Below are 82,180 nucleotides of genomic sequence, written 5' to 3'. Positions count from 1 at the left end.
TTAATTTTCCGGATTGGTATGAGTTACCATTAGCACATCAATAGTAAAACCAGACACTCAATAAAAAACCACACATCCCATTGCTGAAATATGTGGCTGTTTAGATCTGTTCTGCTACGAACTTAGATAAGTTTAGGGGTTACTCCATATCACCTAACAAGTAATCTTCATCGCTGCTCACTACTGCGCCGTGCTTCAAGAAGTTCTTACCTAGGATCATGCTGTATTCGAAGCGAGAGCGGTCTTGAAGGTTTACCCTTACTTCTTTCTCTAGGTCTCCGAGCTTAACCTTCATTTCTACCACAGGGCGAATGTTCACCTTCTCGCCTTTCTTGGCTTTGATACGCATTACATCAATCACTGGCTTGGTGAAATCTTGCTTATCGCCTTGGTTGTTTTGATAGGTAAAGCTCACCATGTCTTGGCCATCTTTCTTAAATCGTTTGATGTTGACTGCGTTCATTGAGCTTACATCCGCACCAGTGTCGAGCTTGGCCGGGAACTTCATGCCGTTCACTTCTACTACTTCAATATGCCCAACTTTAAACAGTGGTTCGGCTTTCAGAAGGTAATCAGAACGCGTATTAACGTAAACGCCCTCTTTTGCCATCTTCTTGCCTAAAATAAAGTACGCTTCTTTCTCATTTGTATTGAGCACGTCGATGGCGAACTCTTGCGTACGCACTTTTCCAGACACCGCAAACTCACCACTTACAACCGGACGAGTATCATCCCCGACTTTAAGCTTCTTAATAATTGGCTTGGTCACCTTCTGCTTCTCACCATTTACATCCGTAAGATAAAATTCAACGGAAGCATCTTTGCCTTTACCTGTCATTTCAAAACTGTCGACCTTCAGCAAAGGCGTATTGACAGTGAAAGAAGCCACAGCCTTAAGCGGGAAATCATCTAGGGTGATGTCCTCTTCCGGAGAGATAATCATAGGCTCACCAGACTCAGCCACATCACTAAAGTTCTTTGAACCTTCGGATAAAATATTCTCAGCACTGGTATCAATCATGAAGAGTTCGCTGGCTGTGTTGGTTCCAAATCTCAACTGCGACTCACTACTCGAGCGCTCACGTAGGTACACCAGAACGTCTTTAGTCGTGTTTTCATCGAGTTGAACAGGCACATACACCAAAGGTCTCTTCTTACCGCTCACGCTTAACATACGAACCAACGGCAATGTCATCTCTTTTTGCTTGCCGTCGTTGTCGAACATATCAAACGTCACTTCACTGTTCTTCTTATCTATATCGATGTCTTTTGCATGAAGGATGCTGTAGCGATTTTTTAATGAGAAGGTCGCGTTCATCGCCATTCCAGAGATAGACACCACCTCTTTTCGGCCAACAACGGTCGCGTTCTCTTGCTCTTGTAAATAGTCATAACCTGCAAACACCAGCGCGTTATCCGCAAGGAAGGTTTTACCAATCAGCACTGGCGCAGAGAAGTGGCTTCTGTCGGTCAGGTTAACGTCGGTTTTTAGCTCTTGGTCTGCAATGGTGAGCGACATTTTTACGGTAGGGCGATGCAAAGGCGTGCTGCTGGTGCGGCTGCGTATCATGCTGACACGCTCTAAAGGCGCTTCGATTAATACCATGTCTCCCGTCCGCGGGTTTTGAACCTTAAAAGAGACCACAGCTTCATATTTCGCAAAGGTACTGCCATCCCAATCATCGTAATCAACATCGGAATTGTTCAACAGGTCTTCGGTTAACGCCGCCATCAACTCTTGGTCTTTGAGATTTTGGTAATCGGGATTAGAGCTCTTCACATGAATGTCTTCAGCATGCATAGAAGTGGTTTCCGCACCGGTATCAATTTTACCAATGAAAGGAACGTCTTTTAGCCCTTGAACGCTAGATAGGTACACGTTCTCAGTGCGGCCTAATACTGCTTTACCATCGAGTTCGTAAGTCGGGTTTTGAGTGGTAGGTGAAGTATCAGTAGCCAAAGTATATTGTGAAAAAAGTAGAGTGCTTAAAAGAGTTAGAGCCAAAGGTATCTTTTTCATTAGTTGGTCCGTTGTGATCAGTTCACTAATAATACTGGCGTTTCAGCGAAGAGTTCCCCCACCAGTAATGGTTCTCACATAACGTTAACGCTATGAGTTTTTCAATGACAAACCGATGACTTTGCGCTGCATTCGCTTATCGATTATTGACTAATGGATACCCAATAACCTTTTCAATGCTCGGTGTTCTATTGGAGAAATGAATACAAAAAAGGCCAACGACGAGCGCTGACCTTAGCTATTCAAAACACACCTGAAGCGAGTTTAACTTGCTAAAACACAAACGGTTCTAGATAAACATAGCACTAAAAAGTCCCGACTGTTTTCTTTGCACAGATAGCTCGAGCTTTTTCTGCGTCCTCACCTTTATTTTTGAGATAGCACTGTCGATAAGATTTGACGTAGCGCTCAAATAACACCTCGGCTTCAGGTTGTGGTTTAGAGAGCAGTTGGTTAACGAACTTTCTTGATCCAACCTCAAAATGCTGAGTATCGATTGGGCTATTCCAATCCCCTCCCCAGATCATAAATCCGTGATGGGCAAACAGCTCCACCACATCTTCAGCCATGCCGCGGCGTTCAATTTCATCACGAGCACGAAAACGAGTACGGTTCACATAACGAGTCGCAGATTGTGAAGGCTTTACCGTGATTCTTCCGTTGCTATCAAACTCTAAGAAAGGGTTTTGAACTGGGTTGATGTCGATTGCCACACCATAGGCATGTTTCGACCAACCTCCTCCGCCTGTAATAGGACGAGCGTTAAAGGCGCTACTGTTGTTCGCATCCATTGAGGCGCTATCATCACCTCTGAATTCACGCATTAGGCGAGCGGAATGAAGAGGAAAATTGCGCTGTTTGAGCTCTGAAAAGATTTGTTCAACAGCAGGCGCAATAACATCAAGCACGATCATATTGCCCTGTTGCGTTTCCCCTTTGAAACTAATGAAATCGAAATCCACTTTGGATAGTCGCTCACAACCAACGGGCGCACCACTACTCAAGACATTGTTCTTTTTCATCATGTCGCATTGCCATTGAGATATAGGAGCGACTTGGGCATAACTCACTGCACTGAGCACAGTGGCCAGACAGCCGACAATAAAACGTTTCATATCAAAAACTCAAAATAGTAAGAGTGAAAAGTAGCAGAAGTTGGAAAATAGCATATTAAGCCAAGTTGAGCGCACGCTTTGTTAGCGTGTTTTGTTCCAGTAAACAATCTCTCTAACTCGTCCGTTCTGATCCTTGTCAGCTTCTCCACCAACATCAGAAAGTTCAGGTAAGGTCGATAATTGCGGAGCGTAATAGGCAACTAACATAAGTACGAACGCATCGTAAATATCGTCTATCGCGGCGTCTTTACGTTTGGTATTTGAAATGGCCAACGACAAGCGGTCACACCATTGAGGGGATAGCTGCTGAATAATAGAAAGCCGTTCCTCTTTGCCTTCTTGCGTTCGTTTTGAAAACGTCAGCGGTTCGTCTTTCAATGCTGCAAACACCACTTCAGGATGTGATTCCCTGATAGAAAGATTGGGATGAGTTTCAATGAGCTCATCAAGCTCGCGAATCTTGGGCACAATTCCCCAAGTCTGTTTAGAAAACTTCTTATCAAGCTGCTCCACATTGGCATTACACGCCGCAATGTAATCGGTTTGGTAAACCGCCTCACGACACGGAACCGGAAACACCGAAGAACCACGTTTGCTGGTTAGAAAACGCCTTGCTGCTTTGTCACACAAGCGATCTGGAGTTTGTGCATCACTAAAACCAATAGGCATATCGATAAGCGCCGTTGAACCGATAAGATCACTCGCTAGCTCATCGAGGGTGTTTACCACTTTAAACGCAGGTATCTCATTGTCAGAGACAATCCAAGCGATCCAACCCGACTTGCAGCCATCAATTCCGATGTATTTCATTATGTTCTCGATGATTAGTTTGTTGAGGGTTATTTGGGATAACTAGCCCACTTAATGATCAGTGCCACTCACTAATCAGCAGTCTGCTTTTTACACCACGTACCTGCAAGCCCATTGCATCGAACACCTCTTCAAAGTCTCGACACTGCGCAGGGATGTTAGGTAACGAAAGCGCGGCTTCTGAAAAGAATTGTTGTTCAAAATGAGCCGAATCGTTCCAAGCGAGTTGCCACCACTCTAGAATCCTCGACTTAGACGAGCGCAGCTTTTCAGCCGTAGGAACTTTATCACTTTTACTTAAGTTCTCTTTGCTTGTAGTAGGAAAGAGGTTCCACTTATCGTTGTTTGGCCAGTAAGCGAAAGGCAAACAGTGATCAACGTGATACTCATTTTTTAATGATTTTCCACTCCACACGCTGACAATGTCTGCACGATCAGATCTAAGTTGCTCGACACGTTTACGCACATCGCGAGTATCATGGTTTTGATCGATCCATACCAAGCAGTCGTGATAAGTCTGTAGTGAAATGCTTCGCTGTCGGTTCAACTCGAAACGCTGCATCTCCATGACCCATTGATTCACCACCAGCGGTTCAATCCACGAGTGGTAGATTCTAAAGCACTCCCACAGGCTTTCATCGAGAGTAAAATAACCAAAACTTTCTAAGAACTCACTATCAATGACCAGTGATTCTCGGCTCTTCCGTCGTTTGTGAGGTGGGTATATATCGAATAGTCGGTTGTCTTTCGAGCCTTGATAAATGAAAGTCACAGGTCCTGATTTAATGGTGCTGATCGTTTGTGAAAATAGCTTTTGTAGAGCCTTAGCTTCATCGCCGAGAAACATAGCGCCTATCGCTAGATCATCAGCACTTAAGTGTTTGAGTTTATTCCACCCATCCTCTTTTACAAACCCAAGTCCCTTCGTTGTGTTGCTATTTTGCTGAATCCCTGCGCCTTCTATGTCGATATCAATCAGTCGCTTAAACTGCCTAACCCAATACAGAGCAACCAAGCCCACTGGTAGAGAAATTTTTCCATCAGTTCGATCAATCACAGCGCCTGAATGCGCATCAGCAATTCGCAGTAATGTTCTCAACAAAGCCAACTTGTATGTGGCCGACTTGTTGTCATTCACAATAATGTGGCGCACCTTGTTCAAATCACCGGAGCCATCATCTGGCAAGGTCATCACCACGGTTTGCCACCAAACCTCACAGCGCTTCAAGGTGTCTTGGCTGTTATCAACATGACGCACCAACAAAGCACTGTTCTTCGACAAACGCTCAAGCTCTTCAACCGAGACCTCATAACCCTCTCGGTCGTCTTGAAACTCCCCATGACGCAGAGTGATCACCAACTTGCCATTTGGAGCTAGCAAGTTAGACAACTTTCTAAATGCGCGCTCTCGATGAGACGGAGCGAGATGCATCCAAACCGCACTGACCAATATCAAGTCAAAACGCATTCCGAGGTTTTCAGTGCGGCTAAGCGAAGGCAGTGAATCATCAATCCAGGTAACACTTGGGCCTGTATATTTCGAGCCTTGTTCGCGTAATGAAGCACTTGGTTCTATCGCAATAACATCAGCTCCGGCTTTGTGCATCCATAGCACATCACGACCGCTCCCAGCACCGACATCTAATACTTTATCGCCCTCTAAAGGCCAATAAGCTTGCCAGCTTTTATGCACCGTCTCGAACGTCACTGAGTTGTACTGCTGGCAAAGTGTGTGAGCATTTTTATCGTAAAAAGGAATCGATGAGGACATATGCGCTATTGGAGTAAGGAGTCTATCTCAATAGTAATGGGGAGCTTAGGCGATTGCTAGCAGCTCATGCAAGTTCAGCCACACCGAGCAATATTTATCGTTAGTGACTGTTTTATATCAATATCCACCTAATGAGTTCATCAGGCGAGTCACACCTCGAATTGATCTCGTCAGAAAAACAAAAACAAAAACAAACAAGGTGCAAGCTGACGTGCGAACAGAGATAATTGTTTGAAGATGATTAACTCGCCTCAAGCACCAAACCGATAGAAAACTAATGAACACATACTCGCACATAGATACCCCATTCAATCTGCGCCACAGCTGTTGGTTTTGTGGTGAGCCTTCCAGTAACCTTGTTGAATTTCCTAAGACAGCGCAGGCAGTTGCCAAGATTGGCCATTCACCGATAGCACTGCCGGCTTGTAATGAGTGTGCGAGAATTAACTATTCAAAGAATCTGACCTCAATTTGGTCTGTGCGCGATCAGATAAAACACACTCTGATAGACAAGTACGCTAAGCACCTTGGCATCGGTGAGAACTGGACGGAGCAAGAGCTTATTGATTCTGATTTCTCGGGTTCGACGCTCGGTGGGTTTGGGCGCAGCGCTTGGAAGATGTATCAAATCGCCAAGCAACGCGTCGATTATAAAGGCTGGCCTTTGTCGGTTGATGACATCCCACTTGAGGTATACGACGAAACCAGTGGCTTTGAGTTTGACGGTACTCGTTATGCCTCAATCAATTCATGTATCGACTATTTCACCAAGGCAGCAGGCGTAGACAAAGAGCTGTTGTCGCAGCTTGTCGACATCGTTTCATCAGAAAGGTTTAGCTACGCACTGCGAATCGCCAAGCTGAACAAGAATGTCTCTAATACCAAGCGCTCGGAGATCGTCGAAGAGGTGCTGCAACAGGAGTCTGAACAAGAAGAGATACTGCTTGAGCAAGCTAATTCAATGTTTAACCCAAACGTCGAAGAGGTGAATATTTCAGGCTCAATAGCGCCTGTGTTTGCTATTCAGTGGGCCCTGGCTAACAAGGTTAAAGATTTAGCCCACCTTTGTGCTCTCGAAGATGAGTATTTTGACTATTTCGAGCACCTCGGCGGCCCTGCAGCTTTCATGTCTTATAACGGCCTACAACTCTACTTAGAATCGCGTCAAGATCCGGAATGGGTAGAAAAATCGGATCCAAATAAACAGTATTGGTGATCATGAGCCATTACTGGTGAACACGTGTAAGCTCGATAACTGTGTCAAACATCCATTGTTAGTCCTTGTTTTATATAAAGATCTAAAAATAGCCCCCTATCACAGTTAATTGTTGCAATTCGGTTAAATAGAGTGAAGACTTCAAGCATCTAAAACTATTTAATCACTGCCATCTTGCGGTGAGTAAGGAGTGAATTGTGCTTGCTGTTCTTCGTATTATTTTGGCTACGGTGTTTATTATTTTCACCACTCTATGTGCTTTTGTTTACTGCTTGTTTAGCCCCAAGAACCCCAAGCATGTGTACGTTTTCTGTCGTTGGTTCAACCAACTCCAAAAGATCATCGGTGTAAAACTGGTGCAGCGCGGCCTAGACAATGCCCCAACACCAGAAAACAGCGTCTACATCTCTAACCACCAAAGCATATTGGACTTTGTGACCGATCCAGGAATGCTAAGACCACGCACCGTTTCATTGGGCAAGCGCGATTTGTTGTATGTGCCTTTCTTTGGTCTGCTGTATTGGATCACCGGTAACATCATGATTAACCGCGAAGATAAATCCAAAGCACGCGATACGATCAAGCAAGTGGCAGAAGCCATTCATCAGCGAGATCTGTCTGTTTGGGTTTACCCTGAAGGAACGCGCAGTAAAGGGCGTGGACTACTGCCATTCAAAACGGGCGCTTTCCGAATGGCGATTGAAGCTGGCGTGCCTATCACCCCGATGTGTACCAGCACCACACACAATAAGATTGACCTCAACCGAGTTAATAATGGCGTTGTGATCACCGAGATGCTTGAACCTATCGATGTGACTGGCTACAAGATCAGCGACGCTAGAGAACTGGCTAATCGCTGTCACGCACTCATGACAGAGAAAATAGCAGAGCTTGATGCCGAAGTGGCTCGTTTAGAGGCACAGCAAAAACCAGAGTTGGATTCAGACCGTTCTTCTACGAGCTAACTCACAACGAACACACTGAGCCATCGCTCAATGACTTAAAAAGACACTCAACGATCGCAACTCTCATTGTTCTCGTTTTACTTGCTGGCGTTTATCCGCAAAATAAAAACAGGCGTAACGGCTTTATAGAGCAATGGGAGTAAACGATGGAAGTGATTCACCATGGTGGCAAACATACTGTCACCGGATCTTGTCACGAGCTAAGAGATTCAGGCCAAGCGGTGCTCATCGATTGTGGCCTTTTTCAAGGTTTGGATCTTCAAGGTAAAAAGCTTCAAGGGGAAGACGCACACCCTCTTGATATTGAATTTGAAACGTCCCACCTCAGCGCTCTGCTGCTGACTCATACCCACATTGATCATATTGGCCGATTACCTTGGTTACTCGCCAGTGGATTTAACCAGCCAATTTATTGCACGCAAGCCACCGCCGAACTCGCTCCTTTAATGATTGAGGATGGGTTAAAACTACAAGGACTCAGCAATAAACAATCAAAGCTGATACTCAAAAAGATTCATTCGTTGATAGATCCCAAGCCTTACGGCGAATGGTTTCCAATCACGTCTAAACAGCAAAACAACGGAAAGGATCATCATAGGCCAAATACTCTGCATGCTCGATTTCAACCTGCTGGGCACATCTTAGGTTCCGCCTATATCGAGATTAAGTTACCTAACCAAGAAGTAGTTGTGTTTTCTGGCGACTTGGGCCCGAGTAACACACCACTGCTGCCGGATCCCAAGTCACCACAGCAAGCCGATTATCTGTTTATAGAATCCACTTATGGCACCAGTACACATGATGATATTGCTACGCGATCGGAGCGTCTCAAGGCCATTATTGATCGTTCACTACTTGATGGTGGCGTTATTCTAATCCCGGCTTTTAGTATCGGCAGAACTCAGGAATTGTTGTTTGATATCGAACACCTGCTCTTTGAGCATCAACTCAGCAGCGATATTCCTATTATTCTCGATTCTCCGATGGCTCAAAAAGTGACGCGTTCATACCGACGTTTTAAAGAGTTGTGGGGACAAGAAGCAAAGCTGCGTCTTGAACTGAAACGTCACCCACTCGCTTTTGAGCAGTGCATTACCGTCGATGGACATAGAATGCACAAGAAAATCGTGAATCGCCTCAAGTCGACAGGTGAACCTGCGATTGTGGTCGCAGCTTCTGGGATGTGTCAGGGTGGCAGGATAATGAACTACTTATCTGCCTTGCTTCCCGATAAACGAACCGATGTAATTTTAGCGAGCTATCAAGCGCACGGGACGCTCGGACGAGAGCTGCAACAAGGCGAAATGCAGGTTTCTATTGATAACAAAGACGTTGAGGTTAATGCTCAAATTCATGGCATGTCTGGCTATTCTGCCCATGCTGATAAAGAGGATCTTTACCAATTTATAGACGGCATCGCGACTCCACCGAAAGAGGTGCATTTGATTCACGGCGAGCCAAATACTCAGTCTGAGTTCGCTCAAGCTTTGGTTGGAAAAGGATTTACAGTCGTTTAAAACAGGCGATTAATTCACGATTTCTGATTGCGGTAATCCTTACGGAAAGTTCTAAAAATCACTACTGATATTTTAAATAATACCTCCCCTTAAACCTGCCTAATTTCACTATATCGGTGATATATTCTTGCATCTTTACCGTCGTAATGTGTTAACAGTCATTAGTACTGAACAACGTTTCCTCTCATTTTTCTTCTATTTTCCCTTCTGACACATATTGTGAGTTTCGAAAATTTGTATTAATCACTATTTATTCACTTTACAAACCGACACTAAAAACAACTAATTGCATATCAATTTTAATGGAACGATTATCAAATTAGCACTAATCGTTAACAAACACCCCCTGTAACATGCTTTATGTCACAGTAATCCTAATAGGCAGTTAAATAATTTAACACTCGGGTTACAAGTGAAGTATTGTGTTGTTCGAAAAACAATCATAAGCAAAACTAACAGGGAAAATACTCATGCAGTCATTCGTTGATTTTTTGAATGGAATAATCTGGAGTCCAGTACTTATCTACCTATGTTTAGGTGCAGGTTTGTTCTACTCCATCATGACTCGATTTGTTCAAATCCGTCACTTCTTTGAAATGTGGCGCTTGCTACTATCGGGTAAAAGCTCATCAAAAGGCATCTCGTCTTTCCAAGCTCTAGCCGTTTCGCTATCTGGCCGTGTCGGTACAGGTAACATTGCTGGTGTTGCTGCCGCTATCGGTTTCGGTGGCCCAGGTGCCGTATTCTGGATGTGGGTTGTAGCCTTCTTTGGCGCCGCAACTGCTTACGCAGAATCTACGCTAGCTCAAATCTACAAAGAAGAAGACGAAGGCCAGTTCCGTGGTGGTCCGGCTTACTACGTTGAAAAAGCAATGGGTCAGAAGTGGTACGCATGGATCTTCGCTATCGCGACTATTTTTGCATGTGGTATTTTGCTTCCAGGTGTTCAGTCAAACAGTATCGGTAATGCTGTAGAAGCTGCATTTGGCTCAGGTGACATGATTGAAACAGCTGTCGGTACATTCAGTTTCGCTAAAATTTTCACCGGTACTGTTGTTGCTATCATTCTTGCTTTCATCATCTTTGGTGGTGTTAAACGTATTGCGAACTTCACACAGATCGTTGTTCCTTTCATGGCATTGGCTTACATCATCATCGCGTTCGTTATCATCCTGCTAAACATCAGCCAAGTGCCAACTGTTTTCGCAATGATTGTTGGTGATGCATTCACACCTATGGCAGGCTTCGGTGCTGCAATTGGTTGGGGTGTTAAGCGTGGTGTTTACTCAAACGAAGCGGGTCAAGGTACTGGTCCTCACGCGGCAGCGGCTGCAAGTGTTGATCACCCAGCTCAGCAAGGTTTGGTACAAGCGTTCTCTATCTACATCGATACTCTTCTAGTATGTTCTGCTACAGCGTTCATGATCATCATCACTGGTGCTTACAACGTTCATGGCGGCGCTGAGGGTGTGTTCCTTGTTCAGAACCTAGCAGCAAACATTGGCGCGAATGGTCCTGTATTTACACAGCTTGCTATTGAAAGTGCACTACCAGGCATTGGTAAGCCATTCATCGCATTTGCTCTGTTCTTCTTTGCATTTACAACGATTCTTGCTTACTACTACATCGCAGAAACGAATATTGCTTACCTACGTCGTACCATCAAGGTCCCTGGCATGATGTTCGTACTTAAGCTTGTTCTTATCACTGCAGTTTTCTATGGCACAGTTAAAACAGCGAACCTTGCATGGGCAATGGGTGATGTTGGTGTTGGCTTGATGGCATGGTTAAACATCGTTGGTATTCTGATCATCTTCTTCATGTCTAAGCCTGCGCTTAAAGCTCTAGCTGACTACGAAGAACAGCAGAAACAAGGCGTAACTGAGTACACGTTCAACCCTGTAAAACTAGGCATTAAAGGTGCTACTTACTGGGAAGAGAAGTACAAGCGTAAGACAGGCAAGTCTCCTGAAGCAGAAGCTGCAGACACTAAACCTGTAGAGCAACCTTCAGCTTAAGCTTTCCTTAGCAAATAGGTCGCTTTAAAAAAATAGCGCTATTATTAACGCATAAAAAAGGGGTTAGCCATTTCGGCTAACCCCTTTTGTTTTATTCATAACCAATAAATGGCTTATAACAAACTAACTGTTCCCGAGTTAGAGTATTAAGCAGCGATTTCTTGTGTTGCCATTTGAGGTGCTTTCTTCTCACCGATAGGCAGTACTGTGCGGCCGTATTCGTTGTTGATTACTTGTGCCATTGCAAAGTAAATAGCTGAAGCGCCACAGAAGATACCTTCAAAACCAGCGATAGTGCCGATTAGTTCGCTGCCAGTGAAATCACGAGCTGCAAGTAGGAAGAACAAGATAGTTAATGAACCGAATACTACTTGTTTCGCCACTGGGTAGCATAGAGAACCGATGAACATGAAGCCTGTGAAGATGCCCCATAGTAGTAGGTACCAACCCATGAATGCTGCAGGGCTTGCAGGTAGGCCCATGTAAGGCATCACGATTAAACCAACCAAAGACAACCAGAATAGGCCGTAAGAAGTAAACGCAGTTGTACCGAACGTGTCACCACGTTTGAAACACATTGTGCCCACGATAACTTGGCTCAAACCACCGTAAAAAATACCCATAGCAAGAATCATTGAATCGATTGGAAAGAAACCTGCGTTGTGGATATTAAGAAGAATAGTGGTCATACCGAAACCCATTAAGCCTAGTGGCGCTGGGTTAGCTAGTTTGGTCGACATTGCGAATTTACCTTATTAAAGTGGTTGATTAAAAAAAAACGATAAAAGTTGTCAGAAAATTTTAATCTATAAACCGTACAACTAGGTAATCCAGTTATCGAAAACTAAGATTGTGTAAATGATCTTATGGAAAATTAGTTTCATAACAACGCTAATTAATTCATAGAACCTATAAATGAACAAATTCCCTGTCGCGCTATGAAAAAGATGCGAGTAACGAGATGCGAAAAGAGTCTTTAGATTCGAGTAAGCGGGATAAGAGGAGCAGGTCTCGATTGAAGCGTCATTCCAGAATCGAGGGACGAGATATCTGGAATCTCCTCTTCGATATAAGCACGTTTGGCGCACTAAAGAGATTCCCTATCACGTTCGTTCCTCACTGTAGGGAATGACGGAAGTTTGCTTAGATGCGAGTAAGTGAAATGAAGAACAAGAGAGCGAGCTTTTCGTTACTCGTTTACTCGCATCCCGTATCTAGTCTCTCATTTGTAATCTTAAATTACGCTTGTTGTGGTTTAGATTCAGGCACTTGAGATTGAACTTCTGAAGAAGCGTTTTTACTCGCATCGCGCTTGGCTAACAACGTCACGACAATCAACTGAGCAACAAGAGCACCTAATACAACCAATGCACTTCCCGTAAAGCCTGCGACTACAAAACTAATCAGAGCAATAGAGCCGTTCATCAATGCGTAAGGTAGCTGCGTCTTAAAGTGTTCAAACTGATCACACCCTGCCCCGGTTGAAGAAAGAATCGTGGTTTCAGAGATCGGTGAGCAGTGATCACCAAACAAGCCACCAGACAACACAGCACCAATTGCGACGAGTAGTGGAGCATCTATCGCAATCGCAGTTGGAATAACCAATGGCATCATTATCGCGAAGGTTCCCCACGATGAGCCCGTTGCGAATGAGATAATAGCCGACAGTAAAAAGGCTACAGCAGGAACTAACCAGTAAGGGAAACCGCTCTGCGCTTGCTCAGCAATATAAGCCGCTGCACCCAACTCTTTACCAACGGTGCTTAATGCCCAAGCCAGTACCAAGATGATCGCGACTGGCATCATGTTTCCCATACCTTTTAAGTACACAGAAACACCATCTGAAAGCTTTCTTACACCGTAGTAAGCCATTAGCGAGATTAAGGTAATCGCCGCAAAGAAATAAGCCGATGATAACGCCGCTCTAAATGATGAACCTGCGACCTTTTGGAACGGGAAGCCTTGTGGAACCAACATGGCACACAACACCACCAGCATCACTAACAATGGTGCCCAGACAAAAGATGCCTTTGCATTTTTATGCGAGAACGGATTTAGTGATTCGTTATTCACGCCAGAGTTAATTCCCGCCTGGCAATCACGCTCGGCTTTTGCCATTGGCCCAAAGTCTAAACCTTTAACGGACACAAGCGGAACGATGAAAATCGCAAGAAATGCGTAGAACTGAAAAGGAATCGCACCGATGAAGGCATCCCAATCGGACATGTTGACATTCAACGCCGTGAACTCTTTCTGAATAAGGCTCATGATGTAAACACCCCATCCAATGAAAGGGATAAGAATAGCAACGGGCGACGAGGTTGAATCAATGATGAATGCTAGCTTCTGTCTAGAAAGTTTCAGTTTATCGAAAAGGGGACGAAAAACAGGGCCAACAATTAAAGGGGTGCCTAAGTCTGAGAAAAATATAACGATTCCACCCAACCATGCTGACAATTGAGCTTGGCATTTATTGCTTACCCACTGAGTCACTCGCTTTGCAAACGCGACGCCACCACCGGACTTTTCCATCAATGCGACAAAGCCACCGATGAATACCAACAGCATGATCACACCAGCGTTATAGCTGTCGGTAAGTTGAGGGACTAGGTAACCTTTCACCATGGTACCAAACGTATCAAGCGGGTTAAGTTCGCTAAACATGCCAGTCAGCATTGCAACACCACTCAGCACACCAGCAAAAAGGCCTATCACCACATTCCTTGTCGCCAATGACAACACCAAAGTAATCACAATGGGGATGAGTGACGTGATATCTGTCTGTTCCATAGGTACACCTTAACCCTAAAATAAAAGAATAAATATAAATTAAATTTGAATATAAATTCACAAGCATCATTTGTACAGAACTTTATCCTCTAACTGGATAATTAGTCTTTAAATGCGCTTCAACATAGCCAAATAGACCAATCACCCTGCTTAAATAGCCAAGTTCGAAACGGAAAAAAGCCGAAAGTAGAAACTTTCGGCTTTTGATTATTTATATCGCTATGGTCGTACTACTGAGCTCGTAACTTAGGCCACCTCTTCAGTATTCAGACTATCAATTACAGCTGATTTCATCCCAGAACCAATTCGATTGAACTGGGCTTTCCCATACACCCGGGCCGTTTTTAGCCACGAAGCACTTGCCGTTATGCGTCACTTTGTCGCCATTACTCACTTGGCTAACGCCCGCTTGCCACGTAATAAATTCAGATGGATCGACAACCACTGGCGGTTCTGTCACAGGTGGTTCAACGGGTGCAGGGTCTACTGGTTCTGGATCGACAGGGGCAGGATCAACAGGCGTTGGATCTGTCACAACTGGTGGTGTTGGCTCGCCCGCTACTAGTTTCCAAGGGCCACCATTGGCAGGGTCATCCCCTTGTGTCCACCATTTCGCTTCATAGGTTGCGCCGTTATGCGTCACTTGGTCACCCGCGTTGTAAACCTTGGTCGCACTCCAACCATTACCACCCGGATCAGTACCAGGATCTACCGGATCCAGCTTATCGACCACTTTCACTTCAGGCCAACTCGCATGAGAACCATAGAAGTTGGTCACACACTTCTCGTAATCACCAGCCACCAGTGCGGAATAAGCCGTTTGAAAGCCCACTAGCTCACACTCAAATGAATACCCTTCTGGGCGGTCTGCGTAGTATTTCCAGTTACCATCCCAGTTGGTGTACAACACATCCGTTGCTCCGTTGAGATTCAAGCTTCCGTAAGGCGTTTGCTGCCAACATGTATTGGCTTCATCGGCTTCTACAGGAATTTCATAGTGCGCGGCTAACCCTTCCCAGTAACGAATACGGTTAACGGGTTGGCCTTTGTCTTTGTTCTGCTCGCCACATTCAATACCACCATTGATCACGTTGATTGTGGTACCAAAGCCATAGCCAATACCCGCATCCAATTCACGTTGAGATGGTGTCCATGTTCGGTCAATTACATGCAGCATTGCCGGTTTAGGCGCTTGTGGTGTTAAAAAGAACCAGATAGCAGACGCTAAGTTCAACCAAGAATCCGCCACTAAGCCCGGATTGTTGAGAAGCACCGTCGCATCGCCATCGAACATCACTTCAGAGAACGCGCCGTAATTAAAATGGTAAGAAAGCTGTTTAGCACCACGTCCGAAGTAGCCCTGTCCCGCAGCACATGGCCAACGGGCATTCTGCCAATCGTTCTGACCACAACCGGTGGTGTAACCTTCTTGGCCTTCAGACCAACCCATTTCGCGAACATGCACCAGCGCTTGCTGCCACTCTTCTAGAGCTAATGGATTATCAGAGGTGTTGTCTATCGCGATATGCCCACCCGTCTCTTGTGAAAAGTGAGCAAAGGCCGTGATGATGGATTTCTTACAGATGGCATCGGAGTCACGGCCATCGGTGTACTCTCCACAGAACGCTGGGAATTTACCGATCGCACGTAAGAAGCGAGTGTAGGTGTATTCTGGCGCTGCCATTTGAGTGAGGAAGTCCCATTCAGATTGAGGGAACACGCGCTCTACACGCTTTACGTTTTCAGGATTCGAAGGTGAACCGGGTTCAATCGCTTCAACGATGTTGTTCGGGCGAGTTTGAAGGGCCTGTGACCAGATCGCATACATAGGATCGGATGTTTTCGCTTGTTCAGCAGCTTGTAGAGCCGACTTTTCAACAAGGTAACCATTCGGATTTTGCGGATCAGGTTGAATGTTCAAAGACGCATGACTTTGCGCTGCTAATGTGCAGCCCAGTACTGTCGCCAAATATTTGATTTTTAACATGATGGATTCTCTTATCTGTCCTTAATAAGTCCATCAAAGAGTATGCTTCACATGTTAAATGGCCTAGCTGTAGCTGTGTGAATTTATAAAAAGTGCGAGTGATCTTTTTGATACATGGCTCAGCACAACAAAGCGTCTCATGGTTTCTTGAGCTGATATCTAGTTTCCAACTCATTTGGTTTCTAGGTATTGTTCATTTGATTTCGAGGTATTGCTCATAAGCCTTTAATGTAATGAATCGACAACGAAAAAAGCCCCGAACTGAGTTCGAGGCTTAAGATCTTAATCAAAGCTGGTTAAATCTCTAAGAGATTATTCCCACTCGATAGTTGCTGGTGGCTTACCAGAAATATCGTAAACAACACGTGAAATGCCGTTAACTTCGTTGATAATACGGTTAGAAACCTTACCTAGGAAGTCGTATGGCAGGTGTGCCCAGTGAGCAGTCATGAAGTCGATAGTTTCTACGGCACGTAGAGATACAACCCAATCGTACTTACGGCCATCGCCCATTACGCCAACTGAACGTACTGGTAGGAATACCGTGAATGCTTGAGATACTTTGTGGTAAAGGTCAGCAGCGTGAAGCTCTTCAATGAAAATAGCATCTGCGCGACGCAGTAGATCACAGTACTCTTTCTTCACTTCGCCAAGTACACGAACACCTAGACCTGGCCCCGGGAATGGGTGGCGGTAAAGCATGTTGTATGGAAGACCAAGCTCTAGACCGATCTTACGTACTTCATCTTTAAACAGCTCACGTAGAGGCTCAACAAGGCCCATTTCCATATCATCAGGAAGACCACCAACGTTGTGGTGAGATTTGATTACGTGTGCTTTACCTGTCTTAGATGCAGCAGACTCGATTACGTCTGGGTAGATAGTACCCTGAGCAAGCCATTTAGCATTCTTCAGTTTCTTAGACTCTTCATCGAAGATATCTACGAATACGTGACCAATGATCTTACGCTTAGCTTCTGGTTCAGCTTCGCCTTCAAGAGCATCAAGGAAACGTTGCTCAGCATCTACTTTGATGATGTTTAGGCCAAACTTGTTGCCGAACATCTCCATAACCTGCTCACCTTCGTTTAAACGAAGAAGGCCGTTATCAACAAATACACATGTTAGTTTGTCGCCGATAGCGCGGTGAGCAAGCATCGCAACTACAGATGAATCAACACCACCAGAAAGACCAAGGATAACTTCGTCGTCACCTACTTGTTCTTTAATACGTGCAACTGCATCTTCAATGATTGAAGCTGAAGTCCACAGACCTTCACAACCACATACGTTAAGAACGAAGTTCTCAAGCATTTTCAGGCCGTTTTTAGTGTGTGTTACTTCTGGGTGGAATTGAACACCGAAGTACTTCTTCTCTTCGTTTGCCATTGCAGCGTATGGGCAAGTGTCTGTTTCAGCGATCTTTGTGAAATCAGCTGGAATCTCAACTACTTTGTCGCCGTGGCTCATCCAAACATCTTGAGTAGACTCAAGGTCAGCGAAAAGTGCAGATTCGCCAGTCACTTGTACCGCTGCGTAGCCGAACTCGCGCTCAGTAGACGTTGCTACTTTACCGCCAAGTTGCTCAGCCATAGTTTGCATGCCGTAGCAGATACCGAATACAGGAACACCTGAATCAAATACGTACTGAGGTGCACGTGGAGAGTTCTCCTCCGTTACACTTTCAGGACCACCAGATAGGATGATGCCGTCTGGATTGAATTCACGAATATCCGCTTCTTCTACGTCCCAGCTCCAAAGTTCACAGTAAACACCGATCTCACGAATACGACGAGCTACTAGCTGTGTGTATTGAGAACCGAAGTCCAGAATTAGAATACGTTGGTCATGAATATTTTTAGTCATTGTAAGCAGTCTTATTGGCTATGTGATAAAACGGAGGCGAGTTTACTCACCTCTGATTAACTCTTCAAGAAATAAAGCAAACGTTTTCGTTAGATATCTTTAACCACGTGTTTTGAGACAATCGGACTTTTAACAAAACAGGCGGTAGATATAATACCAATCACAGTAAGTAAGTGTTCAGGAATAGCGTAGGAAAAAAGCCTGAGAACGAGGCAGGATTTTCTGATAAGTAGTTATTCTACAATCAAAAATTCTAACGAAGTTATCGAGGTTTTTAACAAGCTAGGATGACCAGTTATTTACTACGATTGGTATATTAATGTGCCGACTAAATCAGCACATTATTCAAACGTTTGGACGTATTATTAACCTAAACGGTAGTTAGGTGCTTCTTTCGTGATTTGAACATCGTGTACGTGAGATTCTTTCATGCCCGCACCAGAGATACGAACAAACTCAGCTTTAGTACGCATGTCTTCAACAGTTGCAGAACCCGTTAGGCCCATGCTTGAGCGTAGACCGCCCATCTGTTGGTGAACGATCTCTTTTAGACGACCTTTGTATGCGATACGACCTTCAATACCTTCTGGAACAAGCTTGTCTGCAGCGTTGTCAGATTGGAAGTAACGGTCAGAAGAACCTTGAGACATAGCGCCAAGAGAACCCATACCACGGTAAGACTTGTAAGAACGACCGTTGTAAAGAATAACTTCACCCGGTGCTTCTTCAGTACCCGCGAACATTGAACCAACCATCACACAAGATGCGCCAGCAACGATAGCTTTACAGATATCGCCAGAGAAGCGGATACCGCCATCTGCGATTACTGGAATACCGTATTCGTTAGCTACTTCAGCTGCGTCTGCGATTGCTGTTACTTGAGGAACACCAACACCAGTAACAATACGAGTCGTACAGATTGAACCTGGGCCGATACCAACTTTAACTGCACTAACACCCGCTTCGATAAGAGCACGTGCGCCAGCACCAGTTGCTACGTTACCACCGATGATTTGTAGATCAGGGTATGCAGCGCGAGTTTCGCGGATACGGTTAAGTACGCCTTCAGAGTGACCGTGTGAAGAGTCGATAAGTAGAACGTCTACGCCAGCTTCAACTAGAGCAGCAACACGCTCTTCGTTACCAGCACCAGCACCAACAGCTGCACCTACACGTAGGCTGCCGCGCTCATCTTTACATGCGTTTGGTTTACGTTCTGCTTTGTGGAAATCTTTTGCAGTGATCATTCCAGTCAGTTGGAAGTCATCATTTACAACAAGAACTTTTTCAACACGCGCTTCGTGCATTTTCTCTTGAACTTCTTCACGAGTTGCACCTTCTTTAACAGAAGCAAGGCGAGCTTTAGGCGTCATTACTACATCAACTTTCTTAGAAAGGTCAGTAACAAAGCGAACGTCACGGCCAGTAATGATACCAACCAATTCGTTTGTTTCAGTAACAACAGGGAAACCGGCGAAGCCGTGTTTTTTAGTAAGGGCTACAACATCAGCGATTGTCGCGTCAGGGCTTACAGTTACTGGGTGAGAAACCACACCAGCTTCGTAAATTTTAACCTGGCGAACCATTTCAGCTTGCTGCTCGATTGACATATTCTTATGAATAAAGCCAATACCACCTTCTTGCGCAAGGGCAATTGCTAGGCGTGCTTCCGTAACAGTATCCATCGATGCAGAGATCATTGGGATGTTTAAAGAAATGTTTTTCGTTAACTGAGTGCGAAGATCAGCTGTGTTCGGAAGAACGGTTGAGTGTGCTGGGACGAGTAAAACGTCATCAAAAGTTAAAGCTTCTTTTGCGATTCGTAGCATTTGCAATATCTCACAACAAAGGTGTTAAAAGGAGTAAACCCAACTTTATCGTTTCGCATAATAAAGTGATTTGGATTTGATATTGCAGACGGATTATACGCACGGCGAAATCGCTTGGCTACACATTTTTGTATTTTTAATTTGCATTTACCCCCTTGCTATGTATTATATTGCCGCTATCTTCCATACTCACGCCCTGTGAGATTCCAAGAAAGACCTTCCTTCAAGGAAAGATAGTGCTTCTATGACTAATCCAAACATCTTTACTGTTTCTCGCCTCAACTCAGAGGTTCGTCTCCTATTAGAAAACGAAATGGGAATAGTCTGGCTCGTTGGTGAAATCTCAAACTTCTCTGCACCTGTCTCTGGTCACTGGTACCTCACGCTAAAAGACTCTCGCGCTCAAGTTAAATGCGCCATGTTTCGTGGCAATAACCGCCGTGTGACCTTTAAGCCTCAGAACGGCAATCAAGTTTTAGTCAAAGCTCGCCTATCTCTTTACGAGCCACGCGGTGACTACCAACTGATCATCGAAAGCATGCAGCCAGAGGGTGACGGTAAACTTCAGCAAGAATTTGAAAAGCTGAAGATGAACCTTGCCGCAGAAGGACTGTTTGCTCAATCAAGTAAGCAAGCTCTTCCTGAACACCCAAAACGTGTTGGCGTTATCACATCTAAAACCGGTGCAGCGCTGTTTGATATTCTTGATGTACTAAAAAGGCGCGATCCTTCGCTACCGGTTGTGGTTTACCCGACCATGGTTCAAGGCGAAGAGGCGGCGATTCAGATTGCCCAAGCGATTGGACGCGCTAACGAACGCAATGAATGTGATGTGTTAATCGTCGGCCGTGGTGGCGGCTCACTGGAAGACCTATGGTGCTTCAATAACGAGATCGTAGCTCGCACAATCGCAGCAAGCCAAATCCCGATTATCAGCGCCGTTGGCCACGAAGTGGATGTCACTATCGCTGATTTCGTTGCCGATATGCGTGCCCCAACGCCATCAGCTGCCGCAGAATTGGTTAGCCGTGATAACAGTCATAAAGAACAAGCTTTCGCGTCTAAACGTGCTCGCTTAGTCAGTGCGATTCGTCATGTGTTAATCAAACAGGCGCAATCAACTCAAACGTTGAAATACCGCTTAGAGAAGCAACACCCTAGCTACCAACTTCAAAAGCAGAGTCAGCAGCTTGATGACCTAGATATGCGTTTGCGTCGTGGTATGACTCAATACCTAAAACAGCATGCACAGCGTGTTGAACGTAAACAGCACCAGCTTCAATTGAACTCGCCAGTGAAACGCCTTGGCGAACAGAAACTGCATCTGCAACGTTCAGAGCAAAAGCTATTGGATGCAATGGACAAGACATTACTAACCACTCGCCACCAGCTCGCTATGGCTGCAGAGAAGTTAGAGACCGTTAGTCCACTGGCAACCCTAAAGCGTGGCTACAGCATTACTCATTCAGAATCGAGCAAGACGGTATCATCGATTAACGATGTCGAAGTCGGTGAAGTGATCACCACTCAAGTTGAAGACGGTGTGATTGAGTCGCAAGTGACCACAAGAGTGACTAAGAGCGAGCTTTAAGTTCGACCTAACGTTTCAAACCAGAAAGCCCTATCGATAATCGACAGGGCTTTTTAGTATCTAACGCTTTCAAAAAACTAACCTATTCCAACCCTACTCAGTAGTAGAAGGCTCCTTCATGGTTAGCATCCCTTCAGTCACAATAAAGTTGATGATGAAGTCTAGCCCTTGGCTCTCTTTGAGGTTGGTGAACACGTATGGCTTGGTTGGACGCATGCGTTGTGTGTCTTGCTCCATCACCTCAAGTGACGCACCCACATATGGTGCTAAATCGATCTTATTGATAACCAGCAGATCAGAACGCGTAATACCCGGTCCGCCTTTACGTGGGATCTTCTCCCCTTCCGCTACATCAATCACGTAGATGGTAAGATCGGCTAATTCAGGGCTGAACGTCGCACTCAAGTTATCACCGCCACTTTCGACGAATACCACATCGAGGTTCTTATGCAGCTTGGCAAGCTCTTCTACCGCAGCTAAGTTCATCGACGCATCTTCACGGATCGCCGTGTGCGGACAGCCACCCGTTTCAACACCAATAATACGATCTGGTTCTAGAGCCTCTGCTCGCGTAAGTATCTTGGCATCTTCTTGAGTGTAGATGTCGTTGGTTACCACTGCGATATTGAGCTTGTCGCGAATCGCTTTACAAAGCACTTCTAATAGCGCTGTTTTACCAGACCCTACCGGGCCGCCAATACCAATTCGAAGTGGTTGCTTATAACTTTCCATTGTCTACTTCCTTATATTCTTTTTGCTACATCGTTCGCGCTAACCGCTACGAACGAAATAGTCGTGTGTATTGTGTTTCGTGCAATGAACTCGCTAATGCCATCGAAGGCGAAAAGCTGCCTATCATCCAATCTTCTATCGTGCGGGCCTTTTCGATCACCTCAGGAAAGGTGTTGGTGATATTAATCAATGCCAACTGACCATCGGTTTGACCTAAAGGCACTAACTTGACCCCTGCGGTAACGATGTTTTCAAGCCAACTCCATAAATAACCCTGCTTGAGGCTCTCTAAATCAATACCCCAATGCTGAGCCGCCATACACATGCCCAACAATTGGTTTGGATGACTATCAACAGAATCCACCAGCGAAATATCGATATCCAAGCGCTTCAACAAGGTGTTCAATGCATGCCCACGCTGCTTTTCTTCCGCTCGCAATTCACTGGTTTCACGGCTTGAGTATAAGTAGTTACACCAATGCTCAATCTCATCGATTTCACCCTTTTCTAGCGCGTGATAAAGACGCTCTAAGATAGGTAATTCCAAAGTTGCGACACTGGAACTGACGATGGTATTAAGCCACTGTTCCATGCTGTTGCGATCGGTCACCCACCCCGCTTCAACCGCTAACTCTAAGCCTTGCGAATAAGTGAACCCACCAATCGGCAACGATGGACTGATCAATTGAAACAGACGATAGACGGCTACATTTTCTGTTGTGGTCATAATCGTGCCCTCAGTCTTCCAGAATCAAATAAGTTCGAGAGCCTACGCGCCTAACAGCAATAGTGCGCTTGCTGAAGCCACGCCGACTGACAACCATTTAGAGTAAACCGCGCGACCAACAAAAGTACCGATAACCATCAGAGCCAAAGCACTGATACTCATGCCTGTTGCGAACTGAGTCAGGTTGCTCGCGGCTTCAACGCCGTGTGCGTAACCATGGAAAAACAACATAGCAATCGAAGCAACTAATACGCTGTTTACACGCTTGGTTGATGGTGAGAATACATGCCATAAACATAAGCTGACGACAAACAGAGAAGCGATAATGGCAGGCTCAACAATCACAGAGAAACCTAGGGCTTGGCCTGCGATAAGCCCTACCACTAAAGACACCAATCCACCGCCAATCAGAGCTGCTTTTGTCTTGGTGGAAAATGACAGTGCGCCAATTAATAAACCGAAAGCGATCAGCATGATCAGATGATCCATGCCAGTCACAGGGTGAGTTAAGCCAGACATAAACGAGTGAGACTCATGAACTGAATGCGCCCCATGTCCTGGGTGAGCGAAAGCCATCGTTGATGTTGTTAGAGAAGCTATTGTGAAAGTGCATAAGCCTGCAGCTGTTTTAAAGTTCATCGCGAGTTCCTTGCGTTTATAGTTATTAATATTTGTTGTTATATAAATCGTTTAGTGAGTCATCAATGACTCGATTAATGATGGTGATGATGTCCACCAGAGCGACCGCCATAAGCACCGCCTTCTGGTTCAAACGGTTGTTTCTCAGTGGTCACTTTCGCGCCTAAGCCTTCAACCATTTCATCTAAAACATGGTCGTGTTGATAACGAACCCAACCCGCTTCCACTTGCAGCGGAACATGACGGTTACCAAGGTGATACGCCACTCGCGTTAACAGGAGCAAGTCTTCACAGTAAACAGTCGAAACGGTTTCTGGTGCCGCTTTCACTTCTACGACTAAACCGCATTTACTTGAGAGTTGTTCGCCACCACGCAAGATATGACCTCGTGGTAGAAACAGTCCGGCATTGCGCCCGTCATCGAGCATCACCTTAAGACGGCTCTTAATGCGGCTATCGATCGGCAGGCTTAAGTAGCCGTCCGGTGCATTTTGTATTTGAGTATTCAGTTGAGTCAGTTCAATCATGCTATTACCTCAATCTCCTTGTGAGATTTATAACGTTTAAATTAGGAGCCTTCAGCCTAAAAGCCCTTAGCTAAGAGCTAGAACAAGAGCCTTCAGCTCAGCGCTAAAATAAAAGCCTTCAGCCGAGCTCTTAAAATAGAAAATACCGTTGTGCCATTGGTAGTTCTTCAGCAGGCTCACAAGTTAGCAATTCACCATCGGCGCGTACTTGATACGTCTGAGAGTCGACCTCAATTTTTGGCATCCAATCGTTGAGCTTCATGTCGGCTTTGCTGATATTTCGGCAGTTGCTCACAACACCAATCAAGCTCTGCAAACCCAATTGCTTATCAATGTTCTGCGCCTTGGCTTCCTTAGAAACAAACAACATTGATGTGTTTTGACATGCCTTGCCGTAGCTACCAAACATTGAACGGTAATGGACTGGCTGAGGTGTTGGGATTGAAGCATTTGGGTCACCCATCGGCGCCATGGCGATCATGCCGCCTTTCAAAATCACACTAGGTTTCACACCAAAGAAAGCGGGCTTCCACAACACTAAGTCTGCTAATTTCCCTGCTTCGATAGAACCGATTTCATGAGACATACCATGAGTGATCGCTGGGTTGATGGTGTACTTAGCGACATAGCGTCTTAATCGGAAGTTATCGCTGTAGTCTGAATCTTCTTTTAGGCTGCCGCGCTGAACTTTCATCTTGTGCGCAGTTTGCCAAGTTCGAGTGATCACCTCGCCTACACGTCCCATTGCTTGTGAGTCCGAAGCGATCATCGAAAAGGCACCTAAGTCATGAAGAATGTCTTCTGCGGCAATGGTTTCACGGCGGATACGTGACTCTGCGAACGCGACATCTTCAGCAATCGATGGTGACAAGTGATGACAGACCATCAACATGTCTAAGTGCTCATCGACGGTATTGATGGTGTAAGGGCGTGTTGGATTGGTTGAGGAAGGCAAAACGTTCGGCTCACCTGCAGCACGAATAATATCGGGAGCATGACCACCGCCCGCACCTTCGGTGTGATAGGTATGAATCACGCGGTCGCCGATTGCGCCAAGTGTCGATTCAACAAAACCAGATTCATTCAGAGTGTCGGTATGAATCGCAACTTGTACGTCCATCTCGTCAGCCACACTCAAACAGGTATCGATTGAAGCGGGAGTGGTTCCCCAGTCTTCGTGTAACTTCAAACCCACCGCGCCTGCCGCTACTTGCTCACGTAGTGCTTCTGGCTGACTGGCATTGCCTTTGCCTAACAAACCAAAGTTCATCGGGAATTGATCGAGTGACTCTAGCATGCGGTGCATGTTCCAAGGCCCCGGTGTGCATGTGGTCGCGTTAGTACCTGTGTTTGGCCCAGTGCCACCGCCGATCATGGTTGTCACACCTGACGCCAGTGCTTCTTCAATCTGTTGTGGGCAAATAAAATGAATGTGTGAATCAATACCACCAGCAGTCAAGATTGAACCTTCGCCTGCTAAAATTTCCGTGCCCGGGCCAATCACAATATCAACGCCCGGTTGAACATCTGGGTTGCCCGCTTTGCCCAATGCCTGAACTCGACCATCTTTGACTGCGACATCGGCTTTTACGATGCCCCAGTAATCCAACACAATCGCGTTAGTGATCACCAAATCTGGAGTTTCGGCACTTGGACGTTGGCTTTGCCCTTGTCCATCACGGATAACTTTGCCGCCGCCGAATTTCACTTCGTCGCCGTATACGGTGTAATCTTTTTCAACTTCTAGCCATAAATCAGTGTCAGCAAGACGCACTCGGTCACCGACTGTTGGCCCAAACATTTCGGCATAAGCCTGTCTGGATATCGTCGCCATGTTCAATCCTTTGTTATTTTCATTATTCCGTGGGAGCGCTTAGAGCTTGCCCATCACCTTTCCTTGGAAGCCATAGATCTCTAACTTACCGGCGTAACGCACTAACTCGACGCTACGCGACTGACCCGGCTCAAAGCGGGTTGCAGTACCCGCAGGAATATTGAGTCGAAAGCCTTTAGTGACTTCTCGGTTAAAGATCAGCGAAGGGTTTGCTTCATAGAAGTGGTAATGAGAGCCAATTTGGACAGGACGATCGCCAATGTTTTGCACCTTAACGGACGTTGTGTGTCGGCCTTCATTGAGAGTGATGTCACCCGGTGCGGTTTCTACTTTTCCGGGAACGAATCCTGAGTATTGTTTTGTGGAACCAGCCATATTACTTCTCCCTACACGATAGGTTCATGAACGGTCACCAGCTTGGTGCCATCAGGAAAAGTGGCTTCGACTTGTACATCAGGGATCATGGAAGGGATCCCCTCCATAACGTCATCGACAGTAAGAAGTGTGCGTCCAAAATCCATTAATTCTGAAACGGTTTTACCCTCGCGGGCACCTTCGAGAATGGCACTGCTGATCAGTGCGATAGATTCTGGGTAGTTGAGCTTTAAGCCTTTTTGTTTGCGCTGCTGTGCCAGCATTCCTGCGCAGAAGATAAGTAGCTTATCTTTTTCTCTTGGTGTTAATTCCATTTAGCCGCCCGCTGTTAGTGTTGTTTTCTTATTGCTCAAAAACGCATGAGCAGTAAGTGGGATTCAATCACAGCAAGCTTGAAAAAATGTACCTAGGGTCGGAAGTCACCCTAGGTACAAAAAGGGCTAATCGCTAAGTCGCCCAAATCCTTGGTAAATCAGGAGTCGTACCACATAAATGAGAGCGAGTTGCTTGCCAAATCTGACCAAAGGCTTGGAGGATATCTTCACTCCAATTACCCAAGGCTCGCACCACAATCAATCCTTCTATCTGAGTAGCACCCAATATTAATGTGGGTTCACTCGACGTTTTTGATGTAACTGATTGCTGTGAAGCTTGCTGTGTAATAGATATGAGCAAGCTCTGTACCAACTCTAGATCTTGCTTCTCATTTGAGGTGATATAAAAGGTTCCCATCATTGAATAATCAAGTAACCCCATATTTATCATTAACTTATCGCCACCATGAAAATTAAAGCCTTCAGTCAGAAGCCTTTGATTATCAAGATAGATTTCTGTTTTCCCAACGAGATGACCATGCTCGAATCCCTCATTCTGTGCAGGGCGTCCAAAACAGTGCATCTCCCAACCCCAAAACTGTGCACCCTTTTCTAGGCGAATTTCAGTATCTAAACGAACGTGTGCATTGGGGAAAAAGATGTTCTCTTGCGGCATCCATTCCAAGCGTGCATCTTTCTTCACTCGTAGGGTCTGCTTCTGCTTGGCGTACTTGTTGTTTGAGCGATAAAACTTGGTCGCACCGGGTGTGGTGATCAACGCATGCGCACCGCTTTCGATGGTCGCTTCAATATTGAGAGTGTCACCACCTACCACTCCGCCGGGGGGATGGAGTAAATAGGTGTGACACGTTTCCCCATCAGGATACAGGGGGCGTTGCACCGCAAGCGGACCAGACTGCTGACGATTCTTTAATACGGTTTTATCACTGCGGTCGACAAAAGTGAGGTTTAAACTCGCTTGCCAACCATCACGAATATCTTGTTCGATGGTCTCATTCAAAGATAAAGCTTCTACTAAAGAAGCCTTGCTTACTTCATTCGGAGAAAAGAGAGAATTCATACGGTTAGGTACTCCTTTATCAAGGACTCATCGAGCCCTGTCATTTCACCTTCTGCCACTTGGCGTCCACGGTCGATAATGCAAAAACGGTCACCGACCTTTCTTGCAAACGGCAGCTTCTGTTCAACCAACAGAACCGTGAGCCCCATTTTCTCGTTGAGCATGCGAATGATGTCGCCAATCTCTTGCACAATATTGGGTTGAATACCCTCCGTCGGCTCATCCAAGATCAATAGCTTTGGATTAACCACCAGCGCACGCCCAATCGCTAGCTGTTGCTGCTGGCCACCCGATAAATCACCACCGCGACGATGTAGCATCTCTTTTAACACTGGGAAAATATCGAAGATGAATTCAGGGATCTTGCGGTCACCCTTTTTACGAATCGGTAAACCGACCTCTAGATTTTCTTGAACAGTGAGCATTGGGAAGATCTGGCGACCTTGCGGTACATAGCCGATCCCTTGGCGTGGACGGTCCTCGGCATCGGTTTTCAAAAGTGACTCACCCGATAAGGAGATGTCACCGCTTTCAACCTTCACCAACCCCATAATGCATTGCAGTAAGGTGGTTTTACCGACACCATTTCGCCCCATTAGCACCGTGCATTTACCTTCTGGGATCTGCATATCCAAATCCCACAGCGTGTGGCTCTCACCGTAATATTGATTAACTGATTTAACCTCTAGCATCCTATTCTCCGAGATAAACTTGTTTAACTTCAGGGTGAGCCTGCACTTGATCCATGGTGCCTTCAGCCAACACATGACCTTGATGAAGCACGGTGACATGGCTGGCGATAGAACGAACGAAATCCATATCGTGTTCAACGACCACAACCGAGTGCTTACCTGCCAGTGAGTTAAGTAACTCAGAGGTGCGATCCATTTCTTGGTGAGTCATACCTGCCACGGGTTCATCCACCAGCAACAGCTTAGGGTTTTGCATCAATAGCATGCCGATCTCTAACCACTGCTTTTGTCCGTGAGACAGGTTACCTGCCAAATTCGCCGCTTCGTCTTTTAAATGAATCAGCTCAAGTACCGAGGTCAATTTGTCTTTCTGTTCACCAGACATCACAGCGGTGAACGTCGCCCACACTGAGCGGTCACCGGCCATGGCTAATTCAAGGTTCTGCCACACAGTTAAACACTCAATCACGGTCGGTTTTTGGAATTTACGCCCAACGCCTGCATTGGCGATTTCGGCTTCGTTCATCTTCAATAAGTTGATGTTCGAACCCAACCACACCTCGCCGGTGTCTGGCTTAGTTTTACCTGTGATAATGTCCATCATGGTGGTTTTACCTGCGCCATTAGGACCTATGATACAGCGTAGCTCTCCCTCTTTGATGTAGAGGTTGAGGTCGTTTATCGCTTGGAAACCATCGAAGCTTTTGTTGACGCCTTCGACATACAACAGCACGTTATGTCGAGTATCGATGGCAGGATGAATATCGGGTTTGAGGTAATCAAAGACTTCGTCTCGACGAGTGAACGCCTGAACCGATTCCTTAACGTTACTAAATGTGGTCATACGATCACCTCCTTGTTTTCTGACTGATCATCCTTATCTGATTTTCCTTTTCCCTTGCCTCGTGAACCTGACGCCTTACGCAGTTGTTGCCATTTCTCGCTAACAAAGCCAATCACACCTTGTGGGAAGTACATGGTTGAAAGTACAAATAGACCACCTAGGGCGAATAACCACACCTCTGGGAATTCAACCGTAAACCAACTCTTGGCGTAGTTGATGATCAGGGCACCAACGATGGCACCAAACAGAGTGGCACGACCGCCCAAGGCAACCCAAACCACTATCTCAATCGAGTTAAGCGGAGCAAACTCTCCCGGGTTGATGATACCGACTTGAGGCACATATAAAGCACCAGCAATACCCGCGATAACCGCAGACAGAACGAAGACCCACAGCTTGATACCATCGACGTCGTAACCCATGAATCGAGTGCGAGATTCAGTATCACGAATCGCTAAAGCCACTCGCCCTAATCGACTGGTCACCACCATGCGACACGCGATGTAGCTGAGGATTAGCGCAATACCAGTCGCAACAAACAGACCTATCTTGACTGCATCACTTTGCAAGCTCAGACCGATGATGTCTTTAAAGTCCGTCAATCCATTGTTACCACCAAAGCCCATTTCGTTGCGGAAAAACGCCAGCATCAATGCGTAAGTTAACGCTTGAGTCATGATAGAAAGATACACCCCTGACACTCGAGAACGGAAAGCCAGATAACCGAACAAATAAGCCAATGCGCCCGGTACCAACACCACCATTAGGCAGGCGAACCAGAACTGATCAAAGCCCTGCCAGAACCATGGCAACGCCGACCAATCAAGAAACACCATGAAGTCAGGTAGGATTGGGTCACCATATACCCCACGGTCACCAATCTGGCGCATTAAGTACATGCCCATCGCATAGCCACCAAGCGCAAAGAAAGCGCCATGGCCTAGACTCAAGATTCCGAGGTAGCCCCACACAAGATCGAGCGCCAACGCCAACATTGCGTAACTCAGGTATTTGCCCATTAATGAGATTGTAAAAGTCTCAACATGAAGCGGGTGTCCACTTGGCAACATGGTGTTAGCCAGCGGAATAAGAATGACGGCCGCAAGAATGGCAAGGATGGTCAGTTGACCACCTTTGTCACCACGCATCGCCGAAAGTACAAATGATTTAGACTGCATGATGTTGTCCTTAACCTTCAGCCGCACGGCCACGTTGCGGGAATAGTCCGCGTGGACGTTTTTGAATAAACAGAATGATGAAAACCAGTACTAGGATCTTGGCGAGAACCGCACCAGCCCATGGTTCTAAAATCTTATTAAATAAGCCAAGGCTGAGCCCTGCGACTAGTGTGCCCCATAAGTTGCCAACCCCGCCAAACACCACCACCATGAAAGAATCAATGATGTACGCCTGCCCCATATTTGGGCCAACGTTAGTCAGTTGAGAAAGCGCTACACCCGCAACACCTGCGACGCCAGAGCCTAAACCGAAGGTCATCGCATCAACACGTTCCGATCGAATCCCCATCGCACGAGCCATACCACGGTTTTGAGAAACGGCACGAACCTGAAGGCCTAACGGTGTCTTTTTCAGAACCATCAATAACCCCATAAACACCAAGCCACAGAACAAGATGATGTAAAGACGGTTATAAGTCAGCGATAGCATAGGATTCAATTGAAGCGCACCAGACATCCATTCAGGTGTACTCACTGATCGGTTCAGCGGAGAGAAAATAGAGCGAACGGCTTGCTGCAAGATTAAGCTGATACCAAAGGTGGCGAGCAAGGTCTCTAATGGACGCCCATAAAGGTGACGAATCACGCTTCGCTCAATCGCAATACCCACTAAGCCCGAAACGATGAATGCTGCAGGAATAGAAAGTATTAGCGCTAAACCAATATGATTCGGCATCAGAAGTTGCAATACATAGGTGGTGTAAGCGCCAATCATGATCAGCTCACCATGAGCCATGTTGATAACGCCCATCACACCAAAGGTGATCGCTAAGCCAATGCCCGCTAGTACCAATACCGAACCTAAACTCAAGCCAAAGAATACGGTTTCAACACCTGAGTACAGAGCTTGGCTTTGTTGATAATCGTCCATCGCACGCTCTGTTGCAGCCAAAATGCTTGGTTCTTGCTCACCGTTAAGTAGTTGGTTCAGTGTTTTTAGAACGACTGAATGCTTAAAGTCGCCCACTCGTTCAATCGATGTTACTCGAGCTTCAGTTGTTGCACTGTTATCAAGCGAGGTAAAAATAGCTAATGACAAATCCATTAGTTCAGCGACTTTACCATCGGTCTCATTTTCTCTAAGTTCGGATAAACGATCGATGATAGTGGCATCCTTAGTTCCCAGTAGATCGAGAACCGCTTGATAACGCACATCTGGGTTACTGCTATTTAATCCAATAGAGGCAATTTCACCCCGTAAGATCCCGCGAAGTTTGTTGTTTACGCGCACCTTTTTAAACAGCTTAGCATTGTCGATATTGAGAGTTGATTCATCCCATACAGACTGAGCTGAAGTGGCTGTTTTGGTGTTTTGAATGAGATAGAGCTGTTTATAATGTTCGTTTTTTTTATCATTGAAGTAATAGAGATTGCCGTTTAACCATCCATATAAAATAGCCTTCGACACGTCTTCCGTTTGTGTCTCAATGATCCAATCGATGGCTAGCTCTTTATCCGATGTTTTTTTACCAACTAGCGCCTTGGTAAAGCTAGCTTCATCCGTTATTCCAGCAAAAGCCAACTGAGCACTGATAGCCATGAGCAACAGCGCCTTAAATACGTTTAATACGTTCTTCATCCCTGCTTCCTTAACCAACAAGTTAGATATTGTTATTTTTTACTTGGTGGATGTTTGGATAGTTGTTGTGACTTGAAACTAATTTGAGCCTTCTCTTTCGTTGCGCCTCCATGCAGAAGCACTCTTCCCTAAAGAGAAGGCTCAATATTCATAGCTAGTAGTTACCGGTAATAGCTAACACCCAGTAACGAAAGCTGATAACCAGTAACTAGTTATCAGCTAAGAGCGAATAACTCTAGTTACCACCAGAACACTTTTTAGTTTCAACGTTGAACGCACCACATGAGAATGGCTTAGACCAACTAGAGAATAGTTTTGCTGATTCAGGTAAGTAGTTAGACCAAGCATCACCTGCAACAAGGCCTGTGGTTTCCCAAACGATGTCAAACTGGCCATCATCTTGAATCTCACCAATCAATACAGGTTTAGTTATGTGGTGGTTTGGTAGCATGGTTGAGTAGCCACCAGATAGGTTTGGAACAGACACACCAATCAATGCATCTTGCACCGCTTCAGCATCGGTTGTGCCCGCATTAGTCACAGCTTGAGCCCACATATTGAAACCAATATAGTGTGCTTCCATCGGGTCATTCGTTACACGTTTGTCACTCTTAATGAATGACTGCCATGTTTCAACGAACTCTTCATTGACTTCGGTATCGACGCTCATGAAATAGTTCCATGCCGCTAAGTGACCCACTAGAGGTTCAGTATCCATGCCCGATAGCTCTTCTTCGCCAACCGAGAATGCAATCACTGGAATGTCTTCAGATGAAACACCTTGAGCACCAAGCTCTTTATAGAAAGGTACGTTTGCATCGCCATTCACAGTAGATACAACGGCGGTTTTCTTACCAGCTTCACCAAACTTCTTGATATCTGAAACAATAGATTGCCAATCAGAATGACCAAACGGTGTGTAGTTGATCATGATGTCTTCTTCTGCGACACCTTTACTTTTTAGGTAGGCCTCTAAGATCTTATTGGTGGTACGTGGATAAACGTAATCGGTACCTGCAAGCACCCAACGTTCCACTTCAAGTTCATCCATTAAGTAATCAACGGCAGGAATCGCTTGTTGGTTTGGCGCAGCACCGGTGTAGAAAACGTTTTTAGAGGACTCTTCGCCTTCATACTGTACTGGGTAGAAAAGGATGCTGTTTAGCTCTTCAAAAACTGGCAGCATGGATTTACGTGATACCGATGTCCAACCACCAAATACCACATCCACTTTTTCTTTCTCGATAAGCTCACGTGCTTTCTCAGCAAACAGCGGCCAGTTTGACGCAGGGTCAACAACTACAGGCTCAAGCTTCTTACCAAGTAAGCCACCTTTTTTGTTTTGCTCGTCGATGAGCATAAGAACGGTATCTTTTAGCGTTGTTTCACTGATCGCCATAGTGCCTGACAATGAATGTAGAACGCCGACTTTAATGGTATCGTCAGCCGCAAGCACTGTTGCAGAAGAAAATGAAAGTGTTGTACACAGTGCAGCTAGCGATAAATTGAACACCTTGTTCATGATTGTTACTCCATAATTGTATTTTTGTTATTCAATTACAGAGTTACAAGAAGAGTGCCAAACTTAAAACATAACCAACAAAGTTTTAAGCCTTTGTATTTAATAGTACTTTAACTAAGTTAACACCAATGCAGTGCATAGCGACAAGGTTACTATGTTTCATGCTGGTGCAGTGACGATAAGATTGAACCAAGATGACACACGCATATTCGCTAAATACAAAAAAGGCCCAATATTTTCATACTAGACCTACAAAAAACATCTCAGATTATCGTCTTGCCATTGAGAGGTAAGACTATTCGGCTTGTTGAAACTCGAATTTCACTCTCGACTTAGATTTAAGCTCGTTACAATCACCATTGCAGAAATAGCTCGCAGCCCCACAAGCTTGAAGCTTCTCTAATTGGCTGCTGCACTCAGGACAAAAGCCCACTTTTGTAAAGTGATCTTGGCAGCTTTCACAGTGGTATTTACCATCCCAGCTAAGTTCTGACTGGCATTTAGGGCAGATATTTTCACTCATAGGAAATCCTAACTTTTTACTTTCAGTACTAATAAGCAATCTACTCTTTCTTCGCCTTGGCTTGCTTGATTTGATACATGCTTTTGTCAGCTGACGCAATCAACTGATCGAGCCCTTTAGGCGACTTTTCACAAGCAATCCCAACACTGACTGAAAACTGAACGCCATTAATATAGAGAGCTTTATCCAACGCTTTTTCTAAGCTGTGATAAAAGTCTGACACTTTTTGTTCGGTATCAAAGCAAGAAAACACTACAAACTCGTCACCACCGTAACGACCTACCTTGGCACATGCCGTAGTCGCTTCATCGAGAACTTTTGCAACGGCTAACAGAACATCATCGCCAAAGCTATGGCCATACGTATCGTTGATTGACTTGAATTTATCAACATCAACAAACAGGCAGGCCATCACTTTGTCCGCAAAACATCGTTTAACTAAAACCTTCTTAGCTTCACTTAACAATGCTCGGCGGTTCAAGCAATGCGTCAGCGAATCATGACTGGCAAAAAAGTTGAGTTGATTCTCTAGCTCGTATTTCTCTAGCGCGACTGAATACAAAGAAGCAAGCAGCTCCAAGATCTCGAGTTCAAATTCATGAGGTTCTGAAATGCATCGGCTGTAAATCGCAAATGTACCTAGCACGTGGCCATGCGAAGAGATGATGGGCACCGACCAACAAGCGTGTAAGTTGGCTTGATTGGTCAAGGTTAAGAAAGGCGCCCAATTTGAGTGAGTATTAATATCAGAGACCATAACAGCTTTCTTAAGCGCAGCTGCCTCGCCACAAGAGCCTATCCCCGCACCAATTCCTACCCCTTCAATCTGTTGATTGTAAAAATCAGGCAGGTTTGGGGCATATTCAAGGTGTAACGTTTTAGACTCTGAGTTGAGCAGTAGAATTGAAGCCATGCGCTGCCCAAAAAGCTGCTCGGTAAGCTGAATAATCTTGTGATTTAAATCTTTGCGATCCATCCCAAGCGCAAGCTTCCGTAGCAAGCTATTGACGGCTCGATGACCTTCTAATAAAAATTGTTGTTCCATTCACTAAGGCTTTCAATTGTGTAATCGGGTACAACTTGTTCTTATGCAAGCTTGTTATTGGTTAATAATAACACACTAAATTAGTACGACACACAATCGAAGATCATAGGTTGATCTTTCGCTTTATCTATTTTGATCAGCGATCTACCCCAAAAAGAATATTTATATCACCACACACCGAAAGCATAAGTTACATATGCTGCATTTCAATTTCAAATAGTCATTTATATCAAAAGTGACATGTAAAAATAAAATAAACAGCACAAGCCATTTCGATCTGTAGTCTAAATCATCGAATTACATGCGTCAGCATTTCAATGTTTTGGCCATCTAGCTGGGTCAGCTTAACGGACAGCGCACCAAGTTCTGAGGTATTTCCAATGTGTGTGCCACCACAAGGAATAGTGACCTGAGTATCTGCGTCAAGCTGCCACTCCCAGTAACGAGAGTCTGTTAACGCCTCGCCTTCTAGTCTCATCGCAACTGGCGTCGGCTCTGCAAGCCAGCCCGCAAGCATTTGGTTGATATCAGCTTCGATGTCATCAAGATTTGCTAGCATGTCTGCAACGTTCAAACCGCGCTTCTTCAGGGTTTTGCCTAAGCGATACTTATCGGTACACAGCTCTGGAGTCACAAAGCTCGTCACTTGTGCATAACTATTGAAGTCGTAACTGCCAAGCGGATCTTTTCTGTCCGCATCTTTACGCCAGTAGCTCTCAGCCAATACTTTATTCAAGGCTAGGAAAGCGATGTGGCCAGCACTGTGACCACGGCTCAAACTGGCTTGGTACTCTTTATCAACCGACAACACGACTTCGTCGTTAACCTTAATCATAGAAGCAGATGTAGGTAGCTGGTGGACAACAACAAACGCCCACCCTTCCGTATCACGCTTAACAGGGATATCTGCTGCGATATGAAGCTTGCCAGTAGATTGTTCTATAGCACCAACAAGGCAGTCTTCAACGGGAAATTGCACTTCACCAACATTCACAAAGCCTTGGTCTGCAGGGTGATCGGGCCAAATATGACTCACTGGGTGGAAAGGTGTTACGTCGGCAATCAGGTAAGTTTTGCTGTCGTCGCTTTCAACGTACTGCGCTTTAGCATTGAGCTGCCAAGCCTGATGACAAAATTGAGTGATGGTTGGTGTTATTGCTGACACAGGTGTAATCAAATCGCTAGTAGTCATATCGTTCTTCTTCTGGAATCTAGTCTGATTCGTTGAGCCATGATGATAAAAACGTATTGTTATGGCTTAACGTGTATTTTGCTTAAAAAAATACCCGAGACAGGCTCGGGTATCAAATCTATTGGAAAGGTTTACTTACGACCTTTAACCATGCTCATCATACGCTTACGTTTACGTTCTTGAGAAATTGTCAGCTTGTTTGTCTTAGCTTCAAATGGGTTCTCGCTGTTCTGGAATTGAATGCGAATAGGTGTACCCATGATTTCTAGTGAACGACGGTAGTAGTTCATCAAGAATCGTTTGTATGAATCTGGCAAGTTACGAACTTGGTTGCCGTGGATAACGATAATCGGTGGGTTGTAGCCACCAGCGTGCGCGTATTTCAGTTTCACACGACGGCCACGAACCATAGGCGGTTGGTGATCATCAGTCGCCATCTTCATGATACGAGTTAGCACAGAAGTACCAACACGAGTAGTCGCTGATTTGTAAGCTTCTTGTACAGACTCAAACAAGTGACCAACACCTGTACCGTGAAGTGCAGAGATAAAGTGAATACGTGCGAAATCAACGAAGCCTAAGCGACGGTCTAGCTCTTTCTTAACGCGTTCTTTAACGTCGTTATCTAGGCCATCCCACTTGTTTACGGCAATAACAATTGAACGACCAGCGTTCAACGCAAAGCCTAGCAAGCTTAGATCTTGATCAGAGATGTTTTCGCGAGCATCGATAAGCAGCAATACAACGTTAGCATCTTCAATCGCTTTCAGTGTTTTAACCACTGAGAACTTCTCTACCGTTTCGTTGATGTTTTTACGACGACGAACACCCGCAGTATCGATTAGAACGTATTCACGCTCGTCACGCTGCATTGGGATGTAGATAGAGTCACGAGTCGTACCTGGCATATCGTAAACAACCACACGCTCTTCACCAAGAATACGGTTAGTTAGCGTTGATTTACCTACGTTAGGACGGCCAATGATCGCTAGTTTGATCGGTTGATCTTGAAGACGCTTGAATTCTGCTTCAGCTTCTTCTTCTGTAAATTCAACCTGCTCTTCTTCTTCGTCTTCAAACTCAGTTAAGTCGCTTACTTCGCCATTCTCAGCTTTTAGCGCTTCTGCGAATGGGTTAAGAGCAAGGTCAATAAGTGCAGTAACACCACGACCATGCGCCGCAGCGATTTGGTACATGTCTTCTACACCTAGTTGCCAGAAGTCAGCACTTGCAGCATCAGGGTCGATACCATCAACCTTGTTTACTACTAGCATTGAAGGCTTTTCTAGTTGACGTAGGTGCTTAGCAATCGCCACGTCTGAAGGTGTTAGACCCGCACGGCCATCTACCATAAATAGAACGACATCAGCTTCATCAATCGCCGCTAGCGACTGTTCAGCCATTTTAGTTTCAACACCTTCTTCAGTACCGTCGATACCGCCAGTGTCAATAACAATAAAGTCATGCTCGCTAAAATGAGCATGACCGTATTTACGGTCACGCGTTAAGCCAGGGAAATCCGCAACCAATGCATCACGAGTTCGAGTCAATCGGTTAAATAACGTAGATTTACCTACGTTCGGACGCCCTACTAGAGCAACAACAGGTACCATAACAACCTCTACAATTTCTTCTCTAAATGTAGTTATAGGTAAGCACTTGTTCGCAAGTTTAAACTCTTACCTATAACCACACGGTTTATTAATTTTTAACAACAAAACGGCTCCTGACTGTTACCAACCAGGAGCCGACTGTGAATTATATCACGCTTTTATTGGCTAATCGTTAGTTTCTTTACATCGCCATTGCGAGTCGTCACTAAGTAGCCTTCAGGCAGTTCAATTGGTGCAACCGCAAAGCCGCTATCATCGACAAGCTGTTGAGCAACAAACTCACCCGATGAACGATCCAACCAGTGCAGATAACCTTCAGTATCACCCACGACTACATAACCATTAATAATAGCAGGTGCTGTCAGTAAGCGGTTTTCTAACAATGGAGTGCTCCACAGTTCAGTACCACTACGCGCATCAACCGCAACCACATGGTCTTTGTCGGTAACAACGAACAAACGGCTACCATCACTTGCTAAATCAATCGCTGATGAGTAGTTACGTTTCCAAATTGGCTTACCAGAACGAAGGTCGATAGCAATCAGCTGACCATTGATACCTACGGTATACAGGGTGCCACCAAGAACAATTGGAGATGCATCAACATCAACCAAACGATCAATTTCCGTTGCACCTTTTGGTGTGCCTACTGGCTGTTGCCAAATAAGCTGACCACGATCAACGATAGCCGCAGCTAGACGACCATTTGCTGTACCCCAGAATACACCACCAGAAACTGCAACAGGCGAGCTATCGCCACGCAGTGTTAGGCTTGGTACTTCCGTACTGATGGTCCATTTTTGTTCACCGCTTGCTTGATCTAACGCGATCAACATACCGCGACTGGTATGAACAATGACCATGTTGCTATCAGTTGCTGGGGATGCAAGCACCTCGCCATTGACTGATACACGCCACAGCTCTTCACCGGTCGATTCTTCCAGTGCGATCACTTCGCCATTTTCAGAACCAACAAAAACTTTACCGTAAGCCGCCGTTAAGCCACCCGATAAACGAGCCAATACGTCTTTCTCAAGATCGACTTTCCACAGCGCTTTACCTGTATCAGGATCAAGCGCTTTAACCATACCTTCACGGCTTGCAACAAACACTTTGTCGTAAGCCAATTCTGGCGTTAGTTTTGAAAAGTAGTGACCAACACCATCACCAACCGACGTAGACCATTCCTGACTAGGAGTGAACTCGCTGTTTACCGTTGGGACTGGAGCCATAATTACGGTGTCTTCTTCACCCGCACAGCCAGCTAGTAGGCCAAGAGCAATCGCACACAACGCCGCTTTTGGAAACATCTTCTTCATTCAAAGCGCCTTATTTAGCTAGGTCGTCAAGTTTGATTTGAAGCGTTTGGCTAGCGTCAACAGCTTGCTGTGCTTCTGTGTAAGCACTGTATGCTGCGTCTGTGTCGCCTTTACGAAGTGAGATATCACCACGCAGTTCAGCAACACGGCCTTTCCAAGATTCGTCTGTCATAGCAGCAAGATCAGTCAGTGCTGCGTCAAATTCACCTTGCTCAGCTTTAATACGTGCAACACGGTAAGTAAGTAGTGGCGCAAGTGCCGCGTCCTTAGTTGCCGATTTTGCCCACTCGAGCTGTTCAAGTGCCGCCGCTAGATCGCCTGCTTGTACTTGTACTTTTGCTAGTTGCATAGCAGCAAGTACTGAGTACTCAGCATCTTTGTTTGCGTCGATGAAAGCTTGAATATCAGATTGAGCATCAACACCCTTAACATCAAGAGCTGAAATTACAGAGGTGTAGCTTTCTGAAGCTGCTTCACGCGCTTCAACTACTGAATCTTGGTAATAGCGCCAGCCAAATAGACCACCTAAACCAATAACCGCACCAAAGATTACGGCTTTACCGTTCTCTTTCCACCAATCTTTAATGGCTTCAACTTGTTGCTCTTCGCTATCGTAAAGTTCCACTTCCTGTCCTCTTTAATTCTTTAAACGCCAGCATAGTGCTGACGTTAGTATTCATTATGAGCGTTTGCTCAATGGCTAATTAGATTAGCGCAGCAACTTTCTCTGCAACTTCCGTTTGAGACACGGTTTCTTGCTCGCCGCCAACCAGATCTTTTAGCACAACTGTATTGTCAGCAACTTCGTTCTCACCAAGTACCAGCGCCACAACAGCACCTACTTTGTCAGCACGTTTGAATTGCTTCTTGAAGTTACCACCACCGAAGTGGTTCATTACACGCACGCCTTCAACGGTGTCGCGTAATTGATTCGCTAACTGCATGCCCGCGATCATAGTACCTTCGCCAGCAGCAACTACGTATACATCAACGCTACGACGAACTTCTGTTAGCTCTAGCGTTTCCATCATCAGAACCAGACGCTCTAGACCCATTGCGAAGCCAACTGCATTGGTTGCTTTGCCGCCTAGTTGCTCAACAAGACCATCGTAACGACCGCCGCCACATACTGTACCTTGAGCACCAAGGCTGTCTGTGATCCACTCAAATACAGTGCGGTTGTAGTAATCTAGGCCACGTACTAGACGCTCATTAACTTGGTATTCGATACCAACAGCGTCAAGAAGTTCACACAAACCAGCAAAATGTTGCTTCGATTCTTCACTTAGATATTCAGATAGTCGAGGTGCGTCACCTAAGATAGCTTGAACATCAGGGTTCTTAGTATCAAGTACACGTAGAGGGTTAGTGTGCATGCGACGTTTGCAGTCTTCGTCAAGCACATCAATGTGTTGCTCAAGGAAAGCCACTAACGCAGTGCGGTAGCTAACGCGATCTTCTTGAGAACCGATTGAGTTCAGCTCTAGGCGAACGTGCTTGTCGATGCCTAGCTCACGCCATAGACGTGCTGTCATCATGATAAGTTCTGCGTCAACGTCTGGACCGTCTAGGCCAAACACTTCAACACCACATTGGTGGAATTGACGGTAACGACCTTTTTGAGGACGCTCGTGACGGAACATAGGGCCCATGTACCATAGGCGCTGTTCATCACGGTTGATAAGGCTGTTTTGAATACATGAACGAACACAACCTGCTGTGCCTTCTGGACGCAGCGTTAGGCTATCGCCATTGCGGTCGTCAAAGGTGTACATCTCTTTAGAAACAACGTCTGTCTCTTCACCAACTGCACGGCTAAATAGGTTTGTTTCTTCAACGATAGGCATACGTACTTCGTTGTAACCGTATGCACTCACCACGTTTTTAACTGCGCTTTCTACTTTCTGCCACAGTGGTGATTGAGTTGGAAGGCAGTCGTTCATGCCTCGAATTGCTTGAATATTTTTAGCCACAGTATTTATTCCGTAATTTCTCACGACCAGGTGTTAGTGCGAATAGACAATCACACCCCATCGCGTTGTATTAATCTTCTAAGTTTTCTACATCAATGCGATTTGCTTTATCAAGCACTGACGCTTTTGCACGAATCTTAGCTTCAAGTTTGTCGACAAGGTCATCGTTGTCGAAGCGCTCTTTCTGACGCTTACCATCTTCGTAGAAGGCACTCTTACGTGCACTACCAGCTAAACCTAAGTGAGACACTTCAGCTTCACCAGGGCCGTTAACCACACAACCGATGATAGATACGTCCATTGGAGTGATCACGTCTTCTAGGCGCTCTTCAAGGGCATTAACGGTGTTAATAACATCGAACTCTTGACGAGAACAGCTCGGACACGCAATGAAGTTGATGCCACGCGAACGAATGCGCAAAGATTTAAGAATATCAAAGCCAACTTTGATCTCTTCAACCGGATCAGCCGCTAGCGATATACGCAGCGTATCGCCGATACCTTCAGAAAGAAGCATACCTAAACCTACCGCTGACTTCACAGAGCCTGCACGCGCACCACCCGCTTCGGTAATACCAAGGTGGAGAGGTTGATCAATCTGCTTAGCCAGCAAACGGTAAGAACCGACAGCAAGGAATACATCAGAAGCCTTCACGCTGACTTTGAATTGATCAAAGTTCAGACGGTCTAGGATATCTACATGACGCATTGCTGATTCAACAAGCGCTTCTGCTGTAGGTTCTGTGTATTTCTCTTGGATCTCTTTCTCAAGAGAACCGCCGTTAACACCAATACGAATCGGAATATTCATATCACGTGCACAATCAACAACTGAGCGGATACGGCTTTCGTTACCGATGTTACCTGGGTTGATACGCAGACAGTCAACGCCGTATTCCGCCACTTTAAGTGCGATACGGTAGTCGAAGTGAATATCAGCAACCAAAGGAACAGAGACCTGCTGCTTGATTAGCTTAAAGGCTTCAGCTGCATCCATAGTCGGTACAGATACGCGAACGATATCAGCGCCAACTTTTTCCAGAGCTCTAATTTGAGCAACGGTCGCGGCTACATCTGTTGTTCTTGTGTTGGTCATGGATTGCACAGCAATTGGTGCACCATCACCGATCGGCACATCACCCACATAAATACGGGTTGATTTGCGACGAATAATAGGAGATTCGTGTTGCATATTAACTCTAAGGTAAGGTTATTCTAGCTACTTTGCCTGAAGTATACCCAGAAAGGTCGACAGGTTCACTTGCAAATGTCATTGATACGCCTTCTGGCGCACCTAGAATCACTTTATATGGCGCAGTTCCTGATAGATTTAACGACTGACCTGCTTTTTTGATGCCAGTCGACAAGGTTTTACCCGTTGCATCTTTTACTTGGATCCAGCAATCAGCGGTGAACTGCATCACTAGCTCGTTAGCCACAGCTTCAGGAGCCGTGCTAGCTTCAACCGTTTCTGCATTCGCAGCAGCTTCAGCAGTTGGCTCTGTCTCTGTTGCTTGTTGTGCAGGAGTTTCGTCAGCTGGAGTAACAGCATCTGAAGTATCTTCCGCATCGCTTATCGCAGCAAGGCCTTCAGTATCTTCAACAACAGAAGCACCCGCTTCGTTTTGTTCAGCTTCAATCACTTCCAAAGAGGTGAATTCAGGGGCAAGTGATTCTTCTACCGCTAGCTCTTCTGAGCTTTCAGTATTCGCTAAAGATTGAGATAGGGTGTCTTGTTGTTGGTTCTGCCACCACCAAAGTGAGGAGATACCCGCAATGACCGCAAAAATACTCCAAGTCAGGATCATAATACGGCTGTTGTGCTTCTCGGTTTTGGTCTTACGAGAAAAGCTCAACATTTCTTGCTCTTGATGCTGAGCATCACCGGCATGATGCAGCGCACTCAATACGACTTTTTCGTCAAGATTGACGTATTTCGCGTATGAACGAATATAGCCACGCATAAACGTCGCCACTTGATCTGACTCGAATTGGTTTTCTTCAATTTGTTGGATCAGAGTAACGCGAAGTTTCAAGCGATCAGAAATCTGCTTTTGCGTTAAACCAAGAGATTCTCGTTTGTTCTTAAGCAGCGTTCCCGCTTCCAAAGCTGGAGCTACGTTTTCTTGCGCTTGTGTATCTTGTTCTGTGTTCATAGAGAGTGAACTTCTAAAGTATTATCGCAGGTTGAGGAGAGCGTTTTCTTATTGTCGTTTAAGCTCAATCTAACAACCCACGTTATGTGGAATTTTTCCTGCTATCTAAATCATCAACCCTTAAAGGCGAACATCATTCATTTATTATGGATGACCTTCTCAGGAAGCTAGTTTATCAAGTAGCCAACCTAAATAGACATATTGATGATCAGTAGCAAGCGAGCACTTAAATTAATTTAAGATTAGTTAATCATAAGCTAATGCCATTACAAGGCAAAAACACTTTAAACAAAATTTACCGTCAGCTCATGGTTTTGTCCAAAATTTGACGAAAAATGTAAGAAAGCGTGGGCAAGAAGTCCAAAAAATCAAAAACTGCACCCCAGAAAAGCAACAAGCCAGAAGTAAGACTTCTGGCTTGTTTAGGTTCTAATCGCGTTTTATACCGCTTTTACTTCAATCACACCACCGGCAATCAAGTTCGCTTCAGAGGCTGCTTTAAGCATTTTAGTACGCTTGGTTCTATCAATCACATCACCGACTAACTGACCACACGCGGCATCAATATCATCACCACGAGTCTTACGAACGGTTACTGTGTAGTTGTATTCCATCAGCGTTTTTTGGAAGCGATCAATACGAGAGTTGCTTGGCTTCTTATAAGGCGACCCCGGGTAAGGGTTGAATGGGATCAAGTTGATCTTACAAGGCGTATCTTTCATTAGCTCAGCAAGTTCACGAGCATGGTCCATATCATCATTCACATGATCCAATAGAACGTACTCAACGGTTACTTTACCGCGGTTAGCATTTGAAGAAGCAATGTAACGACGAACAGACGCTAGGAAGTCTTGGATATCCCAACGGTCGTTGATCGGCATGATTTGGCTACGTAGTGCATCGTTTGGTGCATGTAGAGAAATCGCAAGTGCTACGTCGATGTTATCAGTCATTTGGTCAAGGCCAGATACAACACCAGAAGTTGATACCGTTACACGACGCTTAGACAGTGCGAAGCCAAGATCATCAAGCATGATTTCTAATGATGGAATTAGATTCTTCATGTTCAATAGAGGTTCACCCATACCCATCATTACAACGTTAGTAATTGGGCGACGACCTGTTTCTTTCTCTAGACCGATCTCACGAGATGCACGCCAAATTTGACCAACAATCTCTGAAACTTTTAGGTTACGATTAAAGCCTTGTTGAGCTGTTGAACAGAATTTACACTCAAGTGCACAACCAACTTGTGAAGATACACATAGCGTCGCACGGTCACCATCTGGGATGTATACGGTTTCAACGTCTTGGTCGCCAACGCTCATAGCCCATTTAATTGTGCCATCTGTAGAGTGCTGAGCTTCAGAAACAACAGGTGCAACAATCTCACAGCGACGTTGAAGTTTCTCACGTAACTTTTTGTTGATGTTATTCATTTGTTCGAAGTCATCGACACCGAAGTGATAAATCCACTTCATCACTTGCTCTGCTCGAAACGCTTTCTCATTCAGTTCTTCTGTGAAAAATTTACGAAGACCTTTACGATCAAAATCGAGTAGATTGACTTTAGCTGTGGTCATGATGCCTCTCAATGACGGAACAATAATTAAGGGCGCGAATTGTACAGGCTTTACGCAACTTCAACAAGCATTGTAAAACCCTGTGTTTATTAAGACATTCAAACTTAAGCGATTAAAATTTGAACAATTGTATTTATCGGCCTGAGATTACCCAATTTAAACAAAGATTCCCGATTACACTCCTTCGTCGCTTTCGGGAATGACGTAAATAATCACCAATTGCTCGATAATATTTACCACGAGATGGTTGCTCCAAAGTTCCCCGTCATTCCAGAACTGAGGAACGAAGTATCTGGAATCTCCAATAACAAAAACAGATTCCCGATTACGCTCCTTCGTCGCTTTCGAGAATGACGACTAAATTGATTATCGAGAGCGTAAAATCCACTTACAAAAAAGGCCTCACCGAGGTGAAGCCTTTAGAATAATTTGCAGTGCCGATTATTGAGCTGGGCGTGGGCAAATTTCAGATTCTGGGAAGAAGAATTCGATTTCGCGAGCTGCAGACTCAGGGCTGTCGCTGCCGTGAACTGAGTTGTAACGCATGCTGATTGCGTAGTCAGCACGGATAGTGCCACATGCCGCTTCTTCTGGGTTTGTTTTACCCATAAGCTCACGGTAACGAGCGATAGCGTTTTCGCCTTCAAGCACTTGAACCATGATAGGACCAGAAGTCATAAACTCTTTAAGAGCCGGGAAGAACTCTTTGCCTTCGTGTTCAGCGTAGAAGCCACTCGCTTGCTCTTCAGTAAGACGAACCATTTTAGCAGCAATAATTTCTAGGCCTGCTTTTTCGATACGGTGGTAGATTTCACCAACAAGGTTACGCTTAACTGCATCCGGCTTAACAATTGAGAACGTTCTTTCTAGAGCCATAGGGATTCCTTCACTTCATTTTTTTGTTATTAAATACTGAAATTACTGAGATCTTTCGATCTGAGCTTTATGAATGAGCGGCACAAAATACCGCTCACCCTTATTATTATTTTGCTTGGTCGATAAGAAGACGAGCCAGTGTGCGAACGCCCATACCCGTTGCGCCTGCCGCCCACTTGTCACTTGCTGACTTACGGTAAGTACCCGCGCAATCCATATGAATCCAACCTTTTTTGTAATCATCTACAAAGTAAGAAAGGAATGCCGCTGCTGTACTTGCACCCGGTGTGTAATCGCCTGTGCTGATGTTTGAAAGATCAGCAAAGTTTGAAGGCAACATACCACGGTGGAAATCAGCAAGAGGCAGTGGCCATAAGCCTTCTTTCTCTTGGTTTGCCGCTGTTAGCGCTTGGTGAGACAACTCATCATCGAAGCTTAATAGTGCGTGGTAGTCGTTACCTAATGCGTTTTTAGCCGCGCCTGTTAGCGTTGCACAGTCGATGATCAGCTCAGGGCTTTGTGCACTTGCGTACATCAGGCCATCAGCTAGCACTAAGCGACCTTCCGCATCAGTGTTCATGATCTCAACTGTTTTACCGTTTTTGTAGGTAATGATATCGCCAAGCTTCAATGCGCGACCAGAGATCATGTTCTCTGCGCAACATAGAATAAGCTTGATGCGCTTGTTAAGACCGCGTTCAATCGCAAGACCTAAACCACCAGTAATCGTTGCTGCGCCACCCATGTCAGCTTTCATCGCTGTCATGAATTGGCCTGGCTTGATACTGTAACCGCCCGAATCGAACGTAATACCTTTACCGACTAAACAAGCAAATACAGGTGCGTTTTCATCGCCTGTTGGGTTGAAGTCCAGTTGCAGCATTGCTGATGTACGCTCAGAGCCACGGCCGACCGCGTAGATGCCTTCCCAACCTTCGGTTAGTAGATCCTTGTCTTTAACAATCTTCGCTTTAACAGTGCCCGCTGGTGCCACTGACTTGATGTATTCTGCAGCCATTGTCGCAAGTTGACGAGGTGCCACTTCTTCAGCGGTTTTATTGATAATGTCACGCGTCCAGTCAGTTGCGCGAATACGAGCTTCAAGCTCAGTTTGATCGGCTTCTGAAAGTGCATCCCATTCCAATGCATTCTTTTTCTTTGGTCCACGGTAGCCTTGGTAGAAAGCCCAAACGCTTTCTAGATCCCAACCTTCACCACGAAGTGAAACGAATGCGATACCTTGTCCGTCAAGCGTACGACCCGCACGTTGAACTGCGCCTAGATCGTGGCCTTCACCAATGTGAATTGTCGCTCCCGCTTCTGAGAACGATAAAATAGCTCTTGCTCCCCACTGAGGCTGGGCAGCTTCTTGACTTAAAAATACTGGCATCTGTGTAGACATGATTTCTCCTTGTCATGAACCACTTCGAGAGTGTGATTCTGATTATTTTTTATTAGCTCACTGATGTTAGCATTATGTAGGAGGAAAATGTCATTTTGATAAAAAAACGGACCATAAGGTCCGCTTTTTTTAGTAAGAATTGTTAACTTGGCTGCGTTTTATATTGGACTGATACCAACCCGCGACCAAATCATTAGACAAGAGGATTAATCCATCTCATCCATCCAGCACAAAATAATAGCCTCTAAGATTTTCTCATTCGAGTGGTTAGGCTCGTCGTCGAACTCTTCAAGGTCTAGCACCCATTGATGCAGATCGGTAAAACGTACCGTTTTAGGATCAGTATCAGGGTACAAATCACATAGCTCAATTGCGATATCTCGCGAATCAACCCACTTCAAGCTCATAACACTTCCTTATATTTATCAGCGACGCTCTGTCACCTTTATGATCTATATTCTAGGCCAGTTTTCTTAGTATGTTTGTCTAAGCAATAACTCTCTCAGCCATCGCTGTATTAGCCATGACTGAGAACAGGTTCTTAATGGTCTTCAGAAGCCAGGTTCAACGTGTACTTTGGAATCTCTACAACAAGATCCGTATCAGCCACTTTAGCTTGGCAACCCAAGCGAGATTCCATCTCTAAGCCCCATGCTTTATCTAGCATGTCGTCTTCTAGATCATCACTCTCTTCTAAAGAATCAAAACCTTCACGAATCACAACGTGACATGTTGTACATGCGCACGATTTCTCACATGCGTGTTCAATACCAATACCGGCCTTCAGTGCAACATCAAGAACCGTCTCACCAGTTTTTGCTTCTAAAACAGCGCCTTCTGGACATAGATCTTCGTGAGGTAAAACAATAATCTTTGGCATGTTTATCTATTCTCTAACTATTAAATATTATCGACTGACTGACCTGACAGTGCAGCACGAATTGATTTATCCATACGACGAGAAGCAAAGTCTTGGCTCGCTTTGTCGGTATTCTTAATTTCTAGTTCAATAGCATCAGCGTTGTCGCCATTACGCACTTCAATCAGTGCTTCAATCGCTTGAACAAGTTGTTGTTTGCCTTGCTCATCAAGTAGCTCGTCACCGTCGGCTTGCATTGCAGCGATAAGGCCTTCGATAACGCGATCCGCTTCTACGCGTTGCTCAGCAAGAGCACGCGCTTGCATGTCTTCTTTTGCAAACGTCATCGAATCTTTCAGCATGCTAGCCACTTCGTTGTCGCTTAGACCGTAAGAAGGCTTAACTTGGATTTCAGCTTGAACGCCAGTGCTCTTCTCCATTGCGGTAACCGATAGCAGGCCATCAGCATCCACTTGGTAAGTAACACGAATATGAGCAGCACCTGCAGTCATCGGCGGGATGCCTTTCAGAGCAAATCGAGCCAGTGAACGACAGTCATCAACCATCTCACGCTCGCCTTGCACGGTGTGTACTGTCATTGCAGTTTGACCGTCTTTGAACGTGGTAAACTCTTGTGCACGAGCAACTGGGATCGTGGTATTACGAGGGATGATCTTTTCGACTAAGCCACCCATGGTTTCGATACCCAGTGACAGAGGGATAACATCCAATAGCAGCATCTCAGAGTCAGGCTTGTTGCCAACTAAGATATCCGCTTGAATCGATGCGCCAATCGCAACCACTTCATCAGGGTTAATACTGGTTAATGGAGTACGACCAAAGAAGCCACCGACCATTTCACGAACAAGTAAGGTACGAGTTGAACCACCTACCATCACGACTTCTAGTACTTCATCCGCGTCAACTTCCGCATCTTTCAGTGCTCGGCGGCACGAAAGCAGCGTTTTCTTAACTAGTGGCTTGATGATCTCTTCGAACTCTTCACGAGTTAAAGAGCCAGACCAACCTAGTGCTTCAACATTAACGCTTTCAGCTTCAGATAAGCCAATCTTCGCTTCTGTTGCTGCGTCTAGAAGAATACGATTCTGTTCTGCTGTTAACTCTGATAAGCCCATTTGTTCTTGGAAATGATCCGCAACTAAATGGTCAAAGTCGTCACCGCCTAATGCAGAGTCACCACCTGTTGCTAAAACTTCGAAGACACCTTTCGATAGGCGTAGGATAGAGATATCAAACGTACCACCACCTAAGTCATAAACAGCAATTACCCCTTCTTTACCTGAATCCAGGCCGTAAGCAATCGCAGCTGCAGTCGGTTCATTAAGAAGACGTAACACGTGAAGACCAGCAAGTTGCGCCGCGTCTTTCGTACCAGCACGCTGTGCATCATCAAAGTAAGCAGGAACGGTAATAACAGCACCAGATAGCTCACCACCGAGTGTTGACTCAGCACGCTGACCTAGCGCTCGCAGGATATCTGCAGATACTTGAATTGGGTTCTTATTTCCTTGCGCTGTGTTAATCACAGGCAGGCCATTATCACTTTCTTCAAACTGATATGGCAGAGATGGGTATCGCTGTTGAATATCTGACAGTGAACGACCGATTAATCGCTTAACTGAGATAATGGTATTTTTAGGATCAGTTTGTGCATTTACACGCGCTTCATCACCAGTGGTGTACGACTCTGACTGATAGTGAACAACGGAAGGGAGAATACTGCGACCTTGTTGATCAACAAGCGTGCTTGCCTCACCACTGCGCACTGACGCAACCAATGAGTTTGTTGTACCTAAATCAATACCCACTGCAAGCTTGTGCTGGTGAGGAGCGGCGCTTTGCCCTGGTTCTGCAATCTGAAGTAGTGCCATGGATGTGTCCTTGTTATACGAACTAGCCGATCAAACGATCTTCAACTAACTCGATTTCATTCTTTAATTTTGCAATAAACTTAAGCTTTCTTACTCGGTCTGCAGCTTCTAACCAAGCTTCGCTGTCGAGTTCTTGTTGGATAGCGCTTAATTGTTGTTTATACATTTTGCTAACCTTTCCTTCAAATGCAAACAAAGCATCTTCAGGATCAGAACTGTCGGCGATATCTTCCAGCTCTTCACGCAATTCCATTTGCTCCATCAGGAACATAGGATCTTGCATAGTCTGCTGCTCACCACGAATATCCTCACCATGTTGAACTAACAGGTATTCAGCGCGGCTGACTGGATTTTTCAACACCTGGTACGCATCATTGATTTGCGCAGCTTTTTGCACAGCCAGCAAGCGATCTCGCTCAGAAGCCGTGGCAAATTTATCAGGGTGGAATTGGCGTTGCAGATCTCTAAACTGAGAAGAAAGAAGGCTACCATCCAGTTGAAACTGAAGTGGTAGCCCAAATAATTCGAAATGATTCATGTAACGGTGGTCCTAAGTTTAGGCTCTTTACTTAGAGCCTAATTTTATTCTTCGCTCATTATAAACGCTCAACGATTGAGGCGTTTATACATTGAAGCTCTCACCACAACCACATTCGCCTTTCGCGTTAGGGTTGTTGAATTCAAAACCTTCGTTTAGGCCTTCTTTTACGTAATCAAGCTCAGTACCGTCTAGGTAAACTAGGCTCTTTGGATCAATGATGACCTTAACACCTGAATGCTCGAACACTTCGTCTTCTTCGTTGAGCTCGTCAACGAATTCCAGTACATACGCCATACCCGAACAGCCAGTAGTTTTTACCGCTAAGCGCAACCCGATACCTTTACCTCGGTTATCTAGGAAAGCTTGAACTCGGCTTGCTGCCTTATCTGTCATGGTGATGGCCATACTACAACCTTGTGTTTTATATAAATTGAGAACTCAGGGGGAGCACAAAGGGTGCTCCCAAATATTACTTTTTTGAAGTGATTACGTTGTAGAAACGATTAGTGCTTCTTTTTGTAATCCGCAACCGCTGCTTTGATTGCATCTTCAGCAAGAATTGAACAGTGAACTTTCACTGGTGGCAACTCTAGCTCTTCTGCGATTTCAGAGTTTTTAATAGCAGCTGCTTCATCAATACTTTTACCTTTAACCCACTCAGTGACTAGTGAGCTAGAAGCGATTGCGCTACCGCAACCGTAAGTCTTGAATTTTGCGTCTTCAATAATACCTTCTGCAGATACTTTGATTTGCAGTTTCATTACGTCACCACAAGCTGGTGCGCCAACCATGCCGCTACCTACACTTGGATCTTCTTTATCAAACGAACCTACGTTACGTGGGTTTTCGTAGTGATCAATTACTTTTTCGCTATATGCCATGATAGTTACCTCGAATCCTCTATTTCCGTGAGATTAGTGATGAGCCCACTCAACAGTGTTCAAATCAATCCCTTCTTTATACATATCCCATAGAGGAGACATGTCGCGTAATTTATTTACTGCTACACGGATTTGTGCAATCGCGTAGTCGATTTCTTCTTCCGTAGTGAAACGGCCGAATGAAAAACGTACTGAGCTGTGTGCCAGTTCATCGTTTAAGCCAAGAGCGCGTAAAACGTATGAAGGCTCAAGACTCGCTGATGTACATGCAGAACCTGATGATACCGCTAAGTCTTTTAAAGACATAAGCAGAGATTCACCTTCAACGAAAGCAAAGCTCACGTTTAGGTTATGTGGTACACGTTGATCTAAGTCGCCATTTACCGTTACTGCTTCTAGATCTTGAACCCCTTTCAATAGACGCTCGCGAAGTGCTAGTGCGTGGTCATAATCTTTCTGCATGTCTTGTTTAGCGACAGCAAAAGCTTCACCCATACCCACGATTTGGTGAGTAGCAAGCGTACCAGAACGGAAACCACGTTCGTGACCTCCACCGTGCATCTGTGCTTCAAGACGAATACGTGGCTTACGACGAACGTACAAAGCACCAATGCCTTTAGGGCCGTATGCTTTGTGTGCAGAAAGAGAGATAAGGTCAACTTTCATCTCTTTTACATCTAGTGGGATTTTACCCGCAGACTGAGCCGCATCAACGTGGAAGATGATCTTGCGTGAACGACATAATTCGCCGATTGCAGAGATATCTTGGATTACACCAATCTCGTTGTTTACGTGCATGATAGAAACAAGAACCGTATCTTCACGCATTGCTGCTTGTAGCTTGTCTAAATCAATGATGCCGTTTGCTTCAGGCTCAAGGTAAGTCACCTCAAAACCTTCACGCTCTAGTTGGCGACATGGATCAAGAACCGCTTTATGTTCTGTTTTACACGTGATTACGTGCTTACCTTTCTTCTCGTAAAAGTGCGCTGCACCTTTGATAGCAAGGTTGTCTGACTCTGTAGCACCTGACGTGAAAACAATCTCACGTGGGTCTGCATTTAGTAGATCGGCAATTTGCTCACGAGCATTATCTACTGATTCTTCTGCCTGCCAGCCGTAACGGTGTGAACGAGATGCAGGGTTACCGAAGTTACCGTCCATCGTCATGCACTGAACCATTTTTTCAGCAACACGTGGATCGACTGGGCATGTAGCTGAATAGTCAAAGTAAATAGGCAGTTTCATTTTCTACTCCAATGTAAAAACTGACCGCTAAGAGCGGGCATTAACACCGTGAGGTGCTGCACTAATCGTTGTAGTGCTCGTATTTTTATGTGCAAAACCATTATTAACCGCAAGATCGATATCTTGACGATCAGAAATCTCTAAAACTTCGTTATCTTTCATTAGCTCACCGAGCGTAATGTCATTTAAGAAGCTGCTGATTCGGGAGCTTAAATCACGCCAAAGAGTGTGAGTTAAACAACGACTACCACCTTGGCAATCTGCTCGACCGTGACACTTAGTTGCATCAACTGATTCGTCTACTGCAGCAATTACAGTTCCGACAGCGATGTCGCTCGCTTCAGCACCTAAACGGTAACCACCGCCAGGACCACGAACACTAGCAACTAAGCCAGCTTTACGTAACTTAGAAAATAGCTGTTCTAAGTAAGATAATGAGATGCCCTGTCGCTCTGAAATATCAGCCAGAGGAACTGGGCTTTTTTGCGAATGCAGTGCTACATCTAGCATAGCTGTTACCGCATATCTTCCTTTAGATGTAAGTTTCATATCACACCGAATCCACATTGTTTATGTGGTTGGAATCTTCCCATACCTGACTAAATTGGTCAAGTATTTAGTTGACTATTTTAGTCAAGTATTCACCCTTAGGGTTTGTGTGGTTTTTATTTGTCGTTTTTGCTCTTCTCAATTGAAGTCAAAATGCCGCGTAGAGTGTTGATCTCTTGCAACTCTGGACGAGCTCGACTGAACAGACGACGTAGTTTATTCATCACCTGACCTGGCTTATCCTTAGAGATAAATTGGGTATCAATGATCACTTTTTCAAGGTGCTCATAGAACATTTCTAGTTCTTCGTGACGAGGGTACTCATCTTGTTGCTGTGGCTGATATTGGCTAGCGACCATATCAAGGTGAGCTACACGCACTTCGTAGCTCAGAGTCTGCACTGCCATTGCTAGGTTTAGCGAGCTGTATTCAGGGTTAGCTGGGATACATACATGGAAGTGGCACTTCTGAAGCTCATCGTTAGTCAAGCCAGTACGTTCACGGCCGAACACTAATGCGACTGGGTGCTTTTGACCTTCAATCGCAAACTTTTGTCCACACTCACGAGGCTCAAGCATTGGCCATTCAAGCGTACGTGAACGTGCACTCGAACCAACCACCAAACCACAGTCTTTTACGGCTTCGTCTAATGTAGAAACGATGGTCGCGTTTTCTGCGATGTCACCTGCACCCGCAGCCAGTGCTAAGGTCTGCTCGTCAACTTCACATTGAGGGTCTACAAGAACTAATTGACTCAAACCCATCACTTTCATTGCGCGAGCTGCTGATCCGATATTTCCCGAATGAGACGTACCAACCAGAACGACTTTTACATTGTCTAACATGCTATATGACACCACTTTAAAAATAATCGCGAGATATTAACACATAGCAAAGTAAAATGGTCAGACCCTTCGCGTAATGTGAAACCAAGAGTTCAAAAAATAACCACTTCCCTTTTGGTAAAACTTTGGTATACTCGCCGCCGCTTTAAATTGTTCTTTAACATCTTGTGGGAAAAACCATATGCATCCAATGCTAAACATTGCGATACGCGCTGCGCGTAAAGCTGGCAACCATATTGCTAAATCTCTAGAAACAACTGATAAGATCGAATCGTCTCTAAAAGGTAACAACGATTACGTTACTAACATTGCTCAAGAAGCTGAGTACATGATCATTGAGACAATCAAAGCATCTTACCCAGAGCACAGCATTATTTCTGAAGAGAAAGGCCTGACTGAAGGTAAAGACTCTGATGTACAATGGATCGTTGACCCACTGGATGGCACCAACAACTTTGTAAAAGGTTTCCCTCACTTCTCTGTATCTATCGCTGTTCGCATGAACGGTCGTACAGAAGTTGCTTGTGTTTATGACCCAATGCTAAACGAGCTATTCACAGCTCAACGTGGCGCTGGCGCTCAACTTAACAACGCTCGTATGCGTGTTACTCAACTAAAAGACCTTCAAGGTACTGTTCTAGCGACTGGTTTCCCATTCAAGCAAAAACAACACTCTGAATCTTTCATGAAGATCATCTCTGGTCTATTCATCGACTGTGCTGATTTCCGTCGTACAGGTTCTCCTGCTCTTGACCTATGTTACCTAGCAGCTGGCCGTGTTGATGGTTACCTAGAACTTGGCCTTAAGCCATGGGATCTAGCAGCTGGCGATCTAATCGCTCGTGAAGCTGGTGCTATCATGACTGACTTTGCTGGCGGTACTGATTACATGACTTCTGGTAATGTTGTTGCTTCAAGCGCACGTGGTGTTAAGTCTATTCTTAAGCACGTTCGTGAGAACGCTAACGAAGGTATGCTGAAGTAATTCAGACCTTACGTTAACGCTCCCTATTTTAAGGGCGCATAAAAATTCCAAAGCCTCGCTATATAGCTATAGCGAGGCTTTTTTGTATCTGCGATACGAGATACGAGATACGAGATACGAGATACGAGATACGAGATACGAGATACGATCAGGATGTCTCTTAGTGAAATGAAGTTCAACATACTTCAACGCTAAATTGTATTGAGCTTCCCTAGAATACAGACGTAAAAAAACCGCTAGTTGCCTAGCGGTTTTTTTGGTTCAGCGAAAATTGTTAAGCCAAGGCCTAAGGCATTTCGTCAAACTCTTCACCTTCTTTATCCACTTGTGGTGGCATTAGGTGTTCACGCGTAATACCCAACTTCATAGCGAGTGCAGATGCAACGTAGATAGAAGAATAAGTACCAACAGTAATACCCAATAGAAGTGCAGTCGCGAAGCCGTGAATCATAGCACCGCCCTGAGCGAACAGCGCGATAACTACGAATAACGTTGTACCAGAAGTAATCAATGTACGGCTCAATGTTTGTGTGATTGAGCTGTTCAGTACTTCAGGTGCTTCACCCTTACGCATCTTGCGGAAGTTCTCACGAATACGGTCAAATACGACTATGGTATCGTTGAGGGAATAACCGACTACCGTTAGCAAGGCTGCTACGATGGTAAGATCCACCTCAATTTGCATTAGAGAGAACACACCCAGTGTGATGATAACGTCGTGCGCCAGTGCTAGTACCGCACCTGCTGCCAAACGCCATTCGAATCGCACTGACACATAGATCAAGATACAGATCAGAGAAACAAGGATAGCAAGGCCACCCGCTTCTGTTAGCTCGTCACCCACATTAGGGCCAACGAACTCGATACGACGCATCTCAACTTGCTCACCAGTACCATTCTCAATTGCAGAAAGGATTTGGTTACCAAGCGTTTCGCCCGCTACGCCATCACGTGGACGTAAACGAACCATCACATCACGAGCTGAACCGAAGTTCTGTACCGTTGCATCACCAAAGCCTTCGGCTTCTAGTGCACTACGAATATCAGGAAGGTGTGCCGGTTGTTCAAAACCAACTTCAATCAGAGTACCGCCAGTAAAATCTAGCCCCCAGTTCAACGATTTCGTTGTTAGGGTGAAGATAGCAGTACCAATCATCAAGATAGAAAAAACAAAGGCAACCTTTGACCAACGCATAAAGTCGATCATTTTGTCTGCTTTTAGAATCTGAAACATATTAATTCCTAGCCTTAGATCGACAGTTTTTTAACGCGTTTGCCGCCATACATCAGGTTCACGATACAACGTGTTCCGACAATAGCTGTAAACATTGAAGTCAAGATACCGATAGACAGCGTTACCGCGAAGCCTTTGATAGCACCAGTACCCACAGCAAATAGAATAATTGCTGTTAGTAGTGTGGTGATGTTGGCATCGGCGATTGTGCTGAATGCGTTCGCGTAACCTTGGTGAATCGCTTGTTGTGGACTGCGTCCATCTCGAAGCTCTTCACGTATACGCTCAAAGATCAGAACGTTCGCATCAACCGCCATACCGACCGTTAATACGATACCGGCAATACCTGGCAGGGTCATGGTAGCCCCCGGAATCATCGACATCACACCGATAATCAACACCAAGTTAGCCATTAGCGCAACGTTCGCAATCAGACCAAAGCTACGGTAGTAAAGCAGTGTAAACAGCATTACAGCAGCCATACCCCAAACCATCGCCATGATACCCATATCGATGTTTTGCTGACCCATAGATGGACCAATCGTACGTTCTTCTACAATCGAGATAGGCGCAATCAATGCACCAGCACGCAGTAGAAGTGCCAAGTTATGAGCTTCAGCCGTTGAATCGATACCCGTAATACGGAAGTTACGGCCTAGCGCAGATTGAATCGTCGCTTGGTTAATCACTTCTTCGTGCTTACTCAAGATAACTCGACCTTCCGGTGTTTTACGACCGCTGTCTTTGTACTCTGCAAATACCGTTGCCATTAGCTTACCGATATTCTGACGAGAGAATGCAGACATCTTGCTACCACCTTCGCTGTCTAGCGAGATGTTAACTTGAGGACGACCATATTCATCAACACTTGAGCTTGCATCAGTAATACTTGAGCCGCCTAGAATAACGCGCTTCTTAAGTACCACAGGACGACCATCACGATCTTGCTTGATTTCGCTACCCGCAGGGGCACGACCAGAAGCGGCAGCGGCTAAGTCAGCACTGCTATCCACTTCACGGAACTCAAGCGTCGCGGTAGCACCAAGAATTTCTTTAGCGCGAGCCGTGTCTTGAACACCAGGCAATTCCACTACGATACGGCTAGAGCCTTGACGTTGAACCAAAGGTTCAGCAACACCAAGTTCGTTAACACGGTTACGTAGAATGGTAATGTTTTGCTCTACCGCATAGTTGCGGATTTCTTGAAGACGAGCCTCTGTGAAGCTAGCAACCAAAGAAAAACGACCATTAGATTCAGAATCTACAAACGTCATGTCTTGGTGCTTAGATTGCAGTAGCGATTTAGCTTCAGCAAGTTGCTCGGCGTTACGTAGAATCACTTCAACCGCATCTTTACCAGACGGGCGAATTGCACGGTAACGGATTTTCTCTTCACGAAGTTCACTACGGAACGCTTCTTCTTGTTGGCCAACCAGCTTTTGCATCGCAGCGTCCATATCCACTTCCATCAAGAAGTGAACACCACCACGTAGGTCAAGACCAAGTTTCATTGGTGCAGCACCAATAGATTCAAGCCAATCAGGAGTTGAAGCCGCTAAGTTTAAAGCAACGATTACATCTTCATCTAATGCTTCAGTGATGACATCACGAGCACTAATTTGAGAGTCTGTATCGTTAAAGCGAACAAGAATGGAACCGTTTTCTAGAGCAACGGATTTAGTAGAAAGGTTTTCAGCTTCAAGAGCATTGGTGACAGCATCCAGCGTAGACATATCTACAGAGGCGCCGCGCGCCCCTGTAACTTGAACTGCCGGATCTTCACCGTATATATTCGGAAGTGCGTACAACGCAGCGATGGCGATAGTAAACACCACCATCAGGTACTTCCATAACGGGTAACGGTTTAGCACAGCGAGGATCCTCTAGCTGTTTATAGAGATTTCAGAGTACCTTTTGGTAGCACTGCTGTAACGAAGTCTTTCTTGATAACTACTTCGTTGTTTGCATTCAGTTCGATAGCAACGTAGTCGCTGTCTTCTGCAATCTTAGTGATCTTGCCAATTAGGCCGCCGCTTGTAAGAACTTCATCACCTTTGCCCATAGAAGACATAAGGTTCTTGTGCTCTTTAACACGCTTAGCTTGTGGACGGTAGATCATGAAGTAGAAGATCACAGCGAACATACCTAGCATGATAAGCATTTCGAAACCGCCGCCTGCTGGTGCACCTTCTGCTGCTGCGTGAGCTTGAGAAATAAACATTTAAAACATCCTCTATTTATATTTTCGTAATTGTTTGTCTAATTGGGTCGCATCCCTTTATTTTCAAGCCCCATCACTCGGAAGAGAGATAGGGCTCGCAAAAAAGAAATACTAAGATTCTTTACCTAGTGGTGGCACTTCACGCCCCATTCTTGCGTAGAACTCTGCAACGAACTCTTCAAAGCGGTCTTCATCGATAGACTGACGAATGTCTGACATTACTCGTTGGTAGAAACGCAGGTTATGAATCGTGTTCAGTCGAGCACCTAGGATTTCGTTACAACGATCCAAATGGTGTAAGTACGACTTGCTGTAGTTCTTACAAGTGTAACAGTCACACTCTGAATCTAGTGGTGTTGTATCGGTTTTATGCTTCGCATTACGGATCTTGATCACACCTTCAGTCACAAACAGGTGGCCGTTACGTGCATTTCGCGTTGGCATTACACAGTCAAACATGTCGATACCACGGCGAACACCTTCAACCAAGTCTTCCGGTTTGCCTACGCCCATTAGGTAACGTGGCTTATCTTCTGGCAGTTGAGGACATGTGTGCTCAAGAATGCGGTGCATATCTTCTTTTGGTTCGCCTACTGCTAGGCCACCTACTGCGTAACCGTCAAAACCAATTTCTGTTAGGCCTTTAACGGATACATCACGAAGGTCTTCGTACACGCCACCTTGAACGATACCGAACAGTGAGTTCGGGTTTTCAAGTTTGTCGAAGTGGTTACGTGAACGCTCAGCCCAACGAAGAGACATCTCCATTGAGTCTTTTGCTTCTTTGTGTGTCGCAGGGTAAGGCGTACACTCATCGAAGATCATTACGATGTCTGAACCTAAATCTTTTTGGATTTCCATAGACTTCTCAGCGTCCATGAAGATCTTGTCACCGTTTACAGGGTTACGGAAATGAACACCCTCTTCAGTGATTTTACGCATTGCACCTAGGCTGAATACTTGAAAGCCGCCTGAATCAGTCAGGATAGGACCGTGCCAGTTCATGAAATCGTGCAGGTCACCGTGCATTTTCATGATTTCTTGACCAGGACGTAGCCATAGGTGGAATGTGTTACCTAATAGGATTTCAGCACCTGTGTCTTTTACTTCTTCAGGTGTCATACCTTTAACAGTACCGTAAGTACCTACAGGCATGAATGCTGGGGTTTCAACGGTACCGCGTTCAAACTGAAGTTGACCACGACGTGCGCCGCTATTAGTTTTTTTAAGTTCGTATTTTAATTTCACGAAGCCTCCAATATGCCAGAGAAACAATCTGACTGTTAATTCAGAACCTTAAGCCAAACAAAAGTTCAGTCCAGTGAGCTCTATGAGGAGCGGTCGCGTATTCCTTGCGAGAGATTAGACAGACACCCTGCCCGACTCCTAGCTTACTGCTAGCACCCGTAAATTCTTATGTATATCGTTTATAACTAGCTTAAATTAGCTTGTTTTCTTATTGATGAACATGGCATCACCGTAGCTGAAGAAACGATATTCGCTCTTCACTGCGTGATCGTATGCGCCCATCACATTGTCGTAACCTGCAAATGCACTCACCAACATAATCAGCGTTGATTCTGGTAAGTGGAAATTGGTAATCAAGCAATCCACCAACTGGTATTCGTAACCAGGGAAGATAAAGATTTCAGTGTCACCAAAGAAAGGAACCAACTCTGTGCCTTTCTTCAACGCATCTTGCGCTGCACTTTCTAGTGAGCGTACTGATGTTGTACCAACGGCAATAATACGACCGCCACGAGCTTTTGCTGCAGCTACGGCGTCAACCACTTCTTGCGGGACTTCAACGTACTCAGCATGCATGTGGTGATCATTTATATTATCGACTTTTACTGGCTGGAACGTACCAGCACCAACGTGAAGCGTCACATAAGCAAACTCAACACCTTTCTCTTTCATGTCAGCCATTAGCTTGTCATCAAAATGAAGACCCGCTGTTGGAGCTGCAACCGCACCGGGCTTTTCATTATAGACAGTCTGGTAGCGCTCTTTATCTGCATCTTCATCAGGACGATCGATGTAAGGAGGCAGTGGCATGTGACCAACACTGTTAAGAATCTCTAAAACGCTTTGATCAGATGTGAAATGGATTTCGAATAACGCATCGTGACGCGCCACCATTTCAGCTTCATATTCATCGTTCTCACCAAGGAACAACTTGGTACCCGGCTTCGGTGATTTAGAACAACGAACATGCGCAAGAATGCTTTTCTCATCAAGCATACGTTCAACCAGCACTTCAAGCTTACCTCCTGATGCCTTGCGACCAAATACACGAGCTGGAATCACTCGAGTGTTATTGAAAACAACAAGATCGCCTGGCTCAACCAAGTCTAAAACGTCTTTAAACGAACCATCAGCTAGGTTACCGCTGTTGCCATCTAATTTAAGCAGGCGGCTTGCTGTACGCTCCTCTTGAGGGTAGCGAGCAATGAGTTCATCTGGTAGGTCAAAGTGAAAATCTGAAACTTGCATGTGTCTAGTCTTGTCTTAGTTGATGAGATTTGTGCCGTTGACGAATCATAAATCGTAGTTGCTGGATAATCGTTACGGTAAGTCAATCGTTACCAGAAACACATCGCAAACACGACTAAAAATTTCGCAGTGGGCTAGTATAGGCACACGAGCCGCAATAGCAAGGTTTACAGCACTGGATTATTGTAAAGAGGCGTAAAATAATGCGACTGATTCACCTCCTCAAGCTAAAGAATTAGTTGCATAAAACTCACCCAAGAATGCGTCAGATCTCAGTTATTTTTTGGATAAAAAACTATAGTAATAGCAACAAATAAAAAAGAAGGAGGTTCGTATGATCAAGGTTGAAGATATGATGACTCGCAACCCTCATACCCTATTGCGCTCACACTCACTGGCCGATGCTAAGCACATGATGGAAGCACTTGATATCCGCCATATTCCGGTCGTCGATTCCAACAGGCAACTACTAGGTGTCGTCACACAACGAGACGTTCTCGCCGCTCAAGAATCCAGCCTACAAAACATCCCACAAGCTCAATCTTTTACTCTTGCTACTCCCCTCAACGACATCATGCACAAAAGTGTTATGTCGGTAGAGCCGCGTGCAGGATTAAAAGAATCGGCTATCTACATGCAGAAACATAAAGTGGGCTGTTTACCTGTCGTAGAAAACCACGAACTAGTAGGCATTATTACAGACAGCGATTTTGTCACGATAGCGATCAATTTACTGGAGCTGCAAGAAGAAGTAGAGCCAGAAGAAGCAGAAGTAGAGTAACGCTCGGAATTGATATAAAGAAGAGCGGCCAATTCAGCCGCTCAGAGGGATTGTTGTCGCAGCGGATTATTATAGAAGCTCAGATACCACATCCGCTAATTGATGGAATGTCTCACGACGCGAAGAGCTTGGTCGCCAGACAAGGCCAATATCTCGGTAGGCCTGCTGACCAGGAGGATCGATCACAACGAGATTCTGGTTTTCCAATAAACCGTGGTCGATCGCCATTTGCGGGATAAAGGTAGTACCTAAACCGTTCGCGACCATCTGTACCAATGTGTGAAGGCTCGTTGCTGTGAACGGGTTGATCTTCTCTTTGTCGGTTAACTTACACGCTGATACTGCGTGTTCAGTTAAACAGTGCTCGTTCTCCAACAAGAATACAGACTCGTCTGGCAGGTCATCGTATTTAATTGGTACACGAATACCGTCAGCTTGATTACGGCTGATCACCATTCTAAAAGGATCTTGCCCAACCACTTTGCTCTCCATGTTGTCGATATCAACAGGCAGAGCCAGAATCAATACATCTAACTCACCATGGCGCAGTGCCGCGAGTAAGTTCGTTGTCGTGTCTTCACGTAGCAGTAAGTTTAGCTGAGGAAAGCGCTGGTTGGCTTCTTGTACCAAATCGCACAAAAGAAATGGCGCAATGGTAGGAATGCACCCTACTCGCAGCTGACCTTGCATCGCATCGCCGTTACATAGGTTCCCGAGTTCAACCAAATCTTGACCTTTCGCCAATAACTCTCGACCGTGCTTCACCACCAGCTCTCCCGCTTGAGTAAAAACAAGTGGGCTCTTCTTATCTTTTTTCTCATACAGAGGGCAACCGATCAGCTCTTCTAGGTTTTGAATACCTTTACTAAGAGTTGATTGGCTGACGAAACAGCGATCAGCGGCGTCGCTAAAGTGGCGTGTTTCGTGAAGAGTAACAAGATAGTGAAGTTGCTTAAGACTTGGCCATTTATTCATGAAATTACTTTGTAATATGAGTAGGATAAGTTACACGAAGGTCCTAAGACCTAAGAAAAGGACAAAGAATAAGCTTATCGCTTTTTTCGATGAACTTAATCTATTTAATTCGCTTTTTTCTATAGTACCGATTGTACTATAGTTTGTCGCGTAGAAACGGAGCCCAAACAAAGATGTGTTGGGCCAACTAATTTTTTAGGAGATTCCAAAATGGTACTAGTAGGTCGTCAAGCCCCTGACTTTACTGCAGCAGCTGTTCTAGGTAACGGTGAGATCGTTGATAACTTCAACTTCGCAGAATTCACTAAAGGTAAGAAAGCGGTTGTTTTCTTCTACCCACTAGACTTCACTTTCGTTTGTCCTTCAGAGCTAATCGCTTTCGACAACCGTCTAGAAGATTTCCAAGCTAAAGGCGTTGAAGTAATCGGTGTTTCTATCGATTCTCAATTCTCTCACAACGCATGGCGTAACACTGCTATCGCTGACGGCGGTATCGGTCAAGTTAAATACCCACTAGTTGCTGACGTTAAGCACGAAATCTGTAAAGCATACGATGTTGAGCACCCAGAAGCAGGCGTTGCTTTCCGTGGTTCTTTCCTAATCGACGCTGACGGTCTTGTTCGTCACCAAGTAGTTAACGATCTTCCACTAGGTCGTAACATCGACGAAATGCTACGCATGGTAGACGCACTAAACTTCCACGAGAAGAACGGTGAAGTTTGTCCTGCACAATGGGAAGAAGGTAAATCAGGTATGGACGCATCTCCAAAAGGTGTTGCAGCATTCCTATCTGAGCACGCTGACGACCTAAGCAAGTAATTTCCTCTTAAGCCCGAACTCAACGCGGGTTAATGGTTGGAAGATTCTCTTTAAAGAGACATAAAGCATAAGCTAATAGCGCAAAGCGCACCGCCAATCAGTTAAGAAGTAAAGTCCTATTAAAAGCCCGAAGTTAACGCTTCGGGCTTTTTGTTTCCCCCCTCCTCGCTCCCCTAGACTGACTCTTGTAATAGATAATTGAGGTAGCGATAAACCTAAACTTTACCTCTATTTTCCCTTATCCCCATCTATTCAGAATCACACCTAGATTGCTATTATTTCATCAGTATCTTTTTGAACGGATAAACACGATGAACACCGAAATTGAAGTCTGTATCGATAACTTAGAATCTCTTCATACCGCACTATCTGGTGGCGCGAATCGAATTGAGCTTTGCTCTTCATTAGCACTTGGTGGATTAACTCCAAGCTTCGGAATGATGAAACAAGCGGCAATAGTTTCGTCGGTTCCGGTCTACGCTATGATACGCCCAAGACAAGGCGACTTCATTTTCGATAACGACGATATGCTCTGTATGCTTGAAGATATTGAAGCTTGCGCAAATGCAGGATTGGATGGGGTCGTACTTGGTGTGTTAGCGCCGAACGGAAGTATTGATATGCCAAAGATGCAACAACTGGCTGACAAAGCGCACTCGTTAAAGCTTGGGATTACCTTCCACAGAGCCATCGATCAAAGCTCTGATTTCCAAGCAGCATTAGAACAAATCATTACACTTGGATGCGAAAGAGTCCTGACATCAGGGCTTGCTGCTAATGCTGAGCAAGGTATCGATGTATTGGCTGCAATGGTCAAACAAGCCGATGGACGAATTGATATCATGGCGGGGGCTGGCGTTAACGCTGCGAATGCCAAAATGATTCAAAGCGCTACTCAAGTACCTGCTCTTCACCTTTCAGGTAAATCGACAAGGCCGAGTCTAATGGAAAACAACTCAAGTGCTCAAATGGGCAGTGATAATATTGATGATTATCAGATCCCAGTGACAGATGCGAGTAAGATATCTGATGTGAGAGCCGCCCTCACCGCTTAGGGCAATAGTCGCCAGCATAAATCCAGAGAACCTCGCTGACTAATCTAACTGACTGACGTATATTAGATTTAATAGCGCAGAAAATTTTCATGGATAGATATGGCTAAAGACTTATTCAGCTCTCTTGATTTAAACCTGTTACGAAGCAAAACATGTTTGGAAGAAACCAAATCCACGGCTTTCAGGCTGAAATTGGTGTGGCAAGTTATGACGGTACAAAAACGCGCTCAGGCGAAGTAGAAGAGAAAACAACACATGGTATAAGCCTAGGTGGTGCCTACGTTTACCAAGCGACACCAATGCTTGGACTACGTGCAGGTGTTGATATGAATATCTTTGATCACAATAAAACCTTTGTGCCTTACGACACAACGGTCAATTTCAATCTTGGTGCCATTATTAGCTTCTAAAGATAAGCTCTATTTTAGTGCGTCATCAAGGCTTTGATCACCGAGGTGACGTACATCTTTACCCTTCACAAAGTAAATAATGTATTCGCAGATATTTTGGCAGCGGTCTCCCACTCGCTCAATCGCACGAGCTGACCACATCACCTGCAAAATATTAGGGATGTTCTTAGGGTCTTCCATCATATAGGTCATTAACTGACGAATAACGGCTTCGTATTCCGCATCCAACTTATCATCAAGTTTGTGAACTTCAGCAGCCGCATCAACATCCATACGAGCAAAAGCATCTAACACTTGGTGAAGCATGGTGATTGCCTGACGGCAAAGAGGCTCTAACGAAACATGGCATTTTTGCTCTTTGGTTGAAGGGATCTCAATAGCACCTTGCGCAATTTTAGAAGCAACATCGCCAATACGTTCCAGATCGGTAATCGTTTTGATGATCGCCATAATCAAACGCAGATCCTTCGCTGTCGGCTGACGCTTTGCAATGATTCGAGTACAAGCCTCATCAATCGACACTTCCATCGCATTCACTTTGTGGTCATCACGAATCACTTTTTTGGCCAATTCAACATCGTCTTTATGAAGCGCCTGCATTGCAAACGAGAGTTGCTGCTCCACTAACCCGCCCATGGTCAATACATGAGTACGGATCGATTCTAACTCGACATTGAATTGCCCTGAAATGTGGCGACCGAAATGCATACTTGCTCCTTGAAAGAAATGAAGAAAGCCATTTTTGTAGAGTGACTTAGCTCTAGATGACACCTTTGGAGAGGTTAGCCATATCTACCAGTAATGTAGTCTTCCGTCTGGTTTTTCAATGGAGACGTAAAAATTGAGTCCGTATCTGAGTACTCGATCAATTTTCCCATATGAATAAAGGCAGTATGGTCACTTACACGCGCGGCTTGTTGCATGTTGTGGGTAACAATCACCACTGTGTATTGCGTTTTGAGATCGTTGATCAACTCTTCAATCGTCAAAGTAGAAATCGGATCGAGTGCCGATGTCGGCTCATCTAACAACAGCACTTCAGGCTCAATCGCAACCGCACGAGCGATAACCAAACGCTGCTGTTGACCGCCAGATAAACCAAAAGCATTCTCATGCAACCGATCTTTCACTTCATCCCATAACGCAGCAGCGCGCAGAGAGCGTTCAACCGCATCATCAAGGTCTCGGCTGTTGCTAACGCCTTGTAGCCTCAAGCCATAAACCACATTCTCATAAATAGATTTAGGAAAAGGGTTTGGACGCTGGAATACCATACCCACACGGCGTCGTAAGGTCGCAACATCCACCTTAGGGTGATAGACGTTCTTGCCATGAAGCTTCACTTTCCCGGAAACCTTACAGCCTTCAACAAGATCGTTCATGCGATTAATGCAGCGCAGCAGAGTCGACTTACCACACCCAGAAGGGCCGATAAACGCCGTCACCTGCCCCTTCGGGATCTGCATCGAGATATCATCAAGTGCTTGGCTCTCTTTATAGTAAAGATTTAGCCCTTCGATCGAGATAGCAATTTGCTCATCCTTCAGATTGTGAACATCAAGTGGTGCTTGGTAACCCAAGGTTTCATTAATCGAGAACATCTAATCTTGTCCTAAGGTTCGGTATTTTTCACGCAAGTTATTACGGATATTGATGGCTGTTAAGTTCAACCCAACAATCACCGTAACCAATAAAAATGAAGTCGCATACACTAAAGGTCGTGCCGCTTCGATATTAGAGGTTTGAAAACCAACATCATAGATATGAAAGCCTAAATGCATGAACTTTCTATCTAAGTGTAAATACGGAAACTGACCATCGACTGGCAAGCTAGATGCCAATTTAACAACACCCACCAGCATAAGTGGTGCAACTTCCCCCGCGGCTCTCGCGATTGCCAAAATTAAACCAGTGATAATCGCTGGGCTTGCCATCGGTAAAACAATGCGCCAAAGCGTCTCAAATTGAGTCGCACCAAGCGCTAATGAACCGTGCCTCACTGCACTAGGAATACGCGTTAAGCCCTCTTCCGTGGTTACGATAACGACTGGAAGCGTCAAGACCGCTAAGGTTAGTGCTGACCAAAGTAGACCCGGCGTACCAAATGTCGGTGCTGGCAATCGCTCTGCATAGAACAACGTATCAATCGAGCCACCAATGGTATAGACGAAAAAGCCTAAACCAAAAACGCCATACACAATCGACGGTACACCCGCCAAGTTAATCACGGCGATACGAATTAAACGTGTTAGTGCGTTGTTTTTTGCGTATTCATGAAGATATATCGCAGCGACCACGCCAAGAGGCATCACGACGATCGACATGAGAATAACCAACAGTACTGTACCGAAAATGGCAGGGAATACACCGCCTTCAGAGTTTGAGTCTCGTGGGTTCTCTGATAAGAATTTCCAAACTTGTTTGCCCCAGTGCCCAACCTTTTCTAGGTAAGACATATTATTTGGGTACCAATAATCCAGAATGTGGCTGAGCGAGATCTCGACCAGCTCGCCTGTCATATCCTCAACCAGCAAGCTTTCGACATTAAGTTGCGTTCTAAGGTGCTCAAGCTTAACTTCGGCTTCACCTAACTGGCGGTTTAATTCCAGTTTAGTTTGAGTATAGGTTGTAAGGTATTCATCACTCACTGACTCATTGAGTTCAAGCTTACGCTTTTCTAAGCGCAGGTTTTCCAATTGCCAGCTGATATTACGAATTTCTTGGTTCACGACACGCGACGTTTCTTTACGTAGCGCATCAGCGAACGCCAAGCCTTGTTCGAGCTTTTGGTCTATGTTCGAATCAAAGGTGCCAGAAGCGGTTTTAAAACCCACCGGCTTACCAAAGAAATAACCACCTCGACTTCGTTCAATCACAACCCAATCAAGCGGGGTAGTGGGTTCACGTAAGTTAACATCCAGAATAGAAACAAAGTCCGCAGGGTACAGTTCTCTGTTAGCAACTTTGATGCTTAAGCGCTGTATCAGCCCAGTCGACAAATTTTGAGGAGACAAAAGGTCATGGACTTGTGGAACTTGCTCTATCGGGATGTATTTTCGTTCATATAACTGACCAACCAATACATCTTGTTTTGATACGGTTTCGTCAAGATCGACCACTAGCGATAAGTCTTTGGAGTCAACTTGCCATTGATACAAAGGTGCGGGCCAAAAATAGGTTAAGCCCTTCCAACCAATCAGCAGCATTAGGCCAAGAACAGAAAGCATACTGATGCTCACCGCCCCGCCCGTAAGCCAGATCCACGGAGAGCCCGATTTAACCCAAGATAATAATGACTTCAGTTTATTCATCATGATCGACCTTGCTCTTGGCGTGCTGAAATCAAGGAGCTGCAAAGATCAAGAGACACGCTAGTCAAGCCACTAAAAGCCATTGATACACATTGAGGCAAACCTTTAAAACTACAGCGCACGATATTTATCTCTCAGTCTTTGTCTAACCCACTCAGCAACTGAGTTCACCGCGAATGTAAAGATAAACAGCAAGAGTGCAGCCAAGAACAGCAAGCGGAAATGAGAACCGCCTACTTCTGATTCTGGTAGCTCAACAGCAATCGTTGCCGATAAGGTTCTCATCCCTTCCAAAATATTCCAGTCAAGAATTGGAGTGTTACCTGTCGCCATCAAGACGATCATGGTTTCGCCAACCGCTCGACCTAGGCCCATCATAACCGCTGAAAAGATACCTGGACTCGCCGTCAATAACACCACATAAATAAGCGTCTGCCACGCCGTCGCACCCAACGCTAATGAGCCATCAGATAAATGTTTAGGTACAGAGAAAATAGCATCTTCAGCAATAGTGAAAATCGTTGGGATGACCGCAAAGCCCATAGCAAAACCAACCACCAGCGCATTGCGTTGGTCAAAGTCGATGCCATAACTCGCTAAGAAAGTACGAATATCACCACCAAACAACAAGGCTTCAATGCTGTTTCCACCAGCAAAGACAGCCACCACCGTAATCACCAATACCGGGATCAATATTAGGGCATGCCAACCGTTAGAGAAACGACTCGTCACCATCTTCGGTAAGCAGAACCAAACTAACCCCGTCAACAATGTACTCAACGGTAATAACACCATTAATGAGAAGACGGCCGTTAAATGCGTTTCGACAATTGGAGCAAACCAAAGCCCGGCCAAGAATCCGATGATCACGGTCGGAAGTGCTTCCATCAGTTCTATCGAAGGCTTCACCACTCTTCGCATGCGTGGAGACATGAAGTATGCGGTGTAAATGGCTCCGAGCACAGCAACCGGCACGGCAAACATCATCGCAAACAGAGCGGCCTTAATGGTACCGAACGTAATGGGTACTAAACTGAATTTCTCTTCAAAGTCATCATTCGCCGAGGTTGATTGCCAAACATATTGTGGCTCAGGGTAGCTTTCGTACCAGACTTTTTGCCAAAGCGATGAGAATGATATTTGCGGGTATTCATTATCGACCTTAGCCACACTGATGGTGCCATCAATCAGCGTCGCCAGATGCAGTTCATTGGCAGACATAGCCGCTAATTGTGGTGATTTATCAAATGCACGCTCGAACAGCGACAGCTTTTCACTGGTCGTATAGTGGCTTTGTAATGTGCCGTTCTTATAGAAGCTATAAAAACCCTTTCTATAAGTATCAGGAAGAATAAATTGCACTTGTTCAGCAAGTTGGAAGTCTCGAATATGGGTCAGGCTACGCTTTTCATCTTTGAGTACATCGAACCATTGAGAAACCTGTCCGTCCTCATGCGTAACCAACAACGAGTATGCGCCAGACAATAAATCGATGCTTTTCACGGAATGCTTCGCATCATTTAAGCTAAGATCAATCACTTCACGAACATCAAAACCGTTATCTGATAGTTTCAAAACAACCAAATCCGATTGTGCTCGTAGGTATAAGGTTTGCCCATCAGGTGTGACAAGCAGTTGCTGCTGCAAGCCCAACTTATCCGATAGCCATTGGCTCTTCTGAAAAACATACTGACCAGTAAGGTCACTCTGATACCACTTAACCAAGACTCGTTGGTCACTTAACTGAGCGACAACCGTAATTCCACGTCCATTTTTAGAGAACGCGAATTTGTCGATCGTTGCCTCATTTGATGACTCATCATTTAAAAACGGTTCAGGGAGAGTGATTTGCTCAATTTTAGGCTCGGCTTCGCTGCCCTTTTTCAGCACAGGCGCACTATACTCAGGATAGAAAAAAGTAAGATTGCTTGCGCTGTCGGCAAAGGCAAACCAATTTTCAGATGGGGTATTTCGAGAAAAGGCGATGGGGTTGGCTACAATATCACGCTCAAAGTAAGAGTGTGTATTTTGAGACTCTAAGTCCCAAAACTGTACCAAGCCAGATTTTTCGATAGTAAATGCATGCTGACCATATTCATCAACCGATAAGACGATAGGCTTTTCTACGGCAACGGTCTTCACGGCTTGGTCTGTCTCTAAACCAGTATCTGAAAATACTGGTAAAATGACCATTGCCAAGTAAACAAAGATCAATACTAGGGCAGCTAGAACACTGACCGCGCCGCATGTCACCGAAAAACGGACGAGACGATCTTTCAACCATCTTTTTTTGTCGCGCTCTTTCAATGAAAATTGGGCTGAAGCCATCTGTTTATCTACCTTTTTTTAGCTACTGACATAATATGTACGTTAGATGACAATTATATTACAAGTTACGTTAAACAACTGAAACTAATAACAAGTTTGTTAGCCATATTTCTTAAAGTAAGATCATAGATTTTGTGCATTTTGCCATTCTAATTTAAAGTAATCAGCTCTATAGCCAGTACTCAAGGATTCTCATCTCGATGGAAAAAGACTATGTCACAAAAGAACTTAGCTGGTTATCCTTCAACGAAAGAGTGCTCCAAGAAGCGGCAGATAAGTCAGTCCCCTTAATCGAAAGAGTTCGTTTTTTAGGTATTTACTCGAAAAACCTCGATGAGTTTTACAAAGTCCGATTTGCTGATGTGAAGCGAAAGATCTTACTTCAAGATCCACAGCTAACCTCCAACTCGCCGAAAAGCCTACTGACTAAAATGCAGAGCAAAGCAAGCAAGCTCGATGCTCAATTCCATGAACTGTATAACGACTTGCTATTGGAATTGGTACGCAATCGTATTTTTCTGGTCAACGAACAACAAATCAGCGAAGAACAAAGTGGCTGGATAAAAAAGTACTTTAAGAAAAAAGTGCTGCCACACTTAACTCCGATTCTCTTGAACGAAGATAGCCAGTTACTTAATATTCTCAAAGATGAACAAAGTTACTTAGCCATCGACATCGAGCGTGATGCATCATCTCAATATGTCTTACTCGAAATCCCATCAGAAGCACTCCCTCGATTTGTTAAGTTACCGGAAACTTCGGGTTCGCAGCGTACAACTTTGATCTTGTTAGATAATATAGTTCGATTTTGTTTGGATGACTTACTTAAAGGATTCTTTGAGTATGACTCATTGCGTTGTTTTGCGATAAAAATGACACGTGATGCCGATTATGATCTGCAAGAGGACAATGAAAATAACCTATTAGAATCGATGTCTTTAGGTTTAGAACAGCGCTTAACGGCACTGCCGATACGTCTGATCTATGAATCTGAAATGCCAACTGAAATGCTCAACTTCTTACAAGTCAGACTTAAACTGTCTGACTATGACAGTGTCATCGCAGGTGGTCGCTATCATAACTTCAAACATTTCTCTGAGTTCCCAAGCCTTAACCGACGTGATTTAGTTAATCGCCCTTTACCCGCGATTAAGTGCGCGCATTTTAGCCACCATCCAAACTATTTTGAAGCGATCAAAGCTCGTGACATCTTGTTGCATTACCCTTATCACACCTTTAATCACATCACTGAGCTCGTGAGGCAGGCTTCCTTTGACCCGAAAGTAACCTCCATAAAAATAAACGTTTACCGTGTTGCAGAAGGCTCCAAACTCCTTAGCTCAATCATCGATGCGGCACACAATGGAAAAAAGGTCACAGTGGTTGTCGAGCTGCAAGCTCGCTTTGATGAACAAGCCAATATTCAGTGGACAAAGAAACTTCAAGAAGCCGGTATAAAAGTCATCCATGGCATCCCAAGTTTGAAAGTCCACTCCAAACTGCTGCTCATTAAACGGAAAGAAGGCAAGCATACGGCGCATTACGCCCATATTGGCACCGGTAACTTTCATGAAGTAACAGCACGCGTGTATACCGATTTTTCTCTGCTCACTGCGAATGAAGATTTGACCCAAGAGGTGAGACAAGTCTTTAAATATATTGAAAACCCTTATCAAAAATCACAGTTCAAACAACTGATTGTGTCACCGAAGAATACAAGAAAACGTCTGTATCAGTTGATAGATAATGAAATACAAAACGCGATGGAGAACAAGCCTGCAAGCATCACTCTAAAACTCAACAACTTGGTCGATCGAGAGATCATTGAAAAGCTCTATCAGGCTAGCCAAGCCAATGTAAAAGTGAGAATGGTCATTCGCGGCATGTGCTCTCTTGTCCCTGGCATACCCAACATCAGTGATCATATTGAGATAGTCAGTGTGGTCGATCGTTTCCTCGAACATCCGAGAGTGATGATATTTGGTAACGCTGGAAAGCCGAAGGTCTATATATCTTCCGCTGACTGGATGACACGAAATTTTGATCACCGCATCGAAGTTGCAGCTCCAATTTTAGATCCAAAGATCAAGCAAACCATTATCGATATCACCGAGTTTCATTTCGATGACAGCAACAAAGCTCGAGTGCTAGACCAAGCGATGAGCAACTCTTACACACAACCACCAGCAAACCTACTTGATTACCCGACGTCACAACTCTCCACTTACCACTATATTAAACGTATGGAGAAACTTGCTCGCAAGAAGTACAAACAAGAGAAGAAATCATGCCGCTAATTGATAACAAACATTCTCGATGTATTGCCGCTATCGACTTGGGTTCGAACAGCTTTCACATGGTGGTTGCCCGAGTATTCGATCAACACCTGCAATTAGTCAGCAGACACAAACAGAAAGTGAGATTAGGTGATGGATTGGATGAACGTAACGTCCTATCTGAAAGCGCTATCGAGCGAGGCCTAGAATGCCTCAAGGTGTTCGCAGAACGACTGGCGGATTTTGAGCTTGATGATGTCAGAGTTGTTGCGACTCATACCCTAAGAAAAGCCAAAAACGCTAAAGACTTCTTAGAGCAAGCCAAGCCACTGTTTCCTTTTCCAATAGAGATCATTTCCGGTCAAGAAGAAGCTCGAATAATCTATAACGGAGCAGAACACACTCAAACCGCTTCTGAATCTAAGTTGGTTATTGATATCGGTGGAGGGAGTACGGAACTCGTCGCCGGACAAGGCTTTACTCCTCTAATTATGCGCAGTTTACCGATGGGATGCGTCAACTTCACTCAACGTTTCTTTGCTGACGAAGGGCTAACTTCGCGACACTTCTCAGATGCTTATACCGCAGCTACTCGTCTATTGATGCCATTGATTGAAGAATACACAAAAGCCCCTTGGGAAATCGCTTTTGGCTCATCTGGTACCACGAAATCAATAAAAGAAGTACTCATTGGCTTAGGGTTCACCGATGGTCTCATTACGCCCCAACGCCTGTCCTATTTAAAGAATCACTTATGTGAGTTTTCATCATCCAACACCGTAAATCTTTCAGGCTTAAGTGATGAGAGAAAGCCTGTGTTTGCTGCAGGCGTCACCATTCTTTCAGCAGCAATGGATACGCTAGACATCAAGGAGTTACATTTTTCTGATGGTGCCCTGAGAGAAGGCGTTCTTTATGACATGGAGGATAGGTTTAAAGATATTGATATTCGAACAAGAACTGCCGAAACGCTCGTCTCTCGATACCATGTAGACGTAACTCATGGCGAGAAAGTGAAAGTGCTCGCTCTTTCATTGCTGAAACAAGTACAGCCTCAAGTGACAACTGCGGTCACTAATGAGCTGTATGATCTGCTTGGTTGGGCTGCAGTACTTCATGAGGTAGGACAAAGCATTGCATTCCAAGGCTATCACCGCCATTCGGCTTATCTGCTTAAGCATACGACAATGCCAGGCTTTAATACTGAGCAACAACGCCTTATATCAGCATTGGTTCGCTATCAAAGAAAAGCGCTCAAACTACAAGATTTGCCGGAACTTTCTCTGTTTACTCAGCAACAAGTCACCCTGCTGATTCGTATATTGAGACTCGCTATCTTACTCAACCGTCAGCGAAATCAAGCACTGGCCCCAGACGTGACTCTAACGATTGAACAACAGGATAACTGGGAATTGAAAGGAACTAACAGCGATTGGTTGGCCCAAAACCAACTGCTTGATTATGAGCTCAGAGAAGAGCAACAACGTTGGAAAAATGCAGAATGGTCGTTGCAGCTAAAATAACGAACAGTCAAAATAAAAACAGCTTGCGACGCGCAAGCTGTTCATACGTTTTTTTCTAAGTTTGTCGTAGCCTGAATTAGAGCCCGACTTTTGCCAATTCTTGCTCTGCGAACTCAGACGGTATCGCTAAATAACCATCTTTTTCTACAAGCTCTTGTCCCTGCTTTGAGAATACAAAAGTAAGGAACTCTCTCTCAACCGGAGAAAGTGGTTTATCCGGATGCTTATTCACATACACATAGAGAAAACGAGATAGAGGGTAATCACCACTCAAGATATTCTCACGCGTAGGCTCAACATAATTAGAGCCGTGCTCTGCAATAGGAATCAGCTTAACACCTGCTACGCGGTAGCCAATGCCCGAGTAGCCAATCCCACTGATGGATGAAGCGACCGACTGAACGACTGAAGCCGAACCAGGTTGCTCATTCACACGATTTTTAAAGTCACCGCCGCACAGTGCATTCTGTTTGAAGTATCCATAAGTCCCCGATACAGAATTGCGACCAAACAGTTGAAATCGATGTTTTGCCCACGGTTGGTCAATGCCCAAATCTTGCCAATTATTTAGCGGCTTAGTCGCTCCGCAACGCAATGTCTCTGAGAATATACTGTCAATCTGGTGAAAGTTGAGCCCTTCAATAGGGTTATCACGATGCACAAAAAGTCCAATCGCATCGATAGCGACTCTCAGTGCTGTCGGCTTATAGCCATGCTCTCTTTCAAACGCTTCGACTTCTCGTAGGCGCATTGGACGACTCATTGGTCCAAGGTGAGCAGTGCCTTCCGTTAAAGCAGGAGGGGCAGTAGAAGAACCAGAAGCTTGAACTTGAGCGTTCACATTCGGGTAGTAAGACTTGAACTCTTCCATCCATAATGTCGTCATACCCGCCAAGGTATCCGAACCAACAGACAATAGGCTCCCTGAAATACCCGGCACCTTAGCGTAATCAGGAAGTGAGTCGACACCCTGCTCGGCATGAACGGGGTTAACCAAAGCAAATGTTAACAACAAGCTTACGGGTAAACGCATCCTGCGAGTCAAAAAATTCATGACACGGTCAATCGATTAGGTAGCGTGAAATGGAATCGGCTACCAACGCCAACTTCACTTTGAATTTCTAAATGTGAGTCATGATGGCTAAGCGCATGCTTCACAATCGCTAACCCAAGACCACTACCACCAGTATCGCGTGAACGCGCTTTATCAACACGGTAAAAACGTTCTGTGAGTCGATGTAAGTGTTGTGGTTCAATACCGTCTCCGGTGTCTGACACATCCAAACACGCGCCTTGACTGGTTTGATACCAACGCACTTTGACCGTTGCACCTGCGGGTGTGTATTTAACCGCGTTATAAACCAAATTCGATATCGCACTTCTCAATTGGTCTTCATCGGCAAGAACTCGTAGGCTCTTATCGATATCAAACTCAAGCTTATGCTCGCGCTCACCGCTAAGGCTCGCCGCTTCTTTCTCAAGAACCTCAAGCATCGCCGGAACGTTCACCACTTCATCGAGCTCATGCATCGGCGCAGCTTCGATTTTTGAAAGTGTTAATAGCTGATTGACCAGACTGTTCATGCGATTCAATTGCTCAGTCATCACACCATGAGCCTTAGGCCACATAGGCCCAACGACCATGTCTGGATCTTCCGTCATTTCAAGGTAGCCCTGAAGTACGGTCATAGGAGTACGTAGCTCGTGAGAAACGTTAGCAAAGAAGTTACGACGCATGCCTTCTAGCTGTTTTAGCTGAGTAACATCACGTACCACCATCAGGTGTTCACCCTCGGTATACGGCACGATACGAAGCTCAAGCATACGTTCCACGTTAAGTGGCGAAGGCATCTCTAACGGTTCTGAAAAATCTTGTTTATTAAGATACTTGATGAAGTCCGGCGTGCGGATCAAGTTAGAAATCGGTTGTCCTGAATCGTCTGGCCAGCGAAACCCAAGTAAGTACTGAGCTAGCTTGTTACACCAAACGATATTCCCTTCTCCACGAAATACCACAACGGCATCGGGAAGCGATTCTGCACCGTTACGGAAACGGCGGATAAGGTTAGTCAGTTCTTTGCGTTTGCGACGCTGTCTCTGCTGCATACGATAAATACCGTTAAACAGAGATTCCCAGTTCCCAGAGCCTGAAGGTGGAGTTAGACGCTTCTCATCCCACAGCCATGCGGACAAACGCATTTGGTTGTGTAGATGCCAGCCGAGCTGCAATACCGTAGCAGCCAGCAGCAACCAAGGTAGGTAACCGAATATCCATCCGACTAAAACCCATGGTGCGTAAAAAAAAGCCAGCTCCCAAGCCAGCTTTTTCCAGGTTAACTTTTCAACCATTCAGGACTCCGTAAACTGGGCAGCGAAGCCACATTAAGCCTTTGTAGAAAAACGGTAGCCAGCGCCACGAACCGTTTGGATTAGCTTATCGTGACCTGCAGACTCAAGCGCTTTACGCAGGCGTCGAATATGTACATCAACCGTTCGGTCTTCAACGTAAACATTGGTACCCCAAACGTTGTTAAGCAGCTGCTCTCGGCTGTACACACGCTCTTGGTGAGTCATAAAGAAATGCAGCATTTTGAACTCTGTTGGTCCCATATCAACTGGACCTTCGCTTGCGGTAACACGATGAGATACTGGGTCTAGCTTAAGACCTTGTACATCAATCACATCTTCTAGTGCAGTAGGCGTTACACGGCGGATAACCGCTTTCAGGCGAGCAACGAGCTCTTTGGGTGAAAATGGCTTGGTGATGTAATCATCAGCACCCACTTCTAAACCACGCACCTTATCTTCTTCTTCGCCACGAGCCGTTAGCATCACCACTGGGATGTTGCGAGTTAACTCTTCACGCTTCATGTGCTTGATAAAGTTTATCCCGCTACCACCAGGTAGCATCCAATCTAGTAATACTAGATCTGGGAAAGGTTCACATAGCTTGTTTACCGCTGTATCGTAATCTTCAGCCTCTACTGCTTGGTAGCCTTTTTGTTCAAGCACGAAGCACAGCATCTCACGAATAGGTGCTTCATCTTCAACGACCAGAATCCTTCTCGACATAATTGAATAGCCTTTGTATTTAATCAACGCATTGCATTATCTGAGTTAATTATGACACTTTTGTGACCTTTGAAAACAAATTTTCATATAACTGTCTCAAACATTTCACTTTATAACTTTTGATACAGAGCTAGGGACAAATCGAATTAGATCTCATATCATGAAGCACTTCTAAAAAGGTATGAGAAAAATTTATGTGGTTTAAAAATTGCCTAGTCTATCGCTTCAACCGTGATATTGATTTCAACGCAGATCAGCTAGAGAAACAACTTGAAGAATTCCGCTTTACTCCTTGTGGTAGCCAAGACAAACAGAAGTTTGGTTGGGTACACGCAATGGGTAGACATGGCGATATGATGACGCACGTATCAGAAAACCGCATTCTTATCTGTGCAAAGAAAGAAGAGAAAATGCTACCCGCTTCTGTGATCAAAGAATCATTGAACGCAAAAGTAGAAACGCTTGAGGCAGAGTCTGGTACCCCTCTGAAAAAGAAAGAGAAAGACAGCCTAAAAGAAGACATCATCATTGATCTACTTCCTCGAGCATTCAGCCGCAGCAACTTCACTTACGCGCTGATCATGCCAAAAGAAGGTTTCATTGTGGTTGATGCGAGCAGCTACAAAAAAGCAGAAGATGTATTAGCATTGCTACGTAAGACAATGGGTAGCCTGCCAGTAGTGCCAGCTATCCCAGAGCAAGCGATCGAAACGACTCTTACAGAATGGGTGAAATCAGGTGATACGCCACAAGGCATCACTATGCTTGATGAAGCAGAACTAAAATCTATTCAAGAAGACGGCGGTATTGTTCGAGTTAAGAAACAAGAACTAGAAGCTGATGAGATTAAAAACCACATCGAAGCCAATAAGATGGTGACGAAACTTCTTATCAACTGGCAAGACCGTATTGAATTCATTCTTGCAGAAGATGGCAGCATCAAACGCCTAAAATTCAGTGATGAGCTCAAAGACGAAAACGACGATATTCCTCGTGAAGATCAAGCTGCGCGTTTTGATGCGGACTTCTCTCTACTTTGTGGTGAGTTCAGTGTTTTCCTTCCAAACCTATTTGAATCATTAGGCGGGTTAACTCACCCTAACGCTTAATCAGTCAAACTATAGGCTCAGGTGCTAACGGTATCTGAGCTTATTTCTCACTAAGTTCTCACTTATATCTGCCTCTAGACCCTCTTGTTAATGTCATTGCTATCTTTAGGGCTATCAACCAAACTCATTTTAGCGTAAAATTTGCGCCCCTTTGATATCACTTGGTGGTATCAACCTGACTTGAGATCAGATTAGAGAACGAAGCAATGACTACACAAAAACCATTTGTACCTGAACTATTATCACCGGCAGGAAGCCTCAAAAACATGCGTTACGCATTCGCCTACGGCGCAGATGCAGTATACGCAGGCCAGCCACGTTACAGCCTTCGTGTTCGTAACAACGAGTTCAATCACGAAAACCTACAAATCGGTATCGATGAAGCTCATGCTCAAGGCAAAAAGTTATATGTTGTATGTAACATTCAGCCGCACAACTCTAAATTAAAAACATTCATTCGCGACCTCAAACCAGTTGTAGACATGGGCCCTGACGCGCTTATCATGTCAGATCCTGGTCTTATCATGATGGTTCGTGAAGCATTCCCTGAAATGCCAATCCATCTTTCTGTTCAAGCAAACGCAGTAAACTGGGCGACCGTTAAGTTCTGGTCAACTCAAGGCGTTGAGCGTGTGATCTTATCTCGTGAGCTATCGCTTGAAGAGATCGAAGAGATTCGCGAACACTGCCCAGAAACAGAGCTAGAGATCTTTGTTCACGGAGCTCTTTGCATGGCTTACTCAGGCCGTTGTCTGCTTTCTGGTTACATGAACAAGCGCGATCCAAACCAAGGTACTTGCACCAACGCTTGCCGCTGGGAATACAAAACAGAAGCAGCGAAAGAAGACGAAAACGGTCAGATCGTTGAAGCAAACCCTACTGGTGTTGCTATTCAAGAAGTAGAAACGCAAGACATTGAAGTTCAAGATGAGCGTCCAGACAACACACTAGGCCTTGGTAAACCAACAGACGAAGTGGTTCTGCTTTCTGAATCACACAAGCCAGAAGAGAAAATGGCAGCGTTTGAAGATGAGCATGGTACTTACATCATGAACTCAAAAGACCTTCGTGCAATCCAACACGTTGAGCGCCTAACGAAGATGGGTGTTCACTCTCTGAAGATTGAAGGTCGTACTAAGTCTTTCTACTACTGTGCACGTACTGCTCAGGTTTACCGTAAAGCTATTGACGATGCAGTGGCAGGCAAACCATTCGATGAAAGCCTAATGGGTACACTAGAGAGCCTAGCTCACCGTGGTTACACTGAAGGCTTCTTACGTCGCCATACACACGATACATACCAAAACTACGAGTACGGTTACTCTATCTCTGACACTCAACAGTTTGTTGGTGAGTTCACAGGTAAGCGCCGTGGTGACCTAGCGGAAGTAGAAGTGAAGAACAAGTTCCTAGTAGGCGACAGCTTAGAAATGATGACACCGAAAGGTAACGTTGTTTTCAAACTAGAAGTTATGGAAAACCGCAAATCTGAAGCGGTCGACGATGCGAAAGGTAACGGTCACTTTGTATTTATTCCTGTACCAGCAGATCTAGATCTAGAGTACGGCTTGCTGATGCGTAACTTGAGCGAAGGCCAAGATACACGTAACGCATCAGGCAAATAATTTTTACTTAAGCGACTTACTTGAGAAGAAAATAATGGCTCTGTTAATTACTGACAAGTGCATAAACTGCGATATGTGTGATCCTGAATGCCCAAATGGTGCAATCACTATGGGCGACAGCATCTTCGAGATCGATCCTGATTTATGTACAGAGTGTAAAGGTCACTATGAAAAGCCAACATGCCAGTCAGTGTGTCCGATTACAAAATGCATCATCACTGACCCAAACCATATTGAAACTGATGACGAGCTACTTGAGAAGTTTGTTATCATTCAAGGCTTGACCTAAAAGAAGAAAGGTTCAACTTAACCATAAGTTGAACCTTTTTTTTCATCCTGATTTTCCGATTGGATAAATATTGCAGAAGAGCTCTTTTTCAAATTGATATTCGAGTCGTTCTCGCCAGTTTATTGATTGAGCTATAGGAACAAGATAAAAGTTTTCCCTGCTGGTATCGGTCACAAATGCCATTCCATACTGCATCAATTCATAGTGAACATCATTTACGAAACTAGGGTCTAAACGTTGTCTGCCTGTTAGCTGATTGATGTCATCTCTTGAAATTGAAATACCCGAGCTTTCAGCGTTGAACCTATGTCTTAACCATTCTGAAAATTCCTTCGCACAAATCATAGTCATAGTCTTATCCTTGAATTATTTATCGACGGGTATCAGACTCTGATTTCGCATACTGCATATAAGCCGCATCTTTCACCCCAAAACACTCAATCCCTGACCAAACCTTGTCAAATTCGCCATCGCCCTTGCTGATACCGTTATTGCTTTTATTAATATCAAACGATGTTCTTAATCTCGTGTTTATAAACTCTAGACAAAAGTGTGATATTTCTCCAGTTTTAGAGTCGACAAAACCAGTGGCAGTACCACTGTAAAAAGCCTCGATGAACAGGATTACTTATTCGATATCAAGGCCAAACACTGACTTGGCATCACTTTAACTTTTTTCTTTTTCTTAGTTTTCGCTACTTTTTTAGGAGGTGGAACTGGAACAGTCTTTGGAGCCCAACTTGCAAGTTCATCTCCACAACCGTCACCTTTAGGAGGGCTCGCTTGAGCTATGCAGTTTGAACTGCCTTCAGGACACTTTAAACGAACGTGGAAGTGGGAGTGGTGTCCCCACCAAGGTCTTATTTTGCCTAACCAAGCTCTATCATTAGCGTCAGAGTTTTCTTGTTCACAAAGGGTTTGCTTGATCACTGGATGAACAAAAATACGCACCACTTTTTCATCTTTCGCCGCATAACGAATAACTTGAAAATGATCATCGGTCCAATTCGATTCACGCAATTTGTAGTTGGTAAGATCCACAACACTCACAGGTTTAGGCACAGCTAATTCGTTCTCTGACAACCTCTTACTGGTTAACCTTAGCCATATATCAATATCTAACCCTGTTTGATGACTTGAATGACCTGAAGAAAAGCGCCCTCCTCTGGGAAGAGAAATATCACCGATCAATAAATTAGTATTGAGCTTCTCGCTGGTCGTGACTCCTAACCTCTCAATAAACTTTATAACTTCTGTATGGCCATAGTAGCGCTCTCTTTGAGGGCGAATGATCTGATACCCCAAACCATTAATAGGCAAAGCCTGCGCGCCGTCTAGACAGCCATTGGCATAGCTTCCAATTGATGAGGGTGAATTTTTAGTAGGGTGACTCTCTTTTTCCCACGAAGTTGCTGATAGAGAAAATGAACAAAAGAATACAACCAGTGCAAAAAAGAACCTCATAATAATCCCAAATTACTGACGCTTACTCATTATATTAGTCGCCATTTAGAATTAGGTGCATATCGTACTTAAGTTTTTGGTGGTAGCTAGTGAATTATACCAATTAAAGTA

The 82,180-nt window shown here is 45.0% G+C and carries 72 protein-coding genes and 1 pseudogene; 15 read left to right on the top strand and 58 right to left on the bottom strand.

Annotated features, from left to right (window positions below; genetic code table 11):
- Positions 1-139 precede the first annotated feature (139 nt).
- The 4 genes from AB4185_RS21290 to AB4185_RS21275 form a co-directional block, all read right to left on the bottom strand.
- Complete coding sequence (locus AB4185_RS21290; RefSeq protein WP_372135898.1) at positions 140-2,020, bottom strand: ATP-dependent zinc protease; 1,881 nt, start codon at positions 2,018-2,020, stop codon at positions 140-142.
- Positions 2,021-2,325: 305 nt separating this feature from the next.
- Positions 2,326-3,135 (bottom strand): M15 family metallopeptidase, encoded by an 810-nt coding sequence (locus tag AB4185_RS21285; protein ID WP_029235636.1) that lies wholly within the window; start codon positions 3,133-3,135, stop codon positions 2,326-2,328.
- An 81-nt stretch (positions 3,136-3,216) separates the two neighbouring features.
- On the bottom strand, positions 3,217-3,945 hold the full coding sequence (locus tag AB4185_RS21280) for a DUF429 domain-containing protein (RefSeq protein WP_017065619.1): 729 nt from the start codon (positions 3,943-3,945) through the stop codon (positions 3,217-3,219).
- Between the two features lie 58 nt (positions 3,946-4,003).
- Positions 4,004-5,716 carry a class I SAM-dependent methyltransferase gene (locus AB4185_RS21275; RefSeq protein WP_372135897.1) on the bottom strand — a complete coding sequence of 571 codons (1,713 nt, stop codon included), beginning with the start codon at positions 5,714-5,716 and terminating at the stop codon, positions 4,004-4,006.
- Positions 5,717-5,993: 277 nt separating this feature from the next.
- Between AB4185_RS21275 and AB4185_RS21270 the strand changes: the two genes are divergently transcribed.
- The 4 genes from AB4185_RS21270 to AB4185_RS21255 all read left to right on the top strand — a co-directional run bounded on the left by AB4185_RS21270 (position 5,994) and on the right by AB4185_RS21255 (position 11,432).
- On the top strand, positions 5,994-6,932 hold the full coding sequence (locus tag AB4185_RS21270) for a hypothetical protein (protein WP_372135896.1): 939 nt from the start codon (positions 5,994-5,996) through the stop codon (positions 6,930-6,932).
- A gap of 197 nt (positions 6,933-7,129) precedes the next feature.
- Positions 7,130-7,897, top strand: a complete 768-nt coding sequence (locus AB4185_RS21265) for a 1-acylglycerol-3-phosphate O-acyltransferase (protein WP_372135895.1) — start codon at positions 7,130-7,132, stop codon at positions 7,895-7,897.
- A 146-nt stretch (positions 7,898-8,043) separates the two neighbouring features.
- Entirely contained in the window at positions 8,044-9,414 is a 1,371-nt protein-coding gene (locus AB4185_RS21260) for an MBL fold metallo-hydrolase (RefSeq protein ID WP_372135894.1), read from the top strand.
- 470 nt (positions 9,415-9,884) lie between these two features.
- Positions 9,885-11,432, top strand: a complete 1,548-nt coding sequence (locus AB4185_RS21255) for an alanine/glycine:cation symporter family protein (protein WP_372135893.1) — start codon at positions 9,885-9,887, stop codon at positions 11,430-11,432.
- Between the two features lie 146 nt (positions 11,433-11,578).
- Here the strand turns inward: AB4185_RS21255 and AB4185_RS21250 are convergent, their stop codons facing one another.
- The 5 genes from AB4185_RS21250 to guaB form a co-directional block, all read right to left on the bottom strand.
- Positions 11,579-12,172 carry an acetate uptake transporter gene (locus AB4185_RS21250; RefSeq protein ID WP_010440610.1) on the bottom strand — a complete coding sequence of 198 codons (594 nt, stop codon included), beginning with the start codon at positions 12,170-12,172 and terminating at the stop codon, positions 11,579-11,581.
- Positions 12,173-12,671: 499 nt separating this feature from the next.
- A complete protein-coding gene (locus AB4185_RS21245; protein ID WP_102333726.1) occupies positions 12,672-14,222 on the bottom strand; it encodes a Na+/H+ antiporter NhaC family protein in 1,551 nt (516 codons plus the stop codon).
- A gap of 274 nt (positions 14,223-14,496) precedes the next feature.
- Positions 14,497-16,209, bottom strand: coding sequence for a glycoside hydrolase family 19 protein (locus AB4185_RS21240; protein WP_372135892.1), 1,713 nt, complete (start codon positions 16,207-16,209; stop codon positions 14,497-14,499).
- A gap of 312 nt (positions 16,210-16,521) precedes the next feature.
- Complete coding sequence (gene guaA / locus AB4185_RS21235; protein WP_017066418.1) at positions 16,522-18,075, bottom strand: glutamine-hydrolyzing GMP synthase; 1,554 nt, start codon at positions 18,073-18,075, stop codon at positions 16,522-16,524.
- A 365-nt stretch (positions 18,076-18,440) separates the two neighbouring features.
- Complete coding sequence (guaB, locus tag AB4185_RS21230; RefSeq protein WP_102333724.1) at positions 18,441-19,904, bottom strand: IMP dehydrogenase; 1,464 nt, start codon at positions 19,902-19,904, stop codon at positions 18,441-18,443.
- A 244-nt stretch (positions 19,905-20,148) separates the two neighbouring features.
- On the opposite strand from guaB, the gene xseA reads away from it, so the two are divergent.
- Entirely contained in the window at positions 20,149-21,495 is a 1,347-nt protein-coding gene (gene xseA / locus AB4185_RS21225; protein ID WP_065584650.1) for an exodeoxyribonuclease VII large subunit, read from the top strand.
- Positions 21,496-21,588: 93 nt separating this feature from the next.
- Here the strand turns inward: xseA and ureG are convergent, their stop codons facing one another.
- The 34 genes from ureG to trmJ form a co-directional block, all read right to left on the bottom strand.
- Positions 21,589-22,227, bottom strand: coding sequence for an urease accessory protein UreG (ureG, locus tag AB4185_RS21220; protein ID WP_017062498.1), 639 nt, complete (start codon positions 22,225-22,227; stop codon positions 21,589-21,591).
- 46 nt (positions 22,228-22,273) lie between these two features.
- Entirely contained in the window at positions 22,274-22,954 is a 681-nt protein-coding gene (locus AB4185_RS21215) for an urease accessory protein UreF (RefSeq protein WP_065584651.1), read from the bottom strand.
- Between the two features lie 42 nt (positions 22,955-22,996).
- Positions 22,997-23,593 (bottom strand): HupE/UreJ family protein, encoded by a 597-nt coding sequence (locus tag AB4185_RS21210; RefSeq protein WP_017079882.1) that lies wholly within the window; start codon positions 23,591-23,593, stop codon positions 22,997-22,999.
- A 74-nt stretch (positions 23,594-23,667) separates the two neighbouring features.
- A complete protein-coding gene (gene ureE, locus AB4185_RS21205) occupies positions 23,668-24,120 on the bottom strand; it encodes an urease accessory protein UreE (RefSeq protein WP_017062501.1) in 453 nt (150 codons plus the stop codon).
- A 130-nt stretch (positions 24,121-24,250) separates the two neighbouring features.
- On the bottom strand, positions 24,251-25,954 hold the full coding sequence (ureC, locus tag AB4185_RS21200; RefSeq protein WP_017084416.1) for an urease subunit alpha: 1,704 nt from the start codon (positions 25,952-25,954) through the stop codon (positions 24,251-24,253).
- Between the two features lie 39 nt (positions 25,955-25,993).
- A complete protein-coding gene (locus AB4185_RS21195; RefSeq protein WP_102333723.1) occupies positions 25,994-26,329 on the bottom strand; it encodes an urease subunit beta in 336 nt (111 codons plus the stop codon).
- Positions 26,330-26,340: 11 nt separating this feature from the next.
- Positions 26,341-26,643: an urease subunit gamma gene (gene ureA / locus AB4185_RS21190; RefSeq protein WP_004735119.1), complete on the bottom strand. Its 303-nt coding sequence runs from the start codon at positions 26,641-26,643 to the stop codon at positions 26,341-26,343.
- Between the two features lie 133 nt (positions 26,644-26,776).
- Positions 26,777-27,724 carry an urease accessory protein UreD gene (locus AB4185_RS21185; protein ID WP_017062825.1) on the bottom strand — a complete coding sequence of 316 codons (948 nt, stop codon included), beginning with the start codon at positions 27,722-27,724 and terminating at the stop codon, positions 26,777-26,779.
- Complete coding sequence (gene urtE, locus AB4185_RS21180) at positions 27,721-28,416, bottom strand: urea ABC transporter ATP-binding subunit UrtE (RefSeq protein WP_017062505.1); 696 nt, start codon at positions 28,414-28,416, stop codon at positions 27,721-27,723. The genes AB4185_RS21185 and urtE overlap by 4 nt, the downstream gene beginning before the upstream one ends.
- Position 28,417: 1 nt before the next feature.
- Entirely contained in the window at positions 28,418-29,260 is an 843-nt protein-coding gene (urtD, locus tag AB4185_RS21175; RefSeq protein ID WP_102333722.1) for an urea ABC transporter ATP-binding protein UrtD, read from the bottom strand.
- The gene (gene urtC / locus AB4185_RS21170) at positions 29,257-30,438 is read right to left on the bottom strand and encodes an urea ABC transporter permease subunit UrtC (protein ID WP_102392769.1); all 1,182 of its coding nucleotides are present in this window, start codon (positions 30,436-30,438) and stop codon (positions 29,257-29,259) included. The genes urtD and urtC overlap by 4 nt, the downstream gene beginning before the upstream one ends.
- Before the next feature lie 10 nt (positions 30,439-30,448).
- Entirely contained in the window at positions 30,449-32,077 is a 1,629-nt protein-coding gene (gene urtB, locus AB4185_RS21165; RefSeq protein ID WP_017065607.1) for an urea ABC transporter permease subunit UrtB, read from the bottom strand.
- Positions 32,078-32,312: 235 nt separating this feature from the next.
- Positions 32,313-33,599 (bottom strand): urea ABC transporter substrate-binding protein, encoded by a 1,287-nt coding sequence (urtA, locus tag AB4185_RS21160; protein ID WP_010440568.1) that lies wholly within the window; start codon positions 33,597-33,599, stop codon positions 32,313-32,315.
- A gap of 295 nt (positions 33,600-33,894) precedes the next feature.
- Positions 33,895-34,122 carry a zinc ribbon domain-containing protein gene (locus AB4185_RS21155; RefSeq protein WP_010440564.1) on the bottom strand — a complete coding sequence of 76 codons (228 nt, stop codon included), beginning with the start codon at positions 34,120-34,122 and terminating at the stop codon, positions 33,895-33,897.
- Between the two features lie 40 nt (positions 34,123-34,162).
- Complete coding sequence (locus AB4185_RS21150) at positions 34,163-35,167, bottom strand: sensor domain-containing diguanylate cyclase (protein WP_065584656.1); 1,005 nt, start codon at positions 35,165-35,167, stop codon at positions 34,163-34,165.
- 289 nt (positions 35,168-35,456) lie between these two features.
- On the bottom strand, positions 35,457-36,359 hold the full coding sequence (locus AB4185_RS21145; RefSeq protein WP_102428298.1) for a metal-dependent hydrolase: 903 nt from the start codon (positions 36,357-36,359) through the stop codon (positions 35,457-35,459).
- A 131-nt stretch (positions 36,360-36,490) separates the two neighbouring features.
- Positions 36,491-37,972 (bottom strand): ribosome biogenesis GTPase Der, encoded by a 1,482-nt coding sequence (gene der, locus AB4185_RS21140; RefSeq protein WP_017062511.1) that lies wholly within the window; start codon positions 37,970-37,972, stop codon positions 36,491-36,493.
- Positions 37,973-38,130: 158 nt separating this feature from the next.
- The gene (gene bamB / locus AB4185_RS21135; RefSeq protein WP_017062512.1) at positions 38,131-39,291 is read right to left on the bottom strand and encodes an outer membrane protein assembly factor BamB; all 1,161 of its coding nucleotides are present in this window, start codon (positions 39,289-39,291) and stop codon (positions 38,131-38,133) included.
- A 10-nt stretch (positions 39,292-39,301) separates the two neighbouring features.
- Positions 39,302-39,916 (bottom strand): YfgM family protein, encoded by a 615-nt coding sequence (locus tag AB4185_RS21130; protein ID WP_017062513.1) that lies wholly within the window; start codon positions 39,914-39,916, stop codon positions 39,302-39,304.
- A 79-nt stretch (positions 39,917-39,995) separates the two neighbouring features.
- Positions 39,996-41,264 (bottom strand): histidine--tRNA ligase, encoded by a 1,269-nt coding sequence (gene hisS / locus AB4185_RS21125; RefSeq protein WP_372135891.1) that lies wholly within the window; start codon positions 41,262-41,264, stop codon positions 39,996-39,998.
- A 70-nt stretch (positions 41,265-41,334) separates the two neighbouring features.
- Positions 41,335-42,456 carry a flavodoxin-dependent (E)-4-hydroxy-3-methylbut-2-enyl-diphosphate synthase gene (ispG, locus tag AB4185_RS21120; protein ID WP_009848294.1) on the bottom strand — a complete coding sequence of 374 codons (1,122 nt, stop codon included), beginning with the start codon at positions 42,454-42,456 and terminating at the stop codon, positions 41,335-41,337.
- A 7-nt stretch (positions 42,457-42,463) separates the two neighbouring features.
- Complete coding sequence (rodZ, locus tag AB4185_RS21115; RefSeq protein WP_137002161.1) at positions 42,464-43,420, bottom strand: cytoskeleton protein RodZ; 957 nt, start codon at positions 43,418-43,420, stop codon at positions 42,464-42,466.
- Between the two features lie 440 nt (positions 43,421-43,860).
- Positions 43,861-45,003 carry a bifunctional tRNA (adenosine(37)-C2)-methyltransferase TrmG/ribosomal RNA large subunit methyltransferase RlmN gene (locus AB4185_RS21110; RefSeq protein ID WP_010440536.1) on the bottom strand — a complete coding sequence of 381 codons (1,143 nt, stop codon included), beginning with the start codon at positions 45,001-45,003 and terminating at the stop codon, positions 43,861-43,863.
- Positions 45,004-45,444: 441 nt separating this feature from the next.
- Positions 45,445-45,879, bottom strand: coding sequence for a nucleoside-diphosphate kinase (ndk, locus tag AB4185_RS21105; RefSeq protein WP_016797173.1), 435 nt, complete (start codon positions 45,877-45,879; stop codon positions 45,445-45,447).
- A gap of 106 nt (positions 45,880-45,985) precedes the next feature.
- Positions 45,986-47,281, bottom strand: a complete 1,296-nt coding sequence (gene pepB / locus AB4185_RS21100) for an aminopeptidase PepB (protein ID WP_065584659.1) — start codon at positions 47,279-47,281, stop codon at positions 45,986-45,988.
- 206 nt (positions 47,282-47,487) lie between these two features.
- Positions 47,488-47,688 (bottom strand): Fe-S cluster assembly protein IscX, encoded by a 201-nt coding sequence (iscX, locus tag AB4185_RS21095; protein ID WP_102333716.1) that lies wholly within the window; start codon positions 47,686-47,688, stop codon positions 47,488-47,490.
- 134 nt (positions 47,689-47,822) lie between these two features.
- A complete protein-coding gene (gene fdx / locus AB4185_RS21090; RefSeq protein ID WP_010440525.1) occupies positions 47,823-48,161 on the bottom strand; it encodes an ISC system 2Fe-2S type ferredoxin in 339 nt (112 codons plus the stop codon).
- 20 nt (positions 48,162-48,181) lie between these two features.
- Positions 48,182-50,032, bottom strand: coding sequence for a Fe-S protein assembly chaperone HscA (gene hscA / locus AB4185_RS21085; RefSeq protein ID WP_372135890.1), 1,851 nt, complete (start codon positions 50,030-50,032; stop codon positions 48,182-48,184).
- 22 nt (positions 50,033-50,054) lie between these two features.
- Positions 50,055-50,570: a co-chaperone HscB gene (gene hscB / locus AB4185_RS21080; RefSeq protein ID WP_010440522.1), complete on the bottom strand. Its 516-nt coding sequence runs from the start codon at positions 50,568-50,570 to the stop codon at positions 50,055-50,057.
- A gap of 84 nt (positions 50,571-50,654) precedes the next feature.
- Positions 50,655-50,978 (bottom strand): iron-sulfur cluster assembly protein IscA, encoded by a 324-nt coding sequence (iscA, locus tag AB4185_RS21075; RefSeq protein ID WP_372135889.1) that lies wholly within the window; start codon positions 50,976-50,978, stop codon positions 50,655-50,657.
- Between the two features lie 98 nt (positions 50,979-51,076).
- Positions 51,077-51,454 carry a Fe-S cluster assembly scaffold IscU gene (gene iscU / locus AB4185_RS21070; RefSeq protein WP_004735094.1) on the bottom strand — a complete coding sequence of 126 codons (378 nt, stop codon included), beginning with the start codon at positions 51,452-51,454 and terminating at the stop codon, positions 51,077-51,079.
- A 33-nt stretch (positions 51,455-51,487) separates the two neighbouring features.
- Positions 51,488-52,702 (bottom strand): IscS subfamily cysteine desulfurase, encoded by a 1,215-nt coding sequence (locus AB4185_RS21065; protein WP_010440514.1) that lies wholly within the window; start codon positions 52,700-52,702, stop codon positions 51,488-51,490.
- 27 nt (positions 52,703-52,729) lie between these two features.
- Positions 52,730-53,251: a Fe-S cluster assembly transcriptional regulator IscR gene (gene iscR, locus AB4185_RS21060; protein ID WP_010440512.1), complete on the bottom strand. Its 522-nt coding sequence runs from the start codon at positions 53,249-53,251 to the stop codon at positions 52,730-52,732.
- Between the two features lie 116 nt (positions 53,252-53,367).
- Positions 53,368-54,096: a tRNA (cytosine(32)/uridine(32)-2'-O)-methyltransferase TrmJ gene (gene trmJ / locus AB4185_RS21055; RefSeq protein ID WP_017062835.1), complete on the bottom strand. Its 729-nt coding sequence runs from the start codon at positions 54,094-54,096 to the stop codon at positions 53,368-53,370.
- Positions 54,097-54,277: 181 nt separating this feature from the next.
- Between trmJ and suhB the strand changes: the two genes are divergently transcribed.
- Complete coding sequence (gene suhB / locus AB4185_RS21050) at positions 54,278-55,081, top strand: inositol-1-monophosphatase (protein WP_017062836.1); 804 nt, start codon at positions 54,278-54,280, stop codon at positions 55,079-55,081.
- Positions 55,082-55,367: 286 nt separating this feature from the next.
- On the opposite strand, the gene secF is transcribed toward suhB, so the two are convergent.
- From secF to queA, 5 genes are all read right to left on the bottom strand, one after another.
- A complete protein-coding gene (gene secF / locus AB4185_RS21045; RefSeq protein ID WP_017066793.1) occupies positions 55,368-56,315 on the bottom strand; it encodes a protein translocase subunit SecF in 948 nt (315 codons plus the stop codon).
- A gap of 14 nt (positions 56,316-56,329) precedes the next feature.
- Positions 56,330-58,186 (bottom strand): protein translocase subunit SecD, encoded by a 1,857-nt coding sequence (secD, locus tag AB4185_RS21040; RefSeq protein WP_081325187.1) that lies wholly within the window; start codon positions 58,184-58,186, stop codon positions 56,330-56,332.
- A gap of 20 nt (positions 58,187-58,206) precedes the next feature.
- A complete protein-coding gene (gene yajC / locus AB4185_RS21035; RefSeq protein WP_010440492.1) occupies positions 58,207-58,536 on the bottom strand; it encodes a preprotein translocase subunit YajC in 330 nt (109 codons plus the stop codon).
- 111 nt (positions 58,537-58,647) lie between these two features.
- Positions 58,648-59,784 carry a tRNA guanosine(34) transglycosylase Tgt gene (gene tgt, locus AB4185_RS21030; RefSeq protein ID WP_017056177.1) on the bottom strand — a complete coding sequence of 379 codons (1,137 nt, stop codon included), beginning with the start codon at positions 59,782-59,784 and terminating at the stop codon, positions 58,648-58,650.
- A gap of 195 nt (positions 59,785-59,979) precedes the next feature.
- Complete coding sequence (gene queA / locus AB4185_RS21025; RefSeq protein WP_017062523.1) at positions 59,980-61,032, bottom strand: tRNA preQ1(34) S-adenosylmethionine ribosyltransferase-isomerase QueA; 1,053 nt, start codon at positions 61,030-61,032, stop codon at positions 59,980-59,982.
- A 334-nt stretch (positions 61,033-61,366) separates the two neighbouring features.
- Between queA and AB4185_RS21020 the strand changes: the two genes are divergently transcribed.
- Entirely contained in the window at positions 61,367-61,813 is a 447-nt protein-coding gene (locus tag AB4185_RS21020; RefSeq protein ID WP_229647774.1) for a CBS domain-containing protein, read from the top strand.
- A 69-nt stretch (positions 61,814-61,882) separates the two neighbouring features.
- Here AB4185_RS21020 and AB4185_RS21015 read toward each other — a convergent pair whose 3' ends face one another.
- Positions 61,883-62,788, bottom strand: coding sequence for a hydrogen peroxide-inducible genes activator (locus tag AB4185_RS21015; RefSeq protein ID WP_017632986.1), 906 nt, complete (start codon positions 62,786-62,788; stop codon positions 61,883-61,885).
- A gap of 210 nt (positions 62,789-62,998) precedes the next feature.
- Between AB4185_RS21015 and AB4185_RS21010 the strand changes: the two genes are divergently transcribed.
- The 3 genes and pseudogenes from AB4185_RS21010 to AB4185_RS21000 all read left to right on the top strand — a co-directional run.
- A complete protein-coding gene (locus AB4185_RS21010; protein WP_004740353.1) occupies positions 62,999-63,607 on the top strand; it encodes a peroxiredoxin C in 609 nt (202 codons plus the stop codon).
- A gap of 311 nt (positions 63,608-63,918) precedes the next feature.
- Entirely contained in the window at positions 63,919-64,662 is a 744-nt protein-coding gene (locus AB4185_RS21005) for a copper homeostasis protein CutC (RefSeq protein WP_017062527.1), read from the top strand.
- A gap of 146 nt (positions 64,663-64,808) precedes the next feature.
- Positions 64,809-65,072 (top strand): annotated as a pseudogene (locus tag AB4185_RS21000) (hypothetical protein); the annotation flags it as partial.
- A 9-nt stretch (positions 65,073-65,081) separates the two neighbouring features.
- Here the strand turns inward: AB4185_RS21000 and phoU are convergent.
- From phoU to AB4185_RS20980, 4 genes are all read right to left on the bottom strand, one after another.
- Positions 65,082-65,780, bottom strand: coding sequence for a phosphate signaling complex protein PhoU (phoU, locus tag AB4185_RS20995; protein ID WP_372135888.1), 699 nt, complete (start codon positions 65,778-65,780; stop codon positions 65,082-65,084).
- Between the two features lie 74 nt (positions 65,781-65,854).
- On the bottom strand, positions 65,855-66,673 hold the full coding sequence (pstB, locus tag AB4185_RS20990) for a phosphate ABC transporter ATP-binding protein PstB (protein ID WP_009848269.1): 819 nt from the start codon (positions 66,671-66,673) through the stop codon (positions 65,855-65,857).
- The gene (pstA, locus tag AB4185_RS20985) at positions 66,674-68,383 is read right to left on the bottom strand and encodes a phosphate ABC transporter permease PstA (RefSeq protein WP_017066135.1); all 1,710 of its coding nucleotides are present in this window, start codon (positions 68,381-68,383) and stop codon (positions 66,674-66,676) included.
- Between the two features lie 111 nt (positions 68,384-68,494).
- Positions 68,495-70,711, bottom strand: coding sequence for an ABC transporter permease subunit (locus tag AB4185_RS20980; protein WP_372135887.1), 2,217 nt, complete (start codon positions 70,709-70,711; stop codon positions 68,495-68,497).
- A gap of 200 nt (positions 70,712-70,911) precedes the next feature.
- Between AB4185_RS20980 and ppk1 the strand changes: the two genes are divergently transcribed.
- A complete protein-coding gene (gene ppk1 / locus AB4185_RS20975; RefSeq protein ID WP_372135886.1) occupies positions 70,912-73,008 on the top strand; it encodes a polyphosphate kinase 1 in 2,097 nt (698 codons plus the stop codon).
- Positions 72,999-74,510 carry an exopolyphosphatase gene (gene ppx / locus AB4185_RS20970; RefSeq protein ID WP_210447367.1) on the top strand — a complete coding sequence of 504 codons (1,512 nt, stop codon included), beginning with the start codon at positions 72,999-73,001 and terminating at the stop codon, positions 74,508-74,510. Before ppk1 ends, ppx begins: the two co-directional genes overlap by 10 nt.
- A 76-nt stretch (positions 74,511-74,586) precedes the next feature.
- Here the strand turns inward: ppx and AB4185_RS20965 are convergent, their stop codons facing one another.
- Genes AB4185_RS20965 through phoB form a run of 3 tightly spaced genes read right to left on the bottom strand, consistent with a single transcriptional unit; the run spans position 74,587 to position 77,582 of the window.
- Positions 74,587-75,564, bottom strand: a complete 978-nt coding sequence (locus tag AB4185_RS20965; protein ID WP_372135885.1) for a PstS family phosphate ABC transporter substrate-binding protein — start codon at positions 75,562-75,564, stop codon at positions 74,587-74,589.
- Positions 75,561-76,859, bottom strand: a complete 1,299-nt coding sequence (phoR, locus tag AB4185_RS20960; protein WP_372135884.1) for a phosphate regulon sensor histidine kinase PhoR — start codon at positions 76,857-76,859, stop codon at positions 75,561-75,563. The genes AB4185_RS20965 and phoR overlap by 4 nt, the downstream gene beginning before the upstream one ends.
- Before the next feature lie 33 nt (positions 76,860-76,892).
- Entirely contained in the window at positions 76,893-77,582 is a 690-nt protein-coding gene (gene phoB, locus AB4185_RS20955; protein ID WP_004735064.1) for a phosphate regulon transcriptional regulator PhoB, read from the bottom strand.
- A gap of 194 nt (positions 77,583-77,776) precedes the next feature.
- Between phoB and rdgC the strand changes: the two genes are divergently transcribed.
- The 3 genes from rdgC to AB4185_RS20940 all read left to right on the top strand — a co-directional run bounded on the left by rdgC (position 77,777) and on the right by AB4185_RS20940 (position 80,605).
- Complete coding sequence (gene rdgC, locus AB4185_RS20950) at positions 77,777-78,691, top strand: recombination-associated protein RdgC (RefSeq protein WP_372135883.1); 915 nt, start codon at positions 77,777-77,779, stop codon at positions 78,689-78,691.
- 206 nt (positions 78,692-78,897) lie between these two features.
- Complete coding sequence (yegQ, locus tag AB4185_RS20945) at positions 78,898-80,316, top strand: tRNA 5-hydroxyuridine modification protein YegQ (RefSeq protein ID WP_017062848.1); 1,419 nt, start codon at positions 78,898-78,900, stop codon at positions 80,314-80,316.
- A 34-nt stretch (positions 80,317-80,350) separates the two neighbouring features.
- Positions 80,351-80,605: a YfhL family 4Fe-4S dicluster ferredoxin gene (locus AB4185_RS20940; protein ID WP_004735061.1), complete on the top strand. Its 255-nt coding sequence runs from the start codon at positions 80,351-80,353 to the stop codon at positions 80,603-80,605.
- 42 nt (positions 80,606-80,647) lie between these two features.
- On the opposite strand, the gene AB4185_RS20935 is transcribed toward AB4185_RS20940, so the two are convergent.
- Both AB4185_RS20935 and mepA read right to left on the bottom strand, forming a co-directional pair.
- Positions 80,648-80,956 carry a hypothetical protein gene (locus AB4185_RS20935; protein WP_017062536.1) on the bottom strand — a complete coding sequence of 103 codons (309 nt, stop codon included), beginning with the start codon at positions 80,954-80,956 and terminating at the stop codon, positions 80,648-80,650.
- A 273-nt stretch (positions 80,957-81,229) separates the two neighbouring features.
- Entirely contained in the window at positions 81,230-82,069 is an 840-nt protein-coding gene (gene mepA / locus AB4185_RS20930) for a penicillin-insensitive murein endopeptidase (protein ID WP_372135882.1), read from the bottom strand.
- Positions 82,070-82,180 lie beyond the last annotated feature (111 nt).

This window comes from Vibrio sp. 10N.286.48.F5, from assembly GCF_041469785.1.
Lineage (GTDB): Bacteria > Pseudomonadota > Gammaproteobacteria > Enterobacterales > Vibrionaceae > Vibrio > Vibrio crassostreae_C.
Note: the sequence above shows the minus strand (reverse complement) of the source record. Positions and strands in the feature narration are given on the sequence as shown.

Coding starts and splice junctions, on each gene's coding strand:
- AB4185_RS21290 (WP_372135898.1), bottom strand. CDS start 2,020: ATGAAAAAGATACCTTTGGCTCTAACTCTTTTAAGCACTCTACTTTTT.
- AB4185_RS21285 (WP_029235636.1), bottom strand. CDS start 3,135: ATGAAACGTTTTATTGTCGGCTGTCTGGCCACTGTGCTCAGTGCAGTG.
- AB4185_RS21280 (WP_017065619.1), bottom strand. CDS start 3,945: ATGAAATACATCGGAATTGATGGCTGCAAGTCGGGTTGGATCGCTTGG.
- AB4185_RS21275 (WP_372135897.1), bottom strand. CDS start 5,716: ATGTCCTCATCGATTCCTTTTTACGATAAAAATGCTCACACACTTTGC.
- AB4185_RS21270 (WP_372135896.1), top strand. CDS start 5,994: ATGAACACATACTCGCACATAGATACCCCATTCAATCTGCGCCACAGC.
- AB4185_RS21260 (WP_372135894.1), top strand. CDS start 8,044: ATGGAAGTGATTCACCATGGTGGCAAACATACTGTCACCGGATCTTGT.
- AB4185_RS21255 (WP_372135893.1), top strand. CDS start 9,885: ATGCAGTCATTCGTTGATTTTTTGAATGGAATAATCTGGAGTCCAGTA.
- AB4185_RS21250 (WP_010440610.1), bottom strand. CDS start 12,172: ATGTCGACCAAACTAGCTAACCCAGCGCCACTAGGCTTAATGGGTTTC.
- AB4185_RS21245 (WP_102333726.1), bottom strand. CDS start 14,222: ATGGAACAGACAGATATCACGTCACTCATCCCCATTGTGATTACTTTG.
- AB4185_RS21240 (WP_372135892.1), bottom strand. CDS start 16,209: ATGTTAAAAATCAAATATTTGGCGACAGTACTGGGCTGCACATTAGCA.
- guaA (WP_017066418.1), bottom strand. CDS start 18,075: ATGACTAAAAATATTCATGACCAACGTATTCTAATTCTGGACTTCGGT.
- guaB (WP_102333724.1), bottom strand. CDS start 19,904: ATGCTACGAATCGCAAAAGAAGCTTTAACTTTTGATGACGTTTTACTC.
- xseA (WP_065584650.1), top strand. CDS start 20,149: ATGACTAATCCAAACATCTTTACTGTTTCTCGCCTCAACTCAGAGGTT.
- ureG (WP_017062498.1), bottom strand. CDS start 22,227: ATGGAAAGTTATAAGCAACCACTTCGAATTGGTATTGGCGGCCCGGTA.
- AB4185_RS21215 (WP_065584651.1), bottom strand. CDS start 22,954: ATGACCACAACAGAAAATGTAGCCGTCTATCGTCTGTTTCAATTGATC.
- AB4185_RS21210 (WP_017079882.1), bottom strand. CDS start 23,593: ATGAACTTTAAAACAGCTGCAGGCTTATGCACTTTCACAATAGCTTCT.
- ureE (WP_017062501.1), bottom strand. CDS start 24,120: ATGATTGAACTGACTCAACTGAATACTCAAATACAAAATGCACCGGAC.
- ureC (WP_017084416.1), bottom strand. CDS start 25,954: ATGGCGACGATATCCAGACAGGCTTATGCCGAAATGTTTGGGCCAACA.
- AB4185_RS21195 (WP_102333723.1), bottom strand. CDS start 26,329: ATGGCTGGTTCCACAAAACAATACTCAGGATTCGTTCCCGGAAAAGTA.
- ureA (WP_004735119.1), bottom strand. CDS start 26,643: ATGGAATTAACACCAAGAGAAAAAGATAAGCTACTTATCTTCTGCGCA.
- AB4185_RS21185 (WP_017062825.1), bottom strand. CDS start 27,724: ATGAATTCTCTCTTTTCTCCGAATGAAGTAAGCAAGGCTTCTTTAGTA.
- urtE (WP_017062505.1), bottom strand. CDS start 28,416: ATGCTAGAGGTTAAATCAGTTAATCAATATTACGGTGAGAGCCACACG.
- urtD (WP_102333722.1), bottom strand. CDS start 29,260: ATGACCACATTTAGTAACGTTAAGGAATCGGTTCAGGCGTTCACTCGT.
- urtC (WP_102392769.1), bottom strand. CDS start 30,438: ATGCAGTCTAAATCATTTGTACTTTCGGCGATGCGTGGTGACAAAGGT.
- urtB (WP_017065607.1), bottom strand. CDS start 32,077: ATGAAGAACGTATTAAACGTATTTAAGGCGCTGTTGCTCATGGCTATC.
- urtA (WP_010440568.1), bottom strand. CDS start 33,599: ATGAACAAGGTGTTCAATTTATCGCTAGCTGCACTGTGTACAACACTT.
- AB4185_RS21155 (WP_010440564.1), bottom strand. CDS start 34,122: ATGAGTGAAAATATCTGCCCTAAATGCCAGTCAGAACTTAGCTGGGAT.
- AB4185_RS21150 (WP_065584656.1), bottom strand. CDS start 35,167: ATGGAACAACAATTTTTATTAGAAGGTCATCGAGCCGTCAATAGCTTG.
- AB4185_RS21145 (WP_102428298.1), bottom strand. CDS start 36,359: ATGACTACTAGCGATTTGATTACACCTGTGTCAGCAATAACACCAACC.
- der (WP_017062511.1), bottom strand. CDS start 37,972: ATGGTACCTGTTGTTGCTCTAGTAGGGCGTCCGAACGTAGGTAAATCT.
- bamB (WP_017062512.1), bottom strand. CDS start 39,291: ATGAAGAAGATGTTTCCAAAAGCGGCGTTGTGTGCGATTGCTCTTGGC.
- ispG (WP_009848294.1), bottom strand. CDS start 42,456: ATGCAACACGAATCTCCTATTATTCGTCGCAAATCAACCCGTATTTAT.
- rodZ (WP_137002161.1), bottom strand. CDS start 43,420: ATGAACACAGAACAAGATACACAAGCGCAAGAAAACGTAGCTCCAGCT.
- AB4185_RS21110 (WP_010440536.1), bottom strand. CDS start 45,003: ATGACCACAGCTAAAGTCAATCTACTCGATTTTGATCGTAAAGGTCTT.
- ndk (WP_016797173.1), bottom strand. CDS start 45,879: ATGGCTCTAGAAAGAACGTTCTCAATTGTTAAGCCGGATGCAGTTAAG.
- pepB (WP_065584659.1), bottom strand. CDS start 47,281: ATGTCTACACAGATGCCAGTATTTTTAAGTCAAGAAGCTGCCCAGCCT.
- iscX (WP_102333716.1), bottom strand. CDS start 47,688: ATGAGCTTGAAGTGGGTTGATTCGCGAGATATCGCAATTGAGCTATGT.
- fdx (WP_010440525.1), bottom strand. CDS start 48,161: ATGCCAAAGATTATTGTTTTACCTCACGAAGATCTATGTCCAGAAGGC.
- hscA (WP_372135890.1), bottom strand. CDS start 50,032: ATGGCACTACTTCAGATTGCAGAACCAGGGCAAAGCGCCGCTCCTCAC.
- hscB (WP_010440522.1), bottom strand. CDS start 50,570: ATGAATCATTTCGAATTATTTGGGCTACCACTTCAGTTTCAACTGGAT.
- iscA (WP_372135889.1), bottom strand. CDS start 50,978: ATGGCCATCACCATGACAGATAAGGCAGCAAGCCGAGTTCAAGCTTTC.
- iscU (WP_004735094.1), bottom strand. CDS start 51,454: ATGGCATATAGCGAAAAAGTAATTGATCACTACGAAAACCCACGTAAC.
- AB4185_RS21065 (WP_010440514.1), bottom strand. CDS start 52,702: ATGAAACTGCCTATTTACTTTGACTATTCAGCTACATGCCCAGTCGAT.
- iscR (WP_010440512.1), bottom strand. CDS start 53,251: ATGAAACTTACATCTAAAGGAAGATATGCGGTAACAGCTATGCTAGAT.
- trmJ (WP_017062835.1), bottom strand. CDS start 54,096: ATGTTAGACAATGTAAAAGTCGTTCTGGTTGGTACGTCTCATTCGGGA.
- suhB (WP_017062836.1), top strand. CDS start 54,278: ATGCATCCAATGCTAAACATTGCGATACGCGCTGCGCGTAAAGCTGGC.
- secF (WP_017066793.1), bottom strand. CDS start 56,315: ATGTTTCAGATTCTAAAAGCAGACAAAATGATCGACTTTATGCGTTGG.
- yajC (WP_010440492.1), bottom strand. CDS start 58,536: ATGTTTATTTCTCAAGCTCACGCAGCAGCAGAAGGTGCACCAGCAGGC.
- queA (WP_017062523.1), bottom strand. CDS start 61,032: ATGCAAGTTTCAGATTTTCACTTTGACCTACCAGATGAACTCATTGCT.
- AB4185_RS21020 (WP_229647774.1), top strand. CDS start 61,367: ATGATCAAGGTTGAAGATATGATGACTCGCAACCCTCATACCCTATTG.
- AB4185_RS21015 (WP_017632986.1), bottom strand. CDS start 62,788: ATGAATAAATGGCCAAGTCTTAAGCAACTTCACTATCTTGTTACTCTT.
- AB4185_RS21010 (WP_004740353.1), top strand. CDS start 62,999: ATGGTACTAGTAGGTCGTCAAGCCCCTGACTTTACTGCAGCAGCTGTT.
- AB4185_RS21005 (WP_017062527.1), top strand. CDS start 63,919: ATGAACACCGAAATTGAAGTCTGTATCGATAACTTAGAATCTCTTCAT.
- phoU (WP_372135888.1), bottom strand. CDS start 65,780: ATGCATTTCGGTCGCCACATTTCAGGGCAATTCAATGTCGAGTTAGAA.
- pstB (WP_009848269.1), bottom strand. CDS start 66,673: ATGTTCTCGATTAATGAAACCTTGGGTTACCAAGCACCACTTGATGTT.
- pstA (WP_017066135.1), bottom strand. CDS start 68,383: ATGAATAAACTGAAGTCATTATTATCTTGGGTTAAATCGGGCTCTCCG.
- AB4185_RS20980 (WP_372135887.1), bottom strand. CDS start 70,711: ATGGCTTCAGCCCAATTTTCATTGAAAGAGCGCGACAAAAAAAGATGG.
- ppk1 (WP_372135886.1), top strand. CDS start 70,912: ATGGAAAAAGACTATGTCACAAAAGAACTTAGCTGGTTATCCTTCAAC.
- ppx (WP_210447367.1), top strand. CDS start 72,999: ATGCCGCTAATTGATAACAAACATTCTCGATGTATTGCCGCTATCGAC.
- AB4185_RS20965 (WP_372135885.1), bottom strand. CDS start 75,564: ATGAATTTTTTGACTCGCAGGATGCGTTTACCCGTAAGCTTGTTGTTA.
- phoR (WP_372135884.1), bottom strand. CDS start 76,859: ATGGTTGAAAAGTTAACCTGGAAAAAGCTGGCTTGGGAGCTGGCTTTT.
- phoB (WP_004735064.1), bottom strand. CDS start 77,582: ATGTCGAGAAGGATTCTGGTCGTTGAAGATGAAGCACCTATTCGTGAG.
- rdgC (WP_372135883.1), top strand. CDS start 77,777: ATGTGGTTTAAAAATTGCCTAGTCTATCGCTTCAACCGTGATATTGAT.
- yegQ (WP_017062848.1), top strand. CDS start 78,898: ATGACTACACAAAAACCATTTGTACCTGAACTATTATCACCGGCAGGA.
- AB4185_RS20940 (WP_004735061.1), top strand. CDS start 80,351: ATGGCTCTGTTAATTACTGACAAGTGCATAAACTGCGATATGTGTGAT.
- AB4185_RS20935 (WP_017062536.1), bottom strand. CDS start 80,956: ATGACTATGATTTGTGCGAAGGAATTTTCAGAATGGTTAAGACATAGG.
- mepA (WP_372135882.1), bottom strand. CDS start 82,069: ATGAGGTTCTTTTTTGCACTGGTTGTATTCTTTTGTTCATTTTCTCTA.